This is a genomic window from Streptomyces sp. NPDC001220 (genome assembly GCF_053597895.1).
On record NZ_JBSFJE010000008.1, the window covers coordinates 165,665 to 279,449 of the forward strand.

Genomic DNA, 113,785 nt, shown 5'->3' on the forward strand with positions numbered 1-113,785 from the left:
CAGCCATCGCCGTTGTCGATCAGCTGCCACAGATGGTCAGCGGTCCCGTTGTCGTCGAACTGGACCACGTGCGCGCTGTCGGCGGTCGACATCAGGTCAACGCCCATGACCTTGCCGGAGTTCTTGTTGCGGATGCGGTACCAGCCATCGCCGTTGTCGATCAGCTGCCACAGATGGTCAGCGGTCCCGTTGTCGTCGAACTGGACCACGTGCGCGCTGTCGGCGGTCGACATCAGATCGACGCCCATGACCTTGCCGGAGTTCTTGTTGCGGATCAACCGGTACACAGCGACCGGCTGCCATGGGTGGCCGGTCGGGGCGGCGGTGGGGAACGCGGAGATCCGCAGCCGGGCGGCGCCCATCGGAATCAGCGTCACGGTCTCGACGGCGGCGGTGCTGCGTGCCGGCGAGTCCTGCACCGGGGAAACCACGTGCTGGCCGTCCGCCTGCCATTCGGCGATCTTCCGTGCGGGCGCGGTGATCCGTACCGGCGTCGTGTCGCGGCTGAAGGGGTCGGCCGGCAGCGTGCCGTCGCTGCGGCTGAACGTCCAGGTCCCGTCGTTGGGCGCGAGTCCGTAGTTCCACGCTGTGGTGGCGTGCACCTCGTACTGGGGGAACTGGGAAGTGCCGCCGTACTGCACGTAGCTCTCGCCGATGCTGAGCGAGTACGTGAGGGGTCCCCGGTCGACCGCGGTGACTCCGTGGTTGCCGGTCCAGGTGCGCAGCACGGTCGACTGCGGGAAGTGCAGCGTCACGGTGTCGCCGTTGTTCCAGGTGCGCCGGACCACGGTCCAGGACGGTCCGGCCGACGCGGAGGCGGCGGCGCCGGCGACGGTGAGCTGCGGGGATCCGCACCAGCCGGGGATGCGCAGGTACAGCGGGAAGGCGAGCGGTTTCGGCGTGGAGACGGTCAGGGTGACCGTTTCACCGAAGGGGTAGTCGGTGGTCTCGGTGACGGTCACGGTGGTGCCGTCGGCGACCTTCGCGGTGACCTGGCTGGGTGCGTACATCGCGGCTGCCAGCCCGTTGTCGGGGGTGGCGAGCCACAGCTCCTCGGTGAAGTAGGGCCAGCCCATGCCGTAGTTGTGCGGGCAGCAGCGGTACTGGTCGACGCCCGGCATGAACGCCTGCATGGCGAAGTTGTTCTGGAACTGCCCCTGGGTCTTGGCGGAGTCGTCGAGGTCGACGCTGTTGGCGCTGGTGATGTAGTGGATGCCCTTTCCGGACGGATCGAGCGCCGCCGGCAGCGAGTTGAAGGCCAGGTCCTCGCAGCGGTCACTCCACACCGCGTCGCCGGTGATCCGGGTCAGCAGCTGGTGGCTGGCCATGAACTCCACGATGCCGCAGGTCTCGAAGCCCTGCCGGGGGTCGCCGAATCCGGGCCGCGCGTTCTCGTCGCCGGCGAATCCTCCGCCCGGGAACTGGCCGTATGAGGTCATCACCGACGTGTAGTTCTGGTACGCGGCCTGGGTGAGCGCGGTGGACGGCGACCGCAGCGCGTACTGGGCGGGCTCGCGGAATCCCTGGGCGATGTTGACGTTGTGCAGCGACGGCAGGTTGTCGACCCAGTTGGCGCCGTTGGTGTGGATCTTGTCGGCGAGGGAGAGCAGGAACGAGTCGCCTGTGCGGTTGTAGAGCCAGAAGACGGTGTCCAGTCCGTCGCCCCAGCGCACCGACACCCAGCTCTGGTTGAACGCCGAGGGGCCCTGCGCGTTCATGAAGCGGAAGAAGCCGGTGAGCAGGGGAACGATCCGGCTGTCCCCGCTGTACTCCTGCCAGTTGCGCAGTGCCCAGGTGAGCGGCAGGAAGGGCCAGAAGTCCGGGCCCCCGCCGAGCGAGGTCCGCAGGGCGGTCGGACCGAACCAGCCGTCGGACTGCCGGGTGGCCACGATCGCGTCGATCCATTGGCGGACGGCGGCCAGCGCGGTGGCGTCCTTGGTGAGGATCGCCAGGTCCACGTAACCGCGCAGCCAGTAAGGGACTTCCTCCCAGCCGGTGCGGTCGGGGTGCACCCAGCCGGATTCGGACATCACCAGGAAGTGCGAGATCGCGGCGTACTGGCCGCACAGTCCGGCGAGTTGCTGGTGCAGCCGGGTGTCGAGCCAGCCGCGCGCGGTGACCGCGCCGGGCGGCAGTCGCAGGAATGCGGTGGGAGCGAGTGGCGCGACGTTGGGCGAGTAGAGCCCGCCGGGGGCGGGCGCCACGCGTGACGATGCCGCGGCGTCTGCGCTGCGAGTGCCGCGCGCCGCCCGGGCGGTGCCGGCCATGGGGAGCGGGAGTCCGCTCGCCCCGGCCGCGGTGAGCGCGCTGGTGACGAACTGTCTGCGGTTCAGGGGCATGGGGGAGCCTCCTGGCACGATCCGGACGTGAGGGGGCCAGGGCCCGCGAGCTCATCATCGGGGCGCCTGGGGTATTTCAACGTTGGAAAGCAGAGAACCAACGGGCATGAGAGCACGGACCGGGGGCCGTGTCCAGAGGGTGCGCGGGAGTCGAGGCAGTCCGGGGCCGGCGAGGCAACTTCGGCCCGGCCGCCCTGATTTCCTCTCTGAGGCCCGGGAAGACGCCACCGCACCGCGAACGCCTGTGGTTCTGCTGACGGCCACCCAGTGGCAAGTGCTGTGGCGGCCTGCCGTCGGCGGGGACTGCGAAGGCGAGGAATTTACCCAACACGGAAGCGCGGTCAGAACCACGCGTTTCCCCATCGGCAGCGTCATTTTCGGCCACCGTCCCGACCTGGATGGTGGGCACCACCGAGATCGTTGTCGTCGCCTTGATGGTCGCCGGCTTCTGGTGCTCGGCGTCCTCGCCCGCCGCCGTGCCGCGAATGCCGCCGTTCCGGCGGCCTCCAAGGCGGAGCCGGCCCCAGGTACGAGGCCGCGAGGTGGGGCGGTCCCCCGCCGCGCCTCCGACCCCGGCTTGGTGACGAGCTCAGCCGTGCGGGCTGGTGATCCGTTCGGGCTGGATCAGGTAGATCACCCGGACCTGGTCGCGGCCGCCGAACCACGGGTAGGGCCCGCCGAGGTACTTCTGTGCGAGCGCCTCGATGTGCTCGGCCGCTCCCTCGGTGGTCACCCGCACCACGCGGCCGCGGATCTGGATGTAGGAGGACGGATCCGAGGGGTCGGAGACCGCGATGGCCACCCGCGGGTCGCGCGCGATGTTCCGGGTCTTCTGATGCGACTCCACGCTGTTGATCAGGACATGCTCACCGTCGGTGTCGACCCATGTCTGGGTCAGCTGGGGCGAGCCGTCGGGCATCGTCGTGGCGATGTAGCAGGTGCTGGGGCGCCGCAGCATCGCCACCACGTTCTCACCGAGGGGTACGGGCACGGGGGTCTCCAGGAGTAAGGCCGGTGGATGCCAACCCCACGGTAGCCACGCGTGCGGACCGGCCCTCGCCCAGCCCCGGGAAACGCGGCACCGGCCGCGGCTCAGAGTTCGCTGCACACCTTGCGCTGGGCGGCCTGGGCGCGCCGGGGGGGACGAGCCGGCAGCCGGGCGACAGCGCAGCGGGCGTTCACGAACGGCCGGTTCAAGAACGTGCGGACGGCCCGCCGGCTCGTACGGGATGAGGCGGGGTCGTCCCCTCGATCTGACCGAAGGCCGCGGACACGGCCCGCCGGCTCGTACGGGATGAGCCGGGGTCGTCCCCTCGATCTGACCGAAGGCCGCGGACGTGGCGTTCGGTCAGGCGGAGCCGGTGCGGCCGGCGAGGGTGTTGACCGCTTCACGCGCCGCGTCGTGTGCGAGGTAGCCGACGTCCGACATGTAGTACTCCAGGACGGCGCGGGCGGCGGCAGGGTCGTCGATGCGGGCGAGTCCGCGCAGGGCGGCGCCGCGGAGGTCGCCGAGAAACCAGGAGCCCCACTCCTCCGGTCGCTCGACGATGCGGCACAGGGCGGTGACGGTGCGCGGGTCCCGCAGCCGCGCGATACCGTCGACCGCGTGCAGCGCGGTCTGCGTGTCGTCCTCGACGGCGATGGCCGTCAGAACGTCGAGGTCGGCCAAGTCCGCGCATCGGGAGAGCAGCGACACCACATCGGCGCGGAGCCGGCCCTCGGCGGCGGAGAGCAGGGTACGCAGGGCGGGGTGCGCGGTGGCTCCGAGGCTCCCGAGGGCTTGCAGCGCGGCCGCCTGGACGTCCGGGCTGCGGTCGGTTGCGGCCTGGGCGAGCGACTCCACTGCTTGGGGCGAGCCCGGCAGCATGCCGAGGGCCTCGGCCGCGCGCAGCCGGATCGACTCGCTCGGCTCGCCGAGTGCTTCCCTCAGCGCCGGTTCCGCTTCGGGGGCGCCCAGTCGGCCGAGCGCCCAGGCCGCCCGAGCCCGCAGGCGCCCGGGGATCTCCGGGTCGGTGAGCAGATCGATCAGGGGTGCCGTGGCGGGCAGGTGACGCAGGCGGCCCAGGGCGTCCACTGCGGAGGCCCGCACGGGTAGGGCCGTGGCGTCGGTGAGCAGGCCGAGGAGCTTGGGTGCCGCGCGCCGGTCGCCGAGGAGGCCCAGTGCTGTGACCGCACCACGCTGCTGTTGGTCCGTTCCGTCGGTGAGCAGGGTCAACAGCCGGGCGGCGGGCGGAGATTGCAGAGCGGCCAGCGCGTGCGCCACGTCCTCGTGAATCTCACCGTCGGTCAGTGCCTCGACCAGCGCCGCACTGGCTTCGTGACCACCGATCCGGGCGATCGCGTGGGCCGCCGCGCGCCGCACGGTGGGGGCGGCGTCCTCGCTCAATCGGGTCCGCAGGGCATGCATGTCCTCCGGATCGCCCTTTGCGCCGAGGCCTAGGCAGACGCTGCAGCGCACAGCTGGATCGGCGTTCGCGACCGACCACCGCAGTCGCTGGAGCCCGCCCGGGGTGCGGGAAAAGACCTCGGCGATCGCCTCGGAGATCCGCTGGTCGGGGTCGCCCAGAGACGCTTCGGCAAAGGTGAGGCGGCCGTAGGCGGCCGCCCTGGTGACGTCGATCCGCCGCAGGGCCTCGGCAGCGGCCCGGCGCAGTCCCGACGGCATCGCGCTCGTACCGACCAGGAAGGCCAGCGCCGCCGCCGCCCGCGGGGAGCCCAGCTGACCGAGTGTGCGCACCGCCTCGGTCCCCAAGGCATCACCGGAGGAACCGTCGAGCCTGGGCAGCAGGTCCCACAGCGCCGCCAGGAGGCCCGGGACCGCGCTGGCGTCCCCGATGCGGGCAAGAGCGTCCAGCACCTCCCGCCAGTGCGGCGTGTAGGGGACCAACATGTCGAGCAGCGGCTGTACCGCGCGTGGATCGCCGATCTCGCCGAGCGCCCGGACCGCCTCAGCGCGGGGCGAACTCCGGTCGTCTCGACGCAGGGCGGCGATGAGGTCGGGAACGGCGCGGCGCGCGCCCACCTGCCCCAGGCACCGAGCGACGGCGGCGACGAGCAGTGGTTCCTCGGCCGGGTCCTGCAGGCACCGCAGCAGCGCGTCCGTAGCCGTCGGGCCGCCGATGTCGGCGAGGAATTCCGCCGCGTACGCCGCGGTGTGTCCGTCGGCGCGTTCGAGAGTCCGGCAGAGGCCGTCGACATCCCGGTGGAGCCTCATCAGCGCGACGTCGGCTTGCGGTAGCACGACGAGTCGTGCCGGGAGGCCTCTGTCGATCACGCGTTTTCCAGGTCTGCTGCGCGGGCTCACCGGCCCTCACCGGAAAGTGCGACATAGAGCGGAGTGCCGATGAGCACTCTGACGGGCCGGCCGTTGGAATCCTGCGTCGTTCCCAGCAGGAGGCGCCGAGCGAGGAACTCGCATACCTGGCTCGGCCCCGTGATCTGCTCGGCGCAGTCGATGACCTGCCGCAGCGATTCCTGATCGTCAGGACGGGCGCGCTGGGTGAGAGGAGGGTCGGCCTCCTGGACCTGGTGACGATCGTCCCATTCCGCCTGGTCCCGTTCGAGGAGGGTGAAGAGCGTGGGGAGCATCGAGCCGGAGTAGCCGATCGGGACCGCCTCGGGAGCCGCCCCGGATCCGATGAGGTGGTGGGCCGACCCGATGAGGGCGGTCAAAGTACCGTGCCACGTCCCGGTGAACAACAGCAGCCCCGTCGACTCACCGCCGAAGATCATCGAACGGAGCCCGAGCGTCCCGCGGAACCAGACAGAGGGTTCCTCGAGCCCGGATACGTCCTCGTCCCGTTCGATTGCGCGCTCCACGACGGCCAGCCGCTGATACCTGGTGGCGTCGGGCGGCGCCGAGGTCTGGACGGTCATACTGACGAGCTTCAGATCGACCTTGAAATCGGCCGCGAGCCGGGACAGCCGCTTGGGAGGAATCTGCCCGAGGAGCAGTTCGAGCTTGGCGTCCGAGACGTAGACGTAGTAGCGCATACTGCGGAGTCCCCCTGCCCCGTGCCGACGCTCACCACCCTTCCCGGAGCCGGCGCGGTTACTCCCGGAGCCGTAGGTCGGCTTCCTCGTTCGGTACGTCGTTGATGCTGACATCGTTTATGCCGGCTTCGTAACGGCGGGCAGGCCCCCGAGTGTGCTGGCATCGTGTGGGCTGTCCGGGTAGGAGAGGCCGTACGAGCTGCTTTTGTCTTGGGTGGTCGTGCCGGGCTCTTCGGCGAGGCGCACGGCCGTCGGCTGAAAGCAGGGAGTCGCCTTGTTCGGCGGCAGAGCGCAGGACGAGGGGTGGAGGTGGAGCCGCACGGCAGGTTGTCGGAGCTCATGAGGTTGTTGCAGCTCATGAGGTTGTTGCAGCTCATGAGGTTGTTGCAGCTCATGAGGTTGTTTACAGGCATCGCTGGCAACACGCTCGGTGTTGTTATCCCAAGGCAGCCACGAGCTCACGCTCTCTGTCCGAGGCGAGTCCCGCGCGGCGTGGCCGATGCAGTCCCTGCTCGCGTTCCCAGCGCAGTGTGTCGGCAAGGAGGTCGGTGCGGGAGCGGTGGCGCAGGCCCGCGGTGGTGGCGGCCGATCCGTCGCGTGCTGCCCAGCCCTCCCATCCTGGTTCGACCAACCACATGGGCAGTGAGTCGGGACCCATGTACTCGGCCACTCCGTGCGCGAGGAGTTGCTGGGACGCCACCGTGACGACCGGTCCGGTGTGTCCGCCGACGCTGCGGGACAGCTCGATCCACTCGGCGAAGGGCATGGTCGGGCCAACCGCGTTGTACTTGCCCGTGGTTCGGTGTTCTGCAGCGTCGAGGAGCCAGGACGCCAGGTCGCGCACGTCGATGGTCTGCGTCGGGGCCTTCGGGGTGTCGGGGACGAGCAGCGGTTCCTGGGGGGCACGGGCGGCGCGGGCGACCCAGTAGCCGGAGCGGTCGCTGTGGTCGCCGGGACCGCCGATGAGTCCGGCGCGTGCGATCAGGAGGCGGTCGGCCAGGGCCGTCTGGGTGAGCGTTTCACAGGCGGACTTGGCCTCGCCGTACTGATCCCGGTCGACCTCTTCGTGGTCTGTGGCGGGCAGCAGGGCAGCGGACTCGCCCGCGCCGGGCTCGCCGTGGGAGGCGTATGCGCTGACCGAGGAGACGTAGATCCAGTGATGCGCCCGCGCGCCCAGGGCCGCAACTGCGTTCCGTACGAAGCCGGGTTGCCAGGACACCTCGAGCACGGCGTCCCATTCCAGGTTGGGCAGGGACGCGTACGCGGCGGGGTTGCGCCGATCCGCGGTCACCAGGCGCGCGCCTTCCGCGACGGGCCCGCTGTCGCCACGAGCCAGGCACGTCACATTGTGGCCGCGGTCGAGGGCCTGCCGGGACACTTCACGCCCCAGCCAAGCCGTACCGCCGAGAACCAGGATCTCCATGCGCTTCATGGCGAAACTCAATCAGCGCGGCCCGATCACGCCAAGAGGCTTCTGCTGTCGGCAGAGCTCGCGTCTGCCCACATCGTTTTCCTTATGGTGTCAATCTCCACCGGGCCCGAACCGGGACGGCAATGGACTAGAGCGGATCCAGGCGCGTCCCGCCTGACGGAACCACGCGATGCCGACAGAGCAGGACGCATACACTCGGCCCCCGTCCGCGTCCCGGAAGCCAGGCGGACGCCGTCGTCAGGAAAGGACCAATGCGGTGAGTACAACGGAGCAGAGCGATGCCCCGATCTACGACCGGCTCATACGCGAGCGAGGTGACGTACCCGCTGACGCCCGCACGGTGGCAGTGGAGACCTGGCGCCAGGTCGGCAGGACAACGGACTTCCGTCTTCCACACGCAATCGCCGCACCTGAACAAGGTAGGCGTTGATCGCATCTCGGCATTTGCGTGTCACAGTCACGCCTAGGCGGTTTCGTTGGGAGCATCTGGCGGACCAGAGGAAGACGCCGCTGCACCCACTGTGCCCTGTCTGAAAGCTCCAGGCGATGGCGTCGATCACCTCTCGGTGGTCCCGCCACCGGCCACCCTCGCCGTCCGGTCGGTGCCACCTCGGAGCTGCTGGAGTAGAGGGCCGAGCACACGGTCGTATTCGTCCTGCACCTCGTCAGCGACGCCGATGGGATCCCACTCATTGAGCAGATGCCGCAGGCCGTTCTCGGTGACGTCGGTTCCAGGTCGCATCGCTCCAGGGTGCCTCCCGGGATCGCCTTTATCACTCACGCCTGCCTTGATCGGGACTGTAAAACCTTCGGTGTAACTCCCGATCATGGAAGGTGCACGTGCACAGGCCGCTCACCAAGCGAGACGATCACCCTGCCGGTCCGCGACGTGCTGGCCGCGCTGCCCGGCGCGGAGTCGGGAGCGCGCCCGGCGGAGCGGAGCCGCGACGGCTGGGGCGCGTCTTCGGTGGTCACGTGGGCTTCGTGTCCTGGGTGTTGGGGCCGAATCCGGGTCGCGCTGCGGTGGGCAGGTCCCGCTGCGTGCGCATAGGGCCGAGGACGAGGCCGCAGGGGGCGAGTAGGGCGGTCATGATCCACATGGTGGGGCGGGGGCCGAGTGCGTCGCCGAGGAAGCCGCCGATCAGTGCGCCGACCGGGATGGTGCTGTGGTTGATGACCATCGTGGTGGCAACGACGCGGCCGAGGATGTGCGAAGCGCAGTAGGTCTGGCGGAAGGAGGCCAGGACGACGTTGCAGGTGACGATGCCGAAGCCGACGACGAAGGTGCCCAGGGCGAAGCACACCAGGCCCGTACCAGGCGTCGTGAGGGGGAGCAGCAGGGCGAAGGGCCCGGTGAGCAGTTGGGTGGCAAGCATGCCGCGTGCGGTACCGAAGCGGCGCCCGACGGCGGGGGCGGCGGAGGCTCCGACGATGCCGCCCAGGCTGCCGGCGGTGAGGATCACGCCAACGGTCGCGGTGCTCGCACCGACGGTGCGTACCAGGAAGACGACCTGCACGGCCTGGTAGCCCAGGAGCGCGAAGTTGACCAGGGCGCCGTAGGTGACGATGGGCCGCAGGTAGCGGTCGCTGGACACGAAGCGCAGGCCTTCGGCGATCTGCCGGCCCAGGGGGATCGGTTGGTCGGGCTGTTCCGGCTTCGTTTCCTTGGCCTTGATGCCGGTGAGGCAGAGGGCGGACAGAACGAAGGTGACGGCGTCGAGGAGGAGACCGGCAACGGCGCCGAAGATCTGGCTGATCAGGCCGGCCAGGCCTTTGCCGACCACGTCGGTGGCGGATTCGCTGGCGCTGATGCGGGCGTTGCCTTCTTGGAGGTCGGCGTCAGTGAGCACGGTCGGCAGATAGCTGTGCACGGCGGTGCGAACGAAGACGGCTGCGATGCCGCAGATCAACACGACGGCGAGGAGGTGGGTGAAGGTGAGCGCGTCGAGCCAGGCCGCGACCGGGACGGTGGCGTAGAGGACGGCGGAGAGAACGGCGCATGCGATGAGCAGGGGGCGGCGCCGCATCCGGTCCACCCAGGCTCCGGCGGGCAGGCCGACCAGGAGCCAGGGCAGCCAGACCGCGGCAGTGAGTACGCCCACGGCGGTGGCGCTGCTGTCGAGGGTGACGACGGCGACGAGGGGGACGGCCACCGTGGTGACGCTGTTGCCGATACCGCGTGTCGTCTCGCCGATCCACAGAAGCCTGAAGTCGCGCTGGCCGAGGACCCCCCACTTTCTGCTTGGGCTGGTACCGGCGGTACCGGATACGTCCTTCGTCTCCACGCTGATGACTTTCTGCTAGGGGCGGGCCACCGCGTCGGGGACGGCGGGCTGCTCGTCGAGCCGGGACATGAGCCGACACCGCCCGGCGACAGGCATACAACTCCCGAGCCGTTCAAACATCTCGCCGTCCGAGGGGAACAACGCCCCGAACTCCGCGACACCTTCCTCTCGTTGGCATGCAGCCTGATTTGCCGGCGACACATCAAGAAGAACCACTCATGATCCTGTTGCGAGCTCCAAACTGACAAGCGCCCGAAGGCCGGGTCGTGAGAGGGTGCAGTTCGATCTGGGGCGGGGGGAATTGTGGGGCTGATCTACGGCTACGACATCTATCTGCGTCCTCGGAATGTCGCCCGAGCATTGGCCAATCTGGCCGAGCTGGCGCCACCAGCCCGTGTCGTACCGCCACTTGAGATCACACTGCCCGGCGGTGACCGGATCGTCCTCCCGTTCACATCCCGTTTCAGGAGCGAGCCGGTCGACTGCTCCACGAGCAGCACGCTCGAGCTCGACATGTCCCTCGTGTTCGACGTCGATGATGCACTACGTGAGTACGCGCGCCTGAACGGCCCCGGTCTCGAGACGGACGGGCGCATACAGATCGGGTACATCTACGCGACGATCCGGTTCGACTCCCCTCTGCACCCTGGCTACACGTCGGTGGAGTGCTGGGCAGCGTCGTCGGCGATGAGCCGGTTGTTTGCGCGGTCGGCCAACATCAGGAAGGTCTTCACCGACCTCACCGCCGACAGCGGAGGAGTGTGCTGCCTGTTCGACACCGGCGACGGCGCCCCAGAGCAGGTCTACTGGCTCAACGGTGAACCCACCCAGGAGACACTCTCAGGTCCCCGCTTTCCGGATTGGCAAGCACTTGTGGCGACGTGGTCCGACTCCGAGTAGTCCGGAGGCCATGTACGAGGATGACCGGGCGCCCTTCACGTGACGACGCCCCGTCACACAAGGTCGCCCGCGCGCGACGGCCTGTTCACGGGGCTCGGTGGCCGCGGAGACGGTCACATGGTGACGCGAGCCGGGAGGTTAACGACGCCTGGAGATCAACACCCCGGACAGCACCGGTCAGGGCGTAGGATTGATCATTTCCTGGGTGACGTCTTCGACGGCTTGGTCGAGTTCCTTGTCGGAGAGGTTCCCACAGACTCCGTTGCCGGCGGTGGCGTTGGTGTCTTCCGTGGAGTCCTGGAGTTCGGCCTTGATCCAGGCGTGGCACTCGTCCGAGATCTGCGGGCTGGTGGGAACGGGGACAGGGCTGGCGCTGTCGACGATGTCGCTGACCGCCTTGTCGGCCTCGTCGCTGGCCAGCCATTCCTTCGTGACTTCGCCGGCGAGACGCTGGGCGGTCTTGTCGTCGATGCCGTTGCAGGCAGCGGGACGGCTGCCTGCGGATGTTGGGCTGGCACTCGTCTTCGTGGCCTTGGCCATGCTGTTTCGGAGTTGCTCAGCCATGGCCGTCTTACACGCCGCCGGGTTGGCATCGGCACCGGAGCCCGAGTCACAGCCGGCTGTGAGGGCGGCCAGGGCGAGCAAGACGGAGCAAGCAGCGGTGCGGGTGTGCGTGGTCCCCCAAGGACGGCATCGAGGTGGGCATCATGCTTCGTGCGTGAGCAGAAGGGGGTGTGCGTGTCCGTCTTGTGACCCGGCCGCAGCCCTCCCGGGAGCCGCGGCGCTGGCGGCCTTCGAGGCCACCTTGGCCTTCCACCACCCGGCCTTCGTCGCCACCGTCGCCGACGCGATCCGCACCTCCGAGAAGACCGTGCTTCCCCGATCCACCCAGACGGCCAGTGCCCTCGAAGGCGGCGCCGAACTCCTGCTCTCCGCCGCCCTTCCCGACTTCGGCAGCAACAACGACGCCCCGCACTGGCCGACTTTTCCCGGGAAGAGAGCTTTGGAGGCACAGGGTCGCGAGACGATCTCATCATGACTGAGATCGTCTTGATGTCCGACCCGAGGGTTGCAGCCGTGCCTGTTCGAGAGTGTGGTGAACGGCTCGTCGATGTGCGACAGGACAACTCACTCCTGGTCGATGAGCGAAAGTGGCAGGACCTCGCAGGCTCCTTCGCCCACCTGCGGCAAGGCGTGCTCGATCGACTCCTCAAGGCCCAGGCACAGCTGCCCCAGGGGCTACGGCTGTTGTTCGTCGAGGGGTATCGCCCGCCGTCCCTGCAGCGTCGCTACTTCGACGAATACGGCGATCGGCTGCGAGCCGATCACCCGGACTGGTCCGTTGAACAGGTCCGCTCGGCAGCCAGCCGCTACGTGTCCCCGCCGGAGATCGCGCCCCACAGCGCCGGCGCAGCCGTTGACCTGACGCTCGCAGACGCCGGCGGCCGTGAACTCGACATGGGCACCCGCATGAACGCGACTCCTGAGGAGAGCGCGGGCGCCTGTTACACGCGGGCCGGCAACATCAACCACCAGGCTCGTTCACATCGGGACATCTTGGCCACGGCGCTCGCCGCTGCCGGCCTGGTCAACTACCCCACAGAGTGGTGGCACTGGTCATACGGAGACCGTTACTGGGCCCTGATGACAGGAGCGGATGCCGCCCACTACGGGCCCAAGGAGCTGGACTCCGTATGAACCGAGACCGGGTGGTTGAAGCGTTTCGTCTCGAGGCCGGGCAACTCACGCAGGCGATGACCGAGGTCGCGGGTGCCGAGTGGCGTCTGCCGACGCGGTGTGAACCGTGGAAAGTGTGCGACTTGCTGGCGCATGTCCGGGTGGTGATTGCCTGGCTCCCCGGCATGTTGAGCGCACCGGCGCCGCCCAGTGCCGAGGTCTCGGCAGCCGAGTACTACCGGCCCGACGGTCGTTTCGCTCCGGAAACCAACGCGGTTCGGATCGCTCTGGCCCGGACTCATGCGGCCGAGCAAGTGAGTGGCACGGCGCTCGTCGAGGACTTCGAAGCCACTTGGCAGCGAGTGGACCGACTATGCCGGGCTGAGCCGGAGGCGCGTGTGGTTTGCACCAGGCATGGCGATCCGATGCTCCTGTCGGAGTTCCTGCTGACGCGGGTGGTCGAGGTCGCCCTGCACGGCCTGGACCTGGCAGACGCCTTGGGACGCGAGCCGTGGCTCACTTCCCAGGCCGCGGATTTGGTGCAGGATCTTCTGCTCGGCCCAGAAGGCGTGTTGGCGCTGGAGAAGCTGGGCTGGGGGCAGCTCCGCTTCCTACGCAAGGCGACTGGACGCGAGGCGATCACAAAGGATGAAGCGCTCGACGTCGGTCGCCTGGGCGTCCGGTGGCTCGCACTGGGGTGAGAACGCCTTTGTAATGGATCCACAGTCGTCATCCGCCCCGAGAAGCAGGGGTTCGTCCAGCGGGTCCGCTGCGCAGAGGACCCGCGCCGGTGGAACGCGGTCCTCACTTGTGAGGTGCTCGGCCGCCTGGAGGAGGCGTGGCCTGCCCATCTGGCCGGCGTTCGGCGGTGCGTGCTCGACAACCTCGCCGGACTTGACCTCGCCCAACTCGCAACCGTACTGCGGCACATCGCGAAGGCCGGCTGAGGCCTGCGCGAGCCGCTACGTACTTGCGAGAGGGCGGCGCCCTGCCATCCGTGGTCTGGGACCAGAACCGGAAGGCGTTCGTGGGGCGCCCCGTTGAGGCTCCTGCCAAAAGTGGTGGGCTTGACCTGGCCAGAGGTCGGTGTCGCGCACGAGGCCGCCGGGTCGCGGGTCACGGTCAGCCGCGTCATCGCACGCGGTAAATCCGGCGACGTCGGCGATCGTCCCCGGGATACTGGTCGCCCATGGATGAGGTCGAAGTAGTGGTCGCCCATTCCGAGCGCGCGACCCTGCGCGTCGGTGACGTGTTCCTCAAGGTGGACGCCGATCAGGCGCGCCTCGACGCCGAGGTCGAGGCGATGTCCCTCGCGCCGGTCCCGACCCCGGAGATCCTGTGGCGCAAGCCGCCCGTGCTCGCGCTCGCCGCGCTCCCGGGGACGACGCTTGGGCGCCTCGGCGGCCCGGCGACCGGGTCGCCGGCGGCGTGGGCGGCGGCTGGCGCCGCCATCCGGAAGCTGCACGACGCACCGCTGCCACCCAGGCCCGGCCGGAGCATCGTCGCGCTGAGGACGGAACTCGACGACGAGTGCGAGTTGCTCGTGACGAACGGCCTCCTGCCCGCCGACCTGGTTACCCGCAATCGTCAGGTCGCCGAGGCCGCGCTCCGGCCGTGGACTCCGGCGTTCACGCACGGCGACCTGCAGATCGCGCACGTCTTCGTCGACGGGGACGAGGTCACGGGCATCATCGACTGGTCCGAGGCGGCCCAGGGTGATGCCCTGTACGACCTCGCCACCTTCACGCTGGGACACGAGGAGCACCTCGACGACGTCGTCGCTGGCTATGGCACGGACATCGACCTCGACGTGGTCCACGCGTGGTGGTCGTTGCGAAGCCTGCTGGTGGTTCGCTGGCTGATCGAGCACGGCTTCGACCCGTTCGCGCCGGGCTGTGAGGTCGACGTGCTGAGAGCCCGGATGTGAGGCTGCGCGGGCCCCCGGGCCGGCCTCTCGCAGGCTCAACTTCGCTCCGCGCTCAAACGCGCAGGCCGTACGCGAGGGGCCGAAGCCGAAGCGGTCCGGCCCCACGCCACCTGTTCAATCGCATGTCCGGGCAGCGCTTGCACTGTCTCCTGCGAGGGGACCTGTTCGACGAGCAAACCGCGATCCCCTCGCTTCTTCTCTCCCGGAGGCACCTTGACCCCTAGCTCGAGGAGGTGTCTGTTCCTGGTGCGGCCATGACGTGACGGTATTGGTGGATCCCGGGTTCGTTGCGCGCGCCCGTCAGCCGTGCTTGGCTCGCCCGATGAACTTTCTGTTGACGGCGAGTGGCCTGCGCAACGAGACACTGCGGGACGCGCTGCGGGACATGCTGGGAAAACCGTTCGGATCGGCGAACGTCGTGTACGTTCCCACGGCATCAGTCGCCGAGCCAGGGGACCACGGGTGGTTCGTCGCTGACCTGAACCGGCTGCACGGCCTCGGCTGGCGGGAGTTCGACGTCCTGGAGCTGAACGGCCTGCCCCGGCAGATGGTGCTCGACCGGCTGCTCCACGCCGACGTCATCTATGTCGAGGGCGGCAACCACTACCACCTCGCGCGCAGCATCACCGGCAACGGCCTGGCCGACGGATTCCTGAAGGCTCTGGAGAGCCGGGTCTATGTGGGTGTCAGCGCCGGATCAATGATCTTCAGCCGGAATCTCACCGGACACTCCGCCGATGTCATCGGGGACGCGGCGGACCTGCACGTGCTCGGCGCGACAACCGTGGAGCCGCCGTTCGGCCTCTTCGACTGGTATCTCAAGCCCCACCTGTACTCGCCGGATTTCCCCGAGCGGGACGACGCCTGGGCCGATCGCATCGTTGCGCGAGCGGACTTCCCGGTCTACTTCATCGACGACGAGACGGCAGTTCGCGTCAGGGACGGCAAGGTGGATGTCGTTTCTGAAGGCCGGTGGCGGTTCCATCCGTGACTCCCGCATGGTGGGGAGCCGCGCCACCGGACCCGCCAAGCCCCAACAGGACGATCCCTCCGAGGGCTTCGTCTCCGTCATCCCCAGGGGCGCGCCGGCGACCGCCCTCTACAACGCCATCTTCGGTTGGGGCGCCGGCGTCCAATCCCACGTAGTAGATCCAGTGCTCGTCAGGTTCGGCATCGGCCGCGTGGCAGGCCGGCGACAGTGCGTCGGCCCGTGCGTTCGCGTCGGGCCCCGGCCCGTCCGCGGGCATCGCGCGCGGCGTCGAAGGCGCGGGCCAGCCAGCGCAGCGTGAACGCGAGCAGGACGAGGGCCAGCACGGCCACCGTCAACTCGCCTCCAGGGCCGGCCAGGCTCATGGTGGCCACGCCGCCGCCGAAGCCTGCCGGGCGCCGCGCCGGTGCCGCCGGGCCGGGGGCGGAGTGTGGCTGCTCGGCACTCGGCGTACCGGGTGCGGCGACAGCGGTCCCCGGCCGGTCCGGAAAGCCGCTCGCCCGCTCCCCCGGCCGGCTCGGCAGCCGTCGGCCTCGGCAGGCCGCGGGCACCGTGCGCCGCTTTGGCGCCCTCCGTCACCTGGAACAGGAAACGGTTGGTCTGCGCGTCACCGACGGCCGCCGGCATCGTGCAGGTCGAGCGGGTTCCCGCGCCTCTTCGCCAATCTTCCCCCTTCGCGCCGAAGTTGGCGCTCCCCCACCGAGGAGCACCAACCCGTCATCGCGTCAGACCGCCAGGGCGTCCGGTGCCTCGGCCTCCAGGAGCCGGCGTTCCAGGGTCGCCCGGGCTCGCGACACCCGGGAGCGGACGGTGCCGACGGGGCAGCCGGTGAAGCCGGCGGCCTCCTCGTAGGACAGGCCGACCACCTGGGTGAGGACGAAGGCCTCACGGCGTTCGTCGGGCAGTTCCTCCAGCAGGTCGAGCAGGACCACGCCGTCTTCGAAGCCCGGCAGGCCGCGCGGCTGCACGCGTTCGACGACCGCCTGCCAGTCGGGGGTGTCGGCGAGCCGCGGCCGGGCGGCGGCGTGCCGGAAACTGTCGGCCACCGCGCGACGGGCGATGGACAGCAGCCAGGTGCGGGCCGAGGCCCGGCCTTCGAAGCGGTGCAGGCTGCCGAAGGCCCGCGCGAAGGTGTCCTGGGTCAGGTCGTGGGCGTTCTGGGGATCGCCGCTGAGGTGGGCGACGTAGCGCAGTACGTCGTTGTGGAGCGCGCGGACGAAGTACTCGGCCGCGTGGCGGTCGCCGCTACGGGCGGCCAGCGCCCAGGCGGTCGCCGCCGCGTCCGTCGAGGCGCGTGTGGTCCGGGAAGCGGGCAGGACGGTAGCAGTCACGTGATGTCCTTCTCGGGTCGTCAGGACGTCCGGGGCCGGCCGCTGAGAGCGGCGGCGCACCCGGACTTGGGGTGCGGCCGTACGCGGTGGGTACGGCGATGCCCGGGGCCCGTCAGGAGGTGTCGGCGCACGGCGGCACATGGATGTGCCGGGGTGAGGCGCCGACAAGAAGGAGCTGCGCGCGAACGCGGCAGGATGTCACGCGAGAAGTGAGGCCCCGGTGGTTCCGGCTGTCTCAGGCGACAGCGGCACCCGTGGGCGGGGCCCGAGAGGTGAGCGAGCACCACAGGAGGAGGCGGCCCGGAGCAGGGACGTCGGTGGCGCGGCGCCTGCCCGCGAGCGGGCGTGGGAGCGGTGCGGGCCCGGCCAGCAGCATCCGCAGCGGTGCCACCAGCCGGGTGGCCGCGGCCCGCAGGACGCCGAACACCGCTCGCTCGCCGTACGCGAGCCAGAGCCCGCACAGGACTGCCGCCAGGAGGTGGGCGGCGAACATGCCGTACGTGGCGGCGCCGTTCATGCCTGCCATACCGTGCGCCTGTTGGGCACCGGTCATGGCGTGCGCCAGGGAGCCCATGTCCATCGGATCCATGTGCAGGGAGCCCATGTCCAACGGATCCATGTGCAGGGAGCCCATGTCCAACGGGTCCATGTGCAGGGAGCCCATGTGCATGAACCCCATGGGCGTGGAGCCCATATCCATGCCGCCCCTGCCCGTGCCACCCATACCCATCCCGCCCATGCCGGTCATGCCGGTCATGTCCGTCATGGAGCCCGGGGCGCGGACCGCGGTCGCTTGGCCGGGCACCGTCGCCGGTGTGAGCGTCTGCGCCAGCGAGAACGCCTCGTGGAGTACCGCCTGGGCCGCCGTCACAACCGCGACGATCAGCGTGCGTCCCCGTTCATGGCCGGCCAGCGACCAGCCTGCCGTGCCGGTTGCGGCCGCGCCGGCGGTCATGGCCCACCAGGGGACGGAGTTGCCCGACATGATCACGTGACCGAGGGCGGCGAGCAGCACGCAGACGGCGGCGAACACACCGGCCCGCAGCGCACGGCACCACCCTCGGACAGTCATAGCCCGCCCATCCTCGCACCCGGCGTCCGCTCGTCGTCAGGGGGTACGTGCGGGCACCCGCCCTCCGACTCACCAACCGGCCAGTGACGCAAGTCACACCGAACGCCCGGGAACTCAACGAACGGGCAGCACGACTACCGGAACGAGACACTTCCCGAACGCACCACCACCGCAAAGACCTTGACCCGCCGAAGTCAACAGGACGCGCCCCTCGGTGACGCTCAAACGCACCGGGCTGCCCGCCCTGCCCGTGCCGGTCCAGGCGGTGAGGCCCGCCGGCGCCGTACTGCTCGCGGCGACGGGAACGAGAGCGGCGAGCGCGCCGTCCTTCGGCCGCCGCCGGTCACCGAGGGTCGTGGTCGTCGACTTCACAGAACAGCCGCCTTCCCGGGTCGCGCCCCGCGCCCCCGGCCGCCGCCGGGCGTCGGTTGCGGTTGCCAGCCGCGCAGCCGCAGGCTGTTGGCCACCACCAGCACCGAACTCACCGACATCGCGGCGGCGGCGAGCATGGGGGTGAGCAGCCCCACCATGGCGAGCGGCACGGTGGCGACGTTGTAGCCGAAGGCCCACAGCAGGTTGACGCGGATGGTGCCGAGCGTGCGCCGGGCCAGCCCGACGGCGTCCACGAGTGCCTCGATGTCGCCGCGCACCAGGGTGAGGTCGGCCGCCCCGATGGCGACGTCCGTGCCGCTGCCCATGGCGATGCCCAGGTCGGCGCCGGCGAGCGCGGCGGCGTCGTTCACACCGTCGCCGACTACCGCGACTCGGCAGCCCTCCCCCCTCAGCCTCCGGACCAGGTCGGCTTTGTCCTCCGGGGTGCAGCGGGCGTGCACCTCGTCGATCCCGAGTGCCCGCGCCACCGCCCGCGCGGGAACCTCGCGGTCCCCGGTGGCGAGCACCGGGCGCAGGCCCAGTCGCCGCAGCCGCTCCACGGCACGGTAGCTGCCGGGCCGTACGAGGTCGCCGACGGCGATCAGCGCCACGGCACGGCCGTCCACCCGGACCACCACGGGCGTGTAAGCCTCGCCCTCAGCCGCCGCCAGAGCCTCGGCCAGCACGGGCGGCAACTCGCCGGCCGGTACGGCCACTTCGACCGTACGACCAGCCACGCGCCCGGTGACACCCCGCCCCGCGGTGGCGGTGAAGCCGGTCACGTCCGGCAGTGGCTTCTCGTCCACAGCGCGGCGCGCGTACGCCGTGACCGCCCGCCCGATCGGATGCTCGGAGCCCTGCTCCACCGCTCCGGCCAGGCGGACCAGTTCCTCCGGCGCCGGGCCGCCGGGCACGGTGGTCACCCGGGCGACGGTCATGTGACCGGAGGTCAGCGTGCCGGTCTTGTCCAGGACGACCGTGTCCACGTGCCGGAGCGCCTCCAGCGTCCGCGGACCGCTCACCAGCACACCCAGTTGCGCCCCGCGCCCGGTGGCGGCCATCAGGGCGGTCGGGGTGGCGAGCCCCAGCGCACACGGGCAGGCCACGACCAGGACGGCCACGCAGGCGGTGAGCGCCGCCTGCGGGTCGGTGCCGGCGCCGAGCCAGAACCCGAGGACGGTCACCGCGATCGTCAGCACGATGGGCACGAACACCCCGGCCGCCGCGTCGGCCAGCCGCTGCGCCCGCGCCTTGCCCGCCTGCGCCTCGGCGACCAGCCGGGTGATCCGTGCCAGCCGGGTGTCCGCGCCCACGGCCGTCGCCCGTACGAGAAGCAGGCCGCCGGCGTTGACGGCCCCGCCGACCAGCGCCGAGCCGGGGCCCACCTCGACGGGCTCGCTCTCGCCGGTGACCAGGGAGAGGTCCACGGCCGAACTGCCCTCCGTCACCCGCCCGTCGGTGGCGACCCGCTCCCCCGGGCGCACGACGAAGACCTGCCCCGCCCTCAACTGCTCCATGGGGACGGACCGCTCGCCGTATTCGTCGCGGACGGACACCTCCTTGGCCGCCAGATCCGCCAGCGCCCGCAGGGCCGCCCCGGTCCCCCGGCGCGCCCGCGCCTCCAGGTACCGTCCGGTCAGCACGAACAGCGGCACGCTCACCGCCGCTTCCAGATAGACGTGCGCCGCGCCGTCCGACGCGGACGGCAGCAGACTGAACGGCATCCGCATCCCCGGCTCGCCCGCTCCCCCGAGGAACAGCGCCCACGCCGACCAGGAGAACGACGCCACCACGCCGAGCGAGACCAGGGTGTCCATGGTGGCCGTGGAGTGGCGCAGCCCTCGTAGCGCGCGCTCGTGGAAGGGCCACGCGCTCCACACCGCCACCGGGGCGGCCAGCGCGAAACACAGCCACTGCCAGTCGCGGAACTGAAGGTCGGGCACCATCGACAGCACCAGCACGGGGACGGCGAGCAGCGCGGTGACGAGAAGCCGCTCACGCTCCTGCCGGGCGGCGGACTCGGTCCCGTCCGGGTCGGCGTCCGCCGTCCGCTCGTCCTTCTGGACGGGCGGCGCGGGCAGGGCGGCCCGGTAGCCGGACTGTTCGACCGCGGTGACGAGTTCCTCCGGCGCGACGGCGGCCGGGTGGCTGACCCGGGCCATCCCGGTGGCGAGGTTCACGGTGGCCGTGACGCCGTCCAGCTTGGCGAGCTTCTTCTCCACCCGCCGCACACAGGCCGCGCAGGTCATCCCGCCGACGGTGAGGTCCGTGACCACGAGGCCGGTCGCCGCTTCGTCCGCCGTCACCGGCCACTCCCACCCGTCATCCCCGGCACGTCCTGCATGCTCCCGCCCGTCATCCCCGGCACGTCCTGCATGCTCCCGTCCGTCCCGGGCATGTCCTCCATGCCGCCGCCGCTCCCGCCGATACAGCCGTCTCCGCCGCTTCCGCCGCTTCCGCTTCCGCTTCCGGCGCTCCCGGTCCCGCGCATGCCGGGCGCCACCGGACCCACGGCCGATCCGACGGCGTAGGACGCCGAGAACACGAGGGCGAGCAGCAGCAGGAAGCCACACAGCGCCAGGAGCGGCAGCCTGCGGGTGGTCGCACCGGCAGGGTGGGACGGTTGTCGGATCTCGGCCACGCCCGACCTTCCTGGTCGCATCGAACCGTCGTACGAAAAACTGCAGTTGAATCCGTATCGCTCCACTAGTCGGCTGGAAGGAATGCCGAGTTCCCGACCCCAGACGTGACATACGGCACATATGAGGCGCTTGTTCCCCCATCGTGCTCGGTACCGGAATCGACACCCCCGCTCCGGAACTTCCGGCTCCGTCCAACCGACTGTTGTGGTGACGGAAGGGACTGAACATCCGGCCCCGTACTTCCGTCGTCCACCCAAAGCCACACCGGTATCCAGGAGTTGCGCCATGGCACAGAAGCAGTACAACGTCACCGGCATGAGCTGCGAGCACTGCGCGGCGAGCATCAGGGGAGTGGTTTCCGGGGTCGCGGGGGTGAGCGAGGTCGTCGTCGACGTCGCCGCCAAGTCCGTCACCGTGCACGGAAATGAGCTCGACGACAGCCGGCTCCGCACCGCGATCGTCGAGGCCGGATACGGCATCGCCGACACGGTCGCCGCCTGAGGACACGCCCGCGCCCCGGGAAGGCCGGACAGGACACGTCAGCCGCTCTGTCCGGCCTTCTCCGTCAACCGCAGGCGTGAGCTTCGGCGCCGTGCACGCCCTCAGACTGCCAGGGCGGCGGACTCCGGGGCGGACTTCTCCGTCGCCTCGGCCTGTTCCAACAGGTCGATCAGGGCCGCTCGAGCCCGGGCCACCCGGGAGCGGACGGTGCCGATCGCGCAGTCGCTGACCTCGGCCGCCTCCTCGTAGTGCAGGCCGAGCAGTTGGGTGAGGACGAACGCCTCACGGCGCTCGTCGGGCAGTGCGGCCAGCAGGTCCAGCAGCGCGATGCCGTCGTCGAAGCCCGGCAGGTCGCATGGCTGGGCCAGCTCGATGGCCAGCTGCCAGTCCGGTACGTCGCTCAGGCGCGGGCGGGCGGCGGCGTACCGGTAGCTGTCGATCACCGCACGGCGGGCGATGGACAGCAGCCAGGTGCGGGCCGAGGAGCGCCCCTCGAACAGGTGCAGACTGCCGAGCGCCCGCAGAAACGTGTCCTGTGCCAGGTCGTCCACGGCCTGGGGATCGCCGCACAACTGGGCGACGTAGCACTGGACGTCCCGGTGGAGGGCGCCCACGAACCGCTCGACCGCGTCGGGGTCACCGCAGCGGGCGGCCAGCGCCCACGCGGTGATCGATTCGTCGAGCGCCGCCGTTTTGCCGTTCCTGGCACGCGTGGTGGGCAGGGCAGAGGTGATCACCTGGTGTCCTTCTCGGGTCGACCGTGATCCGGACCAGGGCGCGCGAAGGGCACGGGCGGTCCGGTGAGGTGGGGGGGACGGCCTACGGCACGATGGCAGCGCTGCGCCGGTGTGTGGTCGTACGGCCGTGGCCCGAGGCGCACGCCATGGGCGGCCCCGGGAAACCTGCTGTCCTCAGACGACAGCAGCCCGCGCCGGCGGCCCCCGAGAAGTGATCGCGTGGACGAGGAGAAGCAGATGCGGCGCCCGGTCAGCATGGGGCCGCCGCGGGTGGCCGGGCGGGTGGTGGGCGGCAGGGGGCAGGGCGAGCAGCAGTCGCAGCGGTGCGGTCAGCCATCCGGCCACGGCCCGCGTGATGCGGAAGGCGGCCTTCTCGCCGTACGCCAGCCACAGGCCACACAGCAGTGCCGCCACCAGGTGGGCCGCCAGCATGCCGGACGAAGGCGAGGTACCGGCCAGGGAGTGACTGACGGAGTCCATGTGATCCATGTGGGCCATACCCATGGAGGCCCCGCGCATCGAGCCCATGTCCATGGAACTCGCTTCACCCATGTTCATGAAGCCCGCGGAGTCGGATCCCACGGTCGCGGGCTGCGCGAAGGAGAACCCCTCGTGCAGCACCGCCTGGGCGGCGACCACAGCCGCGACGATCGACAAGAGTCCCCGCTCACGCCCCGTCAGGCACCAGCCCACAGCGCCGGTCACGGCCACCCCGGCTGCCAGCATGCACGCGGGCACCTCATCGCCGGACATCATCACGTGCCCCAGGGCGGCGAGCAGCACGCACACGACCGCGAACACCGCGGTCCGTAACGCGCGAGAACACCACCCTGCTGTCATGGCGCCACATCCTGACACCCGGACACCGGCCGGCCGGGCTGCCGCACGGGAACCCACAGGCGTTCCCACCCGATTCACAGCATGTGACCTGGATCACGGAAAGCGCCTGGAGCTCAAGGGACTCCGGGCCCGACTCCTAGAGGAGAGCCGCGCCGTACGCGGTCCGTCCCGTCGATGGACGTCCGCCGACGGCAACCGGGCGGTGCAGTTACCGGGTGCGAACGTCGAGCGACAACTCTGCGCGAGGGCTTGGCCAATGGCACAATCGCAATGCCCTCTACTGCCTCATCCAACGGCGCACGAAGCGATCTCGGTGAGTCGGTCAGCGATCTAGTACACGCTGGAGTCATGCATGACGGCAGACCCCTCCTCCGAAAGTCGTATCGACACGAGCAGGCCCCACCCGGCACGCGTCTACGACTGGCTGCTGGGCGGCAAGGACAACTACCCGGTAGATGAGGAGGTGGCGGCGAAGCTGCCACCGGAGGCGCGTCTCAACGCCATGCGCAACAGGGCGTTCATGCACCGCGCAGCGGCCTGGCTGGCCGGCAACGGCATCGACCAGTTCCTCGATATCGGTACGGGCATCCCGACCCAGCCGAACCTGCATCAGATCGTGCAGGGCGTCATGCCGTCGGCGCGGATCGCCTACGCCGACAACGACCCCATCGTGTTGCGGCACGCGGAGGCTCTGCTCATCAGCAGTCCCGAGGGGAGCACCGACTACATCGAGGCCGACGTACGGAAGCCGGGAACCATCCTCGACCACGCCCGTACGTTCCTGGACTTCACCCGGCCCGTCGCACTGTCGATGATCGCGCTGATGCACTTCATCACCGACGACGAAAACCCCTACGGCCTCACCCGGACGCTTCTCGACGCGCTGCCCTCGGGCAGCTATTTCATGTTCTCCCACGGCACCACGGATGAGCACCCGCACCTCGTCAAGTCGGTGACCACGACCTACCGCAAGGGCGAGATCCCCCTGCGCATGCGTACGCGGGCCGAGATCGAGCCGTTCTTCGAGGGCCTGGAACTGGTGGCTCCAGGGCTGGTCACAGCGACCAAGTGGTACCAGGATTCGCCGGCTCCCGCCGAGGAGCTGAGCGGCTTCTACGTCGGCGTAGCCCGCGTGCCGTAAAGATCTCGTCCCGCCCAAGGGCAGCGGGCGACCCACCACGGAAGGCTGGTGCGCCCCGACCGCGGACGCCACTCCCCGGCTCACTCAACGCCTTCCACAACCGGCTCCGCCCGTTGCGGCAGCGCGTTCCCGGCCCACCGACAAGGGGCAGGTCCATCAGCCGGTGCCACCCTTGCCGCCTGCGCCGCCATTGCCGCCGGTGCCGCAGCCGAGCCCCAAGCAGATCCCGCCGGTGCCGCCCGTGCCGCCACGGCCGCCGTCGCCGGTGCCCACCGCGGCTCCGCCGGTACCGCCCGTGCCGCCGTTGGCACTGCCGCTGCAGAGCCCGGCGCAGATCCCGCCCGCGCCACCGGTGCCGCCCTGACGCCCGGGCGCGCCAGCCGTGCCGGTGCCGCCGCCTGCGCTGCCGTTGCACAGTCCGGCGCAGATCCCGCCCTGGCTGCCCTGGCTCCCGTTGACGGTTCCGTTGCAGTTGCCCGCACACACCCGGTCGCCGATCCGCACACTGCCGTCGCCGGCCTTGACGGGCCCGAACCGGCCGCTGCCGAACAGGCTGCCGCCGCCCGGCCGGGCGCTGTCGGCGGGAAGCTGCCGGGCGACTGCCACGGCCGTACGGCTCTGCTGACTCTGCTGACTCTGCTGGCTCTGCTGACTCTGCTGACTCTGCTGACTCTGCTGGCTCTGCTGGCTCTGCTGACTCTGCTGACTCTGCTGGCTCTGCTGGCTCTGCGGCATCGGCGCCGCCGTCGCGCCCGGTGCCAGCGCGCCGGCCGCGACGCCGGCGGCCAGGGCGGCCGAGACCGTGAGACCGAGACGGACCCTCCAAGAACGCATACGCATGACATTCCTCTTTCCAAAGAATTGTTTCCCGTACTGCGGTTTCCGCTGCTTCTAATGAACCCGGTCATAGGTCTCGCCGTCACGGCGCGGAAGTTCGGGGCTTGACAGGAGCGCCCCGGCCCGTTCCGGGCCGGGGCGCGGGGGAAATTCGTCAGGCGCCGAGGAGGGAATTCAGACCCAGCAGTGCGACCCAGTCCCCGTCGCGGAACTGCTTGTCCCAGGTATCGAACTCCTTCTCGGAGATCTTGTACTTCTTGAGGACGTCGGACTTCTTCGCCTGCCCGGACTCCACAGTCAGCACGATCCGCGCCTTGTCCACGCCCGTGAGATCCGACTTGGCCTTGTCGGGCAGGTCCCCGAACGTGAAGCAGCCGGACCGGCCGGGTTTGCCGGGTTCGCCCGGCCGGCCGGGCGCACCGCCCTTGCCGCCTTCCCCGCCCTTGCCGCCTTCTCCGCCGTGGCTGCAGTGGGTGGGGTGGGCGGGGGCGGTCTGGTAGGTGCCTGTGGTGGCACCCGGTGCTGCGTGGGCGGCGACCGCGGTGCCGGTGGCGAGGGCCAGCGAGGCCACCGCCAGGACGAGCGGGCGCTGCCAGCGAGTTCTGGACATGGGGGGTCTCCGATTTTCCTTGATCGAGACGGTTCTGCAGAGTTGGGTTGCGCCGACTGCCCGGCTCCGTGCACTGGCCGACGGGGTGCGGGCGTGGGGGGGCCGGGGGTCGGGGGCGGAGGCCGCGCGGGTCTCCGCCCCCGACCGGGGCCGGACGGTCAGAAGATGCTGCCGCCGCCGGCGCCGCCCGCGCCGCCCAGGCCGCCGAAGAGGACGCCGAGCCCGCCCGCGCCGCCCTTGCCGCCGCTGCCGCCCTGGAAGACGCCGAAGCCTCCGTTGCCACCCTTGCCACCGTTGCCGCCCTGGAGGATGCCGGTGCCGCCGCCACCGCCGGAGCCCGCGCTCCCGCCGAACAGGCCGGTGCCGCCGTTGCCGCCCGCGCCTCCGTTGCCGCCGACGACCCCGTCGCCGCCGCCACCCCCGCCACCACCGCCGCCACCGGACAGAACGCCGTTGCCTCCGTTGCCGCCCTTGCCGCCGTCACCGCCGGCGCCCAGGACGCTGCCGCCGCCGGAGCCGCCGGAGCCCCCGCCACCGCCGATGAAGCCGCCGCCTCCGGCGCCTCCGTCACCGCCGGCGCCGCCGCCCTGGACGAAGCTCACGACATGCGCGGCGGGCATCGGTGCGGCCGTCGCGGCGGACGCGGGAAGGATGACGCCCCCGGTGATCACCGCAGCCGAGGCGGCGAATGCCGCGAGCCGGAAGCCCCGGCTCCTGGAGCGGACGCTGCTGCTGGTGTCACGGTGGTCGGAACGTACGTTGCCGTGGGTGCGAAAAATACGCGTCATGGGTTTTCTCCTGCCGATACGAGGGGCTCCTGCGTCTGCCCCGGAAATTCCGGACGACGTCCGGTGGATGGTGTCTGTCGCACCGCCACACCGGGCCAATTCGCGGTTTCAGTGAAAAAGGGAATCCCCTGTGAGGATTTCCGTCCCACTGTCCTGCCTCATCTGTGTTTCCGGATTTCCTTTCCGGTGAGGCCCGCACTTCAAGTAGGCCCCACGGACACCGAGCGGTCACGTTCCGAGGGATCGTGACTTGACCCGGCGGGATGTATCGGGTAAAGCGGGCAAAAGGGCACAGTAGGGAGGCGGTCCGGCGGCCTGCCCCCGCCGCGCTCGCGGAACTCATCGCGATGAGTTGTGCCATGAAGATCGCAGCATCGCGAGAGACCGGAGTACGGCGAGGCCGGGCGCCGTGTTCGCCGCCGGCCCGGGTCAGTCCGTGTGCCGCTGCGGTTCGGGCAGGGTTTCCTCGGTGAGAGCCGTGCGCGCGGCCCGCAGCAGTTCGTCGGAGACCGGGTTGCCCCGCGTGGCGCGGGCCAGGAAGAGGGCGCCGACCATGGTGCAGAGCTGGGCCATGCCGTCGTCGTCGCCGATGGCCACCTGGGCGGCACGGTTGCGTACTCCGTTGATGTAGACCTCCTGGGCACGGGCGGCCTGCTCGGGTTCGCGCCCCAGGTCGGCGGCGAACCCGGAGACGGGGCAGCCCTCCGCGGGGTGATCACGGTGCCAGACCGAGAGGTAGTCCTCGATCAGCCTCCGGCGGGCCGCCTCATGCTCCCCCGGCTGCTCCCCGGACGCCATGGCCGAGTGCGCCGACTGCTCGACGAAGGCGTGGGCGATGGCCTCGTCGACCAGGTCCTCCTTGGAGGCGAACTGCTTGTAGAAGCCGCCGTGGGTGAGCCCGGCGGCCTTCATCAGATCGGCGACGCTGACCGCGGTGCCTTTCTCGCGGAACATCCGGGAGGCGGTTGCCACGACCCGCTGCCGGTTCTCCTGTGCCTGCGCTCGGGACACGCGGCCCATGCGATCACCCTCCTCAGATAGATGCCACTTGCCATCTATCGTATCCCCAGTTTAGATTTCACTCGACATCTATTACGGGTGGGAGCCACCCCGGCAGGTCAAGCAGGACCTCTTGCCGGTCTCCCGCCGACCGCGGCCGGCGGGCTCCGCTCCGCGACCGCACAACCACCTCCCCGACAGCCCTGGAGATCCCTGTGGCATCACCGCCCTCCCCCACCGGTTCCCCGACGCCCGGAAAGTCCGCGCCCTCCGCGCCGCCTGACCTGCGCCGAACGGTTTCCGAGGCAGTGCACCGCCGGCGCTGGGCCATTCTGGCCGTACTCTCGTGCAGCCTCCTGGTGGTGATGCTGGACAACTCGATCCTCAACGTGGCGATGAAGACCATCGCCCAGCCCGCACCCACCGGACTCGGCTCCACGCAGGCCCAGCTGGAGTGGGCGGTCAACTCCTACACGCTGGTGTTCGCCGGACTGCTCTTCACCGCGGGCCTGCTCGGAGACCGGCTCGGCCGCAAGAAGGTGCTGCTCTTCGGCATGCTGGTGTTCGGCGCAGGGTCCGCACTGTCCGCGCTGTCGGACTCCTCCGGGCAACTCATCGCCTTCCGCGCCGTGATGGGCTTCGGCGGCGCCTTCATCCTGCCCGCCACCCTCGCGATCATCATGAACGTCTTCGAGCGTGACGAGCAGCCCAAGGCCATCGGCATCTGGACGGGCGTGGTCGGCTTCGCCATCGCCGCCGGCCCCATAGCCGGCGGCGCCCTGCTGGAGCACTTCTGGTGGGGCTCGGTCTTCCTGGTGAACGTGCCGATCGTGGTCGCCGCGATGGCCGCGATGGTGGCGATCGTCCCCGACTCCAGGGATCCCAGGCCCGGCCGCCTCGACCCGTTCGGGGTGCTGCTGTCGATCGTCGGTCTGGCACTGTTGGTCTACGGCATCATCAAGGGCGGCCAGCTGGGCGACTTCACCCGGCCCGAGTCCTGGGTGACGATCCTCGGCGGCCTGGCGGTCCTCGTCGCCTTCGTGGTGTACGAGGCCCGCAGCGACCATCCGGCCCTCGACGTCGCCTACTTCCGCAACCGTCGGTTCTCCGCGTCCGTCGCCGCCATCGGCCTGGTCTTCTTCGCTCTCATGGGCGTGACGTTCTTCAGCGTCTTCTACAACCAGAGCGTCCGGGGCTACAGCGTCCTGCAGTCCGGTCTGCTCGTGCTGCCGCTGGCCGCCTCCCAGATGTTCTTCGCCCCGCGGGCCCGGCTGGCCGTGGGCCGCTTCGGCGCCAGGGCCGTGTGTGCCACCGGGCTCGTCGTGACCGCGGTGGCCTTCGCGGGCTTCCTGCTGCTCGGCCAGGACACCCCTATCTGGGTGCTGGAGGTGCTGTTCTTCCTGATGGGTACGGGGATGGCCCATGTGATGCCGCCCGCCACAGTCATGATCATGTCGTCGCTGCCGCGGGAGAAGGCCGGCTCCGGATCGGCGGTCAACAACACGTTCCGGCAGATCGGCGGGGCCATGGGGGTCGCCGTGCTCGGATCGCTGCTGTCCACCACCTACCGCAACGGCATCGACAGCCACCTGACCGCACTGCCCGCCTCCGACCGGCACACCGCAGGTGAATCCATCCAGGCGACCCTGGCTGTCGCCGAGAAGCTGGGACCGGCCGGCCGGGCTCTGGTGCGGCCCGCGAACGACGCCTTCATCCACGCCATGCACCTCACCGCGACCGGGTCGGCGCTCGTCGCCCTGGCCGGTGCGGCCGTCGTGCTGGCCTTCCTGCCGGGCAAGGACCAGGACTCCGCCACGGCTGCCGACGGCGACAAACCCCGCGCCAGAGCGCAGTAGCCCGGCACCGGCCACGAACCGTCCCCGCCTGACACCCGGGAGCGGCCGCCGGCCGAGGATCCCCGCCGTGCCACGGCGGCACCGCCAGGCCGGGCAACGCCTGCACCGACCTCGCCGCCGCCGCCGGCACCCGGCACCCGGCACCCGGCACCCGGCACCCGGCACCCGGGCAGCGAACGACAGCACTGCTTCCGCTGACGCCCTGACCACACCCCACCTCAGATGTCCCCACACCTCCAAGGAGATCGACCCATGGCTGCAAACAACCTCGTCCTCATCCCCGGCGCCGGCGGCGTGGGCCGTACGGTCTTCGACCAACTGCGGGCCCAGGACGTCCCGGTGCGATTCATGGTCCGCCGCGACGACGAGCGGGCGGCTGAACTGCGGGCGCTCGGCGCGGAGGTCGTCATCGGCGACCTGACCCGGCCCGAGACGGTGGCGGCCGCACTGCACGGCGTGACCCGGATGTACTTCGCGATGCGGGTGTCCGCGGACCACCTGCTGGCCGCGACCGTGGTGGCCTCCGTCGCCCGCGCGTACGGGAAACTGGAAGCCCTTGTCGACCTGTCGCAGATGACGGTGTCGCAGATGACCGCCACCACCACCGAGGAATCGCACCAGCAGCGGCTGCACTGGCTGGCGGAGCAGGTCTTCGACTGGTCCGGCCTGCCCGTGGTCCACATCCGGCCGACGGCGTTCCTGGACACACCCCTGTTCACCACGCTGGCAGCCCGCTCGATCCAGGAGAACGGCACGATCGCGCTGCCGTTCGGCACCGGACGGACCTCACCCATCGCCGTCGACGACGTCGCCCGGGTCCTCGCCACCGTGCTCCGCGAGCCGACCCCGCACATCGGGCAGGTCTACGAGCTCACCGGGCCCCGCTCGGTCGACATGACGGAACTGGCCGCGGAGTTCTCCCGGGCACTGGGCCGGCCGGTGACCTACACGGACGTGCCCGCGCAGGCGTGGGAGGCACAGCTCCCGAAACTGGGAATGCCACCGCACCTCGAACAGCACGTCGCCACCATGGCCCGGCTGCACCGGGACAACCGTTACGACCGCACAGCCGACGGCGTCGAGCGCGTGACAGGCACCCCCGCCCAGTCCATCGAGGCGTTCGTCGCCGCCCGCAGAGACCTCTACCTGGGCCGAGCCGCGTCCAACAGCTGACTGCGTCCAACAGCTGACTGCGTCCGACGGCTGACTGCGTCCGACAGCTGAACCGCACCGAACGGCTTCCGCCCCGCCACCGGGGACGACGACGGACGGTACCGGATCCGGGACGGCACGGAACAGGTCATCACGGCCACCGCGTCGGCCCAGGAGGGGGAAAGGCACGGTCACGGCGCCAGCCTTCAGCCGGGTCCAGTACCCCGCCGTCACGCCGGACCCGGCGTACAGCAGGTACCGCGCGACGGGCGCGCCCATGACGCCAATGCCGGATCCCGGCCCGCGCGGGCGCGATCGCGTCGCCCTCAATCCCGCAGCACCGGTCGAGAGGACGGCTATCTTCGTCGCCCGGCCGGTGTCTGCGGACGGCGGCCGTCGTCCGCGCAGCTGTCGTCCGCGCAGCTGTCGTCTGCGCGGCCGGTGTCTGGCCGGTCGTCACATGCCCTCCGGAGACGGACCGTCGACCTGGGTACTCCCGGTCATGAGCGAGTCGATTTCCTTGAGGACGGCGTCGTCCAGTGTGCAGTCGGCCGCCGCGAGGCTGTCCTCGACATGATGAGCCCGTCGGCTGCCGACCACGGCCACGTGCCCGGCGGATCGCGGCCCTGGCATCGTCCTCGGCGAAGACACCCCAGTCTCCGCCCAACTGCCAGGTACCGAACGCGATATGGGAGACCTGCAGTCCGGTCGTTCCCAGTGCGGTGCTGCGCATGATTTCCCTCCGTGCGCGATAGATGGTTGGGGATGTGCGTCCGAGTAGTCCCGGCCCTACCGGCCGGCCAGGCCCGGAGCCCACTCGGCGGGTCAGCCTGCTCCAGCACCGGACACATGTCCCACGGGTAAGACAGCGAGCGGGGGGCGCCGCCGGCGCCGACGGGGAAGGGCAGGCACCCGCCCGCACCGGGAACCGATCGAGCCCACACCAAAGCCGGCTTGACGAAGTCAGCGGCCGAGGCCCGCATCACGGGCACCACCCTCGATGGCGTCAGGCTGTGGCGCAGCAGAGACAGCCGCGGCCGCAGGCCCGCGACCGCGGGCGGTCACGGCGACGGCGGCGAGCAGCGCGAGCACCACGACGGTGAACCAGGTCGTCGCACCGGCCAGGCTCATGGAGCGGCTGGCAACCCCGAGGCCGACGGGCAGCAGGGCCAGGCCGAGGTAGGAGGCGAGGAACAGGCCGGCGAGAGCTTCGCCGCGCCCGCCCGGGTCGGCCGTACCGGCCACATGTCCGATGGCGGACTTGAACAGCACCCCCGCTCCCGCCCCGGAAATGATCCCCGCAAGCAGGAACACAGGCAGGCTGGCAAAGTGCACACCGAACGCCAGGACCGCCATGCCCACGGCCTGAGCGAGCAGCCCGGCATACCAGCGTGTACGGACACCGAGGCGGACGGTACCCGCCTGAGCCGCCGCAGCAGCCGCGAACACCGCGAAGACGACCAGCCCGGCGAGCGCCCGTGACGGATGGTGCAGGATCCCGCCGACAAAAGCGGGGACCACGGAGGTGAACAGACCGAACACGGCCATGGACGTGAACCCGGCTACACCAGCCACAAAATATCCAGGCACTCCATGAGTAGCCCCGACCCGCTGGGGCCGGTACACGGGCCTGACGGCCGGCCGACGGACCGTCTCGGGCGTCAGCGCGACAGCCACCGCGCCCATCAGCAGCACAACAGCGAACACCGCATACGGCACCCGCAGCGGCGCACCCAGATACTGGGCGATGACACCCGAGAGGAGAGTGCCGAAGCCCAGTCCGCCGATATTGGCGACGGTCGACACCACCTCGAACCTGCGGGCCGAAGAACCAGGCCGGTGGGCGCCGTGCAGTTCCTGCAGATACGCGGTGGCGGTCGCCGTCAGCATGCCGACACCCAGCCCGGTGACCAGCCGGGCCACGATCAGCACCGGCAGCGACGGCACGGCCAGGAACAACACGGCAGCAACCAGTTCCAGCGCGAGCGCCCACATCATGACCCTTTTGCGGCCCAGCCAGTCCGAGACATGCCCGGCAAGCAGCAGGCTCGCCAGCACACCCAGGGCATAGACCGCGAACACAACCGTGACCGTGAACGTGGAGAACCCGTCGTGCTCCTGGTAAAGCGGATACAGCGGAGTAGGGACGGTGGAGAAACCCATGGCCGTCACAAACACCGCCGCAACCGTCCAGAAGCCGACACCGTACCGGCCGGCAGCAAACGGCTTCCCACCTGCCCGGTCCGTCTGAACAGAGGCACGGCCCGCACGCAGACCCATGGCCGACACAAGCACCATCGGAATCCCTCCGATCCCCGTCGTTGGCTTCCGCGGGCGGCCGGACCACACAGCCCTTGAATCCACCGCCTGTAATAACCAACGAACGACCCGGGCCACTGTTTCCCGTCCACCCGAGATCATCAAAGATGACGGTTATCTGCATGAGAGATAAAAAAGCAAACGACCGTGAATTCTCGCCGGCCGGAGACCGCCGACGCGATCGCCGAAAAGGACGCGATCAGCTGCAGGGCCCGCAGGAGCCTCGGTGCCCGGCCGGCGAGCAGGTCGATCACGGCTGCAGGATCCTCACTCAGGTCAAGTACCCGCCGCCGCCCTCATCCTCGCGCGGAGCGCTGAAAACCCTCAGTGACTTCCGGGCTCCAGGCCCCATACCGGGAAGCGGTACTTGTCCTGGCTGTAACTGCGATCGCCCGACACCATCTCCGGGTCAGAGGCATGTCCGCGCCAAAGACGGTGTGCTGGAGCGCCGTCGCGCTGTGATACTGCTCCGATGATCAACGTTCCCACAGCCGCGCTGGACTCGTTGCAGGGGCTCGCCTTCGGTGACGCCTTCGGTGACCGCTGGTTCGGCGTCCTGCGCCGGGACGGTTGGGCAGCCCTGGAGGAGCGGACGCTGCCCCCGGAACCGCTGTGGCGGTGGAGTGACGACACCGTCCAGGCGCTCGTACTCGTCCGCGAACTCGCCGAAGGGGGCGGCACCGTGGACCAGGACCGTCTCGCCCTGGGCCTCGCGACGGCCTACGCCGAGGACACCCACCGCGGGTACGGAGCCTCCATGCATGACGTGCTCCGCCGGATCGGCGCGGGCGAGCCCTGGCGGGAGGTGGTCGCCGGACAGTTCGGCGGCCAGGGCTCCTGGGGCAACGGCGCGGCCATGCGCGCCGCCCCGCTCGGCGCCTGGCACGCCGCCGACCTCGACGTCGTCGCCGAACAGGCCGCCTCCCAGGGAGCGGTCTCTCACCACCACCCGGAGGCGATCACCGCGGCGGTGGCGGTCGCCCTCGCCGCAGCGCTGGCGACCCGCAGCCGGGGCGGGTCTGCCCCCGCTCGCCCGGCCTTTCTTCAGGCTGTCGCCGAACGACTCCCCGACAGCGACGTCCGGTCGGGAGTGCGGATCGCGGCCCGGATGCCGGAGCACACCTCGGTCCGGCACGCCGCGGAGGTCCTGGGCTCCGGTTACAGGATGTCCGGGCCGGACACCGTCCCGTACGCCCTGTGGTGCGCGGCGGGGCACCTCGACGACCTGCAGGAGGGTCTGTGGCTCACGGTCGCCGGGCGCGGTGACATCGACACCACCTGTGCCATCGCGGGCGGGGTGATCGCCGCTCGCACGGGCGTCGCCGCCCTCCCCCCTGCCTGGCACGCAGCTCGTGAACCGCTGCCACCAATCATGTCGCGGCAAGAACCTCTCCCCGGATGAGTTCCGGAGTCTCCAGCAGCACAGTGCGCAGCCGAGGGTGAAGAGAAGCGTTCATTCTTCAACCTCAGCTGCGCACGGGCCGTCGGCACCGGATATCGCCGGGGTGCGGGCCCAGGTGGCCCGGAGCGACCAAGCAGTCGTGGTCGTTGCGGATTGTGCGGCCTGGGACCGTCAGCCGGGGGTAAGGCAGCCTAAGAGGGCCGTCCGCTGCCGAGCGGGCAGGTGGTCGCCCAGAGGGGTTTTGCGGGGACTCTGCTCGCCTTCGCAGATCCAGCTTCGTTCGTCCTCGTCGAACCACCAGTCCGCGGCGCCCCACATGGGGTGCCCTTGGAGCAGACGCCTGGCCAACGCCTCGCTCTCCTCGGGCGCACCGTGAGCGACGAGCGCCCGACCCACGGCCGTCACGGCCTCGTCGGGAACTGCGGTGTCGCCGAGAACCGGCAGAAGGAGAAGAAGCCGGGAGTGAGGGTCGGTGACGCCCGTGGCGCCCGGCGGTGCCTTCAGCAGTGCGGCGAGCTCGGGCCAGCACAGCCCGGGACCGATGCGGTCCTGATCGTCGCTGGCCAGGACGAGATCCTGCCTCCAGTCCGGATGCGTCAGGAAGTAGTCCGTGGTCGTGAACCCCTCGCCACTGTTGTAGTGCACGACGATCACGAAGCCGCTGGCCAAAGGCACCGTGAACACCGGCCACGCCGACGCGTCATGGAGCCGCTCCAGCATGGCGTCGGCGTCGCCCGCGTCGGAGCCGAAATCCTCAGGCCTGGATCCCTGGGACAAGTCTGCCAAGTGCGCCGGCCAGAACCCCGGCTCTTGCAGAAGCGGATGCCCGTCCACGACGGGCGACGAGGAGTACCAGTGCCGTGCCATCACCATGCCGGGATTCTCCCAAGCCCGGTTGGCTTGTACGTCAACCTTTCCGATCTTGGTGTTCAGCCATGGTGCGTTCACCCCTCCAGGCATGCCGACGTGCCTTCGATGACGGGCAGTTCGCCGTCATGGTCGAGCCAGCAGGTGCGGTGTGTGAGCCGTGCATGGAGCCGGTCTCAGCTCTGGGCTGTGGCGGTGCCCTAGCGAGTGGTCTCGGTCGTCGCGACGTGCGCGACCAACCCCACGACCACGGCCCGCAGTTGGTCGGCGGTCACCGCGGTGGCGTCGCCCTCGGGACTGAGGCGGAGCGCGTCCAGCCCCCCCTCCCCGGTCCAGTACGTGCGCTCGGATTCCAGGGCGGCCACGGAGGAGTACAGCCCGGAGAACACCGGAATCAGCTGTCCGTCACAGGCTCAGCGTGGGGAGTTCCTCGTCGGTGCGGGGCTCGCGGTTTTCGATCAGCCAGAACAGGTAGCCGCGCAGGTAGTCCTCCAGGCCGTCGTCCAAGTACGCGGCGTACTGGTGGAGGGCTTCCCTCTCGTTCTGGTGACCGTCGAGCTCCTCGGCTATCCAGGCGCGGACCGACTCGCGCCGGGCCCACCACTGTCTCACCGCTTCGGGAGTCCACTGTTGGTCGCCGTCCCAGGCGTAGCCGCCCAGCGGCTCGTCGGCGGCGATTTGCACCAGCCCCGCCACCTCGCGGGGATTGGCGGGCTGGCGGTACACGAACTCGTAGCGCTCGTCGCTGGAGAGCACGTGGTCGGGGAGGTAGTACGGGCCGTTCAGGCCGTCGTCGGTCACGCCCGCGTAGAATGGACCGGGCACGTTGAGCCAGCTGCGGTCCTCCCAACGCCCGTCGCCCATCGAGTTGGTGAGCTCGCGGGCGCTGGGCAACGGATCCCAGTACCGCAGTTCCTGCCAGCGCCCTTCGGTCGGATAGGCCATCAGCCGCCGCCGCAAACGTGCCGCCGAGAGCGCGAGTTCTCGATCCCAGGCCTGTTCCATCGCGTCCCCCTCCCACCGGGTGAGATCACCCCGGAGCCTACGGGACTCCCTCCAGATGCCCTCCTCCGTGAGTGGAACACTGAGCGTCTTCGGCGTTGCCGTTCCAGGGTGAGGACGGGGATGCGCGCAGGTACACCAGGCCGATCAGCGCACGCTGGTGCGGCGGGAATTTGCAGCGGCGGTCACCCTCAGGACCACGTCATGGCCCGACCGCGAGAAGGAGGCCCATGCCTTCCCGGAGACGACAGTCGCCATGAACGCCGCTGCGAGACACGACGTCGCCCCTGAGCGATCAGCCAGTCCCTGAAGCAGTCGAATCCGTCGTCTGAGCATCCGCCGTTGATGACGCAGGCAGCGGCCCACAGAGGGCGTTCCTGTGCCGACACACTTCGGATCTAGCGCCGCTAGACAAGAGAGCGTTAGCAGAGCTAGCGTTGCCTCATCATCTAGCAGCGCTAGATCCAGGGAGGGTCATCATGCTCAACGCACTCGAGGTCTTCACCACCGTGGCCGTCGGCCTGATGGTGGGGGTGGAGTTCTCCGTCGCCTTCGTCATCAACCGGATCCTCGACGCCCTCCCCGAGGACAGTGGCCAACTCGGCCGCGCCCACGGGGGCCGGATGCTCGGCGCCCTGATGCCGTTCTGGTACATCGGCTCGCTCGTCCTCGTCGCGGTCTGGGCCATCGCCGGATGGCACCATGCCGGCGCCGGCCTTGTCCTCACCGCCGGCGCGTTGCTGATCCTCAGCGTGATCATGTCGCTCCTGCTGCTCGTCCCGATCAACAACCGGGGCAAGACGTGGACCCCCGAGAACCGGCCCGAGGACTGGAAGGAGCAGATGAACCGCTGGGACCGCTTCCACTACGTCCGCGTCGCCGTCATCATCGCCGCCTTCGCCCTGCTGGTCGCCGCCCTCGCCTGAGTCCGCGAGACGACACCGCGCTGGTGACGCGCAATCCCCACTCCCCGGGCGGCAGCGGGCCACCGCAATCCCGACATCGGGAATGCAGCTCAGCTGCCGCCGAGAGCCCACAACTGCGTGACAGGCAAGCCATGCCACTCGGTGAACCGCGCGGCTCTCGGTTCCGGTTCGGGTGAGGTCTTTGATCGAGGTAACCACTGAGGCACGCAGGGGAAGCGCGGCAAGCGTCCCATCAGGCAGGCCGTTCGGGGATCCCCGGAAGAACCTTCTCAGCGATGCCGAGCAGAACGCTGTCGTCCGGGAGGGCTCCGGACGTGCTCCACACCGTAATCTCGCAGTAGCCGCCGCGGTCCTTACGGTCCAGGGCCACGGACAGCGTCCTGGCCAGGGGACCTTGTTCGACCGGTCCGCCGGATCCGCCGCTCCCGAGATCGATCTCGAACTTCATGGTGTGATCCGAGGAGTAGACCGCGGGTCGGCCGAGAACCGTAAGTGTCTTGATGTCCCGCTCATCCCCGAACTTCATGAGCTTCACGTACTGGTCGGTCGACAGCTCGTTGTAGGTGGCCGAGACATTCACGGTGTACGTGTCGAACGTGACCTCGGCCTCCGGTTGGGCGACCTTCCCATCAGTCAGAGGAGCCGTGGCGCTGGTGCCGGAAGCGGCGGTCGCGATCTCTCCAGGCGTTCCCAGGAGGGCGGCCAGGTCCGGCTGGTTGAGCGCCTTGCACAGCTCTTCACCCGTCACAGGCTGAGGCGTCTGCTTGTAGGCCTTCGGCAGTTCCTCGTGTTCCCCGCCCGAACACGAAGCGGGCCGCGGAGTGCTCTCGCCGGACGGCATCACGCGCGGAACCACCCACAGCGCGGCACCCAATGCCCCGAACACAGCCACGGCCGCCACGGCCTGGCCCCACGCATTGTGCTCCTTCTCCTGAATGCCCGGGCCAGGACGCGGCCCAGTTACGGCTTGAGCCTGGGGGACGGCACCGACCGCCGCCCAGTCAGCGGAAGTTGCCTGACTCGACTTCCGGCGTGCCTGCAGGGCCCGGACCACTGCGAAGACGCGTAGTGCGGTGAACACGAGGAACACCACACCGAGACCGGCCGCGACCCCATCGTGATCACGGACAGCGAGATACATGATGCGTACGCCGAGAACGGACCCGATCGTGATGAGCAAGGGCTCACGGACCCAGAACGGCAGAAGACGGAGGAGGAAACCGAGCACCCAGCGATCTCACCAGAACGAATCCAGACACGCCGTGGTGGAAGCCACAATTCCGGGCACGTCAGAGTTCGTAACACGATCTTGGTCGTGTCGTCGAGGCATCGCGTTCGCCGGATCGACACTGGGCCGCTCTGGCGAGCTGTCAAGCTACGGATTGGTCCTGGAGGGCGTCGCTCTCTGGCGGCCTGATGGTCTCTTGGCGATGCGGCTCGGGCTTCCGATACGTTCTGTGGCATGAGTGGCAGCTTCGACGTGGCCCACGCTCTGGATGGCGGGATTTCCGATCGGGAGCGGGCCTGGCAATTCATCCGCACCTTTGCTGCCGCTTGAGGCGATGCGCCGGCCGAGGACGACGACACGCCCAGGGCGGAGCCGGCGCAGGCGGAGGCGATGGTCGGCCGCTCCCTGCCGACTGCGCTCCACGAGTTCTATACGCTCGCGGGTGGCCGGCCCGACATGGCCGCCAACCAGGACCCGATGCTGCCTCCTCACGAGGTGTTCGTGCATGACGAGTGCAGGCCCGGGTCCAGTCCAGGGCGTCGGCCGCGTGCAACTCGGCGAGATGCACGCCGTGCAGCGTCTCGAAGACGCCGGCCTCGTGCCACCGACCTGGCCGACGCCAGCACGTCCGTCCGGAGCCGAACCCCAGCTCCAGCGGCAGCGGCAGCAGTTGCCGACTGACGTCGTTGTAGAGCACGTACAGGATGCCCTGCAGGCACCGCCGGTCATCCACCGGCCTCGGGCCGGGAGGCTTCCGCGGCCACGGCGGCAGCAACGGCTCGATCAGCTCCCACAGTTCATCCTCCACGATCCACGGCCGATTCCCCACACCTCACGAACGGCGGAATCGTCGTACCGGTCACGCCCGACCAGCACCCATCCACAAGATCGTGTCACGAGTTCATAATGTCCGTTTCACTCAGAACTCCCGCCTGACCCCGTGAACACACACATGCCCCCTGTGCAGGGCAGTATCACCAGGTCAGAGGCAGTGTCAGTGGCACTGCTACGCTCCCCACCGGCCTCTGCGCAACGGAAGGTCCTCCGTCCCGCCGGAAACCGCCTCCTCTCGGACTTTCAGGAGTCGTCAGCGGGTTTTCCCCATTTTTCAGGCGTAGGCGGTGGTGTTCGGGGATCCTGTTGAGGTACCTCTGAAAACCGCTGTAAGGAGACCCCACAGTGCGCCGCCCGACCCGGAAAGCCTTCGCCACCCTCATCGCCGCAGTCGGCCTCGCCCTCCCCCTCCTCACCCCCACACCCGCCTCGGCTGCCACCGCCACCAGCCGCTTCGCGAACTACCGCTACGGTGACTGCCTGCGCGAGACCTCCGAAACCGGCCTCAAGGGCGATCGCTGCAGCACCGGACGCGGCAGCCTCCTGTGGCAGTGGAACGGCCGCCTCAACACCAGTACCACTCTTAAGAACAACTTCTGGGGCCGCTGTCTCGACAGCAATGACTCGGGCGACGTCTACCCCCTGCGCTGCAACGGCGGCTCATACCAGAAGTGGCGCACCGTCCAGCCCGCCGCCCGCAGTGCGATCATGCTCCAAAGCGTCGGCACGGGCCGCTGCCTCTACCAGCAGGACGACGGCTACTACCGCACTGCCCGCTGCGACCGAGGCGCCCAGAACCAGCGCTTCACCATCGGCTGAACGGATCTCCCGACCGCTTCAAGATGCCGCCGGGCGGGCAGCTCTTCTTTTACGCGGGGCCGGAAGGCGGTCCCTATATCATCAGCGCACTCGTCACTGGCGCCTAGCCGTCCCGCAGCATCGCGAACCGCGCCTCCAAGTACCGCTCAGCCGCTGCCAGAAGGTCCGTCGCCCCCACCTCGTCGTCTTCCTCGGCCTCCGCCCTCGCAGCCGCCTGGCGGGGCGCCAGGACGGCTTCCAGGCGGGCGATCCGTTCCTCCCGCTCCGCGAGGGCGACGGCGGCCTGCCGAACCAGGACACAGCGAGTCGACGATCCTCACTTCCCTATCGGACCGACGGCTGGCGCAGATGCTTGCGGCCAGGCCCTCGGCTTCGGCATCCCGTTCGCCCCATCCACGCCGGTCCTTCCAGCGAAGGTTCGTCCAAAGTGACGCTCCCTTCAGTAGGCCGGTGTGCGTGATGCGCCGAGGGACTCGGGGCGCCGGGCTGTTCCCGCGGTGGCAAAGGGCCCCACTCCCCCGGGTGTCAGTAGCGGCACGTACGGTCGGCGCATGACTGATCAGTGGTGGGCGGGCCTGCTCCGGCGGGTTGAGGGGGCTGGTGCAGGCCATGCGGCCGGCAAGGTTTTCGGTGCACTGGGGCACAAGTGGGTCGTGGAGGATCCACTCACCCAAGACGAGCTTGCCGAACTCGAGGCTCAGGCAGGTGTACAGCTACCGGAGGAATACCGGGCCTTCCTGCTCCACGTGGGCGCGGGCGGCGCCGGCCCCGCGTACGGCCTGTTCCCGGTTCGGCGCGTGCAGGGCCGTTGGCGTTGGGAGGGCGACGGCGCGGACCTGGCCGACCTGTCGGGGCTTGCCGAGCCGTTTCCCGACCAGGGTCCCGATCCGGAGCTACTGGAGGAGCTTCTTGCCCAACGTCCCGAGGAAGAGGACTTCGACGACATCGAGGATTTCGACGACGCCGTCGAAGCGTGGGACGAGCGATGGGAGGTCGTCATGTTCGCCCCGGAGCGTACCGCCGGTGCGATCGTGATCTCCCACCTGGGCTGTGCCCAAAGAGAGTGGCTGATCATCAACGGCAGCCACCGCGGCACGATCTGGTCCGATTGCCGGGTGGACGATGTCGACCTCGCCCCGCTCCTCGACGACGACGGCATACCGGTGACGTTCGCCCGCTGGTACACCGACTGGCTGAAGAAGGCCGAGATCACAGCCCTGTCCTAGGTCGTCGCCCTGGTCTGCTGAGCGTTGGCCAAGCGGCCCGGGTCCGCGTTTCTACGAGCGTGACTGATCGCCGAGTGAACAGTACGGCCCGGGCCGAGCCGGCCAACCAGCGCCCTCAGCCCGGCAATGCGGGAGGGCCCTTAGGGTGGGTCCGTGGCCTCTCAGTCTTCGCTCCGCATTGCGATAGCCCAGATGATGATCAGTGACGATGCCCGCCAGAACGGCCAGACGGTCCGGCGGCTCATGCGTGAGGCCGCCGGGACGGGCGCCCGCCTGATCCAGTTTCCCGAAGGCTGTCTGTCGGGCTATGCCAAGGAGCAGATCCGCAGCTGGGACCAGGTGGATTGGCCTGTGGTCGAGGACGAGCACCGTCAGGTGGCCGCGCTCGCGGCCGAGCTGCGGCTGTGGCTGGTATTGGGCAGCGCCCACCGGCTCAACGCGCCGCATCGCCCACACAACAGCCTGTACGTGATCGCTGACGACGGACGGGTTGTGGACCGCTACGACAAGCGCTACTGCTCCAACACCGAGATCCTCGGCTACTACACCCCTGGGTTCACGCCGACCACCTTCTCCGTCGACGGCTTCAAATTCGGCTGTGCCCTATGCATCGAGATCAATTTCCCGGAACTGTTCCAGGAGTACGAACGCCTCGGCGTGGACTGTCTGCTGCTGTCGGCCTATCCGGTCGATTCGATCTTCGAGGTCAAGGCCCGGGCGCATGCCGCGATCAACAACTATTGGCTGGCGATGGCCACACCGGCGCAGACGACCGGTCTGCTCAACTCCGAGCTGATCGGACCGGAGGGGACCGTCCTGGTAAGGGCTGACGCCGCGACCGAGTTGATCATCGGCGAGTTGGATCGCCGCACGCCTGAGCTCGACATCGCCCTCAACAAGGCCCGCCCCTGGCGAGCCAGCGCCCGGCAGGGCGACATCTACCGCAGCCGCCGCGTCTCCGATCCGCGGAGTGAAGATCGGACCACCTTCTGACAGCCGACACGCCCCGCCGTGGCACCCGGCACGGCGCTGTGCCGGGTGCTTGCCGGTGGGCGGTCGAGCGCGCTTGCGCCTGGCCGCACGGCTTCCGGTGACCTCGCGTCCGCGGGAACGGCGGTCCGGCAACCCCGAGGCGTTCCTCAAACTCGCCTGCTGCCTCAAGCACCCACCGCCAGATTCGCTCGCTGTGCGGCAGCAGTCCACAGGAAACAGGGGATGCGTGACGCCTCATGCGCAACGCACACAACTCCCCATGCCCATAGGGCAATCGATGGCCCGTCGCGGAGCGGGCACCGGCATGGTGGCTTCTTCGCATACTGAGAGGCATGGCCCTCTATGACACGCTCGGCGCGACCTACGGCCGGACCCGGCAGCCAGATCCGCGGATCGCGGCGCAGATTCACGCCGCGCTCGGCGACGCCGCGGATGTGATCAACGTAGGAGCGGGCACCGGGTCCTACGAGCCACCACAGACGGCACTCGCCGTCGAGCCCAGCCAGATCATGCTGGCCCAGCGCCCACCCCGGTCCGCGCCCGCCGTGCGTGCCACCGCCGAACAACTTCCGCTGTGCGACAACGCCGCCGACGCCGTCATGGCTCTGCTGACCGTCCATCACTGGAGCGACCTTGCGGCCGGCATCGCCGAACTCCGACGGGTCGCGCGCCGCCGCGTCGTCATCCTGACCTGGGACCAGCAGATCTTCCGCGAGCAGTTCTGGCTCGTGCGCGAGTACCTCCCCCAGGCCGCCGCCTTCGACGACAACCGCGCCGTCCCGATCGACCGGCTGGTCACTCTGCTGGGCGGGGCACATCAGGAGCCCGTCCATGTCCCGCACGACTGCACGGACGGGTTCGGCGCCGCATACTGGCGCCGCCCCCACGCCTACCTCGACCCACACGTGCGTGCCGGAATCTCCATGCTCGCCCAGACCGGAGAGGACGCCCTGACTCCCGGCCTGGCAACGCTCGCCGATGACCTCGCGACCGGCCGCTGGCATCACCGTCACGCCGACCTGGTCGCACTCGACACCGTCGACGTCGGCTATCGACTACTGGTATCGGACACCTGACCTGTGTCAGGAAGACGCCGGAACCGTAACCACCGCCAGGCCACCTCACTGTGTCGGCGGTTCTTGGTGAGCCAGGGCCCTCACGTGGACACACCCGAGCTCGGTCGGCTGACGAATACGGTCGTGAGTCAACGGGGCGACGACGACGGCCATTGACCGCGGGACAGGTCGTGATCGAGCAGCCGATCGCTGACATCGCCGTCGTAGAAGAGGTCCGGGCCGAACTCGTCACCGAAATGCTTCGCCAGCAACGACGAGAACAGCAGGGCGGCTGACTGCGGCCGGTGGTTCATGACGAGCTGACTGGTCTCGCCCGCCTCGTTGAAGTACACGACGACGAAGTTGTAGATCTCGATTCCGCCCGGGCGGTAGATCTCGCTTCCACGGATGGTGGAGCGGTAGTCCTCCAGGAAGAGCTCGCCACGCTTGCCGAAGAAGCGGAAGTCCTGGAAGGCGTAGTTGCTTCGCGCGAAGCCCAGCAGCTTCCCTACCTTTTCCTTGCCGAGAACTTCACCGTTGGCGAAGTTGCCCTGGAGGATGACGTCGTCGGCCAGGTTGTCAAGCCACTCAGGGTAGTAGTCCAGGTGGGGTGCCTGGTTGTGGGGTGCCTGGCCCTTCGAGCCATCTGTGGGCCTGTTCGATGCGGTCATGGCAGTTGTCTCCTCGTTCGTATATTGATTCGGGATTCTTCCGAGTTCGGGATGTCGAGGAAGAATTCATTATTTCCTGATTGCGGGATTCGTTTCCCAGAAGGCCGGCACAGCACTTCGCGCTCTTTACCAGCGAAGCATTCGCCCTGCTACCTGGAAAACTAAAGCATCACATGGCCGGGAAGGCTTCATGAGTCATTTCATTTCCTACTTGGAACAGTTCCTCTGACAAACAGAATCGTTGACCGCAACGGTCGCTGTCCAACGAAAGTCGGTGACTGAACCGATCTCGCCGAGAGATAAGTCAGGGGCCCTGGAGGACACTGGGAGGGTGGAACTGCGCCAACTCGAACACTTCGTCACCGTCGCCGAGGAAGCGAACTTCACCCGTGCCGCCGCCCGGCTGCACGTCGTCCAGTCCGCGGTCTCCGCCACGATCAAGAACCTCGAGCGGGAACTGGGCACGCCGCTGCTGGAACGGACCACCAAGCACGTCCGGCTCACTGATGCCGGTGCCGCCCTGCTCCCCCGCGCCCTTGCCGCTCTCGACGCCGTCCGGGAAGCCGTCGACGCGGTGGCCGAGGTCCGCGGAGGGCTGCGCGGCACCCTGCGGCTGGGCACGATGACCACGGTCGGGTTGATCGACTTTCCCGCGCTCCTCGGTGAGTTCCATCGGCGTCACCCCGGCGTGCTCCTGCAGACCAGCGCCGCCGCCTCCGGCTCCCAGGGCCTGGTCGACGCCCTCCTCGAACGGCGACTCGACCTCGCGTTCGTCTCCCTGCCCGGACCGCCCCCGACAGGCCTCACGCTCACCGACCTCACCACCTCGGTACTCGACCTCGTCGTGCCGGCCGACCATCCGCTCGCGAATCGCCGCACCGTGCCGATCACCGAACTGGACGGCCTGGACTTCGTCGATTTCCCCGTGAGTTACGGCATCCGGACCATCGCCGATCAGGCCTTCGCCGCCGCCTCCGTGACCCGTCGTGTCGCCCTCGAGATCACCGACCTCCCCACCGGCGTGGCCTACGTCCGCAACGGTCTGGGCGTGGCGCTCCTGCCACGGCCCGCCCTCGCCAAGGCCGAGGACGTCGCCACGTTGACCGTCAGCGACGTCAACCTGGACTGGCCGTTCTCCCTGGCCGCTCCCTCCGAACGGACGCCCAGCGCCGCAGCACGCGCTCTGATCGCGATAGCCCACGAATTCCTCATCTGGCGGGGCTGACCATTGCCTGGGGCGCCTGTCGCGAGAGGCTGCGCCATTTCGGCAGGCGGCTGCGGCTGTGGTGCGACCCCGCTCGCGCGGCCGTGGACGACGCCGGCTCCGCCCCGATCACGAAATCGGCGATCCTCGCTTCGCCCCCGGGACATCCGCGTCTTCACCCGTCCCGAGGAGGCCATGGCCTGGTTCGCGGACCTCTGACGTCCCGTCGGACGCGGTCCTCCGCTCAGCGCAGGCCCGCCTCCTCGCCCGGTCCGCCGGGCTCTGACCGCTGCGGTCTCGGACCCGGCAGGACCCGCCGCTCGGGGTCGGCACCACCGGGGCAGCCCGGCCCCGCCGTCAGCACCAGCACCTCGTCCTCGGCGTGCCACACGCGCCGTTCGGACATGCCCGGAGACAGCCGTACGGCTCCGTACCGGCGTGCTGCCCGCGGCATGCGCGCGTGATAGCCGATCGCGCACTCGCCGCGTTCCAGTGCCGCCGCGACCACCGTGGCGAACGCGGCCTCGCAACCCGGGAGTACGTAGTGGTCGGCCGTGCGCAGGGCGAGCGCTCCGCCGCGCACCGTGAAGATCTCCTCGAACACGGGGGCGAGTTCGGGGGCGTGCGCGATCTGGGCCATGACCAGGGCGGTGAGTTCCCCTCGGACGACGACGTCGGAGGCGTGGCCGAGCGGGGCGACCGTGCCACTGCGACGGTCGCGCATCTCCGCCACCACCGGCAGCACCCGGCCCGTCCGTTCCTCCCACGCCCGCAGGGTCAGCAGCGCCAGCAGAGTCGGGGCGTCGGAGCCCTCGGGAGCGGTTCCGTGGTCCGTGCCGAGGGCGATCACGCTGTCGTAGGCGGACAGTTCGAGGCCGTGCAGGGCCTCGGGGGCGGCCAGGTCGCGGGTGTGGTGGGTGACGGCGAGCGCCGGGGCGGCGGTGTCGGGGCCCGGGGTTCCCTGTCGCGCGAGGGTGAGTTCGAGGTCGGTACCCGGGTCCGTGACGACGTCGAGCGACGAGCCCGGACGGACGGTTCGGCACAGGGCGTCCACGATCATCGGTGCGCGGCGGTTCCACCCCAACAGCAGGAGCCGGGAGAGCGGTTCGGGCACGGGCCCGGTCGGTGCGAGGGCCGTCGTGTCGACCAGTGCCCAGCGGTCCAGGAGCGGGGCGGGCCGGTCGTCGTGGGCGACGGTGACGAGCCGGTCCCCCGGTTCCACAACCGTTCGGGGCGCCGGGGTCAGCAGGGGCCGGCCGTCCCGCCGTAGCAGCCCGACGGCGCAGGACGTGTCGAGGCGGAGGGCGACCTCCTCGAAGGACAGCCCGACCGCCTCCGGTACATCGGTCACATGGAACTCCGCCCCGGAGAAGTCGAGGAGGTCACGCAGGACCGACGGCATCCCCGGGCGCCGCGCGGACTGGACGAGCAGCCGTGCGGCGGTCCGGTCGGTTTCGAGGACCGTGCCACGCGGCCCGACGGCCAGCCGCGCGGCGGGCAGATAGCGACCGTCGTGCACCGCCGCCACCACCCGCGGCCCGGACCCGTCGGCCAGCAGGGTGCGCAGCGCCAGCAGGGTCCGTACGGTCGTCAGATCGCCGTGCGCGTCCTCGGCGGGCAGCACCACCACCGCTCTGGCCGCGGCCGGTGTGACCAGCGCCAGGTCATCGGGGTCGGTGAGAGTGCCGCTGCGGCAGACGAGCCGGACGCCCTCGGTGGCGCCCAGGGCGGCCGTGAGCGCCGTCTCCGTCTGGGCCGGGTCCCGGTCGGCGAGCACGGTGATCACATGGCGTCGGCCGCCGGCCCGTCCGGCGATCAGTTCGCGGATGACGGTGACGATCTGGTCGTTCCAGCCGATGACCACGTCGTGGTCGCGCTCCAACACCCGGGAGCGGCCGCGCCGCAACTCGGTGAGCTGTTCGCCGAGGCCCGTCGTGACGACTCCGACGACGGTCGACACGCACAGCAGGGCGATCAGGCCGAGCAGTCCGGACAGCAGCATCCGCGCCGGCGCGCCCGTCACCGCGCCGAGCCGCAGGGTCTCCGCGCTGGTGCGCCACACCTGGGCGAGGCGGCCGGAGAAGGAGTGCGGCGCGTCGGGGTCGGTCCACACCAGCAGGGTGCTGACGGGGACGACGACGGCCAGGCAGCTGACGGCGAGCCAGCCGAGCAGGGTCCCCGTACTGCGAGCGAGTGTTCTGTCGAACAGGTAGCGCGCCCGGTGCCGTAACGGAGTCCGCTCCTGCCCTCGGTCCACATCAGCCTCCTGATCTCCGTGCACGCCTCCGGGAGTCGAAGCGTGCCGGGCCAGGACACCGCGACACGCCGTCCGACCGGGACTTTCACACTTTCGGGCAGCGTCGGGCGGCTCAAACGCGGGCGGGGCGGCAGGGTTTCCCGACCGTGCCGGGCAGGGTCTCCGCGCCGGCTCAGTGCGGGAGCGTGTCGGGCGCGACCGGGGATGTGCCGGGGTTCCGCGGTTCTGCGCGGCGAGCATCAGCCCGCCGCTCGTCCCCGCGGTCAGCAGGCCTGCGGTCATGACGGCGAGGTCGACACCGGGCCCCGAGGCTCGGGCTGTACCTGGCAGCGGCTACTGACAGCGTCCCTTCGGGCTGTCCAGAGCAACGGCCCATCGGCGGTTCAGCGAGTAGCCGAAGGCTCGGGTGGGGGCCAAGCTCCACCGAGTGGCGCTCGACGAGCTGGGTGAGAGGGCTCCGGCTGAAGCAGTCCACCTGTTTCCGGTTTCGCCGTCCGTCGTCCGCCGGGCGGCTGGCGGCTGGCGGCTGGCGGCTGGCGGCTGGCGGCTGGCGGCTGGCGGCTGCGGAAAAATCGGAGACAGGTCGGTCAGCCGTTGCCCCTGTGGCGGCGTTCGAGCATCAGGAAGATCATGAAGCCGGCGACGAACAGAAGCACTCCGACGACCAGGAACGGCACCGGCGCGTACTCGTCGGTGCATGTGCTCCCACCAGCCGTCGCGTGACACACGTTCCCGGGGCCTCCCCTGTTCAGGTAGGCGAGATAGAAGGCCGGCAGGGCCAGGCCCGCGACACCTCCGACGATGGCGGCCCTGGGCCCCTTCCGGAGCAGGAACACCGCGGCCACGGCGGCCAGGGCGATCAGGGCGATGCCCACCGTCAGCAAGGCCGCCAGACCGAGGGCCAGACACCCCCCGACCGCGAGCCACGCCAGGAACCAACCCCACTCAGTCGCACGACTCTGGTCAACCTCGTCTGCGACAACACCCTCACCTTGCACGGCGCCCCCTGTTTCGAGGTGAGACTACGACGAACGCTCAGGCGAAGAGCAATTCACTTTAGCGCCGCGGTGTGATCGCGGCACAGAGGCGGAACCGGCCTGACTACCCCTCATCGGACTCCTGGTCGGCGGCTTCGTTGGCGCGGTCGATCTCGGCCATGTGCTCCTCCGCCCAGGTCCGCAGCCCCGCGAGCGCGACTTCCAGGGACAGCCCCAGTCCGGTGAGTCGGTAGAAGACCCGCGGCGGCACGGTCGGTTCGACCCGACGCGACACCAGCCCGTCGCGGGTCAGGCTTCGCAGCGTCACGGACAGCATCTTCTGTGAAACGCCGGGCATCCGGCGTCTCAGCTCCGCGAAGCGCACCTCGTCCGGCGCGGCATCGGCGAGGGTCTTGACGGCCATGGACGTCCACTTCGTACCGATGCGGTCCAGCAACTGCCGCGTCGGGCAATGGGGATCGAACAGATCGCCGCGGACCCCGCGACCGGCGGCCCGGGCTCCTCGGGTGGTCACCTGTGGCTCACCACCTTCCCTGAAAGTGCCGTCTAGGAAGCGGGCGGACAGTTACCTATCGTTCTGTGGTCACCAATGGTAACCAGCCGGAGAAGCCGTCATGCCCGTCACCACCGCACACCACCTGCGCCGCATCGCGACGAACGGCGTCCAACTCAACGTCGCAATCACCGGGGACGGACCTGCGGTTCTCCTGCTGCACGGCTTCCCGCACACCTGGCAACTCTGGAGCGGCATCATGGACCGACTCGCCGGGCAGTACCGGGTCATCGCCCCGGACCTGCGAGGCTTCGGTGCCAGTACTCGTGCCATCGAGGGGTACGACGCAGGCACCCTCGCCGCCGACGCCGCAGGGCTGCTCGACGCACTCGGTGAGCCCTCGGCAGCAGTGGTCGGCATCGACGCGGGCACCGCCCCCGCCGTCCTGCTCGCGCTGCGCCGCCCCGGCCTCGTCCGGCGCCTGGTCGTGATGGAGGCACTGCTCGGCCGCCTGCCCGGAGCAGAGCACGTCGTCGCGGGCGGCGCCCCGTGGTGGTTCGGCTTCCATGCCGTCCCCGGCCTCGCCGAGACCGTCCTGGCCGGCAACGAGACCCCGTACATCGACTGGTTCCTCGACTCGGGGACGCTCGGGCGAGGAGTACCCGACGACATCCGTGCGGCCTTCGTCCACGCGTACACCGGGAGCGAAGCCCTGCGCTGCGCGTTCTCCTATTACCGGGCCCTGCCCACCAGCGCGCGGCAGATCCAGGACGCCGTCGCGACCGCTCGGCTGACCATGCCCACCATGGCCGTCGGCTCTCACCCCGTCGGTACCGGCCTCGAACACCAACTCCGTCCCGTCGCCGATGACCTGGTCGGACACCATCTCCAGGACTGCGGGCACATCATCCCCCTCGACCGCCCCGACGCATTGTTCGCGCTCCTTGCTCCCTTCCTCTCCGCCGATCTGCCGAAGTGACTGAAGCGGGGCCGAAGGATCACGGTCGGCGCTTCGGGCGTTCGTCCCACCGGTGAGTGGTCCAGGACCACCGGATCAGGCTGCGCACGGTCAAGAGTGGGGCGACGAGGCCTACTTGTCCCACCGTCGATTCCCGCTAGCGTTGGGGCGCCAGGTCAGCAGCTCCCGCCTCTCCCTCACCGCAGGAGGCTTCCGTGCCCATCCGTCCTCGCCGGCTCGTCGTCCCCGCTCTGCTCACGGCGGCCGCCCTCGCCGTCGCGGCTCCGACCGCCCAGGCCAGCGGCACCAAGATGACCCAGTCGGCCGCCGCTTCGAAACTCTCCGCCGCCGGCATCACCTGGAGCTCCAGCGGCAACTGCACCACTCGCTCCAACTCCACGTGCACGTCGTTCGACCAGATCAACTCCGGCACGGTCGACGCCATGATCACGCTGAAGCGGGCCAGCGGCTGTGCCATCAACATCACCGGCGGCACGGAGGTCGGCCACGCCTCCGGCACCTACAGCCACTACAACGGCTACAAGGTCGATCTGGCGCACAACTCCTGTCTCGACGGCTACGTGCACAACAGCTTCACCTACATCGGTTACCGCGGTGACGGCTACCCCCAGTGGCAGGCCGCCTCCGGCAACCTCTACTGCGACGAGGGCAACCACTGGGACGTCACGGTCTACTGAGTCCCGCGGCGGGGCTCACGCGAAACACGGCCTGGAGCCGGCGGGTCGCCGTCGATGGTGCGCAGGAAGTGGTCGGCGCCCTCCGGCTCGGCCGGCCGGCCCAGCTCCGGCCAGGAACCGTCGTGGAAGCCGATCCGGAACGTGGCGAAGCCCCGCGGCCGGATCGCGTCTCCTCAGCGCGCGCCGACCCGCGAGCTTCTGCCCACTATGGCGTGCGGGTTGGTGGTGGCCGCTGCGGTCGGCGTTCTCCGGACCCGCACGGCTGCGAAGGCGGTTCAGCACGCTAGCCAGGCGGGAATGGTGGGGGGGCAGCCATCGCGGCGGCCGCGGAGAAGTAAGTGGTGAGGTCGGTCGACGAGTTGTGCCAGGGCGGTGTACCGGCCCCTCCCGAGGGCAGTCCACAGCTCACGAGGAGTTCGAACACTGAGTGAGTCGACTGCCGCAGTCAGAGGCGGCGGCTGGCACTTGCCCGCACCGCGTTGTTCCTCCACGCCGCCGGTTGCCGGTGCCGTTCCCGCGACGGATGAGAAAACATGTTGGCTGGACTCCGGCGAGCTGCGAAGATCCGTCTGTTTCCCAGCGGAGGACATTTGTTCGTTTTCGTGTGTGCGGGATGCGGCGCCGAGTTGACCACCCTGCTGTCCCCGGTCTCGCTGCCAGTCCACGCCCGTCAGAAGTACGGGAACGGAATCCAGCTTCCGGTGCTCATGCAGTCGGGGACGTTTGCCGGCGGGACGACGGCCGCCACACCAGACTGCTCCGGGCATCCCCGGTGAGGTTCAAGTCTGTGGAGCCAGGGCTGGGACGGCCAGGCGCGCGAGGTGCGGCGGGGGCGTGTGACGGTCTGCGCGCTTCTTCCCTCTGGTCAGCAGGGGTGCTGCTTGCCGGGTGCCCTGGGTGTCGTCTGGGACCGTTGCGCTCATGACCATCACACACAATCCCGGGACTCGTCTCGGCCGCGTGGCCGTGACCGTGGGTGCCGCCCTCGCGCTCTTCACCGCGCTGCCGATGAGCAGTGCCTACGCCGCGTCCGGCACGTTCTTCTACAGCTCGTCGGTGGGGGACTTCAAGATCGCCGACCCGGCCCTCGGTGTGTGCGAGCCCGTCCACGGTGGTGCGACCAGCGCCTCGAACCAGACCAACGCCACTGCCACCCTGTACTTCGACACCAACTGCGGGAACCCCTGGGGCAGCCTGCAGCCGGGCCAGTTCACCAGCTTCTCCGGCGATCTCCCCAACAGCGTGAGGTTCGGCTCGTAGCCGCCTTCCTTCAACTGCCGGACCGCCCTCGATCCCGCTCCTCGCAGCCGTACTCGTCGGTGGTGTCGTGGCGCCTGCTCACGTCCCAGGCCGGGCACAGCCCACTACCCGTCACCCCCGGCGTCGGGAGTTGCCGCTCAGTCGAGAAGGAGTGTCACGACGCCCGAGCCAGCGGCGCGTCCGAGGTACCGGAAGGCGAAGGACTGGCCGTCTTCCAGGGCAACGGGCCGTTCAAGGGTGATCGTCGCCTCGCCCCTGTGGAGCGGATGCAGCACGCCTGTTTCCGGGGTCAGCGTCACTTCACCCGTTACTGCGGCAGTGCGGATGTGGAACTGGAGCCGCTCACCGGTGCGCACTTCAGCAGCGCCCTGCTCCTCGGACAACAGTGTGAGGTCCGCTGCGAAACTGACGTGTTGGCTGATTGAGCCCGGTGCCGCGAGCACCTGTCCTCGCTCAACCGCGTCGGCCGCCACCCCACGCACCACGAGGCCCACGTTCATGCCTGCACTCGCCTCGTCGATGTACCCACGGCTGGCCTCGATGTCCCTGACGGTGCCGGTCGCCTCGCCACCGAAGCCGACGATCTCCACCTCGTCGCCCTTGCGAACCCGCCCTCGCTCGATCCGGCCGGACAGCATGACCACCCTGCCCTGGTCCCGGCAGAAGACGTCCTCGATATGCATCAGGAACGGCTTTCCCGGTGCATCCATCAGGACTCTCCCGCTCAACTACCAGCCGCAACCGGAGTGCCGAGGCTAACAGTGATCACTGACCGTGCGGAATCGTGCCCCCATCGGTGCTCCGGCCCACCGGACAGGCCCCTGTGCGCTCCGCTGTGCGGCAATTGCCGGACGGATTCTCGTTGCGCACCGACGTGGCAGGTCAGCCTGGTGCGGGCCGCCAGGAGGCTTCGGCGGCCTGAGCGGTGGGGTGGGTGGGGAAGACCTGTTCCAGGCCGACGATGCGGAAGATCCGGCTGACGCGGTCGGGGACCGCGGCCAGCGCGATGGCCGCGTCGGCTGCCAGGGCGTGGTTGCGCGCGGCGATCAGCACGGTGATGCCGCTGGAGTCGCAGAACGTGATGCCCGAGAGGTCGAGGACGAGTTGCTGGCCCGGCCTCAGATCGAGTCCGGGCAAGGCGGCACGGACTTCGGGTGCGGTGTGGTGGTCCAGGACTCCGGCGAGTTCGATCACCGCTCCGGTGGTGGTGGCACGGGTGTGGAGGGTCAGGTGAGGAGTCACTGCTGCTCCTCACTGGTGGGACGGGGCACGTGGACGGCCAGGACGGCGACGTCATCGTCGATGCCGGTGCCGAAGGTGTCGAGCAGGTCGCGGACCGCGCCGATCGTGACCGACGCGGTGGCAGGGGCCAGGGCACGGCCGAAGTCGAGCAGGGCGTCGTCGCCGTAGCGGTCCTCGGCGCCGGTGGGGGTGTGTGCTTCGGTCAGGCCGTCGGTGTGCAGCAGCAAGGTGTCGCCGGGCGCGAGGTGGAGGGTGGTGGTGGCGATGTGGGCGTCCGGCAGGACGCCGATGAGCTGCCCGCCAGGGGTGTGCAGGAAGTCGGCACTGCCGTCCGCGCGCATCAGCAGGGCCGGGGGGTGTCCGCCGCTGGCCAGGGTGACACGGAACCCGCCCCGGTCGTGATCCGGGGTGAGCAGGCCGAAGACGACGGTGCAGAACCGGGGGTCGTCGCCGTTGTACTCGTGGCTCAGCACCGTGTTCAGGTTGGCCAGGACGGCGGCCGGGTCGGGGTCGTAGACGGCGGCAGCGCGCAGGGTGTACCGGGCCAGGGAGGTGACGGCCGCCGCAGCGGCGCCCTTGCCGCACACGTCGCCAAGGAACAGCCCCCAGGTACCGGTGGCCAGGGGGAACAGGTCGTAGAAGTCGCCGCCGACCTCGTCGGCAGAGGCGATGTGGTAGTAGGCGGACACGTCGAGGCCGGGTACGTTCGCCAGCGCCGGCGGCAGCAGGGTCTTCTGCAGCGTGGTGTTCAGTAGCTTGAGGCGGTCGCGTTCCTGGTCGGCCTCGTTGCGGGCGCGCAGCAGTTCGGTCTCGTAGGCGCGGCGCTCGCGGGCGTCGAAGACGGTGGTGCGGATCAGCCGCGGCTGCCCGTCGCTGCCCGTTTTCACCACCGAGGTGACCATGACCGGCAGGCGGGAGCCGTCGGCGGCCTTCAGTTCCAGGGCGATGCCGCTGATCTCGCCCTGCATCTGCAGCAGAGGGGCGAAGTGGGTCTCGTGGTAGAGCCGGCCGCCGACGGTCAGCAGGTCGGAGAAGTGCCTGGCGCCCACGAGGTCGTCGCGCTCGTAGCCGAGCCAGTCCAGCAGGGTGGCGTTGACCTTGGCGATCCGTCCGTCCAGCAGGGTGGAGAGGTAGCCGCACGGCGCGTGCTCGTAGAGGTCTTCGGCGCTGTCCTCCAGCAGGGAGGAGAACTGGGCCTGCTGGTCCGCCGGCTCCCGGTCCTCGCCCGGTCTTCCGCATTCCTCTTGGTCTTGGTCGCCGTTCTTGCACATCATCCGACGGCTCCCGCGAACGCGGCGATCGCCGCGGCGGTCTCTTCGGGCGCGGCGAGCTGAGGGCAGTGTCCCGTCGCGTTCAGCGTGACCAGCTTGCTTCCCCGTATCCGCGCGTGCATGTACGCGCCGACCTCCGGCGGGGCGATCGCATCACGGGAACACTGTGCGATCAGCGTGGGCACTCGCACCGATGGGAGATCGGCGCGGTTGTCGGACAGGAAGGTCACCCGCGCGAAGACCCGGGCGATGGCGGGGTCGGTACGGCAGAAGCTGTTGGTCAGCTCCTCCCCCAGCTCCGGCCGCTCCGGGTTGCCCATGATCACCGGGGCCATGGCGCCCGACCATCCCAGGTAGTTCGCGTCGAGGGACTCCAGCAGCTCGTCGATGTCCTCGGCGCTGAACCCGCCCCGGTACCCGGTGTCCGGGTCGTCGATGAAACAGGGCGAGGGGGCGAGCAGTACCAGTCCGGCGAACGCCTCGGGCTCCCTCGCGGCAGCCAGCACGCCCATCATCGCGCTCACCGAGTGCCCCACGAACGTGACGGGGCCCAGCGCCAGCTCCCGGCACAGTTCCAGCACGTCATCGGCGTACCCGTCCATCGACGCATAGCGTTCCGGGCTCCACGCCGACAGCTGGGAGTTCCCCGAGCCCACATGATCGAAGAGGACCACGGTGAAGTCGCGCTCCAGCGCGGGCACCACCAGACGCCACATGTTCTGGTCGCACCCGAACCCGTGCGCCAGCATCACCACCGGCCCACCAGCGCGCCCGGTCACCGTCACATGGTTCCTGCTCCGCACGTCCATACGGCCCATGCTCCCAGACCCCACTCCGGCCCTCCGCGTGATCACGCGTCGTGGGTGCCTCGCCGGCCCGGCACGCGACCGGCCCGGCCTACGAAGCTACCTCGGAGCTGGTGGGTGTGGCCGTCGACGGCAAGGCCGTAAGTGGCCGCCGTACGGGTGAGAGGGCGCCCATCAGAGAGCGCGGCGCCCGGTGCACGACTCCTGCACCCACCGACCTGGGCTGCGCCGCGCCAGGATGCGCACATACGTGGAACAGGCCCACTGATATCGCTGGCCCGCAGGGAGATCTGCCCGGTCTCCCGGACGGTGAAGTTGTCCTCTTGGCGAGGCGACGACCGCCGGCGATCCATGGGAGAACCGTATGCGGGACCTCTGACAGTGACGGGCGCGGAACGAGGTACTGCAGACCATCCATGGACAGCGAGGGCGATTCCGTCCGCGGACTGATCTCGCCCCAGTCGCCCAGGATCCGGTAGCCGACCCTGGAAGGGGACGTGTCCTGCACCAGGGCCGGCCCGACTGTGCTGTCGGCCGGACGGGCTGGGTGCACTCAAGTCCACCAAGGAGTCGGGGGTCTCCTGGATTTCGACGTGGAGGTTGCTTCCGTACCGTCTGCGTCATGAGTCATGAGCCGCACAAATCATTGGAAACGCACACGAGTTGGCGGGCGCGGCGAGGGCTCGCCGGAGTGGCCGCCGTGCTGCTCGCCGCGCTCGCGGTCGCTCCGGTCGCCGCGGCCGGTGAGCAGCACCACGGCCCCCGGGGCACCCTCGTCTCGGTCACCCCGGTCGCCGACCGCGGAATCCGGCAGGTCAAGGAGTTCCTGGCCGGGCAGGACGTCGCCACCGACCCGGTGCGTCACGGCGTACGGGCGTACCGGCTGACCTACCGGACCGTGGATCCGTACGGCCGGCCGACGACCGCGACCGGACTCCTCACCCTCCCCAAGGGCGGGGCGCACCGCCTCGACCTGGTCTCCGACACACACGGCACGATGGTCCACCGCCTCTACGCGCCCTCTGCGAGCGAGGACTTCGGCCGGATCCCGTCCTATCTGAACGCGGGTGCGGGGCGTGCGGTCGCCGCGCCCGACTATCTGGGGCTGGGGGAAGGACCGGGACTGCACCCGTACATGGACACCGCCTCGTCCCTGACGGCCTCCGTCGACATGCTGCGGGCCGCCCGCACGGCCGCGGACCGGCTCGGCCGCCCGCTCACCGGCGACGTGTACGCCACCGGGTTCTCACAGGGCGGCCAGGTCGCGATGGCGCTCGGGAAGGCGCTGGCGCAGGGCGCCGACCGCCACTTCCGGCTCAAGGCCCTCGCGCCGGTCAGCGGGCCGTACGACCTTGAAGGCCAGGAGATGCCGGGTCTGTACGACGGCCGGGTCAACGACACCAGCGGCGTCTTCTACATCTCGTACTGGCTGGTCGCGCAGAACCGCCTGCACCCGATCTACAAGGACCCCTCCGAGGTCTTCCGCGCTCCGTACGCGAGTCGCGTCGAGTCCCTCTTCGACGGGAACCACGAGCAGGAAGACGTCGTCAAGGCGCTCGCCCCCTCGGTGAAGCAGCTGTTCACGCCCGCCTTCCACGAGCGGCTGCGGCACCCGGCCGGCCCCCTGCTGGACGCGATGCGATCGGCCGACCACACCTGTGACTGGAAGCCTGACGTGCCGGTGCGGCTGTACGCCGGCGACCGCGACACCGACATCCCCATCGGCAACACCCGCACCTGCGCCGACACCCTCGCCGGCCAGCGGGCGACGGTACGGGTGGTCGACCAGGGGAACGTTGACCACTTCGGCTCGCTGGCGGTGTCGGCACCGCAGGTCGTACGGTTCTTCGACACCGTACGGAGGGGCGTTCAGGCGTAGGCGTCCTCAACGGCGACTCGTCGCACCGTACGCAGAGTCGACTGGAGAGTGTCCAGATCGGTTGAGCCCAGGGCGAGGCGGATCGCCTGCGGTGTGTGGATCGAGGTGGTGAACGGCTCTGCCGTGGTTACCGAGATGTGCTGACGGGCGAGGGTGGCGGTCAGGCGATCGGCGCGTGCGTCGTCGGGCAGCGGGAGCCATGTGAAGTACGACGAGGGGTGGCTGATGAGCGGCAGTCCTGCCAGCTCCTGTCCGGCGAGTGCCTGGCGGGCCCTGGCGTCGTCTCGTTTCCGCGCCTCCAACTGGTCCACCGTGCCGTCGTCGAGCCAGCGGCAGGCGATCGCGGTGGTGAGGGCCGGGGTGTTCCAGGTGGTCGCCCGAATCGCGCGTTCGAGCGACGGCACGGCGGCAGGCGGGGCGACGACGAAGCCGACCCGGAGGCCGGTGGCGACACTCTTGGACAGTCCCGAGACGTAGACGGTGATGTCCGGCGCGGTCGCGGCCAGAGGCGGTGGAGGGTCCTCGACCAGGTAGGCGTAGGAGGCGTCTTCGATGATGAGGGGACCGTGCTGTCGGGCGATCTCGACCAGGCGGGTACGGTCCGTTGCCGGCATGACCCACCCCAGCGGGTTGTGCAGGGTGGGCATGGTGTAGATCGCGCGCACAGGGCGGGTCGCGCACAGCTTCTCGAGGGCGTCGAGGTTCGGTCCGTCGGCGGTTGCGGGTACGGGTTCCAGGTCCAGATGGAAGGCATGCGCGAGCACCTTGAAACCCGGGTAGGTGAGCGCGTCGACCGCGACGACGTCGCCGGCGTTGAGCGCGGCCATGACGGTGACGGCCAGGCCGTGCTGGGCACCGTTGGTGATGAGGATCCGATCCGCGTCCGTGGTGATCCCTCGACGCCTCAGGTGCCGTGCGATCGAGGCTCTGTCCTGGGGGCGGCCTCGATGCGGTTGGTAGCGCAGCAGCGAGTCGATGTCACCGGAGGTGGCCACCTCTCGCAGGGCCTGCCGAAGGAGATCGGCCTGCCCGGGCAGCGACGGATAGTTGAAGTTGAGGTCGACCGCATCCGTCGCGATGACCTGCTGATCGATGCCGTGGCCGGCGGGAACCGCGATCTCTCGCACGAACGTACCGCGGCCCTGTTCGCGGCTCACCAAGCCCATCGTCTCCAGCTCGGCGTACACCCGGGTCGCGGTCACCACGGCGATGCCCTCACGGGCGGCGAGCCCGCGGTGCGTGGGCAGCCGTACGCCCGCGGCGAGCCGGCCGGTCCGGATGTCGGATGCGAGCGCGTCGACCAGTGCTTTGTACCGCGAGGCTGCCATGCACCGGATTGTACGCATGACAATTCTTTGACTGTCCTGTTCGCGGCTCCCTACCGTCAAGACCCCACCCACCGGACACCCGGAAAGGACAGCCGCCGTGCACATCGCCATCCTCACCTTCGAGGGCTACAACGAGCTCGACTCCCTGATCGCGCTCGGTGTGCTCAACCGCGTCAAGAGCGACGACTGGCGCGTCACCATCGCCACCCCCGGCCCCAAGGTGACGTCGATGAACGGGGTGGTCATCGAGCAGATGTCCACTCTTGAGGAGGCGTGCGCCGCCGACGCCGTCATCGTCGGCAGTGGCATCGCCACCCGCGAGGTCGTCGAGGACCCCGCGATCATGAACGTCCTGCGCGACCTGGACCCCTCGCGCCAGCTCATCGCGGCGCAGTGCTCCGGCGCGCTCGTACTGGCCAGGCTCGGCCTGCTCGACGGAATCCCCGCCTGCACCGACCTGATCACCAAGCCCTGGGTCGTCGCCGCCGGCGTCGAGGTACTCAACCAGCCCTTCTACGCCAGGGACAACATCGCCACCGCCGGCGGCTGCCTGGCCTCGCACTACCTCGCCGCCTGGATCATCGCCCGCCTCGCGGGCAAGGAGGCCGCCGACGCCGCGCTGCACTATGTGGCCCCGGTCGGTGAGAAGGAGGAATACATGGAGCGCGCCTGGGGCAACATCACTCCCTACCTGCCTGCTCCCGCGCCGGCGCTCGTCTGAACACCAGTCGCAGGCGGCGACCGGCCGGAAAGCCCCCTCGGCAGCCTGGCCGGTCGTTCGCGGCCCGACACCCACCGGACCCTTGGACAGGGAGGTCTCGAAGCGATGCACGACGCGGAGAAGGACGCGGCGTCCGGCGGTGCGCAACCGGCACCGAGCGACCATCGACCGGGCATGAACCGTGACGAGGTAACGGCTGCGATCGTCTCCAGCAGACTGGCCAAGGGCATCACGTGGCAGCAGCTGGCTGACGCAATCGGCCGGCCGCTGGTGTGGACCACCGCGGCACTGCTCGGGCAGCACCCGCTCCCGCCCGACAGCGCGCGTCAGGTCGCCGAACTGCTCGAGCTGCCCGCGGAAGCCGTGCCGGTGCTCGCCGCCGTTCCGTATCGCGGCGGCCTTCCCACCGCGGTGCCGACCGATCCGACGATCTACCGCCTCTATGAGGCACTGCAGGTCTATGGGCCGGCCTTGAAGGAGCTGATCCACGAGCAGTTCGGCGACGGGATCATGAGCGCGATCAACTTCAAGCTGGACATCGGGCGCACGATCCACGACGGGGCCGAGCACGTCGTCATCACCCTCGACGGAAAGTTCCTGCCCTACAACTGGCCCAGTGACTGAGGTCTTCCTGCGTGGCCTCCGAGCGGATGCCGGGGCCACGGGATCCGCTATGCCGTTGCCTGGTCGTTACGGTGTGGCCGGCGCTGTCCGTGACACCGCCGCGGTAGCGGTGAAGAGCGCGTGGACGGCCGCCTGCACCTGATCGGCGACCACCTCGGGGCTGGAGGTGTCGAGTTTGCCGTCGAGGTGCAGGAACGCCAGTCCGTGGACGAGGGCCCACACCGTGACCGACAGTGCGTCAGGATCGGCGCCCGGGAAGGCGCCGCTGACGATACCGCGGACGTATTCGGAGACGGCGGCGGCCGCGCTCACCCGCTCCTCGCTGTTCGGGTCGCAGGGCTCCGCGAACATCACCCGGAACAGCGCCGGGCGCTCCAGCGCGAAACGGACGTAGGCAACGGCGACCGCCGCGAGCCCGTCGGGAGTAGTGGGCGAGGGATGCGCCGCGGCCAGGTACTCGGCGAGTTCGCGGTAGCCCTGCGCGGCGACGGCGGAGACGAGCGCGTCACGGTCCGCGTAGTGGCGGTAGGGAGCGGTCGCCGACACGCCGGCCCGCCGCGCCACCGCCCGGAGGGACAGGCCGGCGCTGCCGTCCTCCTCCAGCAGTTCCCGCGCGGCGCGCAGACAGGCAGCGCGCAGATCACCGTGGTGATACGAACTGCTCGCTTGCGGCATAGCTCACACTCCCTCATGTTTACGTCGCTTACATCATTGCCCTAATGTGAACGCCGTATACATCGTAGGCGATCGAGATCGAGAGGAGAACTCGGATGACCAGCAAGCTGTTCTCGCCCTTGTCCCTGCGCTCCGGGCAGGTGCTGAACAACCGGATCGCGAAGGCGGCCATGGAGGAGAACATGGCCGGAAACGGCCAACTCCCGGGCAAGGAGCTGTTCGGGCTGTACCGGCGCTGGGCCACCGGTGGCACCGGACTCCTGATCACCGGCAACGTCATGGTCCACGCCGAGGCGCTGACCGGTCCCGCCGGCGTGGTCCTCGACGAGGCGGCACCGCTCGAGCCGTTCATCGAATGGGCCAAGGCCGGCAAGGCCGGTGGCGGGGCGATCTGGATGCAGATCAACCACCCCGGCCGCCAGATCGGATCCGACATGCCCGGCGTCGTCTGGGGTCCGTCCGCGGTCGCCGTCGACCTGGGCAAGCACAGCGGCCGTTTCGGCCGCCCCGTCGCCATGACGCCCGAGCAGATCCAGGCCACCGTGACCCGGTACGCCGTCACGGCCCAACGCGCCGAGCAGGCGGGCTTCGACGGCGTGGAGGTCCACGCCGCGCACGGCTACCTCCTGTCGCAGTTCCTTTCCCCCCTGGTCAACAAGCGCACCGACCAGTGGGGCGGATCGCTGGAGAACCGGGCCCGGATGCTGCTGGACATCGTCCGCGCCGTGCGCGCCGCCGTCTCCCCGTCCTTCGCGGTCGCGGTGAAGCTCAACTCCGCCGACTTCCAGCGTGGCGGTTTCGACGCCGACGACGCGCGTCAGGTGATCGAGATGCTCGCACCGCTCGGCGTCGACCTGGTCGAGCTGTCCGGCGGCAGCTACGAGAGCCCGGCGATGTCGGGCCGGCCCGCCGACACGCGCACCCAGGCCCGTGAGGCGTACTTCCTCGATCTGGCGAAAGACCTGGTCAAGACCAGCCCGCTGCCTCTGATGCTCACCGGCGGCATCACCCGGCACGCCACCGCCGAGAAGGTCCTCGACAGCGGCGTGGAGATCATCGGAATGGGCACGGCCCTCGCCGTCACCCCGGACCTGCCCGACCGCTGGCGCCGGGGGCACGAGGCCGACGCACAGCTTCGTCCGGTGACCTGGTCCGACAAGTCGCTCGCCTCGGCCGCCGGCATGGCGCAGGTCCGCCACCAGATGCGCCGCATCGCCCGCGGCAGCCGCCCCACACCCCGCACCCACCCGGCGTTCGCCCTCGTCGCCGAGCAGCGCAGGCAGCGACGGGCCCTGCGCCGCTACCGTGCCTGGCTGTCCGCGTCACAGGACGCCGCGTAGGGATGCCATCGGGCAGGTCCGGGTGGCGACGCAGCCGCACACCTGGCCGGCCGGTGTCGCTCGTGAGACGTAGGACCCCACGACGTGCTCCAGTTCACACGCCCGGACGGCGTCAACGGAGGAACAGACAAGGGCAGTTCGCTGTTCTTCTGTACGTGGCTGCGGAGGGGACGGTGTCCCCGGGCCTCACCTACAGCCCATGGGGACGATCGTCCGGCTGAAGCCCCATGGAGCACCCCGCCGAGAGGCGACCGCCCTCCGCACGCCACCACCTTCGGCCCCGGCTGGCCTCCCCCGTCCAGCCGGGGCTTTCCCTGTACGGACCCCGATCCGGGCGCTGGGTCCTGGTCCCCCTGGGAAAGCGAGCGTGGTGGCGAACGCGCGGCGCGTGTTCACGGGTCCCTGGGGTCCACGGGTCCACGGGTCCACCGGTCCACCGGTCCACCGGTCCACCGTGACCGGATCGGTCCGCACCCGGACCCGATGAGACCTTTCGCCGCTCCGGCCCCGACGGTCAGGCTTGGGAGCATGACACGAGCGCTGATCGTCATCGACGTCCAGGAATCCTTCCGCGCCCGCCCGCTGTGGGAGACCATCTCCAACCCGAAGATCGCCGACCAGGTCGACCGACTGGTCCGGCTCGCCCGCCAGGCCGGCGACCTGGTGGTGTGGGTACTGCATTCCGAGCCCGGCAGCGGCGATGTCTTCGACCCCGCCCTCGGCCATGTCCGGCTGATGGAGGAGCTGCAGCGCCTGGACACGGAACCACTGATCCACAAAACCTCGCACAACGCGTTCACCACCACCAACCTGCAACAACTCCTCACCGAGCGCGGCATCCACGAGCTCACCGTCTGCGGCATCCGAACCGAGCAGTGCGTGGAGACCACCACCCGCGTCGCGAGCGACTTCGGCTACTCGGTCACTTTCGTCGTCGACGCCACCGCGACCAACCCCATCCCGCACCGTGACGCTCCCGCCGACCAGAGCGTGGCCGACCTGCTGTCGGACCCCCGCACCCTGAGCGCCGAGGAGATCATCAGGCGCACCGAGTACGCCCTCGCCGGACGCTTCGCCACCATCGCCACTGTCGGGCAACTGGAGGCTTCGGCCGGACCTCGGGCATGATGACCGGATCGTGAGCCACATCGCCTTCCTCCTGGTGCCCGGACTCCATCTGCTGGACCTGGCAGGTCCGGCTCAGGTCTTTTCCACGGCCGCCGACTTCGGGCAGCCCTACACGCTCAGCTACGTCGCCGAGCAGCCGCTGGTCCCCACCGCTCAGGGCCTGCCCTTGGCGGCCGGGCTCGACTGGCCCGAGCTGAGCCCCGAGGACATGATCGTGGTGCCCGGCTGGCGCGCGCCCACCCTGGCAGGCGGCCCTGCCATCGGCGCGGCCTCCCTGCAGTCTCTGCGGGACCACCACGCCAGGGGCGGCACCGTTGCCAGCGTCTGCGCCGGAGCCGAGGCGCTCGGCCGGGCCGGCCTGCTCGACGGCCGCCGCTGCACCACCCACCACGATGTGCAGGACGAGCTCGCCCGCCGCTACCCCAGGACGACGGTCATCCGCGACGTTCTGTACACCGCCGACGACCGGGTGGTCACCTCGGCCGGCATCGCCAGCGGCATCGACCTGGCCCTGCACCTCATCGCCACCCGGCACGGCCCTGCCCTCGCCGCACAGGTGGCCCGGGACATGGTCGTCTACGCCCGGCGCAACGGTCATGACCCGCAGGCCAGCGCCATGCTCAGGTACCGATCCCACCTCGACGACACCGTCCACCACGCCCAGGACCTGCTGGACGCCCGCTTCGACCAGCCGCTGCCCCTGGCCACCCTGGCCGCGACCGTGGGAGTGAGCGAACGTACCCTCACCCGCCTCTTCACCCGCGCCACCGGCGGCCTCACCCCACTGCGCTATCAGCAGACCCTCCGTCTCGAACGCGCCGAGCACCTCCTCACCCACGGCGCCACGGTCGATGCCGCCGCCCGCGCGGTCGGCTTCGAGGACCCGCGCATGCTGCGTCGCCTGCGAGCACGCGAGCACTGACCGGCGGCAGCGCACGCCACGACGGAGAACGTTTCCGTCGGCTCGGGTCCGCGGACGGCGATATCTCCACACGGAACCGAACGCTCAACTCCTGCCGTAAGCAGGGTCTTCAGCGGGGATCCGTCCCGCTGGCCGCGCCTCGCCCAGTCGCTGGCCGAGGCACAGGTGCGCGGGCCGGGGTATGGCCGGCCGAGGTGTTCGAGGGGACGGAGCCCGACGGGTCGACCCATGGTGCCTCCTGGTCCGCTGTGGCGAAGGCATGCTTTCGCGTGAGCGTGATCACGGTCAGGCTGAGGACTCCGAGCGCTGCCGCGGCGATGGCGTCGGCGGTGATGCTGACGCGCTGCAGGAGTGTGCCGCCGATGATGCCGCCGAGTGCCATGGCCGCGTTCCACAAGGTCACCAGGATGGCTTGCGCGGTTTCGGCGATGGCTGGGCTGCGTTGCATCCCGGCATGACCGGCTGCGGTCTGAAGGAGCGTGGGTGTACCGCCCCATCCCAGGCCCCACGCGACGGCTGCCACCCAGACGATGGCCTGTGCCGTGGTGACGGCGAAGGCGGCCGTGGCGACAGTGAACAGGGTTGCGGCGGTCAGCGCGAGCCCACGAAGGTGGCTGTCGATGTGACGGCCGGTGTACCAGATGCTGACCAGGCATGCGATGCCGAAGGCCAGCAGGATCGCGTCCACTGCGGTGGCGAGGCCGGCGTGCCGTAGGTACGGCGCGATGTACGCGTAGATGATCGTGTGGCCGAGGACGAAGGTCACGACGACGACCATGATGGTGCTGACCCCAGGGACCCGGAGCGTCTGCCGGGTGGTCGGCTGCGGCTCTTCTGCTGCTGTCGTCGGCCGGCTGATGGCGGGAACGCTGAACCTGATCCACCCGAGGACGGCGGTGGTGATCAATGAAACGGCGGCGAACGACGCTCGCCACCCGATCTGTTGCCCGATCAGCGTCCCGGCGGGAACACCCAGCGACAGCGCCAGGGGGATCCCGGTCATCGCGATCGCGATGGCACGGCCTTCCTGACCGGGAGGCGCGATACGCCGCGCGTATCCGGCAAGGATGGCCCACGCGAGTCCGGCGGCGACGCCGGCGAGGAACCGTGCGACGAGCAGGACCGTGTAGCCGGGCACGGCAGCGGTGAGCGTGTTCGCGACCAGGAATACGGTCATGGCGCCCAGCAGCAACGGCTTGCGCCGGATTCCCGCTGTGGCAGCGGCCACGGGTATGGCGGTCAGGGCTGTCCCGGCGGCGTAGACGGTGACGGCCTGGCCCGCCGCACCGGAGCTGACGCCGAGAGAGGAGGACATCTGCGGGAGGACGCCCGCCGGGAGGGTCTCGGTCAGGCTGGTGATGAAGACCGCGGTGCCCAGTGCCAGGAGCGCGGACCAGGGCAGGGCGTCACGTCTTGTCGGAGAGGCTGTTGTGGTCGTCATGCACTGATCGTGAAACCCTCACATTGATGTGATGGTCAAGCTCGGGCCCCGCGGTTACTCTCGAGCATGTGCGGATCGGTGAACTGTCCCGCCTGACGGGCGTGCCCCGGCGCCTGCTGCGGTATTACGAGGAGCAGGGCCTGATCGTGCCGGATCGGTCGATGAACGGGTATCGGGACTACGACGAGCGGTATGCGGACCGCGTGAAGCAGATACGCGGTCTGCTGGCGGCAGGGTTGCCGACCCGGATCATCAAGCAGATCCTGCCGTGCCTGGACAAGCCCAGGTCCATTCACTTCCCGGACGCCACCCCCGAGATGCTGGCGTTGCTGACCTCGGAACGGGACAAGCTCACCGACCGGATCGAGGTGCTCACCCGTAACCGGGACGCGATGACCGAGTACTTGGGCGAGGTGGAGCAGCACCGCGCCCCGGTTGCACCCGGTCAACTGCGCAGCACCTGAAGCCAGACGAAGCCGGCGGCTTCGTTCAGCGTGGCCAATCTGGCCTCCGCGTGCTTGTCCGAGGGGACGGCCCTCGCGGAAGGGGCCCGTCACATCGGGAGGGAGAAGAGACGCACTGGCTCCGAGGGCCACTGCGCGGTGTCGCTCAAGGGCGTCACCATGGTCCGCAGCGGCATCGTCACCAGACGGTTTTCGGGTTGTTCGACAAGTACCTCCTTGTCGACGAGGTGCCATCCGAGGCGCTGGTACAGCGGCACAAGGGGAGGCCGGCAGAACAGGAGCGCGTGCTGAGGACCCATCGTGCGAGCGTGGTCCTGGTCTGTCTTCGTGTACCGAGGGAGCCGCACTACAGCCGGTGCTGCAGAGAAGTGATTCTCAGACATCCCCACATGATGATCTCTCCCCCGAGGACTGGCCAAGTGACCGTTCAGCCGACCAACGGGAGAGGGCCGGGCGAGGTAGGCCGCCGGAACAGGTGCCGCGGCCCGGACTTGGGCGATCCGGACCCGAGTGATCCCGACTCGGGCCGTGGCGAGGTTGTTGTTCTTCTCCTTCCGCTCCCTCGGCATCTGGAACAACAGCTCAGCAGCCCTGCGGTCCAGCTCCATACAGCCCAGCCCGTCGATGCACAAAAGATCGACACGGCCGTGGCGGTCGATGGTGTTGGGCAGCACCTCCTCGTTCGCCGCCTCGGTGTCCAGCGCGATCCGCGACTTCGGTTGGTCAGTCCGCTGTCGGGGTCCGCGGGGCCCTACGCTCGCGTGAACCCGTGGCTCCGCTCGACTTTCGCCACATGCAGCGAGTAGCTCTGGTACCACTCCGCTTGCCCACGCCTTTGCGCCGCGCGGTGCTCGGCGTTGGTCCGCCACTCGGTGAGGGCGTCGGCATCGCGGAAGTACCCGACGGTGATGCCCAGCCCGCCGGGAGTCTGTGCGTGATCCATCCCCAGGAACCCCGGGACGTCCTTCACCAGGTCTTCCATGCGCGCGTTGGTCTCGCTGTAGCCGCTCTGGTTCTGGCTCCGCACCGAGGTGAAGACAGCCACGTAGTAGGGGGGTTCAAAGGCCTCGACAGGCGTGACAGGCGCTTCGGAATGATCGCTCATGACGCCACCGTAGGGCGGGATACGCCCAGCGATCCAGCGTCTTTCCTGAACGGGATACATAAGGGATCGAGCTCTTGACCGAAGCCGGCCGTCGCAGGGGCCGGAACGTGGATCGGTGGGGGTCGCGTGCAGGGGCAGAGGGAGGGGCAGGGGCAGGGGCCGGACAAACAGGCAGCCCGATGATCCGACGTGTCGGCGACCAACTCCGCAGGCCTGTTGAGGAGTTCGGCTTCCATGGGCCGGTCGGCGGGGCGGCCCGCCCCGACCGGGAACGTCGGGGCGAGACATTAAGGATGGTCGTGGGGCTTGCGCAGATTATGGGGATGTTTTGTAAAGTACGCGACTACCCCGTGGCGTGTGTCCGGGCGTCCGTCATGGGGGGATCCTCGCGTGAGCCAGTACCAGCCCGGGCCGTGGGCCGTCCGTCCACCTGAGCCTGTCCGCATGCCTGACATTCGCCCGCTGCACAAGCGCAAGCGCGTCTGGGTCGGCGGTTTCACGCTGCTCGCCGTCGGTGCCGCGTTCGGTGGTGGCAGTTCCAGCGCGGCCAGTCCCGCGCCGCGCCCTACGGTCACCGTCACCGCGACCGCCACGAAGACGGCGGCGCCCGCCCCGACGGTCACCATGACGAAGTCGGCGGCCCCGGCCCCCACGGTCACGGTGACCAAGACGGCCAAGCCGGCGTCGGTGGCCACGCACAAGTCGAGTTCCGGCTCCTCGGGTAGCGGCAGCGGTGGTTCGTCGTCGGGTGGCTCGTCATCGGGAGGCTCGTCGAGTTCCGGCGGCACGGGGGGTGCGGGAGGGGCCACCGCCTTGTGCAATGACGGCACTTACAGCTACGCCGCCCATCACCAGGGAGCGTGTTCCCATCACGGCGGTGTCGCCGTCTTCTACAGGTAGCAGGTGCGCCGCGGCGTCGCTGCTGAGCCGCCGCGCCGCGGCTGCGGTCGGGCGGAATGGCACAGGCCCGGAGTGGAGCCGTCGGCTGCCAGACCTCAGACGTCCTGCCGATCGAAGTGCGGCCGTGCCGTGCGGGGCGGCCGGGGTGCGATCTGGCGGCGGAGGGGGCACGTGGAGCGAGCAGTGTGCCGTGCGTGAGGAAGGCAGGAACGGAGAGGAACCATGGCTTTCGGCTTTCGTGTGGGTGTGCCGGGGATGAGTGTGCGGGTCTCGACCCGGGGTGTGCGGACCTCCGTGGGGCCCCGCGCTGCGCGCATCAGCATGGGCAGCGGCGGTACGCGGATCTCTTCGGGAGTGGGCCCGCTCTATGCCTCCAGTTCCCTGGGCGGAGGGCGCCGCCGTACCAGTACGACCCGCTCGCGGACTGTCGCCCCGTCCGCAGCGCAGTTGGAGCGTGCCAGGCGACAGGCCGAGCGGGCCCAGCAGGAGGCGGAACGGGACGCGGCGATCGCCCAGTTGACGGAGCTGCGGCCGCAGACGACCAGTGTCCACCTGCAGTCCTTCACCCCGGCCCGGCCGCCGGTGGTGCCCGGGCCCCAGCAGCTGAGCCTGGCCTGGGCCCTGGCAGAAGCCCAGGCCCACCATCTGGCGGGCCTGGGAGTGTTCGCCCGCGCCGAGCGGGCCGCGGCCAAGCGGAGGGCCGAGGAAGACGCTCCGGCCTACCTGGCCTCCGAGGAAGCCCGCCTGCGCGCCGTCCACGGCGAGTTGACCGCCGAGGCCGGTCAGTGGTGGCAGGCCTTGGCCGGCAACGACGAGGAGACCGTGTGCGAGACGGTCAACTACGCCTTCTCCGACAACGCCGCCGCCGGCTGCGCGGTGGGAGTCGAGGGAACTGTCCTGTCCGTGCTGATGCGGCAGCAGGACATCGACTCGCTGCCCGCTCAGATGCCGGGAGTCACCCCCAGCGGACGCCCCACTCTCAAGACCCTGAGCAAGCGGGACCGCACTTTGTGGTGGCTCACCTCGATGGGGTCGAACATCGTCGCCACACTCAAGGAAGCGTTCGCTGTCGCGCCCGGGATCACCGCCGTTGACCTGGCCGTGCTCACGCGCCTGCCGGACACTCAGCGTCTGGGATTCGTGGCCTACGGCCGCTGGACGCGCCAGGCCGTCGAAGCCGGCCCTTGGCGGGAGCCGACCGACGCGCTGCGGTTCCTCGACATCGGCCAGGACGTGGCCTGTTCGGTCACCACTACCGCTTCCGGGAATCTGTCCAGTGCCATCAAGCCACTGGACACCAGCCGGCTACCCGGCCTGCAGAGCCTTCTCGACCACGCCCAGGACGAGGCCGGATCCGGCGAGGGGACCCTGGCCGACCTCGACGGGGACTTGCGCGCCAACGTCCCTGCCGCGCACTCGGCTCCCCTGCCGGACCGCTACCGGATCCGCTCCTTCGCCGAGTGGAAAGCCCAGACCGCCCGTCCGACGCCGCCGCCCGCTCCTCCGGCGCCCACCCACGCTCCCCCGGCGCCGACCCACGCTCCTGCGCTGCCGAGCCGCGCCCCTGCGACCGCGCTCACGCCGGGACAGAACGCGCTCACGCCGGGACAGAACCTGGAGCTGCCTGAGGAAGCCTGGCAAGGGCTGCTCATCGCTTTCAGCTTCGCCGGCGCCGACGCCGACCTCACCCTCTTTCTGACCGGGACCAACGGCCAGGTCACCTGTGATGAGGACTTCGTCTTCTACAACCAGCCCTCTGCCGCGCAGGGCGCGGCCCGCCTGATGGGCAAGCAGCCCGAAGGCCCCCACATCGTCGAACGCGCGGCCCTTCATCTGGTCGCCCTGCCCGCCCACATCCAGCGCGTCACGGTCGCCGTCAACATGGACGTCGACACCGGTGCCACCTGCGGCGCCCTCACCCACTCCGCTCTGTACATGGACTGTGCCACCGGGGCCGCCTGGACCTTCCAGCCGCCTCGCGACCCCGAGGTCCGCGCCATGGCCATCGCCGAGTTCTACCGACACACCAGCAACGGCCGGCAGGTCTGGAAACTCCGCGCCATCGGCCAAGGCTGGGCCGACGGACTCGACGGACTCGCCCGGGCCTACGGCGTCAACGTCACATAGCCAGTCAGCAGAGCAGCAGGCAGTCCGTACCACCACAGGCCGGAACCCCGCGCCGGACGGAGAGAGGGGATATCCCTGTTGGTCCAGCCTCGGCGACGACCGGTCTGGCCCTTCGTGCTCATCGGGTCGGTACTCGCCCTGACCGTCCTCACCGCCGCCGGCACGTGGGTGTACGGCGTCTACAGCATGTCCGACCCGGCGACGACCATCCTGGCGGGCGCCCGGATCGACGGCTCCCGCATCTCGGTCAAGATGCCGGCCTGTCCCACGGACACGGTGGGGACGGTCGAGGTCTACGACAGCGACTCCGAAAGGCTGCTGTGGCGGGCAAGCGGCCCGAAGACCCGGGAAGGAAAGCGAGGCGTGGTCACGTTGTGGAACGCGGACGATTTCCTCAGAGCGTCTTCAGGAACACAGCCGAAAACACTGCCGGCGAACCTCGACATCTCCGTCACGTTCGCCGGAACCGAGGACGGCACCGGGGATGTCTTCAACGTCCGCAAGCTCAGGGCGGCACACGTTGCCGAAGGGCAGTACTGGACCAGTGACGGCGCCAGAACCGCCGCACAGATAGACGCCCAACTCGGCTGCCACAGCAGCACGTAAGAAGTCGGGTAGCAACTCGCGACGGGCCGTCACTGGTCATTTCAGAACGAGGTGCGCAGGCGGCGGGCAGATGGGCTGCCAGTGGGAGCAGGCTCCGTGGGCTAGCGTGTCGGCCATGGGGACGGACGGCTGGTTGACGGACACTCGAACCTCGTACGACACGGTGGCGGTCAGCTACGCCGACCAGGTACGCGATGCCATCGCCGGGACCACGTACGTTCGGGCGGCATTGGCGTTGTTCGCCGACAGCGTGCGGGCCGCAGGCGGCGGGCCGGTCGCGGATGTCGGCTGCGGCCCCGGACACGTCACCGCCTACCTGCACACCCTCGGTATCGACGCCTTCGGTATCGACCTCTCTCCTGGGATGATCGACGTGGCCCGGCGCGATCATCCCGGCCTCCGGTTCGAGGTGGGGTCGATGACGGAGCTGGACCTCCCCGCTGCCTCGGTGGTCGGCTTGCTGGCCTGGCAGTCACTGATCCACGTTCCCGATGAAGACTTGCCCACCGTGCTCGGGCACTTCCATCGCGCATTGCGGCCCGGTGGAGTGCTGCAGCTCCTGTTTCACGTCGGCAACGAATCACGGTTGAAGACCGAGGGGTACGGGGGCCATCCGATGAGAATCCATGTCCACCGTCGTCAGCCTGACCAAGTGACCACCTGGCTACGCCACGCCGGATTCGAGGTAGAGGCGCAGATGCTGCTGGCCCCAGAAGGCAAGACCTCACAAGCGATTCTCTTCGCACGGAGTAGCTGATCTCTGAAAAGTGGGTTGAACTACGGGCCTTACGACGCCTGAGAGGTCGTTCTCTCCAAGACCGCCACGCCGATGAAGCGTCCAGTCCTCGGTCAGCTGCACGCACCCATCAGGTCAGAGCGGCTCGAAGCTCGGGTTGACCGGGCCGATCTCGCCACGTTCTGCGAGTTCGTTCAGGTCCTCCGGCTCAAGGAACTCCAGGGCATCCGAATCGATCCCGTGATACGGATCCACCCCGCGCAGGCGCTTGACGAAGGAGAGAACGAAGTCGGTGAAAGGTCCGTCGAAGACCTCGGGGTCGGCTCCGTTGATGTTGGTGACAATCTTCCAGCGGTCCGGCTCTGGAGCGCACGGCCAGAAGAAGTGCTCATCGCCCGAGTAGTCGTAGCCCCAGGAGATGAGGCCGCCGGGCTCGGGATGGAACCGGAACGGATACGCTTCCGACTCACGTCGCCACGACCGGCCGAACGACTCGTGGATCTTCCGCATCCTCGTGATCAGCGGACTGGAACCTCGCGGGTTGAAGACGACCAGCTCGCCGCAGATCACGCCCGTGCCGTAGGCGTCCAGAAACGCCTTGAAGTCGTGCGGCAGCGCCGAGCCGACGTACTCCTCGACCTCAGCCCAGTCCTCCGGAGACGCGTCACGTGCCGGAGGCGTGCCGAACAGCTGCACAAGATCGTCCAACCTGGCCATGCGCCCCTCCCCGCTTGGTCGTCCCTTGCCGGCCGCAAACCTAGTCCGCCGCCGGGGCGGGCGCCAACCGCGGGGTCGGCTGCGGCTCGGTCCACTCGGAACGTCGATCGCGCTACAACGAGACGACGTGTGATTCACACGCCGTGAAGTCCAGAGAAGGCGCGGCGTTGAAGTGGTTGCGCAGGAAGTAGCCGATCCTGCCCTCGACTTCGCCCTTCTCTTTGAGCGCCGTCGATGCCGGGCCGGCAGTAGGAGCTCTCGATCGCGCACCTCCGCCGGTTCAGGAAAGCCATCGTCGATACATGTGGACCTGGCGTGGGGCAGGAAACGCCCCTCCCCGGCCGCCGGGATAGGGTGCAGCGGTGAAACGGATCCTGGTGGTGGGCGTGACCGGCGCGGGGAAATCCACCCTCGCCCGAAACCTGAGCAGCCGCCTGGGCCTGCCGTACCACGAAATGGACGCCCTGTACTTCAACGGCCCCAGCTGGGCCACCAACAGCAAGCTGGCCGAGGACGTCTCGGAGCTCACTGCCGGACCCCGCTGGATCATCGACTCCCTCGGATATCCCGAAGTCCGTGACCTGCTGTGGGACCGCGCCGACACCGTGATCTGGCTCGATTACCCGAAACGCGTCATCATGCCCCGCGTTCTGCGCCGGTCCCTGCGCCGCACCGTCACCCGCGAGGTCCTCTTCGGCGGCAACAGGGAAACCTGGACGGACTGGCTGAGCCGCGAACACCCGGCCTGGTGGGCCTGGACGCAGCACAAAGCCCGCCACCGTGAAATCGAGCGCCGTCTCCGCGATCCCCGCTTCGCCCCGCTGCAGACAGTCCACTTGCGCCGCCCTCATCACACGACGGCCTGGCTGACAACCCTCTGACCCGGCGGACCGGCCACCCGGCCCCGATCTCCGACGGATCGGCACTCCGGTATGGCCCGGTCCGAACAAACGGCTCACGCCTGGTCCGCCCGTTGCCGCCCCGGGCCCGTCCACCGGAGTGGACGGGCCCGGGGCGGGGCGCTCCGTGCGTGCGTCACTTCACGCGGATCGTCACCGTGACGGTCTTCAGCACGGCCGGCAACTTGGTGGTGTCGACCTTCAGGATCTCGCCGCTGTCGGTCTGTCCCGTCGGCGGCAGCACCTTCTGGTGGACGGTCCACTTCCCGTCGGGGTCGACGGCGATGGTGTCGATGCCGAAGTCGTCGTCGTTGGACAGGTACAGCGTCTTGCCGGCGTCCGTGGTGGCGACGCCCTCGACCTTGTCGTGCGCGAAGAACTTCCCGCTGGGGTCGAGCTGGCTCACCAGCGTCCCGACGTTGAGGTACGGCTGCTTCTGCGCGACTTGGACGCCGGCGCCGGTGAGCGCCGTGAGCGCGGCGTTGGTGCCGACCTTGCCGACGAACGCCTCGGGCGACTTGCCGCCGATCGTCAGCCCGCTGACGTCGGTCGCGCCGTTGATGTCGACCTCGTAGAGGGACTTCTGGGCGAACGGCTCGAAGTTGCCGTCTCGTTCGTCGATGACGAACTTCGTGTCGGACAGCGCCGTGATCTCGCTGTTGGCGTCACCCGTGGTGGCCGGGTCGTCCAGCAGGTACAGGTACTGCTTGGTCTTCCACGTGCGAAGGTCGATCGTGACGATGCGGGTGGGCGCGAGGTTGGACGCCTTGGTGCTGCCGAGATCCGGCTGCTGCAGCGCGGCCTGCATGACGCCCACCAGCGTCGAGCCGTCCGGCGTGACCGTCAGGCCCTCCATGCCCTTGTTCTTGAGGCGGTTGGCCAGCTCGGCAGGCAGGTAGCCGACGATCTTGTGGTACTGGTTGTCCTGGCTGTCCTTGTACGGGGTCAGCCGGCCCAGTTCGTAGCCGTTCCGGTCGAAGTGCGTGATGTACGGACCGTACTCGTCCGAGACCCAGAACGTGCCGTCGGGCAGCGCCACCAGGCCCTCGGAGTCGTAGCCGTAGGGATCACGGGCGACGGGCGTGGGAGTGCCGCCGTTGGCGTTCGTCGCGGTGACGTCGTCGATCACCTCGCTGGTGTCGTGCGGCGGACGGCCGCTGTACTGCACGCCGCCAAGGCTCTTCGGCCCCTTCAGGGTGACCTTCCTGACCAGCTCGGCCTTGCCCTTGACCAGCTTGAACTCGCCTATCTGCGGCGTGAAGTCGGTGAGCATCTCGGACTTGTTGCCGTCCGGGGCGTCGGCGTTGGGGCCGCGGTCGGTGAGGCCGTAGAAGTAGCCCGACCGGCCCGGCACCGGGGCGAGCGAGGAGCCGTAGCCCTCACCGGAGATCTGGGTGGTGGTGCCGCCCGGGCCGGCGACCGTCGCGAGCGAGGGCAGCGGGGCGCCGTTCGGCTGAGTGTCCTTGAACAGCTGTACGGCGTCGGTCGCCGTGTACGTGAAGGTGTCGGTGCCCTTGAAGCCGGTGCTCGGCGTGTACGTGAACGTGCCGTCCGCGTTGACCGTCGCCGTGCCGTGGGACGGGTCGGTGTGCCGCACGACGGCGGTCGCGCCGGAGTCGTTGCGCAGCACGTCGCCGGTCACCTTGTCGTGGCCGGAGAAGGAGTCGGCGGCCGCGTCGAAGTCGTGCGCCGGGGCGGACAGCCAGCCGTGGGCCTGTGCCACGACTGTGCCGGTGCCCGCCACGGCGACGGTGACAGCGATCGCTATGCCGATCCGGGTGCGCTTGCGCAAGCGAGGTCTTGAGGTCATGCCCATGAACTTGTAGGTCAGTGATGAACTCTGAGTCGTTTTTGGGTGAACCGTCAGTTCAAAACGGGCCTGTATTCGTTCTTGGGGTTTCAGCGCGTCAGAGCGTCGCCGTCGTCTGCTCCCCCGAGGCGCTGCCCGCGAGCCACTGGTCCCATCCCAGGTTGAAGTCGGCGTAGCCGTTGTCGGCCGGGGCCTTGGCGCGGGGCGATCCGGTGATGGTCACGGGGTCGCCCTGCTTGACCTGGCCGTAGAACCACTTGGCGTCCGACATGGACAGGTGGACGCAGCCGTGCGAGCCGCGGGCGCTGCCGCTGCCCGGGTTCGGGTCGCCGGTCGAGTAGTGCACGTAGGTGCCCGACTGGGTCAGGTGGACGTCCCAGGGCAGCGTCAGGTCGTAGTAGTTGGGGCTGCCCTTGTCGCAGCTGATGCCGACGCTGCAGGAGGTCATGTGGACCTTCTCCTGCTTGTCGATGACGGCCATCGTGCCGTTCCACGTCGGATACTCGGCGCTGCCGGCGTTGATCGACAGGGTGCGTACGGTCTGGCCGTTCCGGGTGACCTTCATGGTGTGGTTGGTCACCGAGACGTCCGCGCGTACGTCGTCGCCGATCTTGAAGGTGTGCGTGTAACCGTGCACGCCGTAGCGTCCGTTGCCGTTGCTGACGCCCTTCATGTCGGCGTCGATCTTCACCGTCGTACCGGAGGGCCAGTACGTCTTCGGCCGCCAGTCGGCGCGCCGGTCACCCATCCAGTGCCAGGCGCCGGCCACCGGCTGCGAGGCGCTCACCTTCAAGTGCTTCTCCACGGTGGCCCGTGCCTTGGCCGCCACCGGGTTCGTGAAGATCACCGAGATCGGCATGGCCACACCGACCGTGGTTCCCGTCTGCGGGGTGATCGTGTCCAGCAGCATCGGCGGGCCCGCGGGCTTCGTCGGTGTGGGCGAGGCACTCGCACTCGGCTTCACCGACGCCTTCGCGTCGTCACCGCTCGCCTTGTCACTGCCGCCCCCGCCGCAGGCGCTCGCACCCACCACCATCATGCCCGTGACGAGTGCGATCCCTATGCCGCCCTTGCGCCGCCTCACGGTCTGCCCCACTCTCTCGTTCTTCGGCCCCTACGGGCCCGACACCCGACTAATTGTCAGACAGTCATGGCATGGCCCACGGTTGCCCGTCTCGCGTAAAGCATGCCCCAAGATTCGGTGCGCACCGCAGGAGGTGCGGGTCAGGCGGGAGGCCGCGAGCGCCCAGCGATCGGGATCGTCACCGTCGCCTCGGAGGTCGCGAGCGCCCAGCGGTCGGGATCGTCACCGTCGCCTCGGAGGTCGCGAGCGCCCAGCGGTCGGGATCGTCACGATGGCCTCGAAGGACCCGGTGGCGAGCGGCGTCGGCAGCGGCCGGCTTCCACGACCTGGCGGCCGTGGCGGTCGTCGCGGTTGCGCCTGCGCCTCTGCCCCCCATCGAAAGGCCTCGCACCGCGGTCCCAGCGGGTTCCGAACGACACCGCGGACACCGCGGCGGCCGGGCTCGGCAGCTACATTTCAAATAACGTTATCGCGCATGCGATGCCAGCGGCCCGACACCTCTCCGCCGGCCCCGAGAGACCCGGACGGCGCCGTCATCCGAGACTTCAGGCGCGTACCTCCCCGGAGCCGCGGACCTTCAAGGTGACCGGGACGATCACGGACTGCACCGGGCGGCCGGGGTCGGCGATGCGGGCACGGAGCAGTTCGACGGCCGTCCGGCCGATCTCGGAGGTCTGCTGGGCGATGACGGTGAGGGCGGGTTGCAGCAGGTCGGCGAGGGGGACTTCGTCGAAGCCGACGAGGGCCAGGCGGGAGGCCGCCTGGGGGCCGAGGTGTCGTAGGACCGTGAGCGTGGTGTCCATGTTGCCGGTGACCAGGGCGGTCGCCGGGTCCGGGCCGTGCAGTGCCGTGTCCAGGGCGGCGGCCACCCGTTCCGGGGTGATCTCGCCGGGGTGCACCAGGCCTTCGACCGCCTCGCCGTGGGCGCGCAGGGCCGCACGGAAGGCCGCGGCGCGCTCCCGGCCGGAGAAGACGCGTTCGCTGTCACCGATGTAGGCGATACGGCGGTGGCCGTGCTGGCGGAGGTGGTGGAAGGCCATGCCGATCCCGGAGGCGTTGTCGGACATGACGCAGTCCACGGAGATCCCGCTCATCGGCCGGTCCATGGCCACCAGCGGCACCCCCGCGTCCAACTCCGGCTGGAGGTAGGCGTGGTTCTCGCCGAACGGTTCGACGATGATGCCGTCCAGGCGCTGCCGGCACATGGAGATCAGGACGTCGCGTTCCCTGGCCTCGTCGAAGTCCGTGGAGGCGGCGAAGAGGGTCAGGCCCGCGTCCCGGGCCGTTCGCTCGATCGCGGCCAGTTCGGGGTTGACCTCGGCGATCCGGCGGACGGCCGCGCCGATCGTTCCGGTGACGCCGGTGCGCAGTTGGCGGGCCCGGTCGTCCGGGCGGTAGTTCAGCGCGGCGATCGCGGCCTCGACCCTGACGACGTACTCGGGCCCCACCGTGGGGTCGTTGTTGACCACCCGTGAGACGGTGCGCAGGGCCACCCCGGCCTCGCGCGCGACGTCGACCATCGTCGGGCGCTTGGGCCGTCCCCCGCTGTCACGCCGTGCTCGCGTCATCCGGCAACTCCTCCTCGAGACATCGGACCGATATCAGACCGACCCTTGACACATTCCCGCAACGCGCTCCTATCCTCGGGATAACGTTATCTCGAAGGATGACGCGGCGTCGACCCTGTCCCGTCCGCCACCGTCCATCGGGCCGCATCGTCCCTTCAGGAGACTTCCATGAGGCGCAAACGTCCGACCGTTGTCTGCCTTGCCGCAGCGCTCGCCCTCACCGGATGCTCTGCCGCGTCGACCGGAAGCGGGAAGGGCGGCAGCACCCTGACCTACCTCACCTTCGAGACCCCCAGCCTGACCGCGGCCTTCTGGGACACCTCGATCGCGGGCGCCGAGAAGAAGGTCCCGGGCGTCACGGTGAAGAAGATCGTCGCGCCGAGCACGGACCGGGACGCGTACGCCAAGCAGTTGCAGGCCTCCGGGCAGTTCCCGGATCTGCTCCAGTCGATCACCCCGTCGACGTTCGCGACGGCCGGGCTGCTCAGGCCGTACGACCAGAAGTGGGTGGACGCCAACTTCCTGCTGCCCCAGGGCAACGCCTACAAGGGCAAGGTCTACATCCCGCCGACCAACTCGCAGATCATCCCCGAGGTCTTCTACAACAAGAAGCTGTTCACCAAGGCTCACATCGCCGCGCCCCCGAAGACGTGGTCCGAGTTCATGGCCGTGTGCGCCAAGCTCAAAGCCGCCGGCGTCACCCCGGTCGAACTGGGCGGCGGCGATCCGTTCTCGGCCTCGATGCCGCTGGTCGGCATCGTCTCCGCCGACGTGCTGGGCAAGAACCCGAACTGGCTGAAGGAACGCTACGCCGGCAAGGTCAAGTTCACGGACGCCAACGTCAAGGCGGCGGTCGGCAAGTACCGGACGATGGTCAAGGACGGCTACTTCGAGGACGGCGCCCTGGGCGTCAAGTACGCCGACTCCATCACGAACTTCACCTCCGGCAAGGCCGCGATGTACATGATGGGCAGCTGGTTCCTCGGAGCGGTGCCCAAGGACCACGCCGACGACTTCGGTGCCTTCCTCACCCCGACCGAGGACGGGTCGCTCGTGGTGCCGTTCTCGGTGGGCGGCTCCATGGCGATCAGCGCCAGGACGCCGGACCCGGCCAAGGCCACCGCGTTCGCCGAGGCCTGGTCGCTGGACCCCGCCAACTACAAGGCGCTCATCGAGGGGGACGGCGCGTTCCCGATGCTCAAGGGGAAGACCCTCGACGACTACGGCATCGACGCCACCAAGGTCTTCAAGGACTCCTACTCCTACGTCACCCAGCAGAACACGAAGGTCTCGTCGTTCGGCTGGGCCACCAACGACGACTCCATGCCCTCCGGCCTCAACAACGCCTTCTACGCGGCCAGTCAGGCGCTGTTCTCGTCCGACGACGTCGACGGACAGCTGGCGAAGCTGGACAGCGCCTGGGACTCGGCGACCAAGTAAGCCACGTCACCGGCCCCGGCCGTACCGGCTCCGGTGCCGCAGATCTCCTCCGAGGGAAGAGCCATGACCACCCGAGTCCCACCACGCCGAGGCGACCCCGCGCTGACCTCGATCGCGCTGGTCGCGCTGGGCCTGTACGTCCTGTTCATCGTCGTTCCCGTGATCATGAGCGCCTGGAAGAGCCTCACCGACGAGAACCCGCTGCTGGCGCGGGCCGACTTCGTCGGAGTCTCCAACTACACGGAGATGGCACACGACAGCGCGCTGGCCGGAAGTCTCGGCTTCACCCTCCTGCTGGCCGGCGCGGTGACGATCGTGGCCAACGCCGCCGGCATCGGGTTCGCGATGCTGCTCAACAGGACGTCGCTGAGCTTCCGGATGATGCGCACCGTCGCGTTCCTGCCACAGGTGCTGTCCGGCGTCATCGTCGGTTACGTCTGGCGCTACATCCTGGCCCGGGACGGCATCCTCGACAACGTCCTGGTCTCGCTGGGCGTCATCGACAAGCCGATCACCTGGCTGGGCAGCCCGCACCTGGCCGTCCTGTCCGTGGGGATCGTCGCGGCCTGGGTGCTGACGGGGTTCACCACCGTCGTCCACCTGGCCGCGCTCCAGTCGATCCCCGTCGAGCTGTACCAGGCCGCGATGGTCGACGGGGCCGGCCGCCGGCAGCGGTTCCGCCGGATCACGTTCCCGATGCTGGCCCCGGGGACCACCATCAGCGTCACCATCTCGCTGATCACGATGCTGAAGCTCTACGACATCATCGCGGTGCTCACCTCCGGAGGCCCGGCCAACTCCACGCAGTCCACGGCCCTCTACATCATCCAGCTCGCCTTCACGGACGACCGCTACGGCTACGCCTCGGCCGTCGCGATGCTGCTGCTCGCCGTCTCGATCGTGATCGCGCTGTCCGTGACCGCGCTGCTGCGCCGCCGGGAGGTGGACCTGTGAGCACCTCGACATCGCACCGGCCGACGGCCCAGGAGCGAACAGTGACCCCGCGGGCAGTACCGGCGCCGCGCCCGAGCCGCCGTCCCTGGGCCACGCGGGGCCACCTCGTGGCAGCCGGTCTGCTCACGCTGGCCTTCGTCAGCCCCGTCTACCTCACGCTCGTGAACGCCTTCAAGACACAGGACCAGATCGTCCGCGATCCGGCGGCTCCCCCCGCTCCACCGACCACGCACAACCTCACCGACGCCCTCGCCCGGCCCGACCGGATCGTCCAGATCGGGCTGACCAACTCCGCGGTCACCGTGGTCGTCTCGGTCCTGCTGATCATCCCGCTCGGCGCGGCCCTGAGCTTCTGGCTGTCCCGCCGCTCGGCCCGGCTGCGCGCAATCGTCCTGGCGGGCTTCGCGGCCGGCCTGATGATCCCGCCCGCGGTGATCCTGCTGCCCACCATCCGCATCCTGACCTTCCTGCACCTGGACCACACCTATCCGGGGCTCGTCCTGGCCAACGTCGGCGGCGGCTACCTGTCGTTCGCGGTGTTCGTCTACTCCGGGTTCCTGCGGTCGGTCCCCGGCGAGATCGTCGAGGCCGCGACCGTGGACGGCGCGGGGAGCCTGCGGGTCTGGTGGACGATCGTCATGCCGCTGCTGCGCCCGGCCACCGCGACCGTCACGATCTTCCTTTCCCTGTGGATCTGGAACGACTTCATGAACCCGCAGTTCATCCTCGGCCCGCTGCACGGCCAGACGATCACCACCGGGCTGTATCTGTCGGTCGGTCAGTTCTCCACCGACTACGCCCAGTTGTTCGGCGTGATGCTGCTGGCAGCGGTCATTCCCGTCGCCGGCTACCTCGCGCTGCAGAAGCAGTTCATCGCCGGACTGACCTCGGGAGCCACCAAGTGACCACGAACACCGTCGCCCAGGGCGCCGGCATCGGCAGGACCGGCGTCCCGGAGCTGGACGACGTCGCCGGGCACTGGGTCGGCGTGGACGAGATCGCGCACCTGCCGTCCCTGCGCAACCAGCAGGGCCAGGCGCACGTCAACCACGACCTGACCTCCCTGTCCTGGCTGGCCGCCGCACCGTTCACCTTCGGGTACCACACCGGTGAGCTGCGCGTGGACGGTCTGGTCCCGGCCGCCCAGCGGTTCCTGTGGAAGCCGTGGGGCGTGCTCCGCGAACACCGCCGCCCCGGTGGGCTGTTGCTCACCACCGACACCCGGATGGCGCTGTCCCGGGACCTGCTGCTGTGGCGGATCACGGTCACCAACGAGAGCGACAGAACGCGAACGGTGGAGCTTTCCCAGGACCTCTTCGCGATGGCCGCCCACTCCGAGGTCGGGTACGGCTGGCTGTACGACGGCCCGTGGAACCACGGCATGCACCACGACTTCATGGCGCTGGAACGCATCCGGGCCACCACGGGTGGAGGCGAGCCGCACTACCTGCTCTCCCCCGCACCGCGACGCCTGCGCCTCGGCAGGCCCCGCGTGCCGGGGATCCAGCGCGACGAGGAGCACGGCCCGATGCTCCTGGACGACGCGCTGCCGGCGCACGTCAGCCACGACAAGGAGCCGGAGCCGCGGGTCGGCGTCGCCGGGGCAGTGCGCGGGCTCCGGGTGGCGGGGGGCGACGGCGCGGTGATCCTGCGGGCCGCCGACGAGCCGGTCCCGCTGACGCCCGACGGCGAGACGGCCCTGGATCCCTTCGCGCTCTCCCCCGGCCTGGGAATCGACTTCGCGCTACGGCTCGACACGGCGGGACAGTCCGGGACGGTTCTCACCCACGGCAACCACCCCGACTCGCTGCAGATCGGTGTCGAGGACGGCCGGCTGTGGCTCGGCATCACCGGGGAACGGGAGTCCACCGACGCCGAACTCACCGTCGGGGACTGGCACGACGTCCGCGTGGACGTCGAAGCCGACCTCGTCGTGCTGCGTCTCGCAGGCTCCGAGATCGCCCGCACCCGGCACTGGACCCAGTCGCGCCGCTGGGTGTCCCGCATCGAGGACGGGACGGTCGCCTGCGCGGACTCCCGCTCGCCGGCACACGCCGTCTACGCCTTCGCCGGGCCGCCCGGCGAACTGCGGGCCGAGGGGGCCGGCGGGCGGGCGGGGTGGACCTGCCGGATCGAGCCCGGCCGGAGCGTGGAGATCGGGATCGCCTGCGCGTACGGCACCGACGCCGACGCGCTCTCGGTCCAGGCGCGCACCGCCGCCGAGGACTTCGAGGCGACGGTGCGCGCCGGGGAGGACGGCTGGCGGCGGTTGTGGGCGAGCATGTTCACCCCGGGCAACGCCGACTTCTCCGGGCATCTGCCGACCTTCACCACCGAGGACGCCGGACTCGCACGCACCTACTACATGGGTGCCCTGCAGGCGCTGTACCTGCGCAACACCCGTATCCGGCCCGGCGAGCCGGTGTTCCTCACCGGCGGCCCCCGGCTCGGGCCGACCACCACCTACTTCTGGGACCACTGCGAGTGGAGCCGCCTGTACGCCCTTCTGGAGCCGGCCGGACTGCGCTCCTGGCTGCTGCGGGTCCTGGCCGGCCCCTACCGGGACTCCTTCGGTGTGGAGAATCTCGGCGGCGGCCCCCTGGGCAATGCCTACAGCTCCACCGACTACGCCCTGTTCCGGCTCGTCGAGCACTATGTCCGCGTCACCGGCGACCTCGCCTTCCTCGACGAGACGACCGGCGGGGCGACGGTCCTCGCCCACCTGGAGCGGCTCGGGCTGGGGTGGCGCGAGCGGCGGAACCCGGCCACCGGGGGCGTGCTCGCCGACTTCGGTGACGATCCGTGGCAGTTGCTGGAGTGTGTGCCCACCTACACCGGTGTCGTCGCCTCCTTCAACGGCGCCTACGTCGCCTCGACGCGCTCGTTGGCCGGACTGTACCGGCGGCTCGGCCGCGACGAGGACGCCGACCGTACGGAGGCCGAGGCCGGTCGACTGGCCGACGCGCTCATGGACCTGTACGCCGGATCGGGCCGCTGGCGGATACTCCGCCCGGACGGGACCGACACGATCGGGCACTGCCTGGACTTCGGCCTGGTCGCGGCGGCCCTCCACCGCGAACTCCCGGAAGGGATACGGCAGGAGATGGCCGACTTCGTCACCGGCCGTCTGCTGGCGGCCGGCTGGATGCGAGCGCTCAGCGCCGACGATCCGATCGCCGCCGCCTCCGACCGCCCCGACCACGGCGCGGCCGGCGCCTTCGCCGCCTGGCCCGGCGTCACCGCGCACGGCCTGGCCCGCCTCGGTCACCGTGACCGGGCGATCGCCCTCCTGCGCGGCCTGTCCTGCGCCGCCTCGGGCGGGCTGTGGGGCCAGGCCATGGAGATCGTCACCGGTCCGGACGGGCGGTACCGGGCCCGGGTGGCCGAGCGCGGCACCGCCACCCGCGACAACATCGCGGGCGCGGCCGGAGCGGAGGCGGTGCTCTCGGCCCTGTTCGACATCAACCCGACGTTCGCGACCGGCGGGCGGACTCCGGCCCTGCTGCCCGCCACCTTGTCCGTCGAGGCCGTCGGAACGCTCACGCATCTCGGTCCACTCGCTTGACGGACCCGAAAGGGTGCCGTCGCGGGAGCCTGGGACCTCGTGGCCGAACCGCCTTGTGCGGGGCTCACCGAGGCCGGCCCGGCCCGTGACCGGCGCATCGTCATCACCCCGGCGCACCGGCCGGACCAGGCCCCGCTGCTCGGCGCGGCCTGTCCGGCCGCGGCCCGCGGCGACCAACACGGCCGTACCGCGCCGCTCTGAAACGCCCACTCTGAGACGCCCGTTCAGGACGAGCGGGATCCCGGCTGAAAGACGAGCAGAAAGGTCACACCGCAGTGGCATCCTCCCTTCGTCACCGGCGACGCGTCAGCACCCTGCTGGCCGCGGCCCTGGTGGCCGTCGGCCTGACAAGCGTCCAAGGCGGCACGTCCGCCGCGGCGACCGTACGGACCATCGGCGATCCCACCTCGGCCCAGGCGCTGCGCACCGTGGCGCGGTTCCAGGGCGAGTGGGACTCCCCACCCACCACCCTGGCCAACGGCGAGACCGTCGACGCCCCCCTGATGGGCAACGGCGACGTCGGCGTCGCGGTCGGCGGCTCCATCGACGACCAGACCTTCTACCTCGGCAAGAACGACTTCTTCTCCACCGCGACCAACGGCATCGAGCCGCTGGGCCGGATCGTGCTCGCCGTCCCGGGGCTGGCCGGCGCCGACCACCACGTCGTACAGAACATCGCCCAGGCCCAGGTCGAGGGCACCTACACGCTCGGCGGCCAGACGCTCTCGTCCAGGAGCTGGGTCGCGGCCACCCGGAACCTCTTCGTCACCACGCTCCGGCTGTCCGGCTCACGCGCGCAGGACGCGACCGTCACCGTGCAGGACGGCCTCGGAAAGACTCCGGCGACCTTGGGCGACAACGGTGTACTTGACGCCGACGTGCAGGCCGGCACCACCGACGCACCGGGCAACCCCCACGCTCGTATCGCGACGAACGTGCGCGGCACGGCCGCGAGACCGTCGGGCAACCGGATCAGCCTCACCCTCGAGCCCGGCGTGACGTACACCCTCGCGGCGGCGATACAGAGCAGCCACGACACGCCCCGCTACCGGTCCGTCGCCCACTCCGCGGCGGCCGCACTGACCGACGGCTCGCTGGCGAAGCTGTACACGGCCCACGAGTCCTGGTGGCGTGCGTACTGGTCCCGGTCGTTCGTGCAGATCCCCGACCAGGCCGTGGAGAAGAGCTGGTACGGCTCGCTCTACCTGCTCGGCTCGGTCTCGCGTGCCGGGAAGTATGCCCCGGGCCTGTGGGGCAACTGGACCACCGGGGCCATGAACTGGTACGGCGACTACCACGCCAACTACAACTACGAAGCGGCGTTCTACCCGACTCTGTCCACCAACCACGTGCCCCAGATGGGCAACTACGACGACCCGATCCTGGACTGGATGCCGAGAGGCAAGGCGAAGGCGGCGGCAGCCGGTTACCAGGGCGTGCTCTACCCCGTCGGCATCTCGCCCAACGGCACCAGCGCCGCCGACGACCTGTACAACCAGAAGTCCGACGCCGTGAACTTCGCCGGCGACATGGTCATGAAGTACGAGTACACCCGCAGCGCCTCCTACGCGCGCAAGGTCCTCCCCTACCTCCGACAGGTCGCCCTGTTCTGGCAGGACTACCTGACCTGGGACGCGGCCACGGGCACGTACGTCATCGAGAACGACGCTCCGCAGGAGGGCGGCGTCTACCCGCAGACCAACAGCATCCTCTCCCTCGGGCTGGTGCACCTGCTGTTCCAGGGTCTGATCGAGATGAGCAAGGACCTGCACACCAACGACTCGCTCGTCCGCACCTGGCAGCACATCGACAGCCACCTCGCGCCGCTGCCCACGATGGAGCGCAACGGCCAGACCGTCTTCCGGCAGACCTCCGAAGGGTCCGGCTGGGTCAGCGACGGCAACGACGTGGCCGTGCAGGCCGTCTACCCAGGCCTCCAGGTGGGCTTGAACAGCTCCGCCGACCTGCTTCGGACCGCGCGCGACACCGTCACGCAGCTGAACAACTGGCACAGCGACAACTCCCCGGCCACCCTGTACGCGGCCGCCGCGATGGTCGGCTACAACCCCAGCACGCTGATGGAGGAGTTGCACGCCGAGGCCACCGCCTACTCGTACCCGAACATGGCGGTGCACCACTACGGCGGCGGCATCGAGAACCTCAACGTCACCACCTCGGGGCTCGACGAGATGCTCCTGCAGTCCTTCCAGCACGACATCAAGGTCTTCCCGGACTGGCCCGCCGACTCGAACGCCAAGTTCGGCGGCCTGCTCGCCTACGGCAACGTCCTGGTCTCCAGCAGCATCCGCGACAACGCCGTCGAATACCTCCGGATGACCAGCCGGTCGGGCGGCGGTCTCACCTTCACCAACCCGTGGCCCGGCAAGCCCATGGAGTACTACGCGGACGGTGTCCACAAGGGAACTCTCACGGGCACCACGATCAAGCTGCACACCGGCGTCGGCGAGACCATCGACCTGGCCCCGGCCGGAACCAGCCGGGCCACCATCCGGCACGAGCTGTCCCAGCCGGCCAAGGCCGCGACGACCGGTTCGCTCACCACGGGCTTCGAGACCGGACAGGCCCAGCCAACCTGGACCGACACCGTCGACAACGTCGACACCAAGGGCGACGGAAACTACGGGATCACCGGCCTGTGCTGCGGCCTCACGGGTCCCCAGGCAGCCGTACGCGCCGGCGAACAGGCCCATACCGGCGACGCCTCACTGATGTACTCGGGCCATGCCAACGGCGGTTCCTACGACCACGCCTACCTGCAGGTCTACGGCTTCAACGGCGCGCCGCTCACCGTCCGCGGCGACACGACCCTCAGTTACTGGATCTTCCCGCAGTCCGGTGCCACCACCCCGTGGGTGTCCGCCGGATCCGACGACAGCACCTGCGTCGCCGTCGACCTGGTCTTCACCGACGGCAGTGATCTACGGGACTCGGGCGCCACCGACCAGTCCGGCAACGGCGTCCATCCGGGCGACCAGTGCGGGCATCTCGCGCTCGACAGGTGGAACCACGTCACCGTGAACCTCGGCGCGGTCAGGGCGGGTCAGGCGATCAGCAAGATCCTCGTCGGTTACGACCGTCCGGGCGCGACGGGGGGCTATCGCGGTTACCTCGACGACCTGAGCATCGGCTGACACCGGAAACCGGCCGGTCGGCGGCCTCGGGGTGAGCCCGGTACCCGAAGCCGACCTTCCCGAGCAACACCGGCCGGCCGGCGGCGCAGTTGTCGGGGTCCCGGTGGGCTGCGGCCCGGTCAGCCGCCGGCCGGGGCGTCCCCGCGGAACGCTCCGGCCACCACGGGGACCAGTTGCCGCTCGATCTGTTCGGCGGGCATGGCGGCCAGTTCGGCACCGATGGGAGCCAGTGCGAGCCAGTTCAGCAGGCCGGCCGCGCAGCGCGTGCGGAAGATCAGCTCCTCCTCGCCGACTCCGGGAAGGTTCGCCGTCAGGACCCGGAGGGCCTCCCGGCGGCTCTGGTCGAACTTGCCGTTCAGCCGCTCCCAGGCCTGGGGCGGATCGATGCCGACGCGCGCCACGGTCCGCATCACGGCCAGGTCCTGGCCGCCGGCCGCGAGCGCCCGCATCATGGGCCGGGCGAACGCCGCCGCCACCTCCTGGAGTGTCGCCGTCGAGGCGAGCGCACCGAGTTCCCGGAGCTGCGCGTCGAGATACCGCTCCAGCGCGTGCTCTATCGCCGATTCGCACAGTGCCTTCAGCGACCCGAAGTGGTAGCTCACCGCGGCGACGTTGGCTCCGGCGCGCTCGGTGATCTCGCGGAGGGTCACGCCCTCCTGGCCTCGCTGCGAAAGCAGCTCCAAGGCGGCCGTCTGCAGGCCGTCCCGCGTGCGCTGCCCGGCCTCCCGGCGCAGATCCGCCTTTTCCGCCCTTGTCATGCCATGCATTCAAGCAGACGCTTGACTATATCGTCAACAGTTCCCGCGGGCGTCCGGGTCGCCGCACCGGATCACCGCCGCAGACCCTACCCGACCAGCCACAACACGCCGGTGCCCCCCCCCGGCCATACGGCCGAAGAATTCAAACAACGGCTTGACAGCCTGACCTGCCGGCCATAACGTCAATCGAGCGTTTGAGTTACATCGTTTGAGGTACATCCTCGACTTCTGATAGGGCCGGGTCCCACCCCAAGACCCCGACATGACGTCGACTTGATCGCGCAACCGACCACGGAGGAGCACACCGCATGACGACCCGGCTCGGAATCGGTCTCCCGCAGAATCGGCAGTACGACCTCGGCAAGGACGTGCCCGAGGTGGCTCGCGCCGCCGAGGACATCGGATACGACAGTCTCTGGGTGTACGAACGGGCCCTGTTCCCGGAGCCCCAGACCCAGCCCCTGTACGGCGTTCCGGGCCTGCCCTGGCCCGACGCCTACCGGGGGGTGGCCGAACCGCTGGTCACCCTGGCGCTCGCGGCGGCGGCCACCGAGCGGGTCGAACTGGGCACCGCCGTACTGGTGGCGCCGCTGCACATCCCCTTCCAGCTGGCCAAGTCCCTGGCGACGCTGGACGCGGCGAGCGGCGGCCGGGTGGTCGCGGGCCTCGGCAGCGGCTGGTCCCTCGACGAGTACGCGGCCGCCGGGGTGCGCCCGTTCGAGGAGCGCGGCAAGGTGATGGACGAGGTGTTCGAGGTGTGCCGGGCGGTGTGGGGCCCGGACCCGGTGGTCTACGGGGACGGCCGGATCACGAGGATCGCCTCGGCCGTCGTCGGGCCGAAGCCGGCCCGGCCGATCCCGATCCTGGTGCCGGCCAACACCCCGCGGGCGATGCGCCGGCTCGTCGACCACGCCGACGGCTGGCTGCCGTACGCCGACGGTCCCGAGCAGGTGGCCGCCCAATGGCGCCAGTTGCAGGATCTCGCCGCCGAGCGGGGCCGCACCCGGCCGCTGCGGACGGTGGTGCGGGTGAACCCGGACTACACCGCCGAACGGTACGAGGGGGCGGACCGCCGGCCCTTCCAGGGCGACGTCGAGCAGATCGTCACCGATCTGATGGCGTACGCCGGGATCGGTCTCGACGAGTTCCTGGTCGACCTCTCGTGGGCCGTGCGGGACGCGCGGGAACTGAAGGACGTGGCCGCCGAGGTGTACTCGACGGCCCGTGCGGCAGGTTTCTGACCGGAGTCACTCACCGTGTACGGGCCGCAGGTGCAGATCCCGCCCGACGCCCGCATCCGGGGGCTCTCGATCATGTTTCCGCCGGGTCCGCCGGCGCCGACGGCGAACTCCGCGGCGGGACGGCGCAGGCCGTAGGGTTCCGTCGGACCTGGCCGACGGGTGTGGTGACCCGGGTACGCCGTCGGGTTCGCGCCGAGACCAGGGCGGACAGAGCGAGCGCGGAGGACGCCGACACCACGCCGGCGAGGACGAGGCTGGACCGGGCACCGAGGGCGTCCGACACCAGGCCGACCAGCGGGGCGCCGACGGGAGTGCCGCCGAGCAGGACGACGTAGTAGACGGCAAGGACGCGGCCCCGCAGGCGTGGGTCGGCATGAAGCTGGGTCAGCGTGTTGGCCGTGGTGGTCACGGTCACCGCGGCGAAGCCGGTGGGGACCAGCAGGGCCATGAACGTGCCGTAGCCCGGCATCAGGCCCAGCACGGCTTCCAGCGCACCGAAGACGACCGTGGTGGTGATCAGTCGTCGCAGCGTGGGCGGCTTGCCGCGGCTCGCCCCGTGGATCCCGCCGATCAGGCTGCCCAGGGCGTAGGCGGCGGAGAGACAGCCGAAGGCGGCGGCGCCGGAGTGGAAGACCGTGACGGCCACGAGCGAGATGGTGACCTGGAAGTTCAGGCCGAAGGTGCCGACGAAGGCGACGACGCACATCGGCAGCAGCAGTTCCGGGGTGGCGGCGATGTCCCGGAAGGCGTCGGCCAGCCGGGTATGGGCGGGTGGGGCCGTGCTGTTGCCGCCCGGGCCGTCCGTGCGGATGGTGATCAGGCCGTAGAGGACGGCGAGGTAGGAGACGGCGTTCACGAGGAACACGAGGCCCGTGCCGAAAGCGGCCACGGTCAGGCCCGCGAGGGCGGGGCCGAGGATGCGGGCCGCGTTGAACTGGGCGGAGTTCAGGCTGACCGCGGTGGCCACGCGCGGGCGGTCGACGAGTTCGCAGATGTACGCGTTGCGGGCGGGGCTGTCCACGGCGGTGGCGGTCCCGAGAGCGAAGGCCAGCGCGTACACGGACAGCAGGTTGACCGCTCCGGTGACGGTCAGCAGTCCTAGCAGGAGCGACTGTGCTCCCATGGCGGCCTGCGTCAGGAGCAGCAGCCGCCGCTTGGGGAACCGGTCGGCGAGGACGCCTCCGGTCAGTCCGAACAGGGTCTGGGGCAGGAACTGCAGTGCGGTGACGATGCCGACCGCGCTGCCGCTGTCGCCGGACAGGTGGAGGACGAGCAGGTCCTGGGCGGCGCGCTGCATCCAGGTGCCGATGTTGGAGGTCAGCTGCCCGAGCAGGTAGCGGCGGAAGTTCCGGACGGCGAGTGGGGCGAGCACCGCGTTCATGGCATCTGACGGGCATGGCCGGCCGGGGCGGGTGCCTTCACATCGTCGACGTGGTGGAAGGTCGGGTGGGGGTGCATCAGGAAGGCGTGGTGGGAGATGTTCCAGGCGTAGGCGCCGGCCATGGCGAAGGCCACGCGGTCGCCGACGCGCAGTCGGTCCACCATGACTCCGCGCGCCAGGACGTCCTTGGGCGTGCACAGCTGTCCGACCAGTGTCACCGGCTCGTCACGGGCCTCCGGCCGGTTCCAGGACGGCAGCCATTCGTCCTCGGGGATCACCTCGAAGGGCTGGTCGTGCTGTTTCGCGGCCGGGGTACGCAGATGGTGGGTGCCCCCGCACAGGACGGCGAACGCCTGCCCACGGCTGAACTTGACGTCCAGGACGCGGGTGACGTACCAGCCGCAGTACGCGGTGATCGAGCGGCCGGGCTCGATGCGCAGTGTGAGGCGAGGGTGGCGGGCCAGCAGGGAGCGGAGGCCCGCACCGAACGCGGGCCAGTCGAAGACGTGGTGCGGAGCCGCGTAGTCGACGCCCATTCCGCCGCCGACGTTGACCTCGGCCAGGTCGACTCCGCGTTCCTGAGCCCAACCTTCGGCCCAGGTCAGGACCTTGCCGACAAGAGCCAGCTGGGCCCGGGCCCCAAGTCCGCTGGCGAGGTGGAAGTGGAGCCCGTGCAGCCGGACGCGCGGGTCGGACGCGATCACCTCCAGGCAGCGGTCCAGCTGCGCGGGGTCCATGCCGAAGGGGCCGGGGAGGCCGCCCATGGCGAGGGCGACCCGGCCGAGGCCGACGGGCAGGTTGACGCGGAGCAGGACCTCGGCGAGTCCGTCGCCCAGCACGGTGGTGACCAGCCGCAGTTCGTGTTCGCTCTCGATGTGCAGGCGCTGCACTCCGGAGTTCAGCGCACAGGTCAGCTCCGTCTCCGTCTTGCCGGGGCCTCCGAAGGCGATCGGTGCGTCGGGGACGAGTGCGCGGACGTGGCTCAGCTCACCGCCGGAGGCCACCTCGAACCCGTCGACGTTTCCGGCCAGCGTCCGCAGGATCCGGGGGTCGGAGTTGGCCTTGGCCGCGTACAGCAGCTCGACGCGTTCCGGAAGGGCGGCCCGGACGGCCTGTACGTGCTCGCGCAGGTGCGGCAGGTCGTAGACGTAGGCGGGCAGGTCGTCGTCGGTCATGGTGCCGACGAGGTCGAGGAGGGCGGGCCTCACCGGATCGCCTCGCGGGGGAAGTCCGCGCCGAGCGGGCTGGGCAGCGGGACGTAGGTGGCGTGCCGGTCGGCCTTGCGGGCCCAGCGCAGGAGGAGGTTGGCCTTTGCGGGCAGCGGCACTCCGGACAGCAGGGCACGCAGGCGTGGCGGTTCGCCGGCGGTGCGGGCGTAGGCGCCGAGGTGGTCGCGGACCAGGCCCCAGAGGGCGGGTTCCAGTGTCGGATCGAGGTCGGCCAGGGCGCCCAGCACTTCGGCGGTGTGGTTGACCAGGAGGCAGTAGGCGACCCGGTTCCAGCCGCGTTCGGCATCGTAGGCGAGGGGTTCCCGGACCTCGTCCGGCAGTTCGGCGAGGGCGTGCCGGTGGTGCCCGGGCAGCAGCTTGGTGCCCTCCAGGTCCCGGAAGAGCATCTGCGCCGGTGTGCCGTCCGCACGCACACCGACGACGACGTTCTGCAGGTGGGGTTCCAGTACGACGCCGTGCTCGAAGTAGGCGGCCAGCACCGGTGGCAACAGCAGCCGTAGATAGGTGTCCCACCAGGCCAGGATGTCTCCGTCGCCGCGCGCGAGCAGGTGGGAGACGTGGGCCGGACCGGTGGGGTACTCGTCCGCCACGGCGGCGGCGAGCAGGGGTGTCACCCCGGGGAGAAGGTGGTGGCGCAGACCGGAGCGGACGATGACGCCGAGACCTTCGAGGAGGTCGAGATCGCCGTCGAGGGTGCGGTAGCCGGGCTCGGCCAGGAGCGCGCAGCCCGGGTGGCGCTCGGACAGCTCGGCGAAGACGGGCTGGAGCAGCCGGTTGAGGGCGACGGCGCCGGCCAGTTCGTACCGTGCGTGCCTGCGGACGCAGTTGGTGAGGCGGACGTTCAGACTGAACTTCAGAAAGACGTCGCTGTCCGGGTGGTAGAGGGTGCGCACCGACGCCGTCGGCACCAACTCCGGCCCGCTCAGCCCCCTGTCGACGACATCACCGGCGGCCACCGCCTCGCGCAATCGGGCGTTGCCCTGGAGCAGCCGGTACTGCCAGGGGTGCACCGGCAGTACCGCGAATTCCGGGTCGGCCGCCGGATGCAGTGCGTCCATCTCCCCCAACTCGCCCTCCTCACAGATGAGATGGCGGCGCACCGCCAGGTAGCGCAGGCGGAAACGCGTACCGGTCTCCGGGCCGTACGCCAGCCAGTCCGCCGGGTCGCCGGTGCGGGCCTTCGGAGCGGGGTGGAAGCGGTGGCCGAACACCAGGGACTGCTCCGACGCCACGTACGGGTCGGCCTGCGGCACGCCGGCGGCCCGCTGCTCCAGCGCGGTCCGGATCGTCTCCCGGCTGTCCGCCACCTGGCTCAGGAACTCCTCGTTGGCGACCCCGGTGCGCAGTTCCAGTTCGTCCTCGATGAAGCAGGCCAGTTCCCGCCAGCCCACCGTCACCCAGGTGCCGTCGGCGAGCCGCTGCACCGGACCCTGGAAGCGGTGGGCGCCGATCAGGGAGGTCCGTCGCAGACGGGAACGCAGCAGGAGGTCCCGGCGCGGCAGACGGAGCAGCAGGTGGCCGTCGGCGACGGTGACCTGGTGTTCGGGGGCGGAGACCTCGCGCATCAGGCAGTTGAGCAGTGTGTGGGCGGTGACTGCGTCGGCCGTCCGGATCGGTTCTCCGGCCGAGGCGGTGACGGTGGTGGTGGCGAACCCGGTGTGGGGGGCGGTACCGGTGGTCATACGGTCGCTCCAGGGGGACGACGGTCGGTGGGGGATGTCAGCGGCACAGGGCCAGCGGGTTGGGCAGGTGGGTCCACTGAGCCCTGCCCGGGTTTCCGGAGAGGCGCATGGCGACGGTCGCCTTCAGCGGCATCGTGTCGCCGAAGAAGGCCGCGGCGTCCTCGTGGTCCGGCAGGTCGGCGTACACCTGGCGGCCCACGTCGGCCACCGCACCCCACAGCGCTCGGGGATCGGCCCCCCGCGTCCGGGTGAAAACGTCGACCAGCTCGCTGAAGACGCCGCTGACGAGGCCGCCGAACAGTTTGGTGTGCAGCGCGTCCGTGTCGTCACCCGCGCGGGTGCCGAGCAGCGGCGGCAGCGTGAAGCCGCACCGGGCCAGGCGCCGTGGGCTCACCCGTACGCCGTCGAGGTCGCGGTAGAGCACCCGTACCGGCCGTCCGTCCCGGAGCACGACCAGGGTGTTCTGGCCGTGGGCCTCCAACGCCACGCCCATGGACAGCAAGGTCAGTGCGGGCGGCAGGACGAGTCCGGCGAAGTCCGCGAGCCAGCGCACCGGATCGCCCGGGATCAGCGTGGCTCCTGTCGCGTGGACGGCGGTGAGCGGCACCGCGATCTCGCCGGGGTCCAGGCAGCACTCGGTCGACTCCCGGATCATCGCGGCCAGGCTCGCCGTGGGCTGCCCGGCCACCCGTACCGCGCCGCCGCCCAGTTCGCGCAGGACGCGCAGGCTGCCGCCGTGTCCGGACTTGTCCAGGAGGGCGCAGACCAGATCGGACAGCGCCGGTCCGTCGGCGGCCTCGGCCGGGGAAATGGTGCGCCGGTAGTTGGTGACCTGCACGTCGAGCGCGGTCTTGATGTGGCAACCCGGCAGCACGTCCAGCGGTGCCAGCGTGCGCAACGACAGCAGCGGCCGGGCCGGGATCGTCTCCTCGGCGACGGCCAGGCCGGGATGGCGGGTGAGCACGTGGTCGCGCTGCCAGGGATGCAGCGGGACCAGGATCGTGTCGCCGTCCCGCAGCTGCCGGGGCCAGGTGCCGGCCCCCTGCCAGTGCTCGGCCGGGACCCGGAGCAGCGCCAGTCGGACGACCGGGTGGTGCTCGGGGGCGTAGGCGAGCACGTCGGCGATCGACATGCCGGTCCGTGTCCGGCAGCAGGGATGCTGTGGGTGGCCCTCGGTAACCGCCTGCTCGGCGTCCGCCGAGTCTTTCGGTGGGGCCGTCGGGTTTGCGTTCGCGGCCCTGGCCAGGGCCAGGTTGACCACACTGTTGTCGAGTTCGGCCGCCAGTCGTTCCGCCGCGGTGGTACGCAGGCCGAGCTGGGCCAGGAGTTCCGCCGGCTCTCTGATCGTCCCTCCGGGGCCGGACACGGTGAAGTCCGCGGGTACCTCGGCGAAGGGCCGCGCACAGGACCGGGCCGCGGCCAGTGAGCCGCCCCGTCGCAGGTCGATCACGAGACGGTCGGACTGCTGGCGATGCCCGGTCACACCGGGCACGGGTTCTCGTGAGAACGCGCCCCACAGCCGGCCGAGCACGGTGGCCCGGGCTCCAGGGAGCGCGGCCGTGAACGAATCCACCAGGTCCGGCCGGATACGGCGCAGTTCATCAAGGGGCATGAGGTGTCCCGGGTGCTCGGGGGTGCTGGTCACGCGGTGCTCGAGGGCACCGGACGTGCAACCGACGCTACGGGACGACGATCAAGCACATTGCCAGAGCAAATACAGCGGGGACCCCGGAAACGTTCGAGGAGCTGCTGTGATGTGCTCCACTCCGGCCGACGCCGTGACGGGACGGGTGGACGGGCGCGGACTGACGCTGGATCAGTTTTCGATGGCGGACCGCTCGCCCGCGTGCGTCCGCGGCCGTCAACTCGGCTGCTTCGGGGCAGGATTGCCCGCAGCGGGACGTGAGCCGGCGGCTGTCGGTGTTCGAAGGCCCTGGGTCTTTGCTTGATCGGACTGTCGACGTCCTGGCTGTCGCCCGCGCGACGTCTTTCAGGGGCTGCGCCGTCCGTGGTGGACCCGGTCGCCCGTGTGGACAGAGATCACCGGCTCGGGGGAGGTTCCGGCGTTTGCGCCACGCGCCGCGGCGGAAGTCTGTGAGCCTTCCGGCATGCGTGTATTGCTGATCGAGGACGACGACCGGGTGGCCGGACCGCTGATGGAGGGGCTGCGCCGTTTCGGGTTCACGGTGGAACACGCCAGAAACGGCGCCGACGGCCTCGCCGCACCCGAGGCCGCGATGGTGCTGCTGGACCTGGGGCTGCCCGACATGGACGGCATCGACGTCTGCCGTGCGCTCCGGGCCCGCTCGGCGGTGCCGATCATCATGATCACTGCCAGGGACGACGAAGTGGACCGGGTACTCGGCCTGGAGATGGGCGCGGACGACTATGTCTCCAAACCGTTCGGCGTACGGGAGCTCGTCGCCCGGATCCGTGCCGTCACCCGCCGGACCGGCCTCGCGGGACTGGAGAGGGGCCACGACGCACGGAGGCCCTCGGCGGATCCGGCCCGGCCCGGGCTGCCCCACGTCCAGCGGATCGGCCCGCTGACCATCGACCGCCGTACCCGGCAGGTGCATCTGAACGAGTCGCCGGTCGCCCTGGCCCCCAAGGAGTTCGACCTGCTCACCTGCCTCGCGGACGACCCCGGGGCGGTCTGCTCCCGCCGGCAGATCCTCGACACCGCGTGGGAGCCGAACTACTTCGGCCCCACCAAGACCCTGGACGTCCATATCGCCGCGCTGCGCCGCAAACTCGGTGGCTCGGCCTGGATCGAGAACATCCGCGGGATCGGATTCCGTCTGGTGCCGCCGCCTCCGGCCGACGCCGCGTCCGCCGCGTCCGCGACAGCGGCGGTGCGTGGTGGAGGGCCCCGGTGACGCGTCGCATCCTGCTCAGCCATCTGAGCCTGATACTGCTCGTCCTGCTCGCGCTGGAAGTGCCGTTCGGTGTCTTCTACGCCCGCAGCGAGCTGTCCCGCTTCTCCCGCACGGCGCAGCAGGGGGCCATGACGCTGGCCGCCGTCTGCGAAGAGCGGATGGAGCACGGCCTGGCGGCCGATCTACCCGGCCTGGCCCGCGCCTACGGGCGGCGAACCGGCAGCCGCGTGCTCGTCGCCGACCGGAAGGGCGTCGTGCTCACCGACACCGCGCAGGCCCTGGTCGGCAGCGACCTGTCCGCGGAGCCGGACATCTCCGGCGCACTACGCGACAACCCCGTCGTCGGAACCCGGAACGACCCTTCCGCACAGGGCGACGTCCTCTTCGTCACCGTGCCGGGCGGCTCCGGCGCCGCCGTCCCCTGCGTGGTGCGGACCGTGTACCGGCTGGGCCCGCTCCAGGCGAAGGTGCACGCCACCTGGCTGGCGCTGGCCGTCGTCGGGCTGGGTGTGCTGGCCGCCGTCACCCTGATCGGCTTCGTCCTCGCGCGCTCGATCACTCGCCCGGTCAGGGCGCTGGAACACGCCACCGCTCAACTCGCGGAGGGCCGGCTCACCGATCCACCCGCCACCGACCACGGTCCGCCGGAGCTACGCCGGCTGGCCGCGTCGTTCACGACCACAGCGGCGCGACTGCAGCACGTGCTCCGGGCTCAGCAGGCGTTCGCCTCCGAGGTGTCCCACCAGCTGCGCACCCCGCTCACCGCACTGCGGCTGCGTCTGGAGAACTTCGAACCGCACCTCGCCCCCTGCGCCCAGGACAGCCTGGACACGGCGCTGGCGGAGATGGAGCGGCTCAGCCGTATGGTGCAGGGGCTGCTGGCACTCGCCAGGCTGGAGAGCTCCGCGACCCGGCCGGAGGCGGTCGATCTCGCCGCCGTGGTGGCCGAGCGCGCGGCGGTCTGGACGGCCTTCGCCGACGAACAGCACGTCGGCATCGTCGTCTCCGGAGCCACGGACGTCCGGGTGTGGGCGGTGCCCGGAGCCCTGGAGCAGATCATCGACAACCTGCTCTCCAACGCGCTGCGCGCGTCCCCACCGGGAACCGCGATCACGCTGGCCGTCGTCACCGTCCCCGGGGAAGGCGGCCGTACCTCGCCCGTGGCCGAGCTGCATGTGATCGACCAGGGGCCCGGTATGACCGAGACCGAACGGCACAGGGCCTTCGACCGGTTCTGGAGAGCGCCCGACGCCGACCACGACGGCACCGGCCTCGGTCTGCCGATGGTGCGCCAGCTCACCCGCGCCGGCGGTGGTGAAGTCGCCCTGGAGCCGGCCGGCGGCGGCGGGCTCGACGCCGTGGTCCGCCTCCGGCGCGTCGAGCAGCCCACGCATCAGGAACGCCTGGGCACCCACGCGGGCGCCGACTCCGCGGGACGCCCGCGGCACCACGGCACGCACGGCGCGGTGTCAGCGGCCCTGGCCGGCCGGGCCGGAGCGGTGGACGCGGCCGGGCGTCGCGCGTTCCCCGATGCCGGGCGGGAGGCGGGCAGCGGTCGGAGTGAATGAACACGCGCCCCGGACCCGGGAAACAACCTCCTACTAGTTGTAGAAGGTATACTCCGGGCTTGCAACCGCGAACGACTGCAACGTGCAGTTCCACCCCCTCACCCGTCCGCGGAGGAAGATTCACCCCGTCGGGGGCAATGCGCCCGGCCGGTCACAGCCGTCGGGCCACCGGGAACGTTCCGGGCCCCTTCATCGTCTAGAGTTCGAAAATCGTCTACATGCCTGTAGTCACCTCCAGGAAGGCCCAGGCCCCATGACCACATCGCTGCACCTCGCCTCGCAGCTGGCCGTCAACGTACTGGACGCCCGATCGCTGCTGGCCGCCTTCGGCGTGCTGGGCGTGGGCGTGGTGATGTTCGCCGAGACGGGACTGCTGGTCGGCTTCTTCCTCCCCGGGGACTCGCTGCTGTTCACGGCGGGGTTGCTGTGCACGGGCACCGCCGACCAGGGCATCCACCTCTCGCTGGGACCGTTGCTGATCGCGGCGGCCCTCGGAGCGCTGGCCGGAGCCCAGTGCGGGTATCTGCTCGGCCGGAGGGCGGGCGGGGCACTGCTCGCGCGCAGCCGCTCGAAGCGCCTGCACGAGGGAGCGCAGCGGGCCGAGGAGCTGCTGGAGCGGTACGGACACGCGAAGGCGGTCGTCCTGGCCCGCTTCGTGCCGGTGGTACGGACGGTCCTCAATCCGATGGCGGGCGCGCTGGGCGTGCCGGTCCGGACGTTCACGGTGTGGCAGGTCATCGGCGGCCTGGTGTGGAGCCTCGGCCTCACGCTCGCCGGCTACGCACTGGGGTCCTCGATCCCGAACGTCGACCGCTACCTGCTGCCGATGGTCGCGCTGATCGTGGTCGTGTCGCTGCTGCCCCTGCTGGCCGAGGTCCTCCGCTCCCGCCGGACCGCAAGGGCACGCGAGGAGCGCGGATGAGCTCGGCCCGCGAGGGGTCCGCGGGGTAGCCGCCGGCGTGCCAGGAGGGCGGGTCCACCGCTCGTCGCGCCGTGAACCGATCGTCCGTCACCGGCGGGAAACGCCGTGTGGCCGAGGAACCGCTGGAAGATCATGCACCACAAGATTCTGATCGTCGAGGACGACCACGCGCTGCGCGATGTGCTGCGGCGCGGCCTGTCCGAGGAGGGCTACGACCCCGTCCTGGCCATCGACGGCTCGACCGCCCTGCGGCTGGCCACCCCCGACGTCGCGGCGGCCGTCCTGGACATCGGACTCCCCGACGCGGACGGCCGCGACGTGTGCCAGGCGATGCGCGCCAACGGTTTCCTCGCTCCCGTGATCTTCCTGACCGCCCGCCACCAGCTCGCCGACCGGCTGTCCGGGTTCTCGGCCGGCGGCGACGACTACCTGCCCAAGCCCTTCCACCTCGCCGAGCTCACCGCACGGCTCGGAGCCGCCCTCAGGCGAGCCGCACCGGCTTCGACGGTCACGACAGGGGACCTCGCCCTGGACGCGGTCGGGCACAGCGCCACCGTGCACGGCGTCCGCGTCGCCCTGACCCCGACGGAGTTCCGGCTGCTCGCCGGGCTCGTCGCCGCGGCCGGCGCCACCGTGTCCCGTCGGGAGCTGACCAGAGCGGCCTGGCCCCAGGGCGCGCACGTGAGCGACAACACCCTGGACCAGTACCTGACCCGGCTGCGGCGCAAGCTCCGCGAGGCCGGCAGCACGCTGACGATCGGCACGGCACGCGGGATCGGGCACCACCTGTCATGAGCCCCTGCCGTGTCCTGCGCCGACTGGCGCCGCGCACCCTGCGCGGGCGTCTGTCCCTGGTCGCACTGACCACCGCCGCCCTGTTGATGACCGTCCTGACCGTGATGTTCAACGTCGTGATGAGCCGTCATCTCCAGCACCAGGCGGACGACGAACTGCGCAACCGGGCCGCCGCCGTGGCCACGACCGTCGACACCAGCGGCCACCGGGTACGCGTCCTGGAGACCGCGAACGACGGTCTCCTCGACGCCAACGTGTGGATCTACTCGGGCACCCGACTGCTCGAAAGGCCCCCGTCGACGACGGCCGGCAGCCCACTGGCCCGGACCGCCGGCCGGTTGGCCGCACACCGCGGGCCGGTGTGCACGACCGCGCATCCCTACGGTGACCAGCCCGTCCGCCTGTGCTCCCGGCCGCTGGCCGGCCGCCACGCCACCGCGACGGTCGTCACCGCGCTGGGCCTCGGCCCCTATCGCAGTTCGGCCGACACCCTGTTGCTGGGGTCACTGATCCTGGACGCCGTGATGCTCGCGTGCACCTACGTGCTCACGCGACTGGCCGTCGGCCGGGCACTGCGCCCGGTGCGGACGATGACCGACCAGGCCACCCAGTGGAGCGCCGTGGCCTCGGACGACCGCTTCGGGGCCGATGCGCACCCGGCGGAACTGGCCCGTCTGGGTACGTCGCTGGACGCGCTCCTGGACCGTATCCGCACCGTGCTGCGCCACGAACGGCAGCTCACCGGTGAGCTGTCCCACGAACTGCGCACACCGCTCACCCGGATCATCGTCGAACTCGACTGGTGGCGGGCCCGTCCGCGCTCCGAGGCGGAGACCCGTGCCACCCATGAGGTGATCGCCGAGGCCGCCCAGTCCATGCGCTCCATCTGCGACACGCTCCTGACCGAAGCCCGCGAGAACGCGCCGAACCCGTCAGCGGCTCCCGAAACCACCGACGTCCTCGCCGTTCTGGACCGCGTGGTCCAGCGCCTGGACACGCCGGACGCCGTCACGGCCACCGTCGCGCCGGGGGGTCCGGATCTGGCGGCAGGGGTGGCCCCCGCCCTCCTCGAACGCATCGTCAGCCCCCTGCTCGCCAACGCCGCCCGCTACGCGCGCTCCGGCGTGACCGTCGCCGCCCGGCGCGTGCCCGGTGCCGTCCGGATCGATGTGGTCGACGACGGCCCCGGCGTACCGGACGCGTTCGTGGGCGACCTGTTCCAGCCCGGCCGGCGCGCCGACGACGGCGACGGCCACGACGGCGCGGGGCTCGGCCTGCCGCTGGCGCGACGCCTGGCCCGCGCCATCGGCGGCGACGTGTCCTACGACTCCGCCCACGCCCCCGGGGCCAGGTTCACGGTCAGCCTGCCGACCGCCTGACCGGTTCCTCGGCCACACCGCCGCGGGTCGGGCCGCCGGTCCTCCGGTCGACGGACACCATGTCGCCCGCCGCGGTACCGCGAGCGGACGCGAACAGGACCGCCAGACGGGACACGGGTTCACGGCCGGTGGTGTCGGTGCGGCGGAAGGCCACGGTCCGCCGGCGCCGGACCGGACGACGCACACGACCGGCACCGCACGCGTCCTGACCGCCGGCGCCCGCTCAGCCGGCGCCGGGGCGGGCCAGTCCCAGGTCATACGCGAAAATCACGGCCTGGATGCGGTCGCGGGCACCTATCTTGGCCAGGACACGGCCGACGTGGGTCTTCACGGTCGACTCGGACACGACGAAGCGGGCGGCGATCTCGCCGTTGGTCCAGCCCTTGCCGATCGCGATCAGGATCTCCCGCTCGCGCTCGGTGAGGGCACTCAGTCGCGGATCCTCACCGGCGTCGGCGCGGCGGGCGGGCACGTGCTCGGCGTACTCGTCCAGGAGGCGACGGGTGAGCGCGGGTGCGATGACCGCGTCGCCGACGGCGACGGCGCGGATGCCGGCGAGAAGTTCCTCGGGGCGTGCGTCCTTGAGGAGAAAGCCGCTGGCCCCGGCCCGCAGCGCGGCATGGACGTACTCGTCGAGGCCGAACGTGGTCAGCACGAGGACGCGCGAGCGGCCACCGGCGGCGGTGATCCGGCGGGTCGCCTCGATGCCGTCCATACCGGGCATCCGTACGTCCATCAGGACGACGTCGGGGCTCAGTTCGGCGGTCTTGCGGACGGCCTCGGCGCCGTGCGCGGCCTCCCCGACGACGTCCGTCTCGGGGATGGAGTCGAGCAGGACCCGGAAGCCGTAGCGCTGCAGCGGCTGGTCGTCCACGATCAGGACCGTGGTCATCGGCCGCCTGCCCGGGGTGCCAGGTCGAGGGTGGCCTCCACCGTCCATCCGCCGCCACTCGCGGGTCCGGCGCTGACCGTCCCTCCGTAGAGCGCCGCTCTCTCTCGCATGCCCACCAGGCCGTGTCCTTCCTCGTTCCGGGGCCGGGCGTCGACGGCCGGGCCGTTGTCCCGGACGCGGACCACCAGCCGGGTGTCCTCGGCCACGACCGACAGTTTCACCCGGGTACCGGCTCCGGCGTGTTTCAGGGTGTTCGTGAGGGCTTCCTGGACTATGCGGTACACGGTCAGCTGCATCCCGCCGTCCAGGGCGTCCATGTCGCCGACGGTCCGGTAGACGACGTCCAGGCCGGCGCCGCGCACCCCGTCGCACAGCGCCTCGATGTCCGTGAGGCCGGGCTGCGGACTGAGTTCGGGCGCCTCGGCGGGGCCGTCCGGTGCCTCCCGCAGCACACCGAGCACGCGTCTCAGCTCGCCCAGGGCCGTCCGGCCGGTTTCGCCGATGAGGTGCAGGGCCTCCTTGCCGCGTTCGGGAGCCGTGTCCGTGGCGTACGCGCCGGCATCGGCGAGGGTGATGATGACGGCCAGGTTGTGGCCGACGATGTCGTGCATCTCGCGGGCCACCCGGGCGCGCTCGGTGGCCGCCGCGAGTCTGCTGCGCTGGTCGCGTTCCCGCTCCAGACGCGCCGCGCGCTCCCGCAGTCCCGCGAGCTGGGCCCGGCGCATCCTGATCATGAGGCCGAGCGCGAGGGCCCCGGTCGCCGTGCTGAGCAGGAAGAACAGCGCGTCCCACACCGAGACCGCCGCCGACACGCGCACCGCGACCAGCACCATCCCCGCCACCATGATCGCGCAGGCCCACGGCAGCTGCCGCAGCCGCCCGTGCAGGGCCAGGCTGTACAGGGCGACGAACAGGGCGACGTCCGCGCGCAGGGCGGCACCCAGCGACCACTGGAGGACGAACACGGCGGCGACGGCGGCGAAGGCCGTCATGGGCCGGCGCCGCCGCCACAGCAGCGGCAGGACCAGGCCCGCCTGGACCAGCAGGATGGCCGCCGGCGGCAGCTGGGTGAACGCGACACGGAACCGGTGGGGTCCGTCGCCGTCCCCGGCACCCCCGTGCAGCAGGTCCGGCAGGCAGAACATGAGGAAGACCACGACCACCACCGTGGTGTCCAGCACCCAGGGATGGTCGCGGTCGGCGTGGCGCAGCCGCTGGCCGGCCCGGGCGAGCCGGGCGGCCAGCGGTCCCATACCGCCGATGTCGCCGGTGGACGTGGCTGTCGTCAACGTGGTCACCTGCCCATGGTGCGGGCCGTCAGACGTCGCTGCGCACCAGCCGGTACGCCGCTCCCGCCAGGGCGAGCGCCGTCCAGCCGAGGAAGACCAGCAGTCCCGCGGTGGGAGACAGGGTGGTGCTGTCGTGGGTCAGCGCGAACATCGACTCGCCCGCGTTGCTCGGCAGGTAGGGGCTGATGTCGTCCTGCCAGGAGCTGGGCAGCAGGGAGATCAGCCCCGGGATCAGCATCAGCGTGGCGACCAGCACCGAGATGCCGCCGGCCACCGACCGCAGCAGTGCGCCCAGGGCGGTGCCGATCACCCCGACCAGGCCGAGGTAGAGTCCGGCGCCCAGCAGGCTGCGTACGACGCCCGCGTGCGTCAGGCTCATCGCGGCGGGCGTGCCGGAGACGATGGAGCTGCCGAACCCGAAGGCGACGAACGCGCCGAGGGTACCGATGATCAGCGCGACCAGCCCGAACACGGCCGCCTTGGACCACAGCACGGGCAGCCGGCGCGGTACGGCCGCCATGGTGGAGCGGATCATGCCGGTGGAGTACTCCCCCGCCGTGACCAGCACGCCGAGCACGCCGAGGGCGAGCTGGGCGAAGTTGGTGCCGAACAGGGACAGGCGCACGGCCGTGGACTGGGCGAAGTCCCGGTCCAGGTGGCCGGAGTCGTACCCGGACTTGTAGCGGCTCGCGGCGATCAGACCGAAGGCGACGAGGAACAGCAGGCCGAGGCCGAGGGTGATCCACGTCGAGCGCAGCGACCACAGTTTGGCCCACTCCGAGGCCAGCACGCGCCGTCCGGTCACCCGGTAGGCGGGGCGGGCGGGAGCGGCCGGGGGCGTCTCGACGGGCGCGGCGAGGGTGCTCATGCCGCCCTCCCGTCGGCCGCGGGGGTCTCGATGCCGGCCGTGGAACCCTGGTACTCCACGGCATCCCTGGTCAGGTTCATGAACGCCTCTTCCAATGACACCGTGCGCGCGGACAGTTCGAACAGCGCGATTCCGTGCTCGGCGGCCTTGAGGCCGACCTCGCGGGCGCTCAGCCCGGTCACCTGGAGCTCTTCGGAGCCGGCCCGGCCCGTGATGTCGACGCCGGGACCGGCCAGCACCTCCCGCAGCCGTGCCGGGTCCTGTGTGGCCACCTTCACCGTGTCGCCGCCCGCGTCGCGGACGAGGTCCCGCACGGTGGTGTCGGCCAGCAGCCGGCCGCGGCCCACGATGATGAGATGGTCCGCCACCAGGGCCATCTCGCTCATCAGGTGGGACGACACGAACACCGTCCGGCCCTCCTCGGCGAGTGCCTTCAGCAGGTTGCGGATCCAGAGCACGCCCTCCGGGTCCAGCCCGTTGACCGGCTCGTCCAGCATGACCGTCTGCGGATCGCCCAGCAGGGCCGCTGCGATGCCGAGCCGCTGGCCCATGCCGAGCGAGAAGGCACCGGCCCGGTTCTTCGCCACGCTGCCCAGTCCCGCGAGGTCGATGACCTCGTCGACCCGGCGGGCGGGAATCCCGTGCGTCAGCGCGAGCGCCCGCAGGTGGTTGTGGGCGGAGCGGCCCGGGTGGATCGACTTGGCTTCCAGGAGGGCGCCGACCTCCTGGAGGGGTGCGTGGTGCCGGGCGTAGTGCCGGCCGTTCACCCGCACGGTCCCGCTCGTCGGTGCGTCGAGCCCGACGATCATGCGCATGGTCGTGGACTTTCCCGCACCGTTGGGCCCCAGGAAGCCGGTCACCGTGCCCGGCTCGACGGTGAAGTCCAGCCGGTCGACGGCCGTCTTCTCGCCGTACCTCTTGGTCAGCTGCTGTGCCTCGATCATTCGCGTCTCTTCCTGTCGGACACCGGCGCCCGTCCGTTGCCCCTGACGCCTCACCCACCACGCTAGGGTCCGGAACACGCCGATCCGGTGGTACCGGGGACTGATCCGCGCGCGTCGGGTCGTACCGCGGTACTACGTGCCGCAGCTGCCGAGTGCGCTGTTCAGGATGCGTTCAGGCGGGGAGTGCCATCGTGCGGATCATGACCGCAGAGCACGTCGTCGACGACCGTCCCCTCACTCCCGTTCGCCGGATGGCGAACAAGGTGCCGGAGGTGACCGTCTACTTCTGGATCATCAAGGTGCTGACCACCGGTATGGGCGAGACGGCGTCGGACCTCCTGGCCCACCTGTTCGGCCCGGTACCGGCGGTCGCGCTCGGCGGTCTGGCCCTGGTGGCCTCCCTGGCCGTCCAGTTCACTCTGCGCAGATACGTCGCCTGGGCCTACTGGACCGCCGTCGTCATGGTCAGCGTGTTCGGCACCATGGCCGCCGATGTCCTGCACGTCGGCCTGGGCGTGCCGTACACCGTGTCGACCCCGGCCTTCCTCGTCGTACTGACCGCGGTCTTCGTACTCTGGTACGCGAGCGAGGGGACGCTGTCCATCCACGGCATCCGCACCCGTCGGCGCGAGGTGTTCTACTGGGCCGCCGTTCTCGCCACCTTCGCCCTCGGCACCGCGGCCGGCGACCTCACCGCCACCACCGGCTTCGGCTACCTCGGATCGGCCGTCCTCTTCGCGGCCGCCATCTGCGTCCCCGCCGTGGCGCACCGTTTCGGCGCCCTGAACGCGGTGGCCGCCTTCTGGACGGCGTACGTCATCACCCGGCCCCTCGGTGCCTCCCTCGCCGACTGGATGGCCCTCGGCCACAGCCGCGGCGGCCTCGGCCTGGGACTGGGGCCGGTCACCCTGGCATGGACGGTCGCCATCGTCGCGTTCGTCTGCTCTCTCGCCCTGTCACAGCGCGACACCCGCACCCGCACCACGGCCTGACCGGCGGCACGCGGGAGCGGCCCGGCGGACGAGGTCCTCGAGGATCACGCCGCGGGTGCGGCAGTGGCGGTAGCCGGGTGCACGCATGCGGCCGCCCATGTCCTCGCGGCCGGCCCAGCGGCCGCGAAGGAGCCGAGGTCAGGCCGGTGTCTCTTCGTGGTGCTCCTCCTCGCTCGGCAGGCCCTCCGGGCGGCGGCCGCGCGGCTGCTGGGGCTCGGGGCGGACCGAGCCGGGCGGGACCTGCCGGTCCACCGGCTCATCGACGGTCACGGTCAGCGGCTCGCCGAAATGGAGCACGGTCAGCGGTTCCCCCTCCACCAGCTGGTAGCGCGCACGGGTCCGCCCGATGTCGACCTTCAGCCTCCGTCCGCGTGTCTGCACCGTGAAGGCCACCCTGGACAGCGCTTCGGGCAGCCGCGGTGCGAACCCGAGCAGGCCCGGCTTCCCGTCGTCGTCAAGGTGTCGCCGCAGGCCGCCGAAGCCGCCGACCAGGGCGAGCCAGGTCCCCGCGAGGGAGGCGATGTGGAGACCGTCACGGGTGTTGTGCTCCAGGTCGTCGAGGTCCATCAGCGCGGCCTCGGCGAGGTAGGCGTAGGCCAGTCGCAGATGCCCGGTCTCGGCCGCGAGCACCGCCTGGCAGCACGCCGACAGGGAGGAGTCCCGGACGGTCAGCGCCTCGTAGTAGGCGAAGTTGCGTACCTTCTCCTCGTCGGTGAAGGCGTACGGGCACTCCAGCATCGCCAGTACCACGTCGGCCTGCTTCACCACTTGCTTGCGGTACAGGTCGAAGTAGGGGTAGTGCAGCAGGAGCGGGTAGTGCTCGGGTGGGGTGGCGTCGAAGTCCCAGTGCTGGAAGTCCGTGAAGCCGGCCGACTGCTCGTGCACGCCGAGGGTCTCGTTGTACGGCATCGCCATCCGGACCGCGGCCTCGCGCCAGCCGGCGGTCTCCTCGTCGTCGACACCGAGTTCCTCGGCCCGGTCCGGATAACGCGCGGCCACGTCCGCGGCGGCCATCAGGTTCTGGCGGGCCATCAGGTTGGTGTACAGGTTGTCCCGCGCGATGGCGCTGTACTCGTCGGGTCCGGTGACGCCGTCGATGTGGAAGACACCGTCGGTGTCGTGGTGGCCGAGGCGACGCCACAGCCGGGCGGTGTCGACGAGGAGGTCGAGGCCCTCGTTCCGCTCGAACTCCTCGTCTCCGGTGACCATGACGTACCGGACGGCCGCCATGGCGATGTCCGCGTTGATGTGGAAGGCAGCCGTCCCGGCCGGCCAGTAGGCGGACGACTCCGAACCGTCGATCGTCCGCCAGGGGAACATGGCCCCCGCGAGGTTCAGCTCACGGGCGCGTGCCCGCGCCGCCGGCAGCATGCGGTGCCGCCAGCGCAGCGCCGACGCGACGGCCTCCGGGGCGGTGAACGTCAGTACCGGCAGCACGTAGGACTCGGTGTCCCAGAACGAGTGCCCGTCGTACCCGGTCCCGGTCAGCCCCTTCGCGGGAATCGCCCGGTTCTCGCCCCGGGCGGCCGCCTGGAGCACGTGGAAGAGCGCGAACCGTACCGCCTGCTGGATCTGCGCGTCGCCCTCGACCTCCACGTCCGCTCCGGCCCAGAACTCGTCCAGATACGCCCGCTGCCCCGCCACCAGCCCGTCCCAGCCGGCGCTGACCGCCGCCGCCACCGCGCCGTCCACCTGGTCGCGCACGGCCGACAGCGAACGCTCCGCGGACCAGCCGTAGGCCACGAACTTGAACAGCCGCAGCGGCTGCCCGGGCGCCAGGTCCGCCGTCACCGTCAGTCGACTGACGTCGGGCTCGCTCTGTGCCGTCCACCGGGTGCTCTCCGGCCCTTCGACCAGATGGTCGGCCGCCGCTCCCACCCGCAGCGCGCTGCGGTCGGTGCAGTGCAGCAGCCGCAGCCGGGTGCCTTGTGCGAAGCTCTCCTCCGGCGTCAGCGGGGACTCGATCGCCGCGGCGACCCGCGGATCGCCCTGCAGACTGGGCAGTTGTTCGTTCGCGACGAGTTCCGACTGAACGGCCACCGTGACCGGTCCGTCGACCGGCTCGACCTCGTACACGACCGCGGCCACCGCCCGCTGGGTGAAGGACACCAGCCGCCGCGAGGTGATGCGGACCGTACGGCCGCCGGGAGACATCCACCGTGCGGTACGGCTGAGCACACCGGTCCGGAAGTCCAGAACCCGCTCGTGCTCCAGCAGCCGGCCGTAGCGCAGATCGCACGGGTGATCGTCCACCAGCAGTCGGATGATCTTGCCGTCGGTGATGTTGATCATCGTCTGGCCGGACTCGGGATACCCGTAGCCGGCCTCCGCGTAGGGCAGGGGATGCCGCTCGAACACGCCGTTGAGATAAGCGCCGGGCAGCCCGTGGGGCTCCCCCTCGTCGAGGTTGCCTCGCCAGCCGATGTGCCCGTTGGACAGGGCGAACACCGACTCGCTCTGGGCGAGCAGGTCCAGGTTCAGCTCGTTCTCACGCAGGCACCAGGGCTCCACCGTGAAACTGGGATGAATGATCACCGCGACTCCAGGATCTCGGCCGGACCGCTGACCACGAGGTCCGCCCGGCACCCCGTCCTCGCGGAGCCGGCCGTCCCTGCGTTCGTCGTGGTCGTCCACCGCCTCGAAGGGCACAAAGTCAGTCGCCTCGCTTGTGACGCGTTTGCGGAGATGTTCGTCGAACAGCGCGTTTCCGGGCAGCCGCAGGTACTTTCACGGTCCGGGTCAGCACGGCGTCGAGGCTAGGTGGTGCCCACGGCCGACGCTTCGCACGCACCGTCCGGCACGCCGGAAGGCACCCGCTCGGTCGAGGCACCGCACGGCGGCCATGGCGACGGCCGGCGCGTGGGGCGGGCTACGAGTCGGACTGCGGCACGCGCACGGCCAGTTGGTACACGCACCGGTGGCAGGCGCCGGGGATGGCCGCCGCCGCCGATAGCGGGTGTCTCGCTCAGCCGGCCCTGCGGGTTCTGACTCCGTCGGCTTCGAAGTCGTAGACGGTCCGGTTGATGCGCAGGCCGTCGACAGCGCCGGTCCACAGGTGGTCGCGGCCCTTGCTCACCGCGGCGGGGTAGCTGGTCGGCTGTGCGCCGCCGTCGTCGAGCTGGGGTTTCAGGTGCTCGAAGTTGCATGGGTCAAGCCTCCGGGACCCGGTCTCCCCTACGCTCTCCAGATGGCTGACGAGTGTTTCGGGCATCCACGGCTCGCCGCGATCTACGATCCCCTCGACCCCGACCGCAGCGATCTCGACGCCTATCTCGGAATGGCAGCGGAGTTCGGGGCGCATCAGGTCCTGGACATCGGCTGCGGCACTGGAGTGTTCGCGCTTCTCCTGGCCGACCGGGGGATCGAGGTCGTCGGTGTCGATCCCGCCTCGGCGTCCGTCGATGTCGCTCGGGCCAAGCCCGGAAGCGAGCGAGTGCGCTGGATCCGGGGTGATGCGACCGACCTGCCGCCGCTGCAGGTCGACCTCGTGACGATGACCGCGAACGTCGCCCAGGCCATCGTCGATCCACAGACGTGGCGGACGACGTTGCGCGGAACCTACGAAGCGCTGCGGCCCGGCGGGCGTCTGGTCTTCGAGACCCGTGATCCGGCCCGACGCGCCTGGGAGGAGTGGACCCGCGAACTCTCCCATCGCGTGACGGAGATCCCGGGCGTCGGCTCCGTCGAGAGCTGGGTCCAGGTGATCGAGGTGAGCCCGCCCCTGGTGACCTTCCGCGGGACCTACGGCTTCGCTGCGGACGCAGAGGTGCTGACCTCGGATTCGACGTTGCGGTTCCGAGAACGGGCCGAGGTCGAGCGGGACTTGGCCGCGCAGGGCTATGTGGTCGACGAGGTCCGCGACGCGCCTGACCGACCGGGAAGGGAGTTCGTCTTCGTGGCACGACGTCCGTGACCTTCGAGGTGCCACACCGGTCGCGATCGAGTTTCGCGCGGACCGCAGGTTCAGTCCCCGGCGATCCTGATGACCGTCCTGCCGGGGACGCGACGCTCGGGGGCGAAGGCCGCGGCCGCCTCGGTCAGCGGGCGGACCGCGCCGACCCGCACCCGGAGACGTCCGTCCCGGAGCCGCTGCGCCAGGTCCGCGAGGCGCGCCCGGTCGGGTTCCACGACGAAGAAGAGCGCCCGGCCGTCCTCGGGCCGGACCGTGGGCGGCTGGGCGATCGAGACGAGCGTGCCGCCCGCCCGCACCAGCGCGGCCGAACCGTCGAGGACGTCACCGCCGATCACGTCGAACACCACGTCGACCTCACCGGCGTCCGCCATCCGCCCGGTGTCGAGGTCCAGGAACGTGTGCGCGCCGAGCGCGAGGACGGTGTCCCGGTCGGCGGGGCGGCCGGTGCCGATCACGCGGGTACCGGCCTCTCGCGCGAGCTGTACCGCCAGCGAGCCGACGCTCCCCGCGGCGCCGTGGATCAGGACGGTCTGGCCGGTCACGATCCGCGCGTGGTCGAACAGGCCCTGCCAGGCCGTCAGACCGGCGATCGGCAGCGCGGCCGCCACCGTATGGTCGACGTCCGCGGGCAGCGGGGCCAGGTTACGAGCCTCCACGGCGACGTACTCGGCCAGCGATCCGTCGCGGGCCCAGTCGGTCAGGCCGAAGACGCGCTGGCCGACCGTGAGACCGGTGGTGCCGTATCCGAGCTCCGCCACGACACCCGAGACCTCGTGCCCGGGCACGCTCGGGGTTCGGTCACGGCCGGCGCGATCCGTCCATGTCCCGGGCCAGGTGAGCTCTCCCCGGGTGAATCCCGCGGCATGCACCCGCACGATCACGTCGTTCTCCGCGGCATGGGGATACGGCAGGTCGGTCAGGGTCAGCCCGCTGACTCCGGCGTCGCGGTCGCTGACGGTGACGGCTTGCATGAGCGTTCCTCCTGTCTGCTCCGTGAACGGGCCTGCGCGTGCGAACGTCCGGGCCCGGGGGGCCGGCGCGCGGACTTCTCGGAGACCGTTCGGGCGAGGCTGTCCAGCCGTGCCTGGTACCCGTCGAGGAACGGGGTCGGTCGCTGCCGGGCCGGTTCCGCGGCCGGCTGACCGATCCGGGTCCCCCGGGTCAGGTCATCACCAAAAAGAGTCCTCGCCCTGTGCTGTCTCCCGTGCTCCTGGCTGCATCGTCGCCATTCGGGTGCCTTGCCGCCACTCGGCGACACCCTTCAGCGGGCCGCCCGCACCTGGTGGGCGAGGGCGGTACCGGGATGCCGTAGCTCCCGCTCGAACATCGCGGGCGCCTCCGCCCGGGCAGCCGGCAGGTCAGAATCCGATGGCTTCGCGGAGCAGCAGGACCGTGCCGCGTCCGGCCTGGTGTTCCGCGTTGAGGATGAGGAGCCGGTTGACGGCGCTCGGCCATCCGTAGGCCTCCCGGGTGCGGGCGCTCTCCAGCGGGAGGCAGTGGTCCTCGACGCGCCGCAGCGCGGTGTCCAGGTCGGGTACCACCTTCTGCGCCCCGACGATCCAGATCGCGCGGCCCGCGCCGCCGGCGTAGCCGGGCAGTTGGCTCCCGCTGCCCGAGGCCACCACGAGGGAGCCGGTCTCGGTGAGCGCGGCGACGCTGCCCACGATGACGTCGGGACAGGCGAGCAGCCGCCGGATGTCGTCGGCGCCGGTGCCGCGGTCCATGGCCAGGACGCGTGGCTTGACGGCCTGGTACCGTCCGCCCGCGTTGATGTCCTCGTCGATGCCGGACAGGCGGAGGGTCTCGCTGGCGGCGGTGAACACGCCGGCGCCCTCCGGTATCAGTTCCTTGACGCGGGTGCGCGCGGCTGCGGCGTCGTCGAGGATCTCCACGGTGAAGCCGTGCGCGGTCAGTGCCGCGGCCGCCCGTTCCAGGCGCTGCTCGGGCGCCGGGGCGGCGAACTGTGTTGCCGGTATGGGGGTGGTCATGGTGTCTCCGGGGTTCCTGTTCGCTGGATGATGTGTCCGTCTCACCGGTTCGACAACACAGCCCGGCGGAACGTCAGGCGGCGAGCGGACCTCACATTCCGGTGCGCCGTCTTGTCGAACCGATGAGGACAGCTGCGACCGAGGGAGACATCGCCACCATGACCACGCGATCCGGGCAAGGACACGGACAGGCCGATCCGGGCCTGGACGCGATCATGAGCGAGCGGCGACAGCTGATGAACATCGCCTAACGGCTCCTGGGCTCAGTGGCCGAGGCCGAGGACGCCGTCCAGGAGACCTACACCCGCTGGTACGCGCTGTCCCCCGGGCAGCGGGACGCCATCGATTCCCCCGGCGCCTGGCTGACGACGGTCGCAGGCCGCATCTGCCTCAACGTGCTCGGCTCCGCCCGGGTCCGGCGGGAGACCTACGTGGGCGAATGGATCCCCGAGCCGCTGCCCGAACGCGCGGAATGGACCACCGGGCGGCCCGGCGGCACCACCGCCGACCCGGCCGACCGGGTCACCCTGGACGAGTCGGTCAGTCTGGCCTTCCTTGTCGTGCTCGAATCGATGACCCCGGCCGAACGGGTCGCGTTCGTCCTCCACGACGTCTTCTGCCACTCCTTCGCCGAGGTGGCCGAGATCGTGGGACGTACCCCGGCGGCATGCCGTCAGCTGGCCTCCTCGGCCCGCCGCCGGGTCCGGGCCGCGCGGCCTTCCGCGGCTCCGACGGCCGAGCGCGCCGGAGTCGTCAGGGACTTCAGGCGGGCATGGGAGGCCCAGGACATCGACGCGCTCGTCGGCCTGCTCGACCCCGCCGCCACGGCTACCGCCGACGGCGGCGGACTCGCCACGACCTTCCTGCACCCCATCGAGGGCGGCGAGCGGATCGCCCACGCCTGGCTGGAGATCGCCCGTCGCAGGCCCGGCACCATGGCGCTCCTCGAGCGTACGGTCAGCGGTCAGCCCGGGCTGGTGGCCGTACAGGACGGCGTCGTCGTGACGGTGTTCGCGTTCGACGTCGCGGGCGACCGGATCACACACATCTGGGTCATGCGCAACCCCGAGAAACTCCGCCACTGGACGACGACAGACCGACCGGCGGCACCACGGCCGTCCTCGCTCTCGGGCCCCTCCGCCTACGGGTGTTACGCCTGCCACCAGCGGTCGGCCTCGACGCGAGCCAACTCGGCGTCGTACTGACACGCGTCGAAGTGGAGGTCCGGCGGAGCGTGGGGCACGGGGCTGTTCCCCACCCGCGGCACCTCCCAGTCCGACCACTGCACGATGTCCCCGAACCGCTGGACGACCACGGTCAGGAAGCCGCAGCAGCCACCGGTGCAGTCCGGCTCCCCCAGCTCCAGGCGGAGCGCCTCTGCGGACGCCCGAAACGGGCTGGGGCGGCCGGCCGGCAGCGCATCGACCGCGTACGGTCCGCGTCCGCCCGGGCCGACCGCCTCCTCGACCACGTCCTCGCCGTTGACCCGGAACCGCACCTGCGCGGCGAACCGGGGTCCGGGCGGCAACACCACGATCTCCAGACGATCGAACATCCGACCACCCTATCCAGTCCCAGCCAGCGCCCCGCCGAGTCGTCTCCGACGTTTCCTGAGTGCTGCGGGCTTGAGGGTCGGTTCGCCGCGGGTCAACGTTCCGCGGCGAACGACTCGACGTAGGCCAGGGCTCCGTACAGCGCGTCTCGCAGGGGTGTCGACTCGCCGGCCGCCTGATCCAGCAGCGCTCCGCCCTGGAACGCCATCGACGACTACGCCCCCACGGCCGGCGCGATGCGTACGGCCGCCGCGAGCCTGAACCACGCCCAGCCCGGCGACCCGGTCAAGGCCGCGCGCGCCATCGTCGAGATGGCCGCCACCCCCGAGCCGCCCCTGCGCCTCCCGCTCGGAGCCGACACCCTGCAAGCCTTCGACGCCAAACTGGACACCTTCCGCAAGGAGATGGACGCCTGGCGGCACGTCGCCCTCGCCACCGATCACGACTAGGACAGCCCTGCCGACCTTCACGCCCTGGACGAGTTACCCACCGGTCCGGCCCAGCACGCAGCACCCGCATTCACACACATGAACATCATGCACATGGGTGTACATGGTCTGAGCCTGCATGCCACACTCCTTCAACTTCTGTGCACCACAGTCCAGTTGGAGAGGCAGGCAGTCATGTCCATCTCCCGTCGGGCCGTGCTGGCCACGGCCGGCGGCGCCGCGGCCGCCTACGCCGGCGTACCTCTGCCCGCGCACGCCGAGGCCGGGCACGTGCCGGCCGCCACCACGCACATCCTCACGGCCGCCGCCGACTACGCGGTCGAGAAGGTCCGCGCCGTCGCACCCGGCGTCAGCGGCTTCCCGGTCGTGACCAAGTTCGAGAAGTGGACCTACTCCCAGAACGGCGACTGGGTCGGGGGGTTCTGGCCCGGCACCCTGTGGATGTGCTGGCTCCACACCGACGACGACCGGTTCCGCACCCTCGCCCTGGACTCCGCCCGCAAGCTCGCCCCCCGCCGCACCGACACCACCACCCACGACCTCGGATTCCTGTTCACCCCCTCCTGGGTCACCGCCTGGCGGCTGACCGGAGACGACCAGTGGCGCACCGGCGCCATCCAGGCGGCCGACTCCCTCAGCCGGCGCTACAACCCGCACGGCCGGTTCCTGCGCGCCTGGGGTGCGCTGGACGACCCCGCCAACGCCGGGCGCATCATCATGGACACGATGATGAACCTTGATCTGCTCGTCTTCGCCACACAGCAGACCGGTGACACCGCCTATCTCGACATCGCCGTCGCCCACGCCGAGACAGCCCAGCGCCTCTTCCCACGGGCCGACGGTTCCACCCCGCACGTCTGGGACCTCGACCCGGCGACCGGCGCCCCCATCGGCCCCAACACCGTCCAGGGGTACAGCCCCACCTCCTGC

At 70.1% G+C, this 113,785-nt stretch carries 106 protein-coding genes and 2 pseudogenes (1 of these 108 only partly in view); 49 read left to right on the forward strand and 59 right to left on the reverse strand.

Annotation, left to right across the window (positions count from 1 at the left end):
* The 7 genes from ACWDGI_RS20760 to ACWDGI_RS20790 form a co-directional block, all read right to left on the reverse strand.
* Positions 1–2,339 (reverse strand): beta-L-arabinofuranosidase domain-containing protein (locus ACWDGI_RS20760; protein ID WP_450760989.1); only part of this gene is annotated, 2,339 nt, incomplete at its 3' end.
* 589 nt (positions 2,340–2,928) lie between these two features.
* Positions 2,929–3,330 (reverse strand): PPOX class F420-dependent oxidoreductase, encoded by a 402-nt coding sequence (locus ACWDGI_RS20765; protein WP_450760991.1) that lies wholly within the window; start codon positions 3,328–3,330, stop codon positions 2,929–2,931.
* Between the two features lie 357 nt (positions 3,331–3,687).
* Complete coding sequence (locus ACWDGI_RS20770; RefSeq protein WP_450760993.1) at positions 3,688–5,613, reverse strand: HEAT repeat domain-containing protein; 1,926 nt, start codon at positions 5,611–5,613, stop codon at positions 3,688–3,690.
* A 26-nt stretch (positions 5,614–5,639) separates the two neighbouring features.
* Positions 5,640–6,332 (reverse strand): DUF7019 family protein, encoded by a 693-nt coding sequence (locus ACWDGI_RS20775; RefSeq protein WP_450760995.1) that lies wholly within the window; start codon positions 6,330–6,332, stop codon positions 5,640–5,642.
* A 436-nt stretch (positions 6,333–6,768) separates the two neighbouring features.
* A complete protein-coding gene (locus tag ACWDGI_RS20780) occupies positions 6,769–7,755 on the reverse strand; it encodes an NAD-dependent epimerase/dehydratase family protein (RefSeq protein WP_450761373.1) in 987 nt (328 codons plus the stop codon).
* Between the two features lie 565 nt (positions 7,756–8,320).
* Positions 8,321–8,506 (reverse strand): hypothetical protein, encoded by a 186-nt coding sequence (locus ACWDGI_RS20785; protein ID WP_450760997.1) that lies wholly within the window; start codon positions 8,504–8,506, stop codon positions 8,321–8,323.
* Positions 8,507–8,735: 229 nt separating this feature from the next.
* Positions 8,736–10,049, reverse strand: a complete 1,314-nt coding sequence (locus ACWDGI_RS20790; protein ID WP_450760999.1) for an MFS transporter — start codon at positions 10,047–10,049, stop codon at positions 8,736–8,738.
* Positions 10,050–10,352: 303 nt separating this feature from the next.
* On the opposite strand from ACWDGI_RS20790, the gene ACWDGI_RS20795 reads away from it, so the two are divergent.
* Entirely contained in the window at positions 10,353–10,949 is a 597-nt protein-coding gene (locus ACWDGI_RS20795; protein ID WP_450761001.1) for a hypothetical protein, read from the forward strand.
* A 177-nt stretch (positions 10,950–11,126) separates the two neighbouring features.
* On the opposite strand, the gene ACWDGI_RS20800 is transcribed toward ACWDGI_RS20795, so the two are convergent.
* The gene (locus tag ACWDGI_RS20800; RefSeq protein WP_450761003.1) at positions 11,127–11,513 is read right to left on the reverse strand and encodes a hypothetical protein; all 387 of its coding nucleotides are present in this window, start codon (positions 11,511–11,513) and stop codon (positions 11,127–11,129) included.
* A gap of 154 nt (positions 11,514–11,667) precedes the next feature.
* Between ACWDGI_RS20800 and ACWDGI_RS20805 the strand changes: the two genes are divergently transcribed.
* From ACWDGI_RS20805 to ACWDGI_RS20825, 5 genes are all read left to right on the forward strand, one after another.
* Positions 11,668–11,988 (forward strand): hypothetical protein, encoded by a 321-nt coding sequence (locus ACWDGI_RS20805; RefSeq protein ID WP_450761004.1) that lies wholly within the window; start codon positions 11,668–11,670, stop codon positions 11,986–11,988.
* Positions 11,985–12,647 carry a M15 family metallopeptidase gene (locus ACWDGI_RS20810; RefSeq protein ID WP_450761006.1) on the forward strand — a complete coding sequence of 221 codons (663 nt, stop codon included), beginning with the start codon at positions 11,985–11,987 and terminating at the stop codon, positions 12,645–12,647. The genes ACWDGI_RS20805 and ACWDGI_RS20810 overlap by 4 nt, the downstream gene beginning before the upstream one ends.
* Complete coding sequence (locus ACWDGI_RS20815) at positions 12,644–13,327, forward strand: maleylpyruvate isomerase N-terminal domain-containing protein (RefSeq protein WP_450761008.1); 684 nt, start codon at positions 12,644–12,646, stop codon at positions 13,325–13,327. Before ACWDGI_RS20810 ends, ACWDGI_RS20815 begins: the two co-directional genes overlap by 4 nt.
* A 488-nt stretch (positions 13,328–13,815) precedes the next feature.
* Positions 13,816–14,553, forward strand: coding sequence for an aminoglycoside phosphotransferase family protein (locus ACWDGI_RS20820; RefSeq protein WP_450761010.1), 738 nt, complete (start codon positions 13,816–13,818; stop codon positions 14,551–14,553).
* Positions 14,554–14,875: 322 nt separating this feature from the next.
* The gene (locus ACWDGI_RS20825; protein ID WP_450761375.1) at positions 14,876–15,544 is read left to right on the forward strand and encodes a Type 1 glutamine amidotransferase-like domain-containing protein; all 669 of its coding nucleotides are present in this window, start codon (positions 14,876–14,878) and stop codon (positions 15,542–15,544) included.
* Positions 15,545–15,714: 170 nt separating this feature from the next.
* Here ACWDGI_RS20825 and ACWDGI_RS20830 read toward each other — a convergent pair whose 3' ends face one another.
* From ACWDGI_RS20830 to ACWDGI_RS20850, 5 genes are all read right to left on the reverse strand, one after another.
* Entirely contained in the window at positions 15,715–15,915 is a 201-nt protein-coding gene (locus ACWDGI_RS20830) for a hypothetical protein (RefSeq protein WP_450761012.1), read from the reverse strand.
* A 351-nt stretch (positions 15,916–16,266) separates the two neighbouring features.
* A complete protein-coding gene (locus ACWDGI_RS20835; RefSeq protein ID WP_450761014.1) occupies positions 16,267–16,872 on the reverse strand; it encodes a sigma-70 family RNA polymerase sigma factor in 606 nt (201 codons plus the stop codon).
* A gap of 235 nt (positions 16,873–17,107) precedes the next feature.
* A complete protein-coding gene (locus ACWDGI_RS20840; protein ID WP_450761016.1) occupies positions 17,108–17,944 on the reverse strand; it encodes a hypothetical protein in 837 nt (278 codons plus the stop codon).
* Between the two features lie 368 nt (positions 17,945–18,312).
* Complete coding sequence (locus tag ACWDGI_RS20845; protein WP_450761018.1) at positions 18,313–20,622, reverse strand: heavy metal translocating P-type ATPase; 2,310 nt, start codon at positions 20,620–20,622, stop codon at positions 18,313–18,315.
* Positions 20,619–20,957 (reverse strand): hypothetical protein, encoded by a 339-nt coding sequence (locus ACWDGI_RS20850; protein WP_450761020.1) that lies wholly within the window; start codon positions 20,955–20,957, stop codon positions 20,619–20,621. The genes ACWDGI_RS20845 and ACWDGI_RS20850 overlap by 4 nt, the downstream gene beginning before the upstream one ends.
* Positions 20,958–21,243: 286 nt before the next feature.
* Between ACWDGI_RS20850 and ACWDGI_RS20855 the strand changes: the two genes are divergently transcribed.
* Positions 21,244–21,459 (forward strand): heavy-metal-associated domain-containing protein, encoded by a 216-nt coding sequence (locus tag ACWDGI_RS20855; protein WP_450761022.1) that lies wholly within the window; start codon positions 21,244–21,246, stop codon positions 21,457–21,459.
* Positions 21,460–21,560: 101 nt separating this feature from the next.
* Here ACWDGI_RS20855 and ACWDGI_RS20860 read toward each other — a convergent pair whose 3' ends face one another.
* Positions 21,561–22,196, reverse strand: a complete 636-nt coding sequence (locus tag ACWDGI_RS20860) for a sigma-70 family RNA polymerase sigma factor (protein WP_450761024.1) — start codon at positions 22,194–22,196, stop codon at positions 21,561–21,563.
* 174 nt (positions 22,197–22,370) lie between these two features.
* Complete coding sequence (locus tag ACWDGI_RS20865; protein WP_450761026.1) at positions 22,371–23,036, reverse strand: hypothetical protein; 666 nt, start codon at positions 23,034–23,036, stop codon at positions 22,371–22,373.
* A 352-nt stretch (positions 23,037–23,388) separates the two neighbouring features.
* Here ACWDGI_RS20865 and ACWDGI_RS20870 point away from each other — a divergent pair, with 352 nt between their 5' ends.
* Positions 23,389–24,177, forward strand: coding sequence for an SAM-dependent methyltransferase (locus ACWDGI_RS20870; RefSeq protein ID WP_450761028.1), 789 nt, complete (start codon positions 23,389–23,391; stop codon positions 24,175–24,177).
* A 156-nt stretch (positions 24,178–24,333) separates the two neighbouring features.
* Here the strand turns inward: ACWDGI_RS20870 and ACWDGI_RS20875 are convergent, their stop codons facing one another.
* The 4 genes from ACWDGI_RS20875 to ACWDGI_RS20890 all read right to left on the reverse strand — a co-directional run bounded on the left by ACWDGI_RS20875 (position 24,334) and on the right by ACWDGI_RS20890 (position 27,432).
* A complete protein-coding gene (locus ACWDGI_RS20875) occupies positions 24,334–25,017 on the reverse strand; it encodes a hypothetical protein (RefSeq protein ID WP_450761030.1) in 684 nt (227 codons plus the stop codon).
* A 151-nt stretch (positions 25,018–25,168) separates the two neighbouring features.
* On the reverse strand, positions 25,169–25,624 hold the full coding sequence (locus ACWDGI_RS20880) for a DUF1153 domain-containing protein (RefSeq protein ID WP_450761032.1): 456 nt from the start codon (positions 25,622–25,624) through the stop codon (positions 25,169–25,171).
* Positions 25,625–25,782: 158 nt separating this feature from the next.
* Positions 25,783–26,412 (reverse strand): hypothetical protein, encoded by a 630-nt coding sequence (locus ACWDGI_RS20885; RefSeq protein WP_450761034.1) that lies wholly within the window; start codon positions 26,410–26,412, stop codon positions 25,783–25,785.
* A 429-nt stretch (positions 26,413–26,841) separates the two neighbouring features.
* On the reverse strand, positions 26,842–27,432 hold the full coding sequence (locus tag ACWDGI_RS20890) for a TetR/AcrR family transcriptional regulator (protein ID WP_450761036.1): 591 nt from the start codon (positions 27,430–27,432) through the stop codon (positions 26,842–26,844).
* A gap of 194 nt (positions 27,433–27,626) precedes the next feature.
* Here ACWDGI_RS20890 and ACWDGI_RS20895 point away from each other — a divergent pair, with 194 nt between their 5' ends.
* On the forward strand, positions 27,627–29,267 hold the full coding sequence (locus ACWDGI_RS20895; protein WP_450761037.1) for an MFS transporter: 1,641 nt from the start codon (positions 27,627–27,629) through the stop codon (positions 29,265–29,267).
* A 252-nt stretch (positions 29,268–29,519) separates the two neighbouring features.
* The gene (locus ACWDGI_RS20900) at positions 29,520–30,440 is read left to right on the forward strand and encodes an NmrA family NAD(P)-binding protein (protein WP_450761039.1); all 921 of its coding nucleotides are present in this window, start codon (positions 29,520–29,522) and stop codon (positions 30,438–30,440) included.
* Between the two features lie 435 nt (positions 30,441–30,875).
* Here the strand turns inward: ACWDGI_RS20900 and ACWDGI_RS20905 are convergent, their stop codons facing one another.
* The 3 genes from ACWDGI_RS20905 to ACWDGI_RS20915 all read right to left on the reverse strand — a co-directional run bounded on the left by ACWDGI_RS20905 (position 30,876) and on the right by ACWDGI_RS20915 (position 32,992).
* Positions 30,876–31,052 (reverse strand): hypothetical protein, encoded by a 177-nt coding sequence (locus ACWDGI_RS20905; RefSeq protein ID WP_450761041.1) that lies wholly within the window; start codon positions 31,050–31,052, stop codon positions 30,876–30,878.
* A gap of 330 nt (positions 31,053–31,382) precedes the next feature.
* Positions 31,383–32,717, reverse strand: coding sequence for an MFS transporter (locus tag ACWDGI_RS20910; protein WP_450761043.1), 1,335 nt, complete (start codon positions 32,715–32,717; stop codon positions 31,383–31,385).
* A gap of 122 nt (positions 32,718–32,839) precedes the next feature.
* Positions 32,840–32,992: a hypothetical protein gene (locus tag ACWDGI_RS20915; RefSeq protein WP_450761045.1), complete on the reverse strand. Its 153-nt coding sequence runs from the start codon at positions 32,990–32,992 to the stop codon at positions 32,840–32,842.
* Positions 32,993–33,210: 218 nt separating this feature from the next.
* Between ACWDGI_RS20915 and ACWDGI_RS20920 the strand changes: the two genes are divergently transcribed.
* A complete protein-coding gene (locus tag ACWDGI_RS20920) occupies positions 33,211–34,140 on the forward strand; it encodes an ADP-ribosylglycohydrolase family protein (RefSeq protein ID WP_450761047.1) in 930 nt (309 codons plus the stop codon).
* Positions 34,141–34,311: 171 nt separating this feature from the next.
* On the opposite strand, the gene ACWDGI_RS20925 is transcribed toward ACWDGI_RS20920, so the two are convergent.
* The 4 genes and pseudogenes from ACWDGI_RS20925 to ACWDGI_RS20940 form a co-directional block, all read right to left on the reverse strand.
* Positions 34,312–35,013, reverse strand: a complete 702-nt coding sequence (locus ACWDGI_RS20925) for a hypothetical protein (protein ID WP_450761049.1) — start codon at positions 35,011–35,013, stop codon at positions 34,312–34,314.
* A gap of 194 nt (positions 35,014–35,207) precedes the next feature.
* Entirely contained in the window at positions 35,208–35,396 is a 189-nt protein-coding gene (locus ACWDGI_RS20930; protein WP_450761051.1) for a hypothetical protein, read from the reverse strand.
* Between the two features lie 16 nt (positions 35,397–35,412).
* A complete protein-coding gene (locus tag ACWDGI_RS20935; RefSeq protein ID WP_450761053.1) occupies positions 35,413–35,952 on the reverse strand; it encodes a ferredoxin in 540 nt (179 codons plus the stop codon).
* 338 nt (positions 35,953–36,290) lie between these two features.
* Positions 36,291–36,383: pseudogene (locus tag ACWDGI_RS20940) on the reverse strand (DUF4240 domain-containing protein); the annotation flags it as partial.
* Between the two features lie 105 nt (positions 36,384–36,488).
* Between ACWDGI_RS20940 and ACWDGI_RS20945 the strand changes: the two are divergent.
* On the forward strand, positions 36,489–36,935 hold the full coding sequence (locus tag ACWDGI_RS20945; RefSeq protein WP_450761055.1) for an anthrone oxygenase family protein: 447 nt from the start codon (positions 36,489–36,491) through the stop codon (positions 36,933–36,935).
* A 232-nt stretch (positions 36,936–37,167) separates the two neighbouring features.
* Here ACWDGI_RS20945 and ACWDGI_RS20950 read toward each other — a convergent pair whose 3' ends face one another.
* On the reverse strand, positions 37,168–38,163 hold the full coding sequence (locus ACWDGI_RS20950) for a DUF6215 domain-containing protein (protein WP_450761057.1): 996 nt from the start codon (positions 38,161–38,163) through the stop codon (positions 37,168–37,170).
* Positions 38,164–38,467: 304 nt separating this feature from the next.
* Positions 38,468–38,992, reverse strand: a complete 525-nt coding sequence (locus ACWDGI_RS20955) for a transposase (RefSeq protein ID WP_450761059.1) — start codon at positions 38,990–38,992, stop codon at positions 38,468–38,470.
* Positions 38,993–39,342: 350 nt separating this feature from the next.
* Here ACWDGI_RS20955 and ACWDGI_RS20960 point away from each other — a divergent pair, with 350 nt between their 5' ends.
* The 4 genes from ACWDGI_RS20960 to ACWDGI_RS20975 all read left to right on the forward strand — a co-directional run bounded on the left by ACWDGI_RS20960 (position 39,343) and on the right by ACWDGI_RS20975 (position 43,111).
* Complete coding sequence (locus tag ACWDGI_RS20960) at positions 39,343–39,816, forward strand: RICIN domain-containing protein (protein WP_450761061.1); 474 nt, start codon at positions 39,343–39,345, stop codon at positions 39,814–39,816.
* A gap of 551 nt (positions 39,817–40,367) precedes the next feature.
* Complete coding sequence (locus tag ACWDGI_RS20965; RefSeq protein ID WP_450761063.1) at positions 40,368–41,042, forward strand: SMI1/KNR4 family protein; 675 nt, start codon at positions 40,368–40,370, stop codon at positions 41,040–41,042.
* Positions 41,043–41,195: 153 nt separating this feature from the next.
* Positions 41,196–42,035, forward strand: coding sequence for a carbon-nitrogen hydrolase family protein (locus ACWDGI_RS20970; RefSeq protein ID WP_450761065.1), 840 nt, complete (start codon positions 41,196–41,198; stop codon positions 42,033–42,035).
* Positions 42,036–42,367: 332 nt separating this feature from the next.
* Positions 42,368–43,111, forward strand: a complete 744-nt coding sequence (locus tag ACWDGI_RS20975) for a class I SAM-dependent methyltransferase (RefSeq protein WP_450761066.1) — start codon at positions 42,368–42,370, stop codon at positions 43,109–43,111.
* Positions 43,112–43,239: 128 nt separating this feature from the next.
* Here the strand turns inward: ACWDGI_RS20975 and ACWDGI_RS20980 are convergent, their stop codons facing one another.
* A complete protein-coding gene (locus ACWDGI_RS20980) occupies positions 43,240–43,761 on the reverse strand; it encodes a hypothetical protein (protein ID WP_450761068.1) in 522 nt (173 codons plus the stop codon).
* A gap of 331 nt (positions 43,762–44,092) precedes the next feature.
* Here ACWDGI_RS20980 and ACWDGI_RS20985 point away from each other — a divergent pair, with 331 nt between their 5' ends.
* Positions 44,093–44,986 carry a LysR family transcriptional regulator gene (locus tag ACWDGI_RS20985; RefSeq protein WP_450761070.1) on the forward strand — a complete coding sequence of 298 codons (894 nt, stop codon included), beginning with the start codon at positions 44,093–44,095 and terminating at the stop codon, positions 44,984–44,986.
* 223 nt (positions 44,987–45,209) lie between these two features.
* Here ACWDGI_RS20985 and ACWDGI_RS20990 read toward each other — a convergent pair whose 3' ends face one another.
* From ACWDGI_RS20990 to ACWDGI_RS21000, 3 genes are all read right to left on the reverse strand, one after another.
* Positions 45,210–47,222, reverse strand: a complete 2,013-nt coding sequence (locus tag ACWDGI_RS20990; RefSeq protein WP_450761072.1) for a CASTOR/POLLUX-related putative ion channel — start codon at positions 47,220–47,222, stop codon at positions 45,210–45,212.
* Positions 47,223–47,809: 587 nt separating this feature from the next.
* Complete coding sequence (locus ACWDGI_RS20995; protein ID WP_450761074.1) at positions 47,810–48,220, reverse strand: hypothetical protein; 411 nt, start codon at positions 48,218–48,220, stop codon at positions 47,810–47,812.
* Positions 48,221–48,323: 103 nt separating this feature from the next.
* Positions 48,324–48,734 (reverse strand): winged helix-turn-helix transcriptional regulator, encoded by a 411-nt coding sequence (locus tag ACWDGI_RS21000; RefSeq protein ID WP_450761076.1) that lies wholly within the window; start codon positions 48,732–48,734, stop codon positions 48,324–48,326.
* Positions 48,735–48,834: 100 nt separating this feature from the next.
* Here ACWDGI_RS21000 and ACWDGI_RS21005 point away from each other — a divergent pair, with 100 nt between their 5' ends.
* From ACWDGI_RS21005 to ACWDGI_RS21015, 3 genes are all read left to right on the forward strand, one after another.
* On the forward strand, positions 48,835–49,692 hold the full coding sequence (locus ACWDGI_RS21005) for an alpha/beta fold hydrolase (RefSeq protein ID WP_450761078.1): 858 nt from the start codon (positions 48,835–48,837) through the stop codon (positions 49,690–49,692).
* Between the two features lie 194 nt (positions 49,693–49,886).
* Complete coding sequence (locus ACWDGI_RS21010; RefSeq protein ID WP_450761080.1) at positions 49,887–50,369, forward strand: hypothetical protein; 483 nt, start codon at positions 49,887–49,889, stop codon at positions 50,367–50,369.
* Positions 50,370–51,290: 921 nt separating this feature from the next.
* Positions 51,291–51,629 (forward strand): hypothetical protein, encoded by a 339-nt coding sequence (locus tag ACWDGI_RS21015; RefSeq protein WP_450761082.1) that lies wholly within the window; start codon positions 51,291–51,293, stop codon positions 51,627–51,629.
* Positions 51,630–51,766: 137 nt separating this feature from the next.
* On the opposite strand, the gene ACWDGI_RS21020 is transcribed toward ACWDGI_RS21015, so the two are convergent.
* From ACWDGI_RS21020 to ACWDGI_RS21035, 4 genes are all read right to left on the reverse strand, one after another.
* The gene (locus ACWDGI_RS21020; protein WP_450761084.1) at positions 51,767–52,339 is read right to left on the reverse strand and encodes an EF-Tu/IF-2/RF-3 family GTPase; all 573 of its coding nucleotides are present in this window, start codon (positions 52,337–52,339) and stop codon (positions 51,767–51,769) included.
* 172 nt (positions 52,340–52,511) lie between these two features.
* A complete protein-coding gene (locus ACWDGI_RS21025; RefSeq protein WP_450761086.1) occupies positions 52,512–52,871 on the reverse strand; it encodes an STAS domain-containing protein in 360 nt (119 codons plus the stop codon).
* Positions 52,868–54,142 (reverse strand): PP2C family protein-serine/threonine phosphatase, encoded by a 1,275-nt coding sequence (locus ACWDGI_RS21030; RefSeq protein WP_450761377.1) that lies wholly within the window; start codon positions 54,140–54,142, stop codon positions 52,868–52,870. Before ACWDGI_RS21030 ends, ACWDGI_RS21025 begins: the two co-directional genes overlap by 4 nt.
* Positions 54,142–54,951: an alpha/beta fold hydrolase gene (locus ACWDGI_RS21035; RefSeq protein ID WP_450761088.1), complete on the reverse strand. Its 810-nt coding sequence runs from the start codon at positions 54,949–54,951 to the stop codon at positions 54,142–54,144. The genes ACWDGI_RS21030 and ACWDGI_RS21035 overlap by 1 nt, the downstream gene beginning before the upstream one ends.
* 619 nt (positions 54,952–55,570) lie before the next feature.
* Here ACWDGI_RS21035 and ACWDGI_RS21040 point away from each other — a divergent pair.
* Entirely contained in the window at positions 55,571–56,827 is a 1,257-nt protein-coding gene (locus ACWDGI_RS21040; protein ID WP_450761090.1) for an alpha/beta hydrolase family protein, read from the forward strand.
* On the opposite strand, the gene ACWDGI_RS21045 is transcribed toward ACWDGI_RS21040, so the two are convergent.
* On the reverse strand, positions 56,818–58,155 hold the full coding sequence (locus ACWDGI_RS21045) for an aminotransferase-like domain-containing protein (protein ID WP_450761092.1): 1,338 nt from the start codon (positions 58,153–58,155) through the stop codon (positions 56,818–56,820). The two genes, ACWDGI_RS21040 and ACWDGI_RS21045, sit on opposite strands and share 10 nt — an antisense overlap.
* Positions 58,156–58,252: 97 nt before the next feature.
* On the opposite strand from ACWDGI_RS21045, the gene ACWDGI_RS21050 reads away from it, so the two are divergent.
* On the forward strand, positions 58,253–58,876 hold the full coding sequence (locus ACWDGI_RS21050) for a DJ-1/PfpI family protein (protein WP_450761094.1): 624 nt from the start codon (positions 58,253–58,255) through the stop codon (positions 58,874–58,876).
* Positions 58,877–59,050: 174 nt separating this feature from the next.
* Positions 59,051–59,500, forward strand: a complete 450-nt coding sequence (cynS, locus tag ACWDGI_RS21055) for a cyanase (RefSeq protein ID WP_450761379.1) — start codon at positions 59,051–59,053, stop codon at positions 59,498–59,500.
* A gap of 66 nt (positions 59,501–59,566) precedes the next feature.
* On the opposite strand, the gene ACWDGI_RS21060 is transcribed toward cynS, so the two are convergent.
* On the reverse strand, positions 59,567–60,175 hold the full coding sequence (locus ACWDGI_RS21060) for a TetR/AcrR family transcriptional regulator (RefSeq protein ID WP_450761096.1): 609 nt from the start codon (positions 60,173–60,175) through the stop codon (positions 59,567–59,569).
* Between the two features lie 95 nt (positions 60,176–60,270).
* Here ACWDGI_RS21060 and ACWDGI_RS21065 point away from each other — a divergent pair, with 95 nt between their 5' ends.
* From ACWDGI_RS21065 to ACWDGI_RS21075, 3 genes are all read left to right on the forward strand, one after another.
* Positions 60,271–61,515, forward strand: coding sequence for an NADH:flavin oxidoreductase/NADH oxidase family protein (locus ACWDGI_RS21065; RefSeq protein WP_450761098.1), 1,245 nt, complete (start codon positions 60,271–60,273; stop codon positions 61,513–61,515).
* 528 nt (positions 61,516–62,043) lie between these two features.
* Positions 62,044–62,643 (forward strand): isochorismatase family protein, encoded by a 600-nt coding sequence (locus tag ACWDGI_RS21070; protein ID WP_450761100.1) that lies wholly within the window; start codon positions 62,044–62,046, stop codon positions 62,641–62,643.
* Positions 62,644–62,653: 10 nt separating this feature from the next.
* Entirely contained in the window at positions 62,654–63,565 is a 912-nt protein-coding gene (locus tag ACWDGI_RS21075; RefSeq protein WP_450761102.1) for a GlxA family transcriptional regulator, read from the forward strand.
* Between the two features lie 109 nt (positions 63,566–63,674).
* Here the strand turns inward: ACWDGI_RS21075 and ACWDGI_RS21080 are convergent, their stop codons facing one another.
* Entirely contained in the window at positions 63,675–65,006 is a 1,332-nt protein-coding gene (locus ACWDGI_RS21080; protein WP_450761104.1) for an MFS transporter, read from the reverse strand.
* Positions 65,007–65,074: 68 nt separating this feature from the next.
* Here ACWDGI_RS21080 and ACWDGI_RS21085 point away from each other — a divergent pair, with 68 nt between their 5' ends.
* Complete coding sequence (locus tag ACWDGI_RS21085) at positions 65,075–65,470, forward strand: MerR family transcriptional regulator (protein ID WP_450761106.1); 396 nt, start codon at positions 65,075–65,077, stop codon at positions 65,468–65,470.
* 89 nt (positions 65,471–65,559) lie between these two features.
* Here ACWDGI_RS21085 and ACWDGI_RS21090 read toward each other — a convergent pair whose 3' ends face one another.
* Positions 65,560–66,144, reverse strand: a complete 585-nt coding sequence (locus ACWDGI_RS21090) for a hypothetical protein (RefSeq protein WP_450761108.1) — start codon at positions 66,142–66,144, stop codon at positions 65,560–65,562.
* A 77-nt stretch (positions 66,145–66,221) separates the two neighbouring features.
* Entirely contained in the window at positions 66,222–66,575 is a 354-nt protein-coding gene (locus ACWDGI_RS21095) for an antibiotic biosynthesis monooxygenase family protein (protein ID WP_450761110.1), read from the reverse strand.
* Between the two features lie 444 nt (positions 66,576–67,019).
* Between ACWDGI_RS21095 and ACWDGI_RS21100 the strand changes: the two genes are divergently transcribed.
* From ACWDGI_RS21100 to ACWDGI_RS21115, 4 genes are all read left to right on the forward strand, one after another.
* A complete protein-coding gene (locus ACWDGI_RS21100; protein ID WP_450761112.1) occupies positions 67,020–67,475 on the forward strand; it encodes a DUF3761 domain-containing protein in 456 nt (151 codons plus the stop codon).
* Between the two features lie 447 nt (positions 67,476–67,922).
* Positions 67,923–69,602 carry a TerD family protein gene (locus tag ACWDGI_RS21105; RefSeq protein ID WP_450761114.1) on the forward strand — a complete coding sequence of 560 codons (1,680 nt, stop codon included), beginning with the start codon at positions 67,923–67,925 and terminating at the stop codon, positions 69,600–69,602.
* 78 nt (positions 69,603–69,680) lie between these two features.
* Entirely contained in the window at positions 69,681–70,208 is a 528-nt protein-coding gene (locus ACWDGI_RS21110) for a hypothetical protein (protein ID WP_450761116.1), read from the forward strand.
* A gap of 115 nt (positions 70,209–70,323) precedes the next feature.
* Positions 70,324–70,965: a class I SAM-dependent DNA methyltransferase gene (locus ACWDGI_RS21115; protein WP_450761118.1), complete on the forward strand. Its 642-nt coding sequence runs from the start codon at positions 70,324–70,326 to the stop codon at positions 70,963–70,965.
* Between the two features lie 114 nt (positions 70,966–71,079).
* On the opposite strand, the gene ACWDGI_RS21120 is transcribed toward ACWDGI_RS21115, so the two are convergent.
* Positions 71,080–71,640, reverse strand: a complete 561-nt coding sequence (locus ACWDGI_RS21120) for a hypothetical protein (protein WP_450761120.1) — start codon at positions 71,638–71,640, stop codon at positions 71,080–71,082.
* 383 nt (positions 71,641–72,023) lie between these two features.
* On the opposite strand from ACWDGI_RS21120, the gene ACWDGI_RS21125 reads away from it, so the two are divergent.
* Positions 72,024–72,542, forward strand: coding sequence for an adenylate kinase (locus ACWDGI_RS21125; RefSeq protein ID WP_450761122.1), 519 nt, complete (start codon positions 72,024–72,026; stop codon positions 72,540–72,542).
* 154 nt (positions 72,543–72,696) lie between these two features.
* On the opposite strand, the gene ACWDGI_RS21130 is transcribed toward ACWDGI_RS21125, so the two are convergent.
* From ACWDGI_RS21130 to ACWDGI_RS21140, 3 genes are all read right to left on the reverse strand, one after another.
* Positions 72,697–74,370 (reverse strand): esterase-like activity of phytase family protein, encoded by a 1,674-nt coding sequence (locus ACWDGI_RS21130; protein ID WP_450761124.1) that lies wholly within the window; start codon positions 74,368–74,370, stop codon positions 72,697–72,699.
* A 97-nt stretch (positions 74,371–74,467) separates the two neighbouring features.
* Positions 74,468–75,406, reverse strand: coding sequence for a L,D-transpeptidase (locus ACWDGI_RS21135; RefSeq protein ID WP_450761381.1), 939 nt, complete (start codon positions 75,404–75,406; stop codon positions 74,468–74,470).
* A 593-nt stretch (positions 75,407–75,999) separates the two neighbouring features.
* The gene (locus ACWDGI_RS21140) at positions 76,000–77,022 is read right to left on the reverse strand and encodes a LacI family DNA-binding transcriptional regulator (protein WP_450761126.1); all 1,023 of its coding nucleotides are present in this window, start codon (positions 77,020–77,022) and stop codon (positions 76,000–76,002) included.
* A gap of 168 nt (positions 77,023–77,190) precedes the next feature.
* Between ACWDGI_RS21140 and ACWDGI_RS21145 the strand changes: the two genes are divergently transcribed.
* From ACWDGI_RS21145 to ACWDGI_RS21170, 6 genes are all read left to right on the forward strand, one after another.
* A complete protein-coding gene (locus ACWDGI_RS21145; RefSeq protein WP_450761128.1) occupies positions 77,191–78,462 on the forward strand; it encodes an ABC transporter substrate-binding protein in 1,272 nt (423 codons plus the stop codon).
* Between the two features lie 63 nt (positions 78,463–78,525).
* Complete coding sequence (locus tag ACWDGI_RS21150; protein WP_450761130.1) at positions 78,526–79,416, forward strand: carbohydrate ABC transporter permease; 891 nt, start codon at positions 78,526–78,528, stop codon at positions 79,414–79,416.
* Between the two features lie 107 nt (positions 79,417–79,523).
* The gene (locus ACWDGI_RS21155; protein ID WP_450761132.1) at positions 79,524–80,321 is read left to right on the forward strand and encodes a carbohydrate ABC transporter permease; all 798 of its coding nucleotides are present in this window, start codon (positions 79,524–79,526) and stop codon (positions 80,319–80,321) included.
* Complete coding sequence (locus tag ACWDGI_RS21160) at positions 80,318–82,981, forward strand: hypothetical protein (protein ID WP_450761134.1); 2,664 nt, start codon at positions 80,318–80,320, stop codon at positions 82,979–82,981. Before ACWDGI_RS21155 ends, ACWDGI_RS21160 begins: the two co-directional genes overlap by 4 nt.
* Positions 82,982–83,020: 39 nt before the next feature.
* Entirely contained in the window at positions 83,021–83,182 is a 162-nt protein-coding gene (locus tag ACWDGI_RS21165; protein WP_450761136.1) for a hypothetical protein, read from the forward strand.
* 74 nt (positions 83,183–83,256) lie between these two features.
* Positions 83,257–86,133, forward strand: coding sequence for a glycosyl hydrolase family 95 catalytic domain-containing protein (locus ACWDGI_RS21170; RefSeq protein WP_450761138.1), 2,877 nt, complete (start codon positions 83,257–83,259; stop codon positions 86,131–86,133).
* A 119-nt stretch (positions 86,134–86,252) separates the two neighbouring features.
* Here ACWDGI_RS21170 and ACWDGI_RS21175 read toward each other — a convergent pair whose 3' ends face one another.
* Positions 86,253–86,891, reverse strand: a complete 639-nt coding sequence (locus tag ACWDGI_RS21175; RefSeq protein WP_450761140.1) for a TetR/AcrR family transcriptional regulator — start codon at positions 86,889–86,891, stop codon at positions 86,253–86,255.
* A 308-nt stretch (positions 86,892–87,199) separates the two neighbouring features.
* On the opposite strand from ACWDGI_RS21175, the gene ACWDGI_RS21180 reads away from it, so the two are divergent.
* Complete coding sequence (locus ACWDGI_RS21180; RefSeq protein ID WP_450761142.1) at positions 87,200–88,132, forward strand: LLM class F420-dependent oxidoreductase; 933 nt, start codon at positions 87,200–87,202, stop codon at positions 88,130–88,132.
* A gap of 70 nt (positions 88,133–88,202) precedes the next feature.
* Here ACWDGI_RS21180 and ACWDGI_RS21185 read toward each other — a convergent pair whose 3' ends face one another.
* The 4 genes from ACWDGI_RS21185 to ACWDGI_RS21200 are packed head-to-tail and all read right to left on the reverse strand — an operon-like array spanning position 88,203 to position 94,069.
* Positions 88,203–89,513 carry an MFS transporter gene (locus tag ACWDGI_RS21185; RefSeq protein WP_450761144.1) on the reverse strand — a complete coding sequence of 437 codons (1,311 nt, stop codon included), beginning with the start codon at positions 89,511–89,513 and terminating at the stop codon, positions 88,203–88,205.
* Positions 89,510–90,721 carry a type III PLP-dependent enzyme gene (locus ACWDGI_RS21190; protein WP_450761146.1) on the reverse strand — a complete coding sequence of 404 codons (1,212 nt, stop codon included), beginning with the start codon at positions 90,719–90,721 and terminating at the stop codon, positions 89,510–89,512. Before ACWDGI_RS21190 ends, ACWDGI_RS21185 begins: the two co-directional genes overlap by 4 nt.
* Positions 90,718–92,424 carry an IucA/IucC family protein gene (locus ACWDGI_RS21195; protein ID WP_450761148.1) on the reverse strand — a complete coding sequence of 569 codons (1,707 nt, stop codon included), beginning with the start codon at positions 92,422–92,424 and terminating at the stop codon, positions 90,718–90,720. Before ACWDGI_RS21195 ends, ACWDGI_RS21190 begins: the two co-directional genes overlap by 4 nt.
* 37 nt (positions 92,425–92,461) lie before the next feature.
* Positions 92,462–94,069: an IucA/IucC family protein gene (locus tag ACWDGI_RS21200; RefSeq protein WP_450761150.1), complete on the reverse strand. Its 1,608-nt coding sequence runs from the start codon at positions 94,067–94,069 to the stop codon at positions 92,462–92,464.
* Between the two features lie 463 nt (positions 94,070–94,532).
* Between ACWDGI_RS21200 and ACWDGI_RS21205 the strand changes: the two genes are divergently transcribed.
* The 5 genes from ACWDGI_RS21205 (at position 94,533) to ACWDGI_RS21225 (ending at position 99,967) form a co-directional block, all read left to right on the forward strand.
* Complete coding sequence (locus tag ACWDGI_RS21205) at positions 94,533–95,303, forward strand: response regulator transcription factor (protein WP_450761152.1); 771 nt, start codon at positions 94,533–94,535, stop codon at positions 95,301–95,303.
* The gene (locus tag ACWDGI_RS21210; RefSeq protein WP_450761154.1) at positions 95,300–96,871 is read left to right on the forward strand and encodes a sensor histidine kinase; all 1,572 of its coding nucleotides are present in this window, start codon (positions 95,300–95,302) and stop codon (positions 96,869–96,871) included. The genes ACWDGI_RS21205 and ACWDGI_RS21210 overlap by 4 nt, the downstream gene beginning before the upstream one ends.
* A 253-nt stretch (positions 96,872–97,124) precedes the next feature.
* Positions 97,125–97,793: a DedA family protein gene (locus tag ACWDGI_RS21215; RefSeq protein WP_450761156.1), complete on the forward strand. Its 669-nt coding sequence runs from the start codon at positions 97,125–97,127 to the stop codon at positions 97,791–97,793.
* A gap of 132 nt (positions 97,794–97,925) precedes the next feature.
* Positions 97,926–98,588, forward strand: coding sequence for a response regulator transcription factor (locus ACWDGI_RS21220; RefSeq protein ID WP_450761158.1), 663 nt, complete (start codon positions 97,926–97,928; stop codon positions 98,586–98,588).
* Positions 98,585–99,967, forward strand: a complete 1,383-nt coding sequence (locus tag ACWDGI_RS21225; protein WP_450761160.1) for a sensor histidine kinase — start codon at positions 98,585–98,587, stop codon at positions 99,965–99,967. Before ACWDGI_RS21220 ends, ACWDGI_RS21225 begins: the two co-directional genes overlap by 4 nt.
* A 223-nt stretch (positions 99,968–100,190) precedes the next feature.
* On the opposite strand, the gene ACWDGI_RS21230 is transcribed toward ACWDGI_RS21225, so the two are convergent.
* From ACWDGI_RS21230 to ACWDGI_RS21245, 4 genes are all read right to left on the reverse strand, one after another.
* Positions 100,191–100,859, reverse strand: coding sequence for a response regulator (locus tag ACWDGI_RS21230; protein WP_450761162.1), 669 nt, complete (start codon positions 100,857–100,859; stop codon positions 100,191–100,193).
* Positions 100,856–102,112 (reverse strand): sensor histidine kinase, encoded by a 1,257-nt coding sequence (locus tag ACWDGI_RS21235; protein ID WP_450761382.1) that lies wholly within the window; start codon positions 102,110–102,112, stop codon positions 100,856–100,858. Before ACWDGI_RS21235 ends, ACWDGI_RS21230 begins: the two co-directional genes overlap by 4 nt.
* Before the next feature lie 64 nt (positions 102,113–102,176).
* Entirely contained in the window at positions 102,177–103,016 is an 840-nt protein-coding gene (locus ACWDGI_RS21240; RefSeq protein ID WP_450761164.1) for an ABC transporter permease, read from the reverse strand.
* Positions 103,013–103,960 carry an ABC transporter ATP-binding protein gene (locus tag ACWDGI_RS21245; protein ID WP_450761166.1) on the reverse strand — a complete coding sequence of 316 codons (948 nt, stop codon included), beginning with the start codon at positions 103,958–103,960 and terminating at the stop codon, positions 103,013–103,015. Before ACWDGI_RS21245 ends, ACWDGI_RS21240 begins: the two co-directional genes overlap by 4 nt.
* Before the next feature lie 200 nt (positions 103,961–104,160).
* On the opposite strand from ACWDGI_RS21245, the gene ACWDGI_RS21250 reads away from it, so the two are divergent.
* Positions 104,161–104,952: a COG4705 family protein gene (locus ACWDGI_RS21250; protein ID WP_450761168.1), complete on the forward strand. Its 792-nt coding sequence runs from the start codon at positions 104,161–104,163 to the stop codon at positions 104,950–104,952.
* A gap of 138 nt (positions 104,953–105,090) precedes the next feature.
* On the opposite strand, the gene ACWDGI_RS21255 is transcribed toward ACWDGI_RS21250, so the two are convergent.
* Together ACWDGI_RS21255 and ACWDGI_RS21260 are read right to left on the reverse strand one after the other, a co-directional pair.
* Complete coding sequence (locus ACWDGI_RS21255) at positions 105,091–107,487, reverse strand: glycoside hydrolase family 65 protein (protein WP_450761170.1); 2,397 nt, start codon at positions 107,485–107,487, stop codon at positions 105,091–105,093.
* A 430-nt stretch (positions 107,488–107,917) separates the two neighbouring features.
* Positions 107,918–108,163, reverse strand: coding sequence for a hypothetical protein (locus tag ACWDGI_RS21260; RefSeq protein WP_450761172.1), 246 nt, complete (start codon positions 108,161–108,163; stop codon positions 107,918–107,920).
* Between ACWDGI_RS21260 and ACWDGI_RS21265 the strand changes: the two genes are divergently transcribed.
* A complete protein-coding gene (locus ACWDGI_RS21265; protein ID WP_450761174.1) occupies positions 108,140–108,865 on the forward strand; it encodes a class I SAM-dependent methyltransferase in 726 nt (241 codons plus the stop codon). The two genes, ACWDGI_RS21260 and ACWDGI_RS21265, sit on opposite strands and share 24 nt — an antisense overlap.
* A gap of 50 nt (positions 108,866–108,915) precedes the next feature.
* Here the strand turns inward: ACWDGI_RS21265 and ACWDGI_RS21270 are convergent, their stop codons facing one another.
* Together ACWDGI_RS21270 and ACWDGI_RS21275 are read right to left on the reverse strand one after the other, a co-directional pair.
* Positions 108,916–109,836 (reverse strand): NADP-dependent oxidoreductase, encoded by a 921-nt coding sequence (locus ACWDGI_RS21270; protein ID WP_450761176.1) that lies wholly within the window; start codon positions 109,834–109,836, stop codon positions 108,916–108,918.
* Between the two features lie 387 nt (positions 109,837–110,223).
* Positions 110,224–110,853: an LUD domain-containing protein gene (locus ACWDGI_RS21275; RefSeq protein ID WP_450761178.1), complete on the reverse strand. Its 630-nt coding sequence runs from the start codon at positions 110,851–110,853 to the stop codon at positions 110,224–110,226.
* A 158-nt stretch (positions 110,854–111,011) separates the two neighbouring features.
* Between ACWDGI_RS21275 and sigJ the strand changes: the two are divergent.
* Positions 111,012–112,058 (forward strand): annotated as a pseudogene (gene sigJ, locus ACWDGI_RS21280) (RNA polymerase sigma factor SigJ).
* Here the strand turns inward: sigJ and ACWDGI_RS21285 are convergent.
* A complete protein-coding gene (locus ACWDGI_RS21285; RefSeq protein ID WP_450761179.1) occupies positions 112,004–112,408 on the reverse strand; it encodes a hypothetical protein in 405 nt (134 codons plus the stop codon). The pseudogene sigJ and the gene ACWDGI_RS21285 overlap by 55 nt on opposite strands.
* Before the next feature lie 234 nt (positions 112,409–112,642).
* Between ACWDGI_RS21285 and ACWDGI_RS21290 the strand changes: the two genes are divergently transcribed.
* Both ACWDGI_RS21290 and ACWDGI_RS21295 read left to right on the forward strand, forming a co-directional pair.
* Positions 112,643–112,855: a hypothetical protein gene (locus ACWDGI_RS21290; RefSeq protein ID WP_450761181.1), complete on the forward strand. Its 213-nt coding sequence runs from the start codon at positions 112,643–112,645 to the stop codon at positions 112,853–112,855.
* Between the two features lie 174 nt (positions 112,856–113,029).
* Positions 113,030–113,785, forward strand: partial view of a glycoside hydrolase family 88 protein gene (locus ACWDGI_RS21295; RefSeq protein ID WP_450761183.1) — the 5' portion only. The gene runs 471 nt beyond the window's last position; only the first 756 of its 1,227 coding nucleotides appear in the window; its start codon is at positions 113,030–113,032; the stop codon falls past the right edge of the window.

Excerpts from the sequence above, each read along its gene's own strand:
- ACWDGI_RS20775 (WP_450760995.1), bottom strand. The coding sequence starts at position 6,332 with ATGCGCTACTACGTCTACGTCTCGGACGCCAAGCTCGAACTGCTCCTC.
- ACWDGI_RS20780 (WP_450761373.1), bottom strand. The coding sequence starts at position 7,755 with ATGGAGATCCTGGTTCTCGGCGGTACGGCTTGGCTGGGGCGTGAAGTG.
- ACWDGI_RS20785 (WP_450760997.1), bottom strand. The coding sequence starts at position 8,506 with ATGCGACCTGGAACCGACGTCACCGAGAACGGCCTGCGGCATCTGCTC.
- ACWDGI_RS20800 (WP_450761003.1), bottom strand. The coding sequence starts at position 11,513 with ATGGCTGAGCAACTCCGAAACAGCATGGCCAAGGCCACGAAGACGAGT.
- ACWDGI_RS20810 (WP_450761006.1), top strand. The coding sequence starts at position 11,985 with ATGACTGAGATCGTCTTGATGTCCGACCCGAGGGTTGCAGCCGTGCCT.
- ACWDGI_RS20815 (WP_450761008.1), top strand. The coding sequence starts at position 12,644 with ATGAACCGAGACCGGGTGGTTGAAGCGTTTCGTCTCGAGGCCGGGCAA.
- ACWDGI_RS20820 (WP_450761010.1), top strand. The coding sequence starts at position 13,816 with ATGGATGAGGTCGAAGTAGTGGTCGCCCATTCCGAGCGCGCGACCCTG.
- ACWDGI_RS20825 (WP_450761375.1), top strand. The coding sequence starts at position 14,876 with ATGAACTTTCTGTTGACGGCGAGTGGCCTGCGCAACGAGACACTGCGG.
- ACWDGI_RS20840 (WP_450761016.1), bottom strand. The coding sequence starts at position 17,944 with ATGACTGTCCGAGGGTGGTGCCGTGCGCTGCGGGCCGGTGTGTTCGCC.
- ACWDGI_RS20855 (WP_450761022.1), top strand. The coding sequence starts at position 21,244 with ATGGCACAGAAGCAGTACAACGTCACCGGCATGAGCTGCGAGCACTGC.
- ACWDGI_RS20865 (WP_450761026.1), bottom strand. The coding sequence starts at position 23,036 with ATGACAGCAGGGTGGTGTTCTCGCGCGTTACGGACCGCGGTGTTCGCG.
- ACWDGI_RS20870 (WP_450761028.1), top strand. The coding sequence starts at position 23,389 with ATGACGGCAGACCCCTCCTCCGAAAGTCGTATCGACACGAGCAGGCCC.
- ACWDGI_RS20875 (WP_450761030.1), bottom strand. The coding sequence starts at position 25,017 with ATGCGTATGCGTTCTTGGAGGGTCCGTCTCGGTCTCACGGTCTCGGCC.
- ACWDGI_RS20880 (WP_450761032.1), bottom strand. The coding sequence starts at position 25,624 with ATGTCCAGAACTCGCTGGCAGCGCCCGCTCGTCCTGGCGGTGGCCTCG.
- ACWDGI_RS20885 (WP_450761034.1), bottom strand. The coding sequence starts at position 26,412 with ATGACGCGTATTTTTCGCACCCACGGCAACGTACGTTCCGACCACCGT.
- ACWDGI_RS20890 (WP_450761036.1), bottom strand. The coding sequence starts at position 27,432 with ATGGGCCGCGTGTCCCGAGCGCAGGCACAGGAGAACCGGCAGCGGGTC.
- ACWDGI_RS20900 (WP_450761039.1), top strand. The coding sequence starts at position 29,520 with ATGGCTGCAAACAACCTCGTCCTCATCCCCGGCGCCGGCGGCGTGGGC.
- ACWDGI_RS20905 (WP_450761041.1), bottom strand. The coding sequence starts at position 31,052 with ATGCCAGGGCCGCGATCCGCCGGGCACGTGGCCGTGGTCGGCAGCCGA.
- ACWDGI_RS20910 (WP_450761043.1), bottom strand. The coding sequence starts at position 32,717 with ATGGTGCTTGTGTCGGCCATGGGTCTGCGTGCGGGCCGTGCCTCTGTT.
- ACWDGI_RS20920 (WP_450761047.1), top strand. The coding sequence starts at position 33,211 with ATGATCAACGTTCCCACAGCCGCGCTGGACTCGTTGCAGGGGCTCGCC.
- ACWDGI_RS20925 (WP_450761049.1), bottom strand. The coding sequence starts at position 35,013 with ATGGTGATGGCACGGCACTGGTACTCCTCGTCGCCCGTCGTGGACGGG.
- ACWDGI_RS20935 (WP_450761053.1), bottom strand. The coding sequence starts at position 35,952 with ATGGCCTATCCGACCGAAGGGCGCTGGCAGGAACTGCGGTACTGGGAT.
- ACWDGI_RS20945 (WP_450761055.1), top strand. The coding sequence starts at position 36,489 with ATGCTCAACGCACTCGAGGTCTTCACCACCGTGGCCGTCGGCCTGATG.
- ACWDGI_RS20965 (WP_450761063.1), top strand. The coding sequence starts at position 40,368 with ATGACTGATCAGTGGTGGGCGGGCCTGCTCCGGCGGGTTGAGGGGGCT.
- ACWDGI_RS20975 (WP_450761066.1), top strand. The coding sequence starts at position 42,368 with ATGGCCCTCTATGACACGCTCGGCGCGACCTACGGCCGGACCCGGCAG.
- ACWDGI_RS20980 (WP_450761068.1), bottom strand. The coding sequence starts at position 43,761 with ATGACCGCATCGAACAGGCCCACAGATGGCTCGAAGGGCCAGGCACCC.
- ACWDGI_RS21005 (WP_450761078.1), top strand. The coding sequence starts at position 48,835 with ATGCCCGTCACCACCGCACACCACCTGCGCCGCATCGCGACGAACGGC.
- ACWDGI_RS21015 (WP_450761082.1), top strand. The coding sequence starts at position 51,291 with ATGACCATCACACACAATCCCGGGACTCGTCTCGGCCGCGTGGCCGTG.
- ACWDGI_RS21020 (WP_450761084.1), bottom strand. The coding sequence starts at position 52,339 with ATGGATGCACCGGGAAAGCCGTTCCTGATGCATATCGAGGACGTCTTC.
- ACWDGI_RS21030 (WP_450761377.1), bottom strand. The coding sequence starts at position 54,142 with ATGTGCAAGAACGGCGACCAAGACCAAGAGGAATGCGGAAGACCGGGC.
- ACWDGI_RS21035 (WP_450761088.1), bottom strand. The coding sequence starts at position 54,951 with ATGGACGTGCGGAGCAGGAACCATGTGACGGTGACCGGGCGCGCTGGT.
- ACWDGI_RS21040 (WP_450761090.1), top strand. The coding sequence starts at position 55,571 with ATGAGTCATGAGCCGCACAAATCATTGGAAACGCACACGAGTTGGCGG.
- ACWDGI_RS21045 (WP_450761092.1), bottom strand. The coding sequence starts at position 58,155 with ATGGCAGCCTCGCGGTACAAAGCACTGGTCGACGCGCTCGCATCCGAC.
- cynS (WP_450761379.1), top strand. The coding sequence starts at position 59,051 with ATGAACCGTGACGAGGTAACGGCTGCGATCGTCTCCAGCAGACTGGCC.
- ACWDGI_RS21060 (WP_450761096.1), bottom strand. The coding sequence starts at position 60,175 with ATGCCGCAAGCGAGCAGTTCGTATCACCACGGTGATCTGCGCGCTGCC.
- ACWDGI_RS21065 (WP_450761098.1), top strand. The coding sequence starts at position 60,271 with ATGACCAGCAAGCTGTTCTCGCCCTTGTCCCTGCGCTCCGGGCAGGTG.
- ACWDGI_RS21070 (WP_450761100.1), top strand. The coding sequence starts at position 62,044 with ATGACACGAGCGCTGATCGTCATCGACGTCCAGGAATCCTTCCGCGCC.
- ACWDGI_RS21080 (WP_450761104.1), bottom strand. The coding sequence starts at position 65,006 with ATGACGACCACAACAGCCTCTCCGACAAGACGTGACGCCCTGCCCTGG.
- ACWDGI_RS21095 (WP_450761110.1), bottom strand. The coding sequence starts at position 66,575 with ATGAGCGATCATTCCGAAGCGCCTGTCACGCCTGTCGAGGCCTTTGAA.
- ACWDGI_RS21100 (WP_450761112.1), top strand. The coding sequence starts at position 67,020 with ATGCCTGACATTCGCCCGCTGCACAAGCGCAAGCGCGTCTGGGTCGGC.
- ACWDGI_RS21115 (WP_450761118.1), top strand. The coding sequence starts at position 70,324 with ATGGGGACGGACGGCTGGTTGACGGACACTCGAACCTCGTACGACACG.
- ACWDGI_RS21130 (WP_450761124.1), bottom strand. The coding sequence starts at position 74,370 with ATGACCTCAAGACCTCGCTTGCGCAAGCGCACCCGGATCGGCATAGCG.
- ACWDGI_RS21135 (WP_450761381.1), bottom strand. The coding sequence starts at position 75,406 with ATGGTGGTGGGTGCGAGCGCCTGCGGCGGGGGCGGCAGTGACAAGGCG.
- ACWDGI_RS21140 (WP_450761126.1), bottom strand. The coding sequence starts at position 77,022 with ATGACGCGAGCACGGCGTGACAGCGGGGGACGGCCCAAGCGCCCGACG.
- ACWDGI_RS21145 (WP_450761128.1), top strand. The coding sequence starts at position 77,191 with ATGAGGCGCAAACGTCCGACCGTTGTCTGCCTTGCCGCAGCGCTCGCC.
- ACWDGI_RS21150 (WP_450761130.1), top strand. The coding sequence starts at position 78,526 with ATGACCACCCGAGTCCCACCACGCCGAGGCGACCCCGCGCTGACCTCG.
- ACWDGI_RS21175 (WP_450761140.1), bottom strand. The coding sequence starts at position 86,891 with ATGACAAGGGCGGAAAAGGCGGATCTGCGCCGGGAGGCCGGGCAGCGC.
- ACWDGI_RS21180 (WP_450761142.1), top strand. The coding sequence starts at position 87,200 with ATGACGACCCGGCTCGGAATCGGTCTCCCGCAGAATCGGCAGTACGAC.
- ACWDGI_RS21185 (WP_450761144.1), bottom strand. The coding sequence starts at position 89,513 with ATGAACGCGGTGCTCGCCCCACTCGCCGTCCGGAACTTCCGCCGCTAC.
- ACWDGI_RS21195 (WP_450761148.1), bottom strand. The coding sequence starts at position 92,424 with ATGACCACCGGTACCGCCCCCCACACCGGGTTCGCCACCACCACCGTC.
- ACWDGI_RS21205 (WP_450761152.1), top strand. The coding sequence starts at position 94,533 with ATGCGTGTATTGCTGATCGAGGACGACGACCGGGTGGCCGGACCGCTG.
- ACWDGI_RS21215 (WP_450761156.1), top strand. The coding sequence starts at position 97,125 with ATGACCACATCGCTGCACCTCGCCTCGCAGCTGGCCGTCAACGTACTG.
- ACWDGI_RS21220 (WP_450761158.1), top strand. The coding sequence starts at position 97,926 with ATGCACCACAAGATTCTGATCGTCGAGGACGACCACGCGCTGCGCGAT.
- ACWDGI_RS21225 (WP_450761160.1), top strand. The coding sequence starts at position 98,585 with ATGAGCCCCTGCCGTGTCCTGCGCCGACTGGCGCCGCGCACCCTGCGC.
- ACWDGI_RS21230 (WP_450761162.1), bottom strand. The coding sequence starts at position 100,859 with ATGACCACGGTCCTGATCGTGGACGACCAGCCGCTGCAGCGCTACGGC.
- ACWDGI_RS21235 (WP_450761382.1), bottom strand. The coding sequence starts at position 102,112 with ATGGGACCGCTGGCCGCCCGGCTCGCCCGGGCCGGCCAGCGGCTGCGC.
- ACWDGI_RS21240 (WP_450761164.1), bottom strand. The coding sequence starts at position 103,016 with ATGAGCACCCTCGCCGCGCCCGTCGAGACGCCCCCGGCCGCTCCCGCC.
- ACWDGI_RS21245 (WP_450761166.1), bottom strand. The coding sequence starts at position 103,960 with ATGATCGAGGCACAGCAGCTGACCAAGAGGTACGGCGAGAAGACGGCC.
- ACWDGI_RS21250 (WP_450761168.1), top strand. The coding sequence starts at position 104,161 with ATGACCGCAGAGCACGTCGTCGACGACCGTCCCCTCACTCCCGTTCGC.
- ACWDGI_RS21265 (WP_450761174.1), top strand. The coding sequence starts at position 108,140 with ATGGCTGACGAGTGTTTCGGGCATCCACGGCTCGCCGCGATCTACGAT.
- ACWDGI_RS21260 (WP_450761172.1), bottom strand. The coding sequence starts at position 108,163 with ATGCCCGAAACACTCGTCAGCCATCTGGAGAGCGTAGGGGAGACCGGG.
- ACWDGI_RS21270 (WP_450761176.1), bottom strand. The coding sequence starts at position 109,836 with ATGCAAGCCGTCACCGTCAGCGACCGCGACGCCGGAGTCAGCGGGCTG.
- ACWDGI_RS21275 (WP_450761178.1), bottom strand. The coding sequence starts at position 110,853 with ATGACCACCCCCATACCGGCAACACAGTTCGCCGCCCCGGCGCCCGAG.
- ACWDGI_RS21285 (WP_450761179.1), bottom strand. The coding sequence starts at position 112,408 with ATGTTCGATCGTCTGGAGATCGTGGTGTTGCCGCCCGGACCCCGGTTC.
- ACWDGI_RS21290 (WP_450761181.1), top strand. The coding sequence starts at position 112,643 with ATGCGTACGGCCGCCGCGAGCCTGAACCACGCCCAGCCCGGCGACCCG.